This is a genomic window from Pseudomonas rhizoryzae (genome assembly GCF_005250615.1).
GTDB classification, from domain to species: domain Bacteria; phylum Pseudomonadota; class Gammaproteobacteria; order Pseudomonadales; family Pseudomonadaceae; genus Chryseomonas; species Chryseomonas rhizoryzae.
The window spans coordinates 113,255-225,851 of the sequence record NZ_SULM01000009.1; the positions used below are offsets into that span (position 1 = coordinate 113,255).

General features: G+C 64.6%; 107 protein-coding genes, 1 tRNA gene, 1 pseudogene and 1 riboswitch (2 of these 110 cut by a window edge). Of the genes and pseudogenes, 39 read left to right on the top strand and 70 right to left on the bottom strand.

Features of this window, described 5'->3' with window-relative positions; translation table 11 throughout:
* The 6 genes from pheS to FAZ11_RS16215 form a co-directional block, all read right to left on the bottom strand.
* Positions 1–740: the 5' portion of a phenylalanine--tRNA ligase subunit alpha gene (gene pheS, locus FAZ11_RS16190; RefSeq protein ID WP_058782231.1), read on the bottom strand. It extends 262 nt beyond the left edge of the window; 740 of the gene's 1,002 nt are visible here — the first part of the coding sequence; the start codon lies at positions 738–740; its stop codon lies beyond the left edge, outside the window.
* Positions 741–836: 96 nt separating this feature from the next.
* Entirely contained in the window at positions 837–1,193 is a 357-nt protein-coding gene (gene rplT, locus FAZ11_RS16195) for a 50S ribosomal protein L20 (protein WP_058762410.1), read from the bottom strand.
* A gap of 30 nt (positions 1,194–1,223) precedes the next feature.
* Positions 1,224–1,418, bottom strand: a complete 195-nt coding sequence (gene rpmI, locus FAZ11_RS16200; RefSeq protein WP_058762411.1) for a 50S ribosomal protein L35 — start codon at positions 1,416–1,418, stop codon at positions 1,224–1,226.
* Positions 1,419–1,479: 61 nt separating this feature from the next.
* Positions 1,480–2,013 (bottom strand): translation initiation factor IF-3, encoded by a 534-nt coding sequence (gene infC / locus FAZ11_RS16205; protein WP_058762412.1) that lies wholly within the window; start codon positions 2,011–2,013, stop codon positions 1,480–1,482.
* A gap of 20 nt (positions 2,014–2,033) precedes the next feature.
* Positions 2,034–3,956 carry a threonine--tRNA ligase gene (thrS, locus tag FAZ11_RS16210; RefSeq protein ID WP_058774058.1) on the bottom strand — a complete coding sequence of 641 codons (1,923 nt, stop codon included), beginning with the start codon at positions 3,954–3,956 and terminating at the stop codon, positions 2,034–2,036.
* A gap of 206 nt (positions 3,957–4,162) precedes the next feature.
* Positions 4,163–4,444 (bottom strand): hypothetical protein, encoded by a 282-nt coding sequence (locus tag FAZ11_RS16215; protein ID WP_058762414.1) that lies wholly within the window; start codon positions 4,442–4,444, stop codon positions 4,163–4,165.
* A gap of 460 nt (positions 4,445–4,904) precedes the next feature.
* Here FAZ11_RS16215 and FAZ11_RS16220 point away from each other — a divergent pair, with 460 nt between their 5' ends.
* Positions 4,905–5,612 carry a YfdX family protein gene (locus FAZ11_RS16220; RefSeq protein WP_058762415.1) on the top strand — a complete coding sequence of 236 codons (708 nt, stop codon included), beginning with the start codon at positions 4,905–4,907 and terminating at the stop codon, positions 5,610–5,612.
* 427 nt (positions 5,613–6,039) lie between these two features.
* Here FAZ11_RS16220 and FAZ11_RS16225 read toward each other — a convergent pair.
* The 4 genes from FAZ11_RS16225 to FAZ11_RS16240 form a co-directional block, all read right to left on the bottom strand.
* Positions 6,040–6,116, bottom strand: a tRNA-Val gene (locus FAZ11_RS16225).
* Positions 6,117–6,205: 89 nt separating this feature from the next.
* A complete protein-coding gene (locus tag FAZ11_RS16230; protein WP_058762416.1) occupies positions 6,206–6,718 on the bottom strand; it encodes a DUF2937 family protein in 513 nt (170 codons plus the stop codon).
* Between the two features lie 18 nt (positions 6,719–6,736).
* On the bottom strand, positions 6,737–7,510 hold the full coding sequence (locus FAZ11_RS16235) for a class II glutamine amidotransferase (RefSeq protein ID WP_058762417.1): 774 nt from the start codon (positions 7,508–7,510) through the stop codon (positions 6,737–6,739).
* A gap of 98 nt (positions 7,511–7,608) precedes the next feature.
* A complete protein-coding gene (locus FAZ11_RS16240) occupies positions 7,609–8,082 on the bottom strand; it encodes a hypothetical protein (protein WP_058774059.1) in 474 nt (157 codons plus the stop codon).
* An 89-nt stretch (positions 8,083–8,171) separates the two neighbouring features.
* Here FAZ11_RS16240 and FAZ11_RS16245 point away from each other — a divergent pair, with 89 nt between their 5' ends.
* The 9 genes from FAZ11_RS16245 to FAZ11_RS16285 all read left to right on the top strand — a co-directional run bounded on the left by FAZ11_RS16245 (position 8,172) and on the right by FAZ11_RS16285 (position 18,263).
* A complete protein-coding gene (locus tag FAZ11_RS16245; protein ID WP_058774060.1) occupies positions 8,172–10,193 on the top strand; it encodes a S9 family peptidase in 2,022 nt (673 codons plus the stop codon).
* Positions 10,194–10,252: 59 nt separating this feature from the next.
* Positions 10,253–11,008, top strand: coding sequence for an SRPBCC family protein (locus FAZ11_RS16250; RefSeq protein ID WP_058762420.1), 756 nt, complete (start codon positions 10,253–10,255; stop codon positions 11,006–11,008).
* A 208-nt stretch (positions 11,009–11,216) separates the two neighbouring features.
* Complete coding sequence (locus FAZ11_RS16255; RefSeq protein WP_058774117.1) at positions 11,217–12,068, top strand: MurR/RpiR family transcriptional regulator; 852 nt, start codon at positions 11,217–11,219, stop codon at positions 12,066–12,068.
* Between the two features lie 41 nt (positions 12,069–12,109).
* Positions 12,110–12,685: a D-alanyl-D-alanine dipeptidase gene (gene ddpX, locus FAZ11_RS16260; RefSeq protein WP_058774061.1), complete on the top strand. Its 576-nt coding sequence runs from the start codon at positions 12,110–12,112 to the stop codon at positions 12,683–12,685.
* Positions 12,686–12,832: 147 nt separating this feature from the next.
* Complete coding sequence (locus FAZ11_RS16265) at positions 12,833–14,356, top strand: ABC transporter substrate-binding protein (RefSeq protein WP_420849667.1); 1,524 nt, start codon at positions 12,833–12,835, stop codon at positions 14,354–14,356.
* 48 nt (positions 14,357–14,404) lie between these two features.
* Positions 14,405–15,421: an ABC transporter permease gene (locus FAZ11_RS16270; protein WP_058774063.1), complete on the top strand. Its 1,017-nt coding sequence runs from the start codon at positions 14,405–14,407 to the stop codon at positions 15,419–15,421.
* A gap of 1 nt (position 15,422) precedes the next feature.
* Positions 15,423–16,298, top strand: coding sequence for a D,D-dipeptide ABC transporter permease (gene ddpC, locus FAZ11_RS16275; RefSeq protein WP_058774064.1), 876 nt, complete (start codon positions 15,423–15,425; stop codon positions 16,296–16,298).
* A 1-nt stretch (position 16,299) separates the two neighbouring features.
* Complete coding sequence (locus FAZ11_RS16280) at positions 16,300–17,283, top strand: ABC transporter ATP-binding protein (protein ID WP_058774065.1); 984 nt, start codon at positions 16,300–16,302, stop codon at positions 17,281–17,283.
* The gene (locus FAZ11_RS16285) at positions 17,280–18,263 is read left to right on the top strand and encodes an oligopeptide/dipeptide ABC transporter ATP-binding protein (protein ID WP_058774066.1); all 984 of its coding nucleotides are present in this window, start codon (positions 17,280–17,282) and stop codon (positions 18,261–18,263) included. The genes FAZ11_RS16280 and FAZ11_RS16285 overlap by 4 nt, the downstream gene beginning before the upstream one ends.
* Positions 18,264–18,271: 8 nt before the next feature.
* On the opposite strand, the gene FAZ11_RS16290 is transcribed toward FAZ11_RS16285, so the two are convergent.
* Complete coding sequence (locus tag FAZ11_RS16290; protein ID WP_058762427.1) at positions 18,272–18,721, bottom strand: YcgN family cysteine cluster protein; 450 nt, start codon at positions 18,719–18,721, stop codon at positions 18,272–18,274.
* 137 nt (positions 18,722–18,858) lie between these two features.
* Between FAZ11_RS16290 and FAZ11_RS16295 the strand changes: the two genes are divergently transcribed.
* Positions 18,859–19,455, top strand: coding sequence for a nitroreductase family protein (locus tag FAZ11_RS16295; protein WP_058774067.1), 597 nt, complete (start codon positions 18,859–18,861; stop codon positions 19,453–19,455).
* Here the strand turns inward: FAZ11_RS16295 and FAZ11_RS16300 are convergent.
* The 3 genes from FAZ11_RS16300 to rnd are packed head-to-tail and all read right to left on the bottom strand — an operon-like array spanning position 19,440 to position 21,831.
* Positions 19,440–20,381, bottom strand: a complete 942-nt coding sequence (locus tag FAZ11_RS16300; RefSeq protein ID WP_058774068.1) for a D-2-hydroxyacid dehydrogenase — start codon at positions 20,379–20,381, stop codon at positions 19,440–19,442. The genes FAZ11_RS16295 and FAZ11_RS16300 overlap by 16 nt on opposite strands.
* Positions 20,378–20,680 (bottom strand): YcgL domain-containing protein, encoded by a 303-nt coding sequence (locus FAZ11_RS16305; protein ID WP_058762430.1) that lies wholly within the window; start codon positions 20,678–20,680, stop codon positions 20,378–20,380. Before FAZ11_RS16305 ends, FAZ11_RS16300 begins: the two co-directional genes overlap by 4 nt.
* The gene (rnd, locus tag FAZ11_RS16310; protein WP_058774069.1) at positions 20,677–21,831 is read right to left on the bottom strand and encodes a ribonuclease D; all 1,155 of its coding nucleotides are present in this window, start codon (positions 21,829–21,831) and stop codon (positions 20,677–20,679) included. Before rnd ends, FAZ11_RS16305 begins: the two co-directional genes overlap by 4 nt.
* 285 nt (positions 21,832–22,116) lie before the next feature.
* Between rnd and FAZ11_RS16315 the strand changes: the two genes are divergently transcribed.
* Complete coding sequence (locus tag FAZ11_RS16315; protein ID WP_058774070.1) at positions 22,117–23,427, top strand: OmpP1/FadL family transporter; 1,311 nt, start codon at positions 22,117–22,119, stop codon at positions 23,425–23,427.
* A 59-nt stretch (positions 23,428–23,486) separates the two neighbouring features.
* Here FAZ11_RS16315 and FAZ11_RS16320 read toward each other — a convergent pair whose 3' ends face one another.
* A complete protein-coding gene (locus FAZ11_RS16320; RefSeq protein ID WP_058774071.1) occupies positions 23,487–24,506 on the bottom strand; it encodes a zinc-dependent alcohol dehydrogenase family protein in 1,020 nt (339 codons plus the stop codon).
* 102 nt (positions 24,507–24,608) lie between these two features.
* Between FAZ11_RS16320 and FAZ11_RS16325 the strand changes: the two genes are divergently transcribed.
* Positions 24,609–25,544: a LysR family transcriptional regulator gene (locus tag FAZ11_RS16325; protein WP_058774072.1), complete on the top strand. Its 936-nt coding sequence runs from the start codon at positions 24,609–24,611 to the stop codon at positions 25,542–25,544.
* Here the strand turns inward: FAZ11_RS16325 and FAZ11_RS16330 are convergent.
* The 11 genes from FAZ11_RS16330 to cobO all read right to left on the bottom strand — a co-directional run bounded on the left by FAZ11_RS16330 (position 25,541) and on the right by cobO (position 36,606).
* On the bottom strand, positions 25,541–27,694 hold the full coding sequence (locus FAZ11_RS16330) for a putative bifunctional diguanylate cyclase/phosphodiesterase (protein ID WP_058774073.1): 2,154 nt from the start codon (positions 27,692–27,694) through the stop codon (positions 25,541–25,543). The two genes, FAZ11_RS16325 and FAZ11_RS16330, sit on opposite strands and share 4 nt — an antisense overlap.
* Before the next feature lie 159 nt (positions 27,695–27,853).
* The gene (locus tag FAZ11_RS16335) at positions 27,854–28,585 is read right to left on the bottom strand and encodes an adenosylcobinamide-GDP ribazoletransferase (protein WP_058774074.1); all 732 of its coding nucleotides are present in this window, start codon (positions 28,583–28,585) and stop codon (positions 27,854–27,856) included.
* Positions 28,585–29,136: a histidine phosphatase family protein gene (locus FAZ11_RS16340; protein ID WP_058774075.1), complete on the bottom strand. Its 552-nt coding sequence runs from the start codon at positions 29,134–29,136 to the stop codon at positions 28,585–28,587. The genes FAZ11_RS16335 and FAZ11_RS16340 overlap by 1 nt, the downstream gene beginning before the upstream one ends.
* Positions 29,129–30,187, bottom strand: a complete 1,059-nt coding sequence (gene cobT / locus FAZ11_RS16345; RefSeq protein WP_058762438.1) for a nicotinate-nucleotide--dimethylbenzimidazole phosphoribosyltransferase — start codon at positions 30,185–30,187, stop codon at positions 29,129–29,131. Before cobT ends, FAZ11_RS16340 begins: the two co-directional genes overlap by 8 nt.
* The gene (cobU, locus tag FAZ11_RS16350; protein WP_058762439.1) at positions 30,184–30,705 is read right to left on the bottom strand and encodes a bifunctional adenosylcobinamide kinase/adenosylcobinamide-phosphate guanylyltransferase; all 522 of its coding nucleotides are present in this window, start codon (positions 30,703–30,705) and stop codon (positions 30,184–30,186) included. The genes cobT and cobU overlap by 4 nt, the downstream gene beginning before the upstream one ends.
* Entirely contained in the window at positions 30,706–32,157 is a 1,452-nt protein-coding gene (locus FAZ11_RS16355; RefSeq protein ID WP_058774076.1) for a cobyric acid synthase, read from the bottom strand.
* On the bottom strand, positions 32,154–33,143 hold the full coding sequence (cobD, locus tag FAZ11_RS16360; RefSeq protein WP_058774077.1) for a threonine-phosphate decarboxylase CobD: 990 nt from the start codon (positions 33,141–33,143) through the stop codon (positions 32,154–32,156). The genes FAZ11_RS16355 and cobD overlap by 4 nt, the downstream gene beginning before the upstream one ends.
* Positions 33,136–34,044 carry an adenosylcobinamide-phosphate synthase CbiB gene (gene cbiB / locus FAZ11_RS16365; RefSeq protein ID WP_058774078.1) on the bottom strand — a complete coding sequence of 303 codons (909 nt, stop codon included), beginning with the start codon at positions 34,042–34,044 and terminating at the stop codon, positions 33,136–33,138. Before cbiB ends, cobD begins: the two co-directional genes overlap by 8 nt.
* Complete coding sequence (gene bluB, locus FAZ11_RS16370) at positions 34,041–34,691, bottom strand: 5,6-dimethylbenzimidazole synthase (RefSeq protein ID WP_058774079.1); 651 nt, start codon at positions 34,689–34,691, stop codon at positions 34,041–34,043. Before bluB ends, cbiB begins: the two co-directional genes overlap by 4 nt.
* Positions 34,688–35,986: a cobyrinic acid a,c-diamide synthase CobB gene (locus FAZ11_RS16375; RefSeq protein WP_058774080.1), complete on the bottom strand. Its 1,299-nt coding sequence runs from the start codon at positions 35,984–35,986 to the stop codon at positions 34,688–34,690. The genes bluB and FAZ11_RS16375 overlap by 4 nt, the downstream gene beginning before the upstream one ends.
* Positions 35,980–36,606, bottom strand: a complete 627-nt coding sequence (gene cobO / locus FAZ11_RS16380) for a cob(I)yrinic acid a,c-diamide adenosyltransferase (RefSeq protein ID WP_058774081.1) — start codon at positions 36,604–36,606, stop codon at positions 35,980–35,982. The genes FAZ11_RS16375 and cobO overlap by 7 nt, the downstream gene beginning before the upstream one ends.
* A gap of 95 nt (positions 36,607–36,701) precedes the next feature.
* Positions 36,702–36,896, bottom strand: a riboswitch (cobalamin riboswitch).
* A 99-nt stretch (positions 36,897–36,995) separates the two neighbouring features.
* Between cobO and FAZ11_RS16385 the strand changes: the two genes are divergently transcribed.
* The 4 genes from FAZ11_RS16385 to FAZ11_RS16400 all read left to right on the top strand — a co-directional run bounded on the left by FAZ11_RS16385 (position 36,996) and on the right by FAZ11_RS16400 (position 39,533).
* Positions 36,996–37,325: a four-helix bundle copper-binding protein gene (locus tag FAZ11_RS16385; RefSeq protein WP_058767104.1), complete on the top strand. Its 330-nt coding sequence runs from the start codon at positions 36,996–36,998 to the stop codon at positions 37,323–37,325.
* Positions 37,326–37,468: 143 nt separating this feature from the next.
* Positions 37,469–37,837 carry a YggL 50S ribosome-binding family protein gene (locus tag FAZ11_RS16390; RefSeq protein WP_058762447.1) on the top strand — a complete coding sequence of 123 codons (369 nt, stop codon included), beginning with the start codon at positions 37,469–37,471 and terminating at the stop codon, positions 37,835–37,837.
* 120 nt (positions 37,838–37,957) lie between these two features.
* Positions 37,958–38,791, top strand: coding sequence for a metallophosphoesterase family protein (locus FAZ11_RS16395; protein WP_058774082.1), 834 nt, complete (start codon positions 37,958–37,960; stop codon positions 38,789–38,791).
* Between the two features lie 124 nt (positions 38,792–38,915).
* The gene (locus FAZ11_RS16400; protein ID WP_058783738.1) at positions 38,916–39,533 is read left to right on the top strand and encodes a DedA family protein; all 618 of its coding nucleotides are present in this window, start codon (positions 38,916–38,918) and stop codon (positions 39,531–39,533) included.
* Here FAZ11_RS16400 and FAZ11_RS16405 read toward each other — a convergent pair.
* From FAZ11_RS16405 to ttcA, 9 genes are all read right to left on the bottom strand, one after another.
* Positions 39,530–41,773 carry a xanthine dehydrogenase family protein molybdopterin-binding subunit gene (locus tag FAZ11_RS16405; RefSeq protein ID WP_058783739.1) on the bottom strand — a complete coding sequence of 748 codons (2,244 nt, stop codon included), beginning with the start codon at positions 41,771–41,773 and terminating at the stop codon, positions 39,530–39,532. The genes FAZ11_RS16400 and FAZ11_RS16405 overlap by 4 nt on opposite strands.
* Positions 41,770–42,255 carry a (2Fe-2S)-binding protein gene (locus FAZ11_RS16410; RefSeq protein WP_058783740.1) on the bottom strand — a complete coding sequence of 162 codons (486 nt, stop codon included), beginning with the start codon at positions 42,253–42,255 and terminating at the stop codon, positions 41,770–41,772. The genes FAZ11_RS16405 and FAZ11_RS16410 overlap by 4 nt, the downstream gene beginning before the upstream one ends.
* 2 nt (positions 42,256–42,257) lie before the next feature.
* Positions 42,258–43,484 carry a cytochrome c gene (locus tag FAZ11_RS16415; protein WP_058783741.1) on the bottom strand — a complete coding sequence of 409 codons (1,227 nt, stop codon included), beginning with the start codon at positions 43,482–43,484 and terminating at the stop codon, positions 42,258–42,260.
* Between the two features lie 316 nt (positions 43,485–43,800).
* Positions 43,801–44,121, bottom strand: a complete 321-nt coding sequence (locus FAZ11_RS16420; RefSeq protein ID WP_058762453.1) for a hypothetical protein — start codon at positions 44,119–44,121, stop codon at positions 43,801–43,803.
* Positions 44,122–44,175: 54 nt separating this feature from the next.
* Positions 44,176–44,709 carry a C40 family peptidase gene (locus FAZ11_RS16425; RefSeq protein WP_058783742.1) on the bottom strand — a complete coding sequence of 178 codons (534 nt, stop codon included), beginning with the start codon at positions 44,707–44,709 and terminating at the stop codon, positions 44,176–44,178.
* Positions 44,710–44,805: 96 nt separating this feature from the next.
* Entirely contained in the window at positions 44,806–45,471 is a 666-nt protein-coding gene (locus FAZ11_RS16430) for a C40 family peptidase (protein WP_167497018.1), read from the bottom strand.
* A gap of 69 nt (positions 45,472–45,540) precedes the next feature.
* A complete protein-coding gene (locus tag FAZ11_RS16435) occupies positions 45,541–46,305 on the bottom strand; it encodes an NAD-dependent protein deacylase (RefSeq protein ID WP_058783744.1) in 765 nt (254 codons plus the stop codon).
* Positions 46,302–46,973, bottom strand: coding sequence for a DNA-3-methyladenine glycosylase I (locus FAZ11_RS16440; protein WP_058779219.1), 672 nt, complete (start codon positions 46,971–46,973; stop codon positions 46,302–46,304). The genes FAZ11_RS16435 and FAZ11_RS16440 overlap by 4 nt, the downstream gene beginning before the upstream one ends.
* Positions 46,973–47,797 carry a tRNA 2-thiocytidine(32) synthetase TtcA gene (ttcA, locus tag FAZ11_RS16445; protein WP_058762458.1) on the bottom strand — a complete coding sequence of 275 codons (825 nt, stop codon included), beginning with the start codon at positions 47,795–47,797 and terminating at the stop codon, positions 46,973–46,975. Before ttcA ends, FAZ11_RS16440 begins: the two co-directional genes overlap by 1 nt.
* Positions 47,798–47,894: 97 nt before the next feature.
* Between ttcA and FAZ11_RS16450 the strand changes: the two genes are divergently transcribed.
* Together FAZ11_RS16450 and FAZ11_RS16455 are read left to right on the top strand one after the other, a co-directional pair.
* The gene (locus FAZ11_RS16450; RefSeq protein WP_058762459.1) at positions 47,895–48,515 is read left to right on the top strand and encodes a DNA-J related domain-containing protein; all 621 of its coding nucleotides are present in this window, start codon (positions 47,895–47,897) and stop codon (positions 48,513–48,515) included.
* Between the two features lie 19 nt (positions 48,516–48,534).
* Entirely contained in the window at positions 48,535–49,038 is a 504-nt protein-coding gene (locus FAZ11_RS16455; protein ID WP_275045095.1) for a SprT family zinc-dependent metalloprotease, read from the top strand.
* 52 nt (positions 49,039–49,090) lie between these two features.
* Here the strand turns inward: FAZ11_RS16455 and FAZ11_RS16460 are convergent, their stop codons facing one another.
* Together FAZ11_RS16460 and htpG are read right to left on the bottom strand one after the other, a co-directional pair.
* Positions 49,091–49,828: a dienelactone hydrolase family protein gene (locus tag FAZ11_RS16460; RefSeq protein ID WP_058762461.1), complete on the bottom strand. Its 738-nt coding sequence runs from the start codon at positions 49,826–49,828 to the stop codon at positions 49,091–49,093.
* A 214-nt stretch (positions 49,829–50,042) separates the two neighbouring features.
* Entirely contained in the window at positions 50,043–51,947 is a 1,905-nt protein-coding gene (htpG, locus tag FAZ11_RS16465; RefSeq protein ID WP_058787097.1) for a molecular chaperone HtpG, read from the bottom strand.
* A gap of 287 nt (positions 51,948–52,234) precedes the next feature.
* On the opposite strand from htpG, the gene FAZ11_RS16470 reads away from it, so the two are divergent.
* On the top strand, positions 52,235–53,005 hold the full coding sequence (locus FAZ11_RS16470) for a hypothetical protein (RefSeq protein ID WP_204957103.1): 771 nt from the start codon (positions 52,235–52,237) through the stop codon (positions 53,003–53,005).
* Between the two features lie 172 nt (positions 53,006–53,177).
* Positions 53,178–53,459 (top strand): hypothetical protein, encoded by a 282-nt coding sequence (locus tag FAZ11_RS16475; protein ID WP_058774091.1) that lies wholly within the window; start codon positions 53,178–53,180, stop codon positions 53,457–53,459.
* 55 nt (positions 53,460–53,514) lie between these two features.
* On the opposite strand, the gene brnQ is transcribed toward FAZ11_RS16475, so the two are convergent.
* The 10 genes from brnQ to sdhC all read right to left on the bottom strand — a co-directional run bounded on the left by brnQ (position 53,515) and on the right by sdhC (position 66,332).
* Positions 53,515–54,858 (bottom strand): branched-chain amino acid transport system II carrier protein, encoded by a 1,344-nt coding sequence (brnQ, locus tag FAZ11_RS16480; RefSeq protein ID WP_058787098.1) that lies wholly within the window; start codon positions 54,856–54,858, stop codon positions 53,515–53,517.
* Positions 54,859–55,056: 198 nt separating this feature from the next.
* A complete protein-coding gene (sucD, locus tag FAZ11_RS16485; RefSeq protein ID WP_058762465.1) occupies positions 55,057–55,944 on the bottom strand; it encodes a succinate--CoA ligase subunit alpha in 888 nt (295 codons plus the stop codon).
* On the bottom strand, positions 55,944–57,110 hold the full coding sequence (sucC, locus tag FAZ11_RS16490; RefSeq protein WP_058762466.1) for an ADP-forming succinate--CoA ligase subunit beta: 1,167 nt from the start codon (positions 57,108–57,110) through the stop codon (positions 55,944–55,946). The genes sucD and sucC overlap by 1 nt, the downstream gene beginning before the upstream one ends.
* Positions 57,111–57,293: 183 nt before the next feature.
* On the bottom strand, positions 57,294–58,730 hold the full coding sequence (gene lpdA, locus FAZ11_RS16495; protein ID WP_058767092.1) for a dihydrolipoyl dehydrogenase: 1,437 nt from the start codon (positions 58,728–58,730) through the stop codon (positions 57,294–57,296).
* Positions 58,731–58,810: 80 nt separating this feature from the next.
* Entirely contained in the window at positions 58,811–60,031 is a 1,221-nt protein-coding gene (odhB, locus tag FAZ11_RS16500) for a 2-oxoglutarate dehydrogenase complex dihydrolipoyllysine-residue succinyltransferase (protein ID WP_058762468.1), read from the bottom strand.
* A 42-nt stretch (positions 60,032–60,073) separates the two neighbouring features.
* Positions 60,074–62,905, bottom strand: coding sequence for a 2-oxoglutarate dehydrogenase E1 component (locus tag FAZ11_RS16505; protein ID WP_058767091.1), 2,832 nt, complete (start codon positions 62,903–62,905; stop codon positions 60,074–60,076).
* A 186-nt stretch (positions 62,906–63,091) separates the two neighbouring features.
* On the bottom strand, positions 63,092–63,796 hold the full coding sequence (locus FAZ11_RS16510) for a succinate dehydrogenase iron-sulfur subunit (RefSeq protein WP_058762470.1): 705 nt from the start codon (positions 63,794–63,796) through the stop codon (positions 63,092–63,094).
* A gap of 11 nt (positions 63,797–63,807) precedes the next feature.
* Entirely contained in the window at positions 63,808–65,580 is a 1,773-nt protein-coding gene (gene sdhA / locus FAZ11_RS16515) for a succinate dehydrogenase flavoprotein subunit (protein ID WP_058762471.1), read from the bottom strand.
* A 3-nt stretch (positions 65,581–65,583) separates the two neighbouring features.
* On the bottom strand, positions 65,584–65,952 hold the full coding sequence (gene sdhD, locus FAZ11_RS16520; protein ID WP_058762472.1) for a succinate dehydrogenase, hydrophobic membrane anchor protein: 369 nt from the start codon (positions 65,950–65,952) through the stop codon (positions 65,584–65,586).
* Positions 65,946–66,332, bottom strand: a complete 387-nt coding sequence (gene sdhC / locus FAZ11_RS16525) for a succinate dehydrogenase, cytochrome b556 subunit (RefSeq protein WP_167497019.1) — start codon at positions 66,330–66,332, stop codon at positions 65,946–65,948. The genes sdhD and sdhC overlap by 7 nt, the downstream gene beginning before the upstream one ends.
* Before the next feature lie 346 nt (positions 66,333–66,678).
* Between sdhC and gltA the strand changes: the two genes are divergently transcribed.
* On the top strand, positions 66,679–67,959 hold the full coding sequence (gene gltA / locus FAZ11_RS16530; RefSeq protein WP_058762474.1) for a citrate synthase: 1,281 nt from the start codon (positions 66,679–66,681) through the stop codon (positions 67,957–67,959).
* A 131-nt stretch (positions 67,960–68,090) separates the two neighbouring features.
* On the opposite strand, the gene FAZ11_RS16535 is transcribed toward gltA, so the two are convergent.
* From FAZ11_RS16535 to ppsA, 6 genes are all read right to left on the bottom strand, one after another.
* Positions 68,091–69,146: an OmpA family protein gene (locus FAZ11_RS16535; protein WP_058762475.1), complete on the bottom strand. Its 1,056-nt coding sequence runs from the start codon at positions 69,144–69,146 to the stop codon at positions 68,091–68,093.
* 100 nt (positions 69,147–69,246) lie between these two features.
* Entirely contained in the window at positions 69,247–69,831 is a 585-nt protein-coding gene (gene sigX, locus FAZ11_RS16540) for an RNA polymerase sigma factor SigX (protein ID WP_058762476.1), read from the bottom strand.
* Positions 69,832–69,887: 56 nt separating this feature from the next.
* Positions 69,888–70,712, bottom strand: coding sequence for a mechanosensitive ion channel family protein (locus FAZ11_RS16545; protein ID WP_058762477.1), 825 nt, complete (start codon positions 70,710–70,712; stop codon positions 69,888–69,890).
* A gap of 5 nt (positions 70,713–70,717) precedes the next feature.
* Positions 70,718–70,978, bottom strand: coding sequence for a hypothetical protein (locus FAZ11_RS16550; RefSeq protein ID WP_058793577.1), 261 nt, complete (start codon positions 70,976–70,978; stop codon positions 70,718–70,720).
* 48 nt (positions 70,979–71,026) lie between these two features.
* Positions 71,027–72,028 (bottom strand): zinc transporter ZntB, encoded by a 1,002-nt coding sequence (locus FAZ11_RS16555; RefSeq protein WP_058762478.1) that lies wholly within the window; start codon positions 72,026–72,028, stop codon positions 71,027–71,029.
* A 153-nt stretch (positions 72,029–72,181) separates the two neighbouring features.
* Entirely contained in the window at positions 72,182–74,551 is a 2,370-nt protein-coding gene (gene ppsA, locus FAZ11_RS16560) for a phosphoenolpyruvate synthase (RefSeq protein ID WP_137279352.1), read from the bottom strand.
* A gap of 127 nt (positions 74,552–74,678) precedes the next feature.
* Between ppsA and ppsR the strand changes: the two genes are divergently transcribed.
* Together ppsR and FAZ11_RS16570 are read left to right on the top strand one after the other, a co-directional pair.
* Positions 74,679–75,497, top strand: a complete 819-nt coding sequence (gene ppsR / locus FAZ11_RS16565) for a posphoenolpyruvate synthetase regulatory kinase/phosphorylase PpsR (protein WP_058767088.1) — start codon at positions 74,679–74,681, stop codon at positions 75,495–75,497.
* Between the two features lie 44 nt (positions 75,498–75,541).
* Positions 75,542–76,171, top strand: a complete 630-nt coding sequence (locus FAZ11_RS16570) for a LysE family translocator (RefSeq protein WP_058774098.1) — start codon at positions 75,542–75,544, stop codon at positions 76,169–76,171.
* A 176-nt stretch (positions 76,172–76,347) separates the two neighbouring features.
* Here FAZ11_RS16570 and FAZ11_RS16575 read toward each other — a convergent pair.
* The 6 genes and pseudogenes from FAZ11_RS16575 to FAZ11_RS16600 form a co-directional block, all read right to left on the bottom strand.
* Positions 76,348–77,124: pseudogene (locus FAZ11_RS16575) on the bottom strand (uroporphyrinogen decarboxylase/cobalamine-independent methonine synthase family protein); the annotation flags it as partial.
* 217 nt (positions 77,125–77,341) lie between these two features.
* Positions 77,342–77,833 carry a GNAT family N-acetyltransferase gene (locus FAZ11_RS16580; protein WP_058762483.1) on the bottom strand — a complete coding sequence of 164 codons (492 nt, stop codon included), beginning with the start codon at positions 77,831–77,833 and terminating at the stop codon, positions 77,342–77,344.
* Positions 77,834–77,912: 79 nt separating this feature from the next.
* Positions 77,913–80,315 (bottom strand): TonB-dependent siderophore receptor, encoded by a 2,403-nt coding sequence (locus FAZ11_RS16585; protein WP_058774100.1) that lies wholly within the window; start codon positions 80,313–80,315, stop codon positions 77,913–77,915.
* A gap of 465 nt (positions 80,316–80,780) precedes the next feature.
* Positions 80,781–82,781, bottom strand: a complete 2,001-nt coding sequence (locus FAZ11_RS16590; protein WP_137279351.1) for a CHASE2 domain-containing protein — start codon at positions 82,779–82,781, stop codon at positions 80,781–80,783.
* A 10-nt stretch (positions 82,782–82,791) separates the two neighbouring features.
* Positions 82,792–83,421: an OmpA family protein gene (locus FAZ11_RS16595; protein ID WP_058774102.1), complete on the bottom strand. Its 630-nt coding sequence runs from the start codon at positions 83,419–83,421 to the stop codon at positions 82,792–82,794.
* Complete coding sequence (locus FAZ11_RS16600) at positions 83,418–83,861, bottom strand: FecR family protein (RefSeq protein ID WP_058767081.1); 444 nt, start codon at positions 83,859–83,861, stop codon at positions 83,418–83,420. The genes FAZ11_RS16595 and FAZ11_RS16600 overlap by 4 nt, the downstream gene beginning before the upstream one ends.
* Before the next feature lie 271 nt (positions 83,862–84,132).
* Between FAZ11_RS16600 and FAZ11_RS16605 the strand changes: the two genes are divergently transcribed.
* Positions 84,133–84,699, top strand: a complete 567-nt coding sequence (locus tag FAZ11_RS16605; RefSeq protein ID WP_058774103.1) for a histidine phosphatase family protein — start codon at positions 84,133–84,135, stop codon at positions 84,697–84,699.
* Positions 84,700–84,743: 44 nt separating this feature from the next.
* Here FAZ11_RS16605 and FAZ11_RS16610 read toward each other — a convergent pair whose 3' ends face one another.
* Positions 84,744–85,553 (bottom strand): inositol monophosphatase family protein, encoded by an 810-nt coding sequence (locus FAZ11_RS16610; RefSeq protein ID WP_058782215.1) that lies wholly within the window; start codon positions 85,551–85,553, stop codon positions 84,744–84,746.
* Positions 85,554–85,816: 263 nt separating this feature from the next.
* On the opposite strand from FAZ11_RS16610, the gene FAZ11_RS16615 reads away from it, so the two are divergent.
* From FAZ11_RS16615 to xylB, 9 genes are all read left to right on the top strand, one after another.
* On the top strand, positions 85,817–86,257 hold the full coding sequence (locus FAZ11_RS16615; protein ID WP_058767185.1) for a hypothetical protein: 441 nt from the start codon (positions 85,817–85,819) through the stop codon (positions 86,255–86,257).
* 152 nt (positions 86,258–86,409) lie between these two features.
* Entirely contained in the window at positions 86,410–86,655 is a 246-nt protein-coding gene (locus FAZ11_RS16620; protein ID WP_081323370.1) for a hypothetical protein, read from the top strand.
* A gap of 143 nt (positions 86,656–86,798) precedes the next feature.
* The gene (locus tag FAZ11_RS16625) at positions 86,799–87,116 is read left to right on the top strand and encodes a YdgH/BhsA/McbA family protein (protein ID WP_058765495.1); all 318 of its coding nucleotides are present in this window, start codon (positions 86,799–86,801) and stop codon (positions 87,114–87,116) included.
* 236 nt (positions 87,117–87,352) lie between these two features.
* On the top strand, positions 87,353–88,624 hold the full coding sequence (locus FAZ11_RS16630) for an ABC transporter substrate-binding protein (protein ID WP_237141992.1): 1,272 nt from the start codon (positions 87,353–87,355) through the stop codon (positions 88,622–88,624).
* Between the two features lie 122 nt (positions 88,625–88,746).
* Positions 88,747–89,679, top strand: a complete 933-nt coding sequence (locus tag FAZ11_RS16635; RefSeq protein WP_058787747.1) for a carbohydrate ABC transporter permease — start codon at positions 88,747–88,749, stop codon at positions 89,677–89,679.
* A 10-nt stretch (positions 89,680–89,689) separates the two neighbouring features.
* Positions 89,690–90,523: a carbohydrate ABC transporter permease gene (locus FAZ11_RS16640; RefSeq protein ID WP_058774107.1), complete on the top strand. Its 834-nt coding sequence runs from the start codon at positions 89,690–89,692 to the stop codon at positions 90,521–90,523.
* A 157-nt stretch (positions 90,524–90,680) separates the two neighbouring features.
* A complete protein-coding gene (locus tag FAZ11_RS16645; RefSeq protein ID WP_058760568.1) occupies positions 90,681–91,778 on the top strand; it encodes an ABC transporter ATP-binding protein in 1,098 nt (365 codons plus the stop codon).
* 65 nt (positions 91,779–91,843) lie between these two features.
* Positions 91,844–93,319: a mannitol dehydrogenase family protein gene (locus FAZ11_RS16650; protein ID WP_058774108.1), complete on the top strand. Its 1,476-nt coding sequence runs from the start codon at positions 91,844–91,846 to the stop codon at positions 93,317–93,319.
* A gap of 70 nt (positions 93,320–93,389) precedes the next feature.
* On the top strand, positions 93,390–94,886 hold the full coding sequence (gene xylB, locus FAZ11_RS16655; RefSeq protein ID WP_058774109.1) for a xylulokinase: 1,497 nt from the start codon (positions 93,390–93,392) through the stop codon (positions 94,884–94,886).
* Positions 94,887–95,060: 174 nt separating this feature from the next.
* On the opposite strand, the gene ybaK is transcribed toward xylB, so the two are convergent.
* Entirely contained in the window at positions 95,061–95,531 is a 471-nt protein-coding gene (gene ybaK / locus FAZ11_RS16660; RefSeq protein ID WP_058774110.1) for a Cys-tRNA(Pro) deacylase, read from the bottom strand.
* The gene (locus FAZ11_RS16665) at positions 95,528–96,592 is read right to left on the bottom strand and encodes a diguanylate cyclase (RefSeq protein ID WP_058760572.1); all 1,065 of its coding nucleotides are present in this window, start codon (positions 96,590–96,592) and stop codon (positions 95,528–95,530) included. Before FAZ11_RS16665 ends, ybaK begins: the two co-directional genes overlap by 4 nt.
* Before the next feature lie 223 nt (positions 96,593–96,815).
* Between FAZ11_RS16665 and FAZ11_RS16670 the strand changes: the two genes are divergently transcribed.
* Together FAZ11_RS16670 and FAZ11_RS16675 are read left to right on the top strand one after the other, a co-directional pair.
* Positions 96,816–97,253 (top strand): HPF/RaiA family ribosome-associated protein, encoded by a 438-nt coding sequence (locus FAZ11_RS16670; RefSeq protein ID WP_058774111.1) that lies wholly within the window; start codon positions 96,816–96,818, stop codon positions 97,251–97,253.
* An 82-nt stretch (positions 97,254–97,335) separates the two neighbouring features.
* The gene (locus FAZ11_RS16675; RefSeq protein ID WP_058774112.1) at positions 97,336–98,394 is read left to right on the top strand and encodes an oxidoreductase; all 1,059 of its coding nucleotides are present in this window, start codon (positions 97,336–97,338) and stop codon (positions 98,392–98,394) included.
* Here the strand turns inward: FAZ11_RS16675 and FAZ11_RS16680 are convergent.
* Positions 98,388–99,422 carry an acyltransferase family protein gene (locus FAZ11_RS16680; protein ID WP_058760575.1) on the bottom strand — a complete coding sequence of 345 codons (1,035 nt, stop codon included), beginning with the start codon at positions 99,420–99,422 and terminating at the stop codon, positions 98,388–98,390. The two genes, FAZ11_RS16675 and FAZ11_RS16680, sit on opposite strands and share 7 nt — an antisense overlap.
* A 165-nt stretch (positions 99,423–99,587) precedes the next feature.
* Positions 99,588–101,759 (bottom strand): bifunctional 23S rRNA (guanine(2069)-N(7))-methyltransferase RlmK/23S rRNA (guanine(2445)-N(2))-methyltransferase RlmL, encoded by a 2,172-nt coding sequence (gene rlmKL, locus FAZ11_RS16685; protein WP_058760576.1) that lies wholly within the window; start codon positions 101,757–101,759, stop codon positions 99,588–99,590.
* Positions 101,760–102,076: 317 nt separating this feature from the next.
* Between rlmKL and rmf the strand changes: the two genes are divergently transcribed.
* On the top strand, positions 102,077–102,292 hold the full coding sequence (rmf, locus tag FAZ11_RS16690) for a ribosome modulation factor (RefSeq protein WP_074529880.1): 216 nt from the start codon (positions 102,077–102,079) through the stop codon (positions 102,290–102,292).
* 118 nt (positions 102,293–102,410) lie between these two features.
* Here the strand turns inward: rmf and FAZ11_RS16695 are convergent, their stop codons facing one another.
* The gene (locus tag FAZ11_RS16695) at positions 102,411–103,430 is read right to left on the bottom strand and encodes a quinone-dependent dihydroorotate dehydrogenase (protein WP_058774113.1); all 1,020 of its coding nucleotides are present in this window, start codon (positions 103,428–103,430) and stop codon (positions 102,411–102,413) included.
* A gap of 184 nt (positions 103,431–103,614) precedes the next feature.
* Here FAZ11_RS16695 and FAZ11_RS16700 point away from each other — a divergent pair, with 184 nt between their 5' ends.
* Positions 103,615–104,490: a hypothetical protein gene (locus tag FAZ11_RS16700; RefSeq protein WP_058766770.1), complete on the top strand. Its 876-nt coding sequence runs from the start codon at positions 103,615–103,617 to the stop codon at positions 104,488–104,490.
* Positions 104,491–104,496: 6 nt separating this feature from the next.
* Here the strand turns inward: FAZ11_RS16700 and FAZ11_RS16705 are convergent, their stop codons facing one another.
* The 4 genes from FAZ11_RS16705 to FAZ11_RS16720 form a co-directional block, all read right to left on the bottom strand.
* The gene (locus tag FAZ11_RS16705; RefSeq protein WP_193557163.1) at positions 104,497–105,078 is read right to left on the bottom strand and encodes a biliverdin-producing heme oxygenase; all 582 of its coding nucleotides are present in this window, start codon (positions 105,076–105,078) and stop codon (positions 104,497–104,499) included.
* A gap of 27 nt (positions 105,079–105,105) precedes the next feature.
* A complete protein-coding gene (locus FAZ11_RS16710; protein WP_058766771.1) occupies positions 105,106–107,517 on the bottom strand; it encodes a response regulator in 2,412 nt (803 codons plus the stop codon).
* A 102-nt stretch (positions 107,518–107,619) separates the two neighbouring features.
* A complete protein-coding gene (locus FAZ11_RS16715) occupies positions 107,620–108,081 on the bottom strand; it encodes a response regulator (RefSeq protein WP_058760579.1) in 462 nt (153 codons plus the stop codon).
* Positions 108,082–108,089: 8 nt separating this feature from the next.
* Positions 108,090–110,339 (bottom strand): ATP-binding protein, encoded by a 2,250-nt coding sequence (locus tag FAZ11_RS16720; protein ID WP_058774114.1) that lies wholly within the window; start codon positions 110,337–110,339, stop codon positions 108,090–108,092.
* 212 nt (positions 110,340–110,551) lie between these two features.
* Here FAZ11_RS16720 and FAZ11_RS16725 point away from each other — a divergent pair, with 212 nt between their 5' ends.
* Positions 110,552–111,556 carry an alpha/beta fold hydrolase gene (locus FAZ11_RS16725; protein ID WP_058774115.1) on the top strand — a complete coding sequence of 335 codons (1,005 nt, stop codon included), beginning with the start codon at positions 110,552–110,554 and terminating at the stop codon, positions 111,554–111,556.
* Between the two features lie 296 nt (positions 111,557–111,852).
* On the opposite strand, the gene FAZ11_RS16730 is transcribed toward FAZ11_RS16725, so the two are convergent.
* On the bottom strand, positions 111,853–112,597 hold the 3' end of the coding sequence (locus tag FAZ11_RS16730; RefSeq protein WP_058773426.1) for an NAD-glutamate dehydrogenase. It continues 4,103 nt past the right edge of the window; the window shows 745 of its 4,848 coding nt (coding positions 4,104–4,848); its start codon lies beyond the right edge, outside the window — the gene reads right to left on this strand; its stop codon occupies positions 111,853–111,855.

A 112,597-nucleotide genomic window follows, 5' to 3' on the forward strand; every position in this document is an offset into this window, starting at 1 on the left:
TAGGACGGACGGAAGCGCACTTCCAGCTCTTCCTCGAAGAATTCGCGCAAGAAGCTCACCAGGGTGCTCTTGAGGTCGGCGAAGCTGACTTCCTCGTCGATCACCAAGCCTTCGACCTGGTGGAACATGGGCGAATGCGTCTGGTCGCTGTCGCAGCGGTAGACACGACCTGGACAGATGATGCGGATCGGCGGCTGCTGGCTCTCCATGGTGCGGATCTGCACCGGCGAGGTGTGGGTACGCAGCAACATGTTGGCGTTGAAGTAGAAGGTGTCGTGCATCGCCCGCGCCGGGTGGTGGCCGGGGATGTTGAGCGCCTCGAAGTTATGGTAGTCGTCTTCGATCTCGGGACCGGTGGCGACGCCATAGCCGATGTTGGCGAACAGGCGCTCGATGCGTTCCAGGGTGCGGGTGACCGGATGCAGACCGCCGGAGGCCTGACCGCGTCCCGGCAGGGTCACGTCGATACGTTCAGCGGCGAGGCGAGCGGCCAGCGCGGCCTGCTCCAGCGTCGTCTTGCGGCTGTTGATTGCGTCCTGGACACGTTCCTTGGCGGCGTTGATCAGGGCACCCGCTTGAGGGCGCTCCTCCGCCGTGAGGTGGCCCAGGGTCTTCATGATCTGGGTCAGCTCACCCTTCTTGCCTAGGTAATTGACCCGGAGCTGTTCCAGGGCATTGGTGTCTTCGGTGTGCCGCACGGCCTCCAGGGCTTGGGAGACCAGCGCATCCAGGTTTTCCATCTAGGGACTCCAGATACAAAATAGGGGAAGAGCTATGAGGCTCTTCCCCTATCGATAACGTTGCTTCGCGCCAGAGGCGCGAGATTGCCGGGGGGCTTAAGCCAGCGAAGCTTTAGCTTTCTCGACAATCGCAGCAAACGCCGCTTTTTCGTTCACGGCCAGATCGGCCAGCACCTTACGGTCGATCTCGATGGCCGCTTTTTTCAGACCGGCGATCAGACGGCTGTAGGACAGACCGTTGATACGAGCACCAGCGTTGATACGAGCGATCCACAGAGCGCGGAACTGACGCTTACGCTGACGACGGTCACGGTAGGCGTATTGGCCTGCCTTGATTACCGCTTGCTTAGCGACGCGGAAGACGCGCGAACGGGCACCGTAGTAGCCTTTGGCGAGCTTCAGGATTTTCTTGTGACGGCGACGAGCGATGACGCCACGCTTAACACGAGCCATGAGTAACTTCCTCTAGATTCTTGACCAGGATTAACGAAGGCGCAGCATGCGCTCGACCTTTTGGACGTCGGATGCATGCATCAGCGACGTACCGCGCAGCTGACGCTTACGCTTGGTGGTCATCTTGGTCAGAATGTGGCTCTTGAAAGCGTGCTTGTGCTTGATGCCGCCAGCAGTTTTCATGAAGCGCTTCGCAGCGCCGCTTTTGGTTTTCATCTTTGGCATGTTCGGATACTCCGCATTGAGTGATTACGCATAACCGCAAGGCCTGCCAGTGCCCTGGTGGTTACTTTTTCTTCTTGGGGGCGATGACCATGATGAGTTGGCGTCCTTCCATCTTAGGATGCTGCTCAACGGAACCATGTTCGGCGAGGTCGGCTTCGACCCGCTTCAACAGCTCCATGCCCAGCTCCTGGTGGGCCATCTCCCGGCCGCGGAATCTCAACGAGATCTTGGCCTTGTCCCCCTCGGTTAGGAAACGTACCAGGTTGCGTAGTTTTACCTGGTAATCCCCTTCTTCCGTCCCTGGACGAAACTTGATTTCTTTGACCTGAGCCTGCTTCTGGTTCTTCTTCGCCGCCGCGACTTGCTTCTTCTTCTCGAAGACGTGCTTGCCGTAGTCCATGATCCGGCAGACCGGGGGTACGGCGTCGGCGGTGATTTCCACCAGATCCAGCTTGGCGTCTTCAGCAGCCTGCAGGGCCTCCTGGATGGAGACGATGCCTACTTGCTGACCATCGGCGCCAATAAGGCGAACTTCCCGGGCGGTGATATTTTCGTTGATCGGTGCCCGAGGTGCGGCTCGCTTGTCTTGTCTCATGTCACGCTGCTTGATAGTGATTACTCCGATTCTTGCCGGCCACGCCGGGAAACCGCTTGCGTGAGCAGCTCGCGGAAACGCTCGATGGGCATGGAGCCCAGGTCAACGCCTTCACGGGTACGCACGGCAACGGATCGTGTCTCAACCTCCCGGTCTCCAATAACCAGGAGATAGGGAACCTTGAGCAAAGTATGCTCGCGGATTTTAAAGCCGATCTTCTCGTTTCTCAAGTCGACCTTGGCGCGGAAGCCCTCGGCGTTCAATTCGCCGACGACCTGCTGGGCGAAATCGGCCTGTTTGTCGGTGATGTTGAGCACCACCGCCTGGGTCGGCGCGAGCCAGGCCGGGAACAGACCAGCGTAATGCTCGATGAGCATGCCGATGAAGCGCTCGAAGGAGCCGAGGATGGCACGGTGCAGCATTACCGGACGCTGGCGACTGTTGTCTTCGGAGACGTAGCTGGCGTCGAGACGCTCGGGCAGGTTCGGATCGTACTGTAGAGTACCGCACTGCCAGTTACGACCCAGGCAGTCCTTGAGGGTGAATTCGATCTTCGGCCCGTAGAACGCGCCCTCGCCCGGCTGGTATTCCCAGTCCAGACCCGAGGCATTCAGGGCGTCAGCCAGTGCCTTCTCGGCGCGATCCCACAGCTCTTCCGAGCCAACGCGCTTGGCGGGCCGGGTAGAGAGCTTCATGGCCACGTCGGTGAAACCAAAGTCGGCATAGACCTGCAGGGTCAGCTTGATGAAGTCAGCCGCTTCCTTCTCCACCTGCTCCTCGGTGCAGAAGATGTGGGCGTCGTCCTGGGTGAAGCCACGCACACGCATGATGCCGTGTAGGGCACCCGAGGGCTCGTTGCGGTGGCAGGCACCGAACTCGGCCAGGCGCAGCGGCAGGTCACGGTAGGACTTCAGGCCTTGATTGAACACCTGCACATGGCAGGGGCAGTTCATGGGCTTCACCGCGAAGTCGCGATTTTCCGAGGCCGTGGTGAACATGTTCTCGGCGTAGTTGGACCAGTGACCCGAACGCTCCCAGAGGATGCGATCGACCACCTGGGGCGTCTTGATCTCCTGGTAGCCGTGCTCGCGCTGAACCTTGCGCATGTACTGCTCGAGTACCTGGTAGACGGTCCAGCCATTGGCGTGCCAGAACACCATGCCGGGCGCTTCTTCCTGGAGGTGGAAGAGATCGAGTTGCTTGCCGATGCGGCGATGGTCGCGCTTCTCGGCTTCCTCGATGCGCTGGATATAGGCGGCCAGCTGCTTCTTGTCGGCCCAGGCGGTGCCGTAGATGCGCTGCAGTTGCTCGTTCTTGGAGTCACCGCGCCAGTAGGCACCGGACAGTTTGGTCAGCTTGAACGCCTTGAGGAAGCGGGTGTTCGGGACGTGCGGGCCCCGGCACATATCGACGTATTCCTCGTGGTAGTACAGGCCCATGGCCTGCTCCTCGGGCATGTCGTCGATCAGGCGTAGCTTGTACTCCTCACCCCGGGACTTGAACACCTCGATGACCTCGGCGCGCGGCGTCATCTTCTTGATGACGTCGTAGTCCTTGTCGATCAACTCGCGCATCCGCGTCTCGATGGCCGAGAGGTCGTCGAGGGTAAAGGGACGCTCGAAGGAGATGTCGTAGTAGAAGCCTTCGTCGATCACCGGACCAATGACCATCTTGGCGGTCGGGAACAGCTGCTTGACCGCATGACCCACCAGGTGGGCGCAGGAGTGGCGGATGATCTCCAGACCGTCCTCGTCCTTGGCGGTGATGATCTGGAGGTTGGCATCCTGCTCGATAAGATCGCTGGCATCGCGCAGTTGACCGTCGACACGACCGGCAATGGTGGCCTTGGCGAGACCGGCGCCGATGGACTGGGCGACTTCGGCTACGGTGACGGGCTTGTCGAACGGACGTTGGCTACCGTCGGGGAGAGTAATGACAGGCATGGCGCCTCCTCAACTCAGTGGTGACCCATACCAAGGGCCACATGGTGGGATTGGCCAGTAAGCAGCCGCATCGCTGGAAATCCCGCCGCACAGTGGCAGGGCCGCAAGGCATTCCGGGCGACGCGAAAGATTCACTGGAAGTTTGGGGACGGAAATCCTTTCAGAAACGGGCACCTGACGCAACTGCGCAGATGCTTTCGGCCAGATCAGCGCGCGGCGTCGGGATACTTCTTGAGGAACTGCTTCTGCATTTCCTGGCAGTTCTCCAATAGCGACTGCCGATCGGCTGGCGTGGTGTCGGGTGCATTGGCCCGCGCCAGGCACTGATCGATGGCCTGCTGCTCGTTGGCGCGATTGGCCGGTGTCGCGTAGTGACGATAGACGTAGATGATGGAGCCGAAGACCACCACCGCGAACAGGATCGACAACAGGATCAACCCCAGGCAGCCGCCTTTGCCGATCTGCCGCCCTTCACCACCCTGAGTCATCGCTACCTCCTCGCTATCCCGCACCAAACCGCCACCCTGCATCACATGGACACAGCACATAAAATTATCTGACATTCTACGTTAAAAGCTGGACCACCACGAGCACGAGATAGAACACCTACCAACACCAGCAACCGCCAGATCATTCAACTTACCCTAGCCACACACAGCGCCATTCAGCCGGCATTCAACTTTAGCCAGCCTATGGAACCTTAAGTTTTACTTATTAAACCGGGCGCAACCCCACCGCAAAGGGGATGATAAAAAATAAAAGCCTGATGACCTTTCCCTCAAAAATAAGTTTCTCCCGAATGAAACTAAAAAGTTTTTCGCTCTTAACCAATTGTTAAGACGCACTGACAGATCATCGACACCAGGCACTACAGAACCTAGTTAGAACCCCGTTCTGGTACCTGAGCAGTCCACTTCACTTAAATGCATGTTCCATGGAGGTAACAAAATGAACGTCAAAAACAAACTGGCAAAAAGCATTCTGGTCGCCGCCATTGTAGCTGCTTGCTCGTCCGTGGCTTATGCCGCCACCGAAGCTCCCAGCCCAAGCGCCCTGAGCAGCTTCCAAGCCCTCTCTACCCAAGGCCAACGCGCCTTTGTGGACATCTCCAGCGCTCGGATCGAGCTCTTCCAGGGACAACCGAAGAAAGCACTGGAGCAAGTCAAGGAGGCTCAGCATGCGCTGAAGCTTGCCGAGAAAGACAATACGGCCTTTACCAAAGCAGCCAGTGACCTGCAGGTCAAAGACAGCCAAGGCAAGGCCGACACGGACACCACTGCGAAAGCTTGGTTGCCCATCTGGGGTGACACCGTCATCCAGGATAACTATCTCGCCAGTCCGCAGAAGGTCAAGGCGGTCGCTGACGCCAATGCGAAACTCAAGCATGGCGATGCCAAGGGTGCTGCGGAAGTTCTACGCTTGGCCGGTGTCAATGTCGATACGTCCATCGCTCTGGCCCCGCTCAAGCAAACCGTAGCCGATGTCGATCAGGCTGCCAAACTACTGGCCGGCGATAAGTACTACGAGGCCAACCTGGCCCTCAAGAAGGTTCAGGACGAAGTGCGCTTCGCCTCCACCGACGTGAACTTCGCGGCTAATGCACATGGTTTGCAACCGGTAGGCTCCTTCACCGAGACCGTCACCCCGAGCAAATAACCACTGACACTTAGCTTAGAAGTAAAAGGGGGCGATCCAGGGGATCGCCCCCTTTTACTTATTCCTTTTCAAGAATGAGCCGAAAGTTCGCCAGCGAAATCTAGATAGAGCCTCCAGGGAGCCTAGAAAGGCGATCGCACGTTCCATAGGCACGAACCAAGGGTAACGTCCTAGCGCTTGGCCGAGTGATCTATCAACGCGGTGGACCTATGAAGCTTCCAAGATTCGGCGGAGCCCCTTCGCCAGCTCCCGACGCGGAAGAGGCAAATCAACCCCATGAAGATTTCCGGGAGATTCATAACTCACCGAACCTTGCACTCGATGAGCGGCACCAGCCATCTCCCAAGAGGATTTTCAAACACCCCAAACGAAAAAGGGCGACCCTTTCGGATCGCCCTTTTGCACCACCAGCAGAGTGGATTTTATTTGGTAGGCACGATTGGATTCGAACCAACGACCCCCACCATGTCAAGGTGGTGCTCTAACCAACTGAGCTACGTGCCTGCTGTGGGTGCGCATTCTACAGACCAGCACCGGAGCGTCAAGCCCTTTTTTCAGCTAAACACCTGAAAACGTGAAATTTTTTATCGAGCCTAGGAAATCCGTCGTGCCGGGCGCCGCGGATAGATAAGGATCGCAAGCCACAGGGCAAAGGTTTCCACCGTCACCGCCAGCGCCAGGCCCAGCCCTACTCCCCAGGCGATAGCCTCAGGTGTGAGAACCACCTGATAGCGATACTGCCGCAGGGTCTCGTCGCGCAGTTCGGTGTTGGGCCGAACCAGAATGTGCCAGGCTCGCTGGTACCAAGGCCCCTGCAGGGCCTGCCACTCTTCGTTGAAGAGCGCGTTGCGGCGTATCAGTACGCCGAGGCTATCGGCGTCGCTGCGAAAGACCGGATCGTCACTGGCCTGGTAGTGCGCCAGCAGGCCATCGAGACTGCCGTTGAAGTATTGCTGCGCGGTCTTGCGAAAGCCGCTCAGGGCCTGGTCGGATTCCAGCCGGTGGGCATCCACCCGCTGCTCGTAGTCGAGCATGAATCCAGGAATCTGCACCCCCACCAACAAGGCCAGGGTGAACAACAGCAGACGAATATAGCTGCGCAGCATCGCTGGAGAGGTTCCTATTCAGAGGCGGCCTTGGGTGACGATCTCACCATTCCACCAGAGGTGCCATTCACCCGGCTGGTGCAGAGTCCAGAGCTCGTCAGTGGTCAGGGGTTCGGTCGCGACGATGGTGACGACATCGTCGGGGGTGGTTTCGGCCTTGAAGTCGATATGGACCTCGGCATCCCGTAAATGGGCCGGACCGAAAGGTGCGCGGCGGGTGATATGGGCCAGCTTGGTAGTGCAGAAGCTGAACAGCCAGTCGCCATCGCTAAGCAGGCAATTGAACACACCCCGCTTGCGAAAGCCGTCGCAGGCGTTCACCAGCTGCGGTAGCAGCATCTCCACCGGTACCGGCTCGGGAAAACGTTCGCGGACCTGATCCAGCAGGCTGCAGAAGGCCGCCTCGCTATCGGTATCCCCAACCGGACGATAGAAGCGTGGCTCGGGACGGAAATCCTGCAGCTGGCCATTGTGGGCAAAGCTCCAGTAGCGACCGCCCAGCTCACGGACGAAGGGATGGGTGTTGGCCAGGTTTACCCCGCCGACGTTGGCGTGACGGATATGGCCGATCACCGTATGACTCTTGATCGGGTAGCCCTGGACCAGCTTGGCCACTTCGGAATCGGCACCTGGCAGGGCATCCTTGAACAGGTGCAGGCCCTTGCCCTCGTAGAAGGCCACGCCCCAGCCGTCCCGGTGCGGCCCGGTACGGCCACCGCGCTGCATCAGACCCTGGAGACTGAAGACCAGATCCGTGGGCACGTTGGCACTCATGCCCAGCAATTCGCACATGTCCCTTCCTCCGGGGTGTCTGCCTGATTCACTCGCGGCTGCAGCCGCTGCCCATGACGATCATGCTGCAGGCGCAAGGCCCTGGGCGCAAGCCTGGATTAGAGGCGCGGCTCGATGCGCTCGCCGCGACTGCGAACGTCCCGCTGCTCGACCGGGGCGGGCGCGCCTTGCCGGGTCGTAGGCGATTCCGGCAACGGGTCATCCGCCGGGGTTTGGGCAGCAACAGGCGCCGGCCGGGGGTGCGAGCGCCAGTACAGCCAGCGGCACAGCACGAAGAGCAGATAGAGCACCACGCCGATGACGCCGGCCGCCGCCAGATTGGCCACGGCCGACCAGGCGCTGTTGCCGACCTTGAACACCAGATCGAGTACCGTCACGGCGATCGCCGGGGCATAGAAGCCGTGCTCGGCGTCCACCAGCACGGGGGTCACCATGAGCACGGCCGCCACCAGACGGATGGGTTCACGCAGCCAGCGCCAGAGCCAGCCGGTAGCCTTGAAGGTCACCACCAACAACAGCAGCGCGGCGACGGCGTAGATGGCCCAGGCGATCAGGTACTCTTGGTCGGTCATTGCGATCCATGGCGATAGATGAGAGGGGAAGCCTATGATAACGGTTTTGCCCCGCCCGCGTGCTTTTGCGCGGCAGCCAAGGAGCCCGCATGACCCAAGCCCCCATTGCCCGCCGCGCCCCAGGCGACGATCCCTACGTCTGGCTGGAAAGCCGAGATGCGCCCGAGGTGCTGGCGCACCTGGAAGCCGAGAACGCCTATCTGGAAGCCCAGCTAGCGCCTCAGGCCGCCTTGCGTGAGCGACTGTTCGAAGAGATCCGCGCACGCCTTCGCGAGACGGATCTGTCGTTGCCGGTCCCACGGGGTGACTATCTCTACTATCAACGCACCCAGGCCGGTGACGAGTATGGCCGCAATTATCGCTGCCGCCGCCCAGTCGATGGCAGCCTGACGCCCGACCCCGCGAGCGAGCAGCTGCTGTTCGACGGCAACGCCATCGCCAACGGTGGTTTTCTCTCCGTGGGTCGCTTCACCATCAGCCCTGACCAGAGCAAGCTCGCCTACAGCCTGGATCAGGTGGGTGACGAGACCTACCGGCTCTATGTGAAAGACCTGACGACCGGTGCCGTGACCGAACTGCCCTTCGACGAATGCGATGGCAGCCTGACCTGGGCCAACGACAGCCGAACCCTGTTCTTCGGCGAGCGGGACGAATCCCATCGTCCGCACAAGCTCTATCGCTATCACCTGGGCGAGGCCGAACCGCAACTGGTCTTCCATGAAACCGATGGCCGCTTCTTCCTCGGCTGCTATCGCTCGAGTTCCGAGCGCAAGCTGTTGTTGCTCTCCCATAGCAAGACCACCAGCGAGGCCTGGGTGCTGGATGCCGATCGGCCGGACGAAGCCTTCGTCTGCCTGGCACCGCGTGAGGAAGGCCACGAGTATTTCCCCGACCATGGCGTCGACGGCTGGTACGTGCGCAGCAACCAGGACGGCATCAACTTCGCGCTGTACCGGGCCGCCGAGGCCAGTCCCACACGCGCTCACTGGCAGTTGCTGGTCCCCCACGATCCGGCGGTGATGCTGGAGGACGCGAGCCTGAGCGCCCAGGCGCTAGTGCTCAGTCTGCGCAGTGCCGGACTGCCGATCCTGGAGGTCCGCCCCTACGGCCAGGCGCCCTACCGCGTTGACTTGCCGGACGAGGTCTACAGCCTCGATGCGATGGACGTGCTGGAATTCCAGAGCCCGGTGCTGCGGCTGCGCTACGAGGCGCTCAATCGCCCCGCGGAAATCCGTGAACTGGAACTGGCCAGCGGCAGCCAGCGGGTGCTCAAGCAGGTGCCAGTGGAAGGCCCCTTCGATGCCGATGCCTATGAAAGCCGGCGCCTCTGGGCGACTGCCTCCGATGGCACCCGCATCCCCATCAGTCTGGTCGGGCGACGCGATCTGCCGCAGAGTGCCCCACTCTACCTCTATGGCTATGGTGCCTATGGCCACAGCCTCGACCCCTGGTTCTCCCATGCCCGCCTGAGCCTGCTGGATCGCGGCGTGCGCTTCGCCATCGCCCATGTGCGCGGCGGCGGCGAGCTGGGCGAGGCCTGGTATCGCAGCGGCAAGCTGGAACACAAGCAGAACACCTTCGACGACTTCATCGCCTGCACCGAGCATCTGCTGGAGCAAGGCCTGAGCACGCCGCAGCAGATCGTCATCAGCGGCGGCAGCGCCGGCGGCCTGCTGATCGGCGCCGTGCTGAACCAGCGGCCCGACCTCTATGCCGCGGCCATCGCCGAGGTGCCCTTCGTCGACGTGCTGAACACCATGCTCAAGCCCGACCTGCCGCTGACCGTGACCGAATACGACGAGTGGGGCGATCCCAACGAGCCGGAAGTGCGTGAGCGCATAGCGAGCTACGCTCCCTACGAGAACGTGAAGGCCCAGGCCTATCCGGCGATCCTGGCGGTGGCGGGTTATCACGACACCCGGGTGCAGTACTGGGAAGCGGCCAAGTGGGTGGCGCGGCTGCGCGAGCGGCGGACCGATCAGGCGCCCCTGCTGTTGCTCAAGACCGAATTCGGTGCCGGACACGGCGGCATGAGTGGACGCTATCAGGCGCTGCGCGACGTGGCTCTTGAATACGCCTTCGTGTTCCGGGTTCTCGGCCTGGCCGCCTAGCGACAGGGAACGGCGGGGGCTCTGGGCAGGTCTTCTCCACAGCCATAGGAGAATCTGTCATGCACCTAGATGCCCCCACTCCCCCTCTCGCTCCTCCGCCGCGCGACGCCGCCGCCATCAAGGGCGTGGAACGCCTGGCCTCGGTGGCTGGCGGTGGTCTGCTAATCAGCCGCGGCCTGGCGCGTGGCGGTCTGCTCGGCCTGCTGACCGGCGCCACCGGTGCCTGGTTGCTGAAGCGCGGCCTGCGCGGACATTGCTCGATCAAGAGCACCCTGACCAAGGTGCGTTTCGAACGCGACGTCCGCCGCTCGTTGGCCTGGCATTCGGCGGCTTCCCAAACGCGGCGGGTAGTCATCGCTCGCCCGCGCGACGAGCTGTATCGCTTCTGGCGCGACTTCTCCAACCTGCCGATCTTCATGCGCCATATCGAGCGGGTAGACGTACTCAACGACCGCTATTCCCACTGGGTGGTCAAGGCACCCATGGGTCGTTTCGAGTGGGATGCGGAGGTCACCGACGACGTGCCCGGCCAGCTGATCGGCTGGCGCTCCTGCGGCTATGCCGGCCTGAACAACCTGGGCTGGGTCAGCTTCGTCGACGTACCGGGCGGCACCGAGGTAACGGCGGTGATGGCCTACGAACCTCCGGCCGGACGCCTGGGGCATCTGTTCGCCCGCGTGCTGCGGCGCGATCCCGGTACCCGCATTGCCCAGGATCTTGCCGAACTCAAGGTGCTGCTGGAACGCGCCCATGCGGTCAGCGATAGATACAGCGCCGTCGAGCGCGCCTCCCACATGGAGTCCCCCCTGGGCTGACCTTGGCCTGCACGGCGTCTCGCCCGAGACGCCGCCTCTCCTGAGCCAGTCGACCCCGACTGGCTTATCTCCCAGCGACCTCCATCGCGCCTTTGCGACACCTATATGACAACCGGCATCCGAGCGCTTGCGGCCTTTGGAACAGCGATGTTAGTTTTTGAACAACAGAGCTATAAATGACAGCTTGATAACATTGCAGGTCGGCCGCGTGAGCAAACCCCTCTTCTTCCAAGCCCTCGAAGGTGCCTTCGCTGAACTCACGCCCACCGGCAAGCGTGTGGCGGGCTACTTGCTGGCCAATCCGGAGAAGCTGCCCTTCGAGACCGCCGACAGCATCGCCCAACGCACTAACACCACCGGGATTTCCGTGGGTCGGCTGCTACGCTCCCTGGGCTATCGCAACCTCGACGACGTCAAGCAGAGCCTGAGAGACGAAGGTCTGGAAGCCTGGCGCATCACCGATCGCTTCAGCGCCTTTCGCCAGCAGAGCGGGCGCAGCGATGCCCTGGATCGCTCCCTGGCCGCCGAGCTCGCCGCCATCGAGGACGTCTACCAACTGGCGCGCGGCCCGGTGTTCGAGCAGGTGGTGCAACAGTTGACCGACGCCGAGGCCGTGTTCATCGCCGGTATCCAGACTACCCGCGGCGTTCTCGGCAGCTTCCACAGCCTGCTGGAATACATCCGCCCCAAGGCCTTCTACGTCGACGGCCTGTCCGGCACCTATGCCGACATCTTCAACAGTGGCTTCACCCGCCCCTATCTGGTGGTAGCCGACTTTCGCGCCTACTCCAGCGTGACCCGCAAGCTGTGCGAAGCCGCCCGCGATGCCGAGCTGCCCCTGGCGCTGATCACGGACTACCACTGCCCCTGGGCGCGGGACTATCCGGCCGACCTGCTGCAACTGCGCCTGGAGGTCGACCAATTCTGGGACTCCCTGGCGCCCCTGGCCTGCCTGCTGAACCTGCTGGTATCAGCGGTGGCGGATCGCTCGGGCGATGCGCTGGAGCAGCGCCTGGCCAGCAACCGCGTCCTGCAGCAGCGCTTCGGTCAATTCGAGTGAGCCCAGGCCGCCCTTTTCATCTCAAGGAACCACCCCATACCGTGAACCACCCAGAACTCGTCGAGATCGACGCCCACCGCTACGGCGTGGATATCCACCTGGTCTATGCGAGCGCCGACAATCTCGCCGGCAAGATCCTCTACCAGGATGCTCACTGCCTGCTGCACCGCGATGCCGCGATCCGTCTGCAAAGAGCCAGCGAACTGGCCCGACAGGCCGGGCTGCGCCTGCAGGTGCTGGACGCCTATCGCCCGCCCTATGCCCAGGAATTGCTCTGGCGCGCGCTGCCGGATGCGCAGTACGTGAGCGATCCGACCCAGGGTTCGCATCACAGCCGCGGCGTGGCGGTGGACGTAACCCTGCTCGACGAGACCGGCATGCCGCTGGACATGGGCACCGGTTTCGACGACATGCGCGAGCTGTCGCACCTGTTCAACCCGGCCGTGCCCGTCGCGGCCCAGCGCCATCGCCTGCTGCTGCTGGGCGTCATGCAAAGCGCCGGCTTCACCTTCATCCCTAGCGAGTGGTGGCATTTCGAGCTGCCCGATGCTCGCCGCTATGCGCTGATCGATTACCACCATCTCAGCCAGGAGGATCTTGCCGCCCTGCTGAGCTGATCCAGCCGGCGACCGGATCGTTCGAATCCAGCGCCGCGAGCCCAAGGCTCGACCGTCTTGCCCTCTGCCGAAACACCCTAAAACCAAACAATCCGAGGTACCGGCATGTTCTCGTCTTCGCGCACCTGCGTTTCATCGGCGTCCCGAATGCTCGCCCTGGTTTCCCTGCTGGGCCTGGGTGCCTGGCAACCGGCCAGCGCTGCCACCGCGACCGACACCCTGGTCATCGGCAAACCAGCCGATTTGCAGACCGTCGATCCGGGCGTGACCTTCGACAACAATGACTGGACGGTGACCTACCCCGCCTACCAGCGCCTGATGCGCTACAAGGTGGAAGATGGCAAGGGCAGCACCGACGTCGAGGGTGACCTGGCCAGCGGCTGGACCGTTTCGCCCGACAACCTGGTGTGGACCTTCACCCTCAAGTCCGGCAATAAATTCGACGACGGCAGCGAGGTGACCGCCGAGGCGGTCAAGTTCTCCATCGAACGCCTGATGAAACTCAAGCAGGGCCCGTCCAGCATCTTCCCGGCGGACATGACGGTGACGGTGGTGGATCCCCATACGGTGAAATTCACCCTGCAAAAGCCCTTCGCGCCCTTCCTCTTCGCCCTGGCCCACGATGGCGCCAGCGTGATCAACCCGAAGGTGGCCAGCGCGCATGGCAAGGACGTGGACGCCTGGCTGGCCGGCCATACCGCCGGTTCCGGCGCCTACCGCCTGGCCGCCTGGCAGAAGGGCCAGTCGCTGACCCTGGAGCCCAATCCGTACTATGCCGGCAAGGCACCGACCCTCAAGCAGGTAGTGATCCGCATCATCGCCGAGCCTTCGGTACGTCGCCTGCAACTGGAACAGGGCGACCTCGACATCATCGAGGACCTGCCCGAAGACCAGGTCAAGGCCCTGGCGCAGAAGCCCGGCTTCGTCACCACCGCCTACCCCTCGCTGCGGGTGACCTACCTCTACCTCAACAACAAGCGCGCGCCCATGAACGACGTGCACGCGCGCAAGGCGGTGGTCGACTCCCTGGACTACCAGGGTATCGTCGACGGTATCGCCATGGGCAAGGCCAAGCTCATGAACGGGCCGATCCCGGACGGCATGTGGGGCCACGATCCGAGCCTGCCACTGCCCAAGCAGGACCTGGATGCCGCCCAGGCCGAGTTGGGCAAGGCGCCCAAGCTGCGCGAGTTGCAATTCCTCTATTCGGACAAGGACCCGGCCTGGGAGCCCATCGGCCTGACCCTGCAGGCGGGCCTCAGCGCGCTCGGCGTCAACCTGAAGATGGAGAAGCTGGCCAACGCCACCTTCCGCGAACGTCTGGGCAGCGGCGACTTCGATGTGGCCATCGGCAACTGGAGTCCGGATTTCGCCGATCCCTACATGTTCATGAACTTCTGGTTCGACAGCACCAACGCCGGCCTGGCCGGCAATCGCTCCTTCTACAGCAATCCCAAGGTGGATCAGCTGCTGCGCGACGCCGCCAGCGTCAGCGACGTGGCCCAACGCAAGGCGCTGTATCAGGAAGCCCAGAAGATCGTGGTGGGCGACGCCGCCTATGCCTATCTCTACCAGAAGGCCTATACGGTGCCGATGCGCGAGGCGGTCAAGGGGTACGTGTTCAACCCCATGCTCGAACAGGTCTTCGATTTCGCTGCGATGTCCAAGTAAGGGCGACGGGTGCCGGCGAGTTCCGGCGCCCGCCTCGCGAGGTTAGCCATGGCCTTCTTCCACCTGCTGCGCAAGCAGCTGACCGATATCCTCATCGTGGTCATCGGGGTCTCCCTGATCACCTTCGTCATCTCGCACCTGATCCCTGGCGATCCGGCGCGGCTGATCGCCGGCGAGCGGGCCAGCGACGAGATCGTCGCCAACATCCGCCATCAACTGGGCCTGGATCTGCCGCTATACCAGCAGTACTTCCGCTATATGAGCGACCTGCTGCACGGCGACCTGGGGCAGTCGATCCGCACCCATCGACCGGTGCTGGAGGACCTGCGGACGTTCTTCCCGGCCACCCTGGAACTGGCGCTGGTGGCGCTGCTGCTGTCGATCCTGATCGGCGTGCCCCTGGGGGTACTCTCGGCGGTCTACACCAATCGCTGGATCGATCACATCAGCCGCACCCTGGCGGTGGCGGGCATCTCCACCCCGGCGTTCTGGCTGGGGCTGGGCCTGATCGTGCTGTTCTACGGCCATCTTGGCTGGCTGCCAGGGGGCGGCCGCCTGGCCCAGGGCATGACGCCACCGCCGACGATCACCGGCTTCTATCTCATCGACACCCTGCTGGCCGGCGACCTGCCCGGTTTCGTCAGCGCCGCCAAGCACCTGGTGCTGCCGGCGGTGACCCTGGCCTTCGTCAACCTGGGGGTGATCACCCGGCAGATCCGCGGCGCCATGCTCGAGCAGTTGGGCGAGGACTACATCCGTACCGCCCGTGCCTATGGCCTGTCGCAAGCCACCGTGGTGCTGCGCCATGCCCTGCCCAATGCGCTGATCCCCTCCATCACGGTGATCGGCCTGGCGCTGGGCGATCTGCTCTACGGTGCGGTACTCACCGAGACGGTGTTCGCCTGGCCGGGCATGGGCGCCTATGTGGTCAAGTCGATCCAGGCGCTGGATTTCCCGGCGGTGATGGGCTTCGCCATCGTGGTGTCCTTCATCTATGTGCTGCTCAACCGCTTCATCGATCTGCTCTACCGGCTGGTCGATCCCCGTATCGGCAAGGTGAACTAGCATGACGACCCTGACCGCTTCGCGCCCCCTCTGGCAGGAGCAACTCGCCTGGCTCGCCTGGCGTATCCGCCGCAATCCACTGATGCTCACGGGGCTTCTGATCACCCTGCTGGTGCTGCTGTGCATGATCGCCGCGCCTTGGCTGGCGCCCTACCAACCCAATGCCCTGAAACTCACCGCACGCTTACAGGCGCCCAGCGCCCTGCACTGGTTCGGCACCGACGAGGTAGGTCGTGACCTGCTCAGCCGGGTCATCTACGGTAGCCGCCAGTCGGTGGGCGTCGGCCTGTTCGTCGCCTTCGCCGCCTGCATCAGCGGCGGCCTGCTCGGCTGCCTGTCGGGCATCGTCGGCGGCGCCTTCGACCGCCTGACGATGCGCCTGATGGACATCATCCTATCGGTGCCCTCGCTGGTGCTGATCATGGCCCTGGCCGCCGCGCTCGGGCCGAGCCTGTTCAACGCCATGCTGGCCATCACCCTGGTGCGCATCCCCTTCTATGTGCGCCTGGCGCGTGGCCAGACCCTGAGCATCCGCCAGTTGGCCTATGTGCAGGCGGCGCGCACCTTCGGTGCCGGCAAATGGCACCTGGTGCACTGGCACGTGGCGCGCAACGCCATGCCACCACTGCTGGTGCAATTCAGCCTGGACATCGGCAACGCCATCCTCATGGCCTCGGCGCTGGGCTTCATCGGCCTGGGCGCCCAACCGCCCACCGCCGAGTGGGGCGTGATGGTCGCCAGCGGCCGCAACTTCATCCTCGATCAGTGGTGGTACTCGACCTTTCCGGGCCTCGCCATCCTGGTGACCGCCATCGGCTTCAACCTGCTGGGCGATGGCATCCGCGATCTGCTCGATCCTCGCCAAAAGGGCAAATGACATGGGCCAGCCCGTACTGCACATCGACCAGTTGAACCTAGAATTTCCCGGCTTTCGCAGCAGCGCCAAGGCGCTCAATGGCGTCAGCCTGAGCGTGGCGCCTGGCGAGATCGTCGGCGTGGTGGGCGAGTCCGGCTCGGGCAAGTCGGTCACCGCCATGCTCACCCTGGGCCTGCTGCCGCGCGGCAGCTATAAGGTCACCGGCGGCCGCGTCGATCTGGTGGGCCGCGACATGCTGGCAATGAGCGAGCGCCAGCTGATGGAAGTCCGCGGTCGCGAGGCGGCGATGATCTTCCAGGAGCCGATGACCGCGCTCAATCCGACCCGGCGCATCGGTCAGCAACTGTTGGACGTGATCCGCCGCCATACCACGCTGGACGCCGGCCAGGCCCGCGCCCGTGCCATCGAGCTGCTCAAGGACATGCACATCGCCGATCCCGAGCAGATCCTCGAGCGCTATCCCTTCGAACTCTCCGGCGGCATGCGCCAGCGCATCATGATCGCCCTGGCCTTCTCCTGCGATCCGCAGCTGCTGATCGCCGACGAGCCGACCACCGCGCTGGACGTCACGGTGCAGCGTCAGGTGCTGCTGCTGTTGCGCGAGAAGGCGCGGGCCCGGGGTACCGCCATCCTGCTGATCACCCACGACATGGCCCTGGTCGCGCAATTCTGCGACCGCGTCTATGTGATGTATGCCGGCGGTATCGTCGAACAGGGTGCCACGGCCGCGGTGATGCAGGCGCCACGGCATCCCTATACCCAGGGCCTGCTGGCCTGCCTGCCGGAGAAGGCGGTGCCGGGCAGCGACTTGGCCAGTATCCCCGGACAGGTACCCAACCTCGCCCAGCTACCCGGCGGCTGCACCTTCAAGGACCGTTGCGCCCGGCGGCATGAACGCTGCGAGACGCGGCCTGGGCTGCTGCCCACCGATACCCCCGATCACCTGAGCGCCTGCTGGCTGCAGGCCGAGGACGCCCCGGCATGACTTCTCTTTCTCCTTCCGCCGCGCCGTTGCTGGAACTCCAGGGCGTCGAGGTGCGCTATCCGGTGGGCCGTGACTGGCTCGGCCGCAGCAAGGGCCAGGCCCACGCCCTCAATGGCATCGACCTGCGCCTGTTTCCCGGTGAAACCCTGGGCGTGCTGGGCGAATCCGGCTGTGGCAAGAGCACCCTGGCCCAGGTGCTGATGGGCCTGGTAGAACCGGTGCGCGGCACCCTTGAGGCCACGGGCTCGACCCACGGCCAGCGCAATATCCAGATCGTCTTCCAGGACCCGCAGTCTTCATTGGACCCGCGTCTACCGGTGTGGAAGTTGATCACCGAACCCCTGGTGGTACGGGGCCGCAAATCCACCGCCGAACTGCGCACCGTGGCCCAGCGCCTGGCGCGGCAGGTGGGCATCCGCCCGGAATACCTGGATCGCTATCCGCACCAGTTCTCCGGCGGTCAGCGCCAGCGCATCGCCATCGCCCGGGCGCTGTCGTCCGACCCGGACGTCATCATCCTCGACGAGCCGACCTCGGCGCTGGACATCTCGGTGCAGGCGCAGATCCTCAATCTGCTGGCCCAGCTACAGCGCGAGCGCGGTCTGACCTTCGTGCTGATCTCCCACAACGTCTCGGTGGTCCGTCACCTGGCCAATCGGGTGGCGGTGATGTACCTGGGACAGATCGTCGAGCTGGGCGCGGCGGCAGAGGTGCTGGAGCGGCCCAGTCATCCTTACACTCGGCTCTTGCTGGAAGCGGTGCCGCGCCTGGACCAGCCCCTGACCGGTGACGCCGCCGCCCAGCGTACCGAGCTACCGGGCAACCGGGTGCTGCCGAGCGGCTGCTTCTTCCGGGATCGCTGCGCCCAGGCGGGGGCCGGTTGCGAAAGGCCGCAGGCCTTGCTGCCGGCGACGCGGGTGGAGGTGCGCTGCCATCGCGCAGCGGGGCTGGCGATGCCGGCGCCTGTCGCTCTGGCCTGAGCGGAAGCTCAGCCAGCGCGGAAGATCAGATAGTCTTCCCAGTCATCCTCGGCCACTTGCGTCTCGCTGAGCATGCGGCCGGATTGGGAGATGCCGGCCTTGTGCACCGCCTCGCGGTCATCGCAGATCAGCGGGTGCCACTCCGGTAGATCCTTGCCCTCGGCCACCAGGCGGTAGCCGCAGGTGGGCGGCAGCCAGGCGAACTGGTCGGCCTGGGCCGGGGTGAGCTGGATGCAGTCGGGGACGAAGCGGGTCCGTTCGGCATAGCGGCTGCACTGGCAGGTCTTGAGGTCCAGCAGCTTGCAGGCGATGCGGGTGTAGTAGACGGCGCCGTCGTCCTCGTCTTCCAGTTTCTGCAGGCAGCACAGGCCGCAACCGTCGCACAGCGACTCCCATTCCTGGGCATCGAGCTGATCGAGGGTCTTGCGCTTCCAGAACGGCTGGGTGATGGCGGCCATGGCGAGTCGTCGGAGCTGAAGAGAGGGCGCGCAGTCTAGTGCCGCGGGCCGCAAGCGCCAAGCACCGTTCGCGCCCTTGTCGGTTCCGCCCGGCCGGATTACCGTGCGGGACTCCCCTTTCCCACCGTGGTGAAGCCATGACCCATAGCAGCCGTACCCCGCAATACCCCGTTGACGAACAATTCGTCCAGCGTTGGTCGCCGCGTGCCTTCGCGCCGGTCGAGATCGAAGAAGCAACCCTGCTCGGCTTCATCGAAGCCGCGCGCTGGGCACCGTCCGCCTTCAACGCCCAGCCCTGGCGCTTTCTCTATGCCCGCCGCGGCGATGCCCACTGGGAGCTGTTCCTCAGCCTGCTGGCCGAATTCAACCGCGGCTGGGCGCAGCACGCCTCGGCGCTGGTGATCATCCTGTCGAAGACCACCCATACCCGCGCCGGCAGTGGCGAGGAAGTGCCCTTCCCCAGCCACAGCTTCGATGCCGGTGCGGCCTGGGCCTATCTGGCGCTGCAGGCGACCAACGCCGGCTGGCACGCCCACGGCATGGCGGGTATCGATCGCGAAGGCATCCAGCGTGAATTGCAGGTGCCGGCCGCGTTCAAGGTCGAGCTGGCGGTGGCCATCGGCAAGCTGGGCGACAAGGCCAGCCTGCCGGAGTCGCTACAGGGACGCGAGCTGCCCAGCCCGCGGCTGACCATCGAGGAGCTGGCGGTCGCCGGGCCCTATACCCTCGGCTGAGCGGCGAGCTCGACGGCGCCGCGCAGGGGCTGCCCCTGTTGCAGGCGCTGGAGGTTGTCGAGGAACAGCTGGACAGCCGCCGTCGGCGGCGTGGGTCCGGCGACGTGGGCGGTGAGCTGCAGATTGGGCGTCCGCCAGAACGGATGCTCGACTGGCAGCGGCTCCTCACGGAACACATCCAACACCGCCCCGGCCAGATGGCCGCTGTGGAGGGCGTCGATCAACGCGGCGTCCACCACGCTGGTGCCCCGTCCGGCATTGATGAACAAGGCGCCCGCGGGGAGCACCGCGAAGAAGTCCGCGTCATAGAGATCCCGGGTGCTGGCGCTGTCCGGCAGCAAATTGACCACGAAATCCGCCGCGGCGGCGGCTTCCCGCAAGGCCGCGAGCGGCACGACCCGGGCGAAGCCGGGCAGCGTCCGCACAGTGCGGGCGACGCCGGTGAGGGTCATTCCGAAGGGCGCCAACAGGCGGGCGATGTCCTGACCGATGTCACCCGCCCCCACCAGCAGCAGCCGGCGTCCGGCCAGGGTGCCCGGGGCGCGGGTGTCCCAGCGGCGCTCGCGCTGGCTGAGCTGGCGAGCCGCGACCTGGCGTTCATGCTGCAACAGATAGGTCAGCACGTACTCGCCGATGCTTTGACCGAACAGGCCCACGGCGCGGCTGAAGCGGTAGTCGCACGGCAGGTCCGCGGCCAGCAGGGGGGCATAGCCGGCCCAGGTCGATTGCAGCCAGCGCGGCTTGACGCCCCGGCGCAGCAGCGCTGCGGCAAGGTCCGGCTGACCGAGCCAGTAGCAGGGCTCCGCCGCCAGGCGCTCGGCGTCGGCCTGGTCCGCCGGCACGTGCAGCTCCAGCCCGGGCGCCAGCACTCGCCAGGCGTCGAGATAGCCGTCCGGCTCCTTTTCCAGCAGCAACACCGCCGTCATAGCGGATCGTTGAGACGCAGCAGTTCTTCGGGCAGGTGCTCGATGTAGTCGTCGCGTTCCAACTCCGGCGGCGGCATCTGCAGGTGGTAGCCCTGCTTGTCGATGTTCTCGAGGACCTTGGCGACGTCTTCCCGCGCCAGCTTGCGCTCCGGGGTGAGCACGAACTCGAAGGCCAGTGCCGGGGGGCCGAAGGCCGTGAGTAGGCCCTCGGGAACGCGGGTCAGGCCCTTGAGCTTGTCGACGTAGAGGTACATTTCCGGCTTGCGCGGGCTGCGGTAGATGGAGCAGAGCACTTTCATGGGGCGTTTTCCAGGGGCGCAGGCGTGGTGCGCTGCGCCTGCAGGTGATCGAGAAGAGCCTGGCCGAAGCGCTCGCGACGCCAGCCGCGCAGGTTATCGGGCAAGCGGTAGTCGCCATCGGGCCAGCCGCTGCGCAGCAGGGCTTCGAGCACCTTCTTGCGCAGCATCAGCTCCGGCGCCATGCCCAGCGCCTCGGCGTCGCGCTCGCCGATGGCGCGCAGGGCCTTGAGCAGCGGCGAGACCTCATGGGGCAAGGGCTCGCCCTGCAATTCCGGCCACTGCTCGGCAGGCGTGGCCTTACCCTCGGCGATCAGCGCCAGCAGGGTATCGCCGTCCTGGCGCACGGTGCGCGGGTGCATGTCGTCGATACGGGCCAGGGCCTGCTTGTCATCGGGCTGGAAACGCGCCAGCGGCCACAGCGAGCGTTCGCGCAGCACATGGTTGCGCGGCTGGTCGCGCTCCCGGGCGGTGACTTCCCGCCAGTGGCAGAGCACCCGCAGCACGGCCAGTTGCTGGCGCGACAGCCGCCAGGCCAGCTTGACGTCACGGTAGGCCTCCCAGGGATCGCTGGTGCGGCGCAGATTGGCCACCAGCTCGGCACCGTCCTCCAGCAGCCAGGCGCGCCGGCGCTCGTCCAGACGCGCATCGAGCTGGCGATAGACCTCGGCCAGATGGGTCACGTCGGCGGCGGCATAGCGCTCCTGCAAGGGCGTCAGCGGACGTTGCAGCCAGTCGGAACGGGTCTCGTCCTTGGGCAGGTCGATCTGCAGCACCTCGGCCACCAGCCGCGAATAGCCCATGGAATGGGCCAGCCCAAGATAAGCCGCCGCCAACTGGGTGTCGTACAGCGGCTGCGGCAGGCTACCGGTCAAACGCAGCAACACTTCCAGGTCTTCACTGCAGGCATGCAGCACCTTCACCACCGCGGAGTCTTCCAACAAGGCGGCGAAGGACGACCAGTCATCGATACACAGGGGGTCGACCAGATAGGCCTGCTCACCGTCACCGATCTGGATCAGGCCGGCCTTGGGATAGAAGGTGTCGACCCGCATGAATTCGGTGTCGAGCGCGATAAAGGGCAAGCTCTGGCAACGCTGGCAGAGAGCGGCCAACGCCGCGTCGTCGCGGATCCAATGAGGGGCAGAAGTCAAGGGCGCACTCCGAACAGGTAGGCTGACAGTATAAGCCACCCGGACGCAGAGCATCGGCGCCCATTGCGACAGCGGTCGGCCGCTTCGGTGCGGGGCATTCAGCGGCTTTCCAGGCGGGTTCGTCGGATGAACGTTCCATGACTAGGCCGAACCAAACGTGACCGAATAGTTTTTTTTGTATTCGCCCGCTGGGCCTGCTAAAAGCTGAGTGTGCGCAGGTACTCACTCGGACATGGGGATCCGCGGAGGTAAGCGCTTCTCGCCTTTCAATGGAGCTGCAAGAGCATGAAAACAATAAAACTGTCCCTACTTGCCTTAGCCGTCTCGAGCACTTCCGGCTATGCGCTGGCCAACGGTCTGGCCATCAACGAGCAAAGTATCAGCGGCATGGGTACCTCCTTCGCCGGGCGTTCTTCTTCCGCGCAGGATGCTTCCACCATCTATGGCAACCCCGCCGGCATGTCGCGCCTGGGTCGCGAGGTCTCCTTCGGCGGCGCCTATATCCACGCCAAGGTCGACATCAAGGACGCCAACGCCCGTTATGCCAATGGTCGACCGGTACCCGGCAGCAACGACGGCGACATGGTGCCGAACTCGGTGGTGCCCTTCGGCTATTTCGTGACCCCGGTGGATGATCGCCTGCACTTCGGCCTGGGTGTCTACGTTCCCTATGCGCTGATCAGCAACTACGAGCACGCCTTCCAGGGCCGCTACCAGGGCCAGGCGAGCAAGGTGGAAGTCATCACCGTGCAGCCCACCGTCAGCTACAAGATCACCGACAAGGTTTCCATTGGCTTCGGTCCCACTATCAACCGGATCGAAGGCAAGCTGAACAGCAACCTGAGCGCCGGAGCCTTCGGTGGCGGCGATGCCCAGGTCAAGATCGACGGGGACGACACCGCCTACGGCTTTAACGTCGGCGTCCTGGCGGACCTCACCGACGACCTCACCTTCGGCCTGACCTATCATTCCAAGGTCAGCTACGAACTCAAGGGCCATACCGAAGTCAGCGGCGCGGGCAGTGCCAACCCGACCTTCAATGCCATCCTCAATCGGCTCAATGGCAAGTACAACGGCAGCCTGGACCTGACCCTGCCGGAGAGCACCGACGCCTCCTTCACCTATCACCTGAACAACGCCTGGACGCTGTACGCCGGTGCCACCTGGACCCGTTGGAGCCGTCTGCAGTCCATCACGGTGGAAAACGAAGGTACTCCCACTCTGCCGGCTCCGATCGGCAACCGCCTGGGCGAGATCACCGAGGAGTTCAACTGGAAGGACACCTGGTCCTACGCCATCGGCGCCGCCTACCAGTTGAATCCGCAGTGGGTGTTGCGTGCCGGCATGGCCATCGACCCCTCCCCGGTGGACAACGCCGACCGCAACGTGCGCGTCCCAGTGGGCGATCGCAAGACCTTCTCCCTGGGTGCTGGCTGGTCCCCGACCAAGGACGTGACCATCGACGTGGCCTATGCCTATCTGTGGGAAGACAACGTCAAGGTCAACCGCGCTCCCGATGCTCTGCGTGGCGGCTACAGCGCCAAGTACGACAACAGTGCCCATGGCCTGGGTGCCCAGCTGACCTATCGCTTCTAAGCACCAGGGTTCGCCGCTCGAAGCCGCCGCAAGGCGGCTTCTTGCTTTGCGGCGGCGGCTCACTCCATCCGCACCACCACCTTGCCAAAGGCGCCGCGGGCCAGATGGTCCAGGGCGGCGGGCAGATCGGCCAGGCCGTATTCGGCGTCCACCTGCGGGGTGATACCGGTTCGATCAATCCAGCGTACCAAGTCCTCCAGCGCCCGCCGATTGCCCACCGCCACGCCCTGGATACGGGCGCGCTTGGCGAACAGCGTCGCGCAAGGTACCTGCAACTGGAAACCTTCCAGCACCCCGACCACGACAAGGGTCCCACCCGGCGCCAGGGTATCCAGGCTCAGGCCCAGATCGCCCCCCGCTAGCTCTATGACGAGGTCGACCCCGCGGCCACCGGTCGCCTGCCAGACCTGGGCGGGCCAATCGAGCCGGCAGCGATCCACCACCTGCTGGACCCCCAGCGCCCGCGCCCTTTCGCGCTTCTCGGCGCTGGCGCTGGTCAACACCACCTGAGCGCCCAGGCTCAGGGCGAGCTGGGCAGCGAACAGCGCCACCCCACCACTGCCCTGTACCAGCACCCACTGGCCCGGTTGGAGCCTGCCGACCTCGACCAGGCTGTGCCAGGCGGTAAGCCCCGCACACACCAGGGTGCTGGCAGGGCCGTCGGCCAGGGTCTCAGGCGCCATGACGAGATTGTCCTCATGCAGTACTCGATACTGGCTGAGCACTCCGGGTAGGTCCGCGCCGCCGAAGGCGGCATCGGGCGTCGGGCCTGGCAGCGGCGCGTCGAGCCAATCACGCCAGAAGGTATTGATCACCCGCTGGCCCAGCCGGACCCGACTGACCGCCGGGCCAACTGCCACGACCTCGCCCACCAGATCCGAACCGGGCACGAAGGGAAAGCGCAAGGAGCTGCCCATGCCGTTGTCCAGCACCAGGCGGTCGCGATAGTTGAGCGACACGGCGGCGACCCGCACCAAGACCTCGTGCGGCGCGGGCTGGGGAACAGGGGCTTCGATCAATTCCAGGTTGGTGGCGCCGTAGTCGCGCAATTGCCATTGTCGAGTGGAGGTGGGGAGCATGGGCATTTCTCGGTGGAAGAAGTCCGCAGAGCTTATTGAATAGCCTGACGCGCCAGTTGCGCGATAAATTCGCAGCATCGAATATCCAAGCGCGACAATACGATGCTCAGAGCGGATGCCGTCAGCGGGATCGCGGCCTTCGTCCAGGCCGTGCAGTCAGGCAATTTCAGTGTGGCGGCGCAACGGTTGCACCTGTCACGTTCGGCGGTCGGCAAGGCGGTGGCCCGCTTGGAGGAGCAACTGGGCGTGCCGCTGTTCCAGCGCACCACGCGCAGCCAGCGACTTACCGCGGAAGGCGAACTCTTCTATCAGCGCTGCCTGCGCATCCTCGCCGAACTGGAGGGCGCCGAAGACGAACTCGCCCGCGGTCGCCAGAGCCCGCGGGGCCGGCTGCGGCTGAGCATGCCGGTGGTGCTGGGCCGCCGCTGCCTGGCGCCGATCCTGCTGGAGCTGGCCGAGCGGTGGCCCGACCTGCAGTTCGAACTGTCCTTCAACGACCGCAAGGTGGACCTGCTGGAGGAAGGCATCGACCTGGCCATCCGCAGTGGTTCATTGGACGACACACCCGGCCTGCGCGCGCGCCCTCTGGGGGAACATCTCATGGTGGTCTGCGCGGCGCCGGCCTGGCTTGCTCGACATGGAACGCCGCGCACCCTGGACGACTTGGCGAGGCAGCCTGCCCTCCTCTATGGACGTGGCGTCCGGGAGGCGGGCTGGCTATTTCAGGATGCCCAGGGCTCCTTCCGCGAGATCAGTCCGCCAGCCCGCTTGCTGCTGGACGACCTCGACGCCATGCTGCTGGCGGCCTGTCGCGGACTCGGGGTGACGCGGCTGCCCAGTTGGCTAGTGGATACGGCTGTGCGCAATGGCGAGCTGGTGGCCCTGACCTTCGCCGAACGCGCCCAACCCATCATGATCCAGGCGGTCTGGCCCGACACCCGGCACCTGGCCTTCCGGGTACGCCTGGTGCTGGACGAATTGGTCGAACGCCTGCCACCGTTGCTCACCGGGACCTGGGCCGGCCAGCCCGAAGCCTAGGCTCTGAGCTGCCAAGCCCCCTGCTCCTGCTCGGCATACCAGCGCTGGAAGTCTTCCAACGCCAGGGCACCCGCCACCAGTTGCCCCTGGATCTGATCGCAACCCAGCTCCGTGAGCACCTGCAGCGCCGCGGGCGTCTCCACGCCTTCGGCCACCACGCGCAGTCCACGCAAATGACCCAACTGGACCAGCAGCCGAATCACCTCCTGATCGCGCGGCAGTTGGCAATGCTCGATGAATTGCTTGTCGATCTTCAGTTCGTCGATGGGGAAGCTGCTGAGGCAAGCCAACGAGGAATGCCCCGCACCGAAATCGTCGAGGGATAACTCGAAGCCCATGGCCTTGAGCTGGCGCAGGCAATCGAGCACCTGCACCGGATTGCTCATCGCCCGGGACTCGGTGATCTCCAGACAGAAGTGGCATGCCAAGGCGCCGGTCTCGTCCAGCAGCCGACCGAGGCGCGCGATGAAGGCTGGATGCTCCAGGTCCAGTAGCGACAGATTGACGTTGAGTTTGAGAGCGCCCAATTGGCCTTCGCGCTGCAAACGCATGCAGCGCTCCAGCACCCATAGGGTGATGTCGCAGATCTTGCGGCTCTGCTCGGCGAGCCCGACGAAGGCGTCCGGCCCCAGCAGACCCAGCTCCGGATGTTGCCAGCGCAGCAAGACTTCGGCACCCAGCACCCGGCCGTCCGGCAAGCCGATCTTGGGCTGCAGATGCAGCCGCAACTGGTCGTGATCCACGGCGAGGTCCAGGGCGTCGAGCAAGGCGATGCCCTGCTGCCGCTGGCGCTCCTGGTCCGGGTCATGGAAGGCATAGGGCAGTTGCCGCCGCCGGGCGTCCTGCAGGGCGGTCTCGGCATGGGCCAGCAGGGCCTCGGCGCTGGCACCGTGTTCGGGATAGCAGGCGATGCCGAAGGTGATGTGTAACGAGAGCCGCTGGTTGCCGCTGACGAAGGGCTTTTCCACCAGGTTGCGCAGGGACGCCAGGGCAGCGTTGGCGGAGCCTTCGTCGAACCAGGGCAGCAGCAGGACGAAGGTGTCGGCGCCTACCCGCGCCACGCCGTTCTCGTCCGGCGCCGCGACGCGCAGGCGCCGTGCGAGGTGGCGCAGGATCTTGTCGCCGCCTTCCTGGCCGAGTAGTTCGTTGATGGTGCGGAAATTGGCGACGTCCAGCAGCAGCACGGCGAAGCGCCCGGCTGCCGCACGCTCGAGGCGCTGGCGGATCTCCATCACCAGCCGGACCTGATTAGGCAAGCGGGTAAGCATGTCGCGGAACGCCAGCTGACTGATGCGCCGCTCGCGCGCCGCCAAGGCCGCGCCCATCTGGTTCATGGCCCGCCCCAGGCGCCCCACCGGATCCAATCCCTCTTTGAGGCCGAGCTGATAGTCACCATCGGCGATGCGCTCGGTGGCCTGGCCGAGCCGCCCGAGGTAGCGGTTGAGTGCGCCGGCCAGGATGCGACTGACCAGGGCGCCCAGCGAGAAGATCAAGGCGCCGATGAGCAAGGAGTCCAGCAGTGCCGCTTGCTCTGCTGCCTCGATTCCTTCCATGAACATATCCGCCCCTATGACGACCACCTGCCCGTGCTGGCCCGGAATGGCCAGGAACAGCGAGCGGAAATTGCCGAAGCCATCCTGGTATTCGGCGAACCGTGGTCGATGATCAGCGAACACCGCGCCCAGCTCTGGCGGCGCCTGATCGTAGTACTGGCGATAGTCGCCGAAATAGCCGACACGGATTTCCTGCTCGCTGGCCGAATCCATGATGAAACGTACAGCCGAGCCCTCTTCGACGAAGGCATAGAGCGACGCCAAGCCGGCCTTCTGCGCGTAGCGATCAAGAATGACCAGGGTGCGCCGGTAGCGCTGCGGATCGGCTTGCGCGGGATCCTGCAACTGCGCGAGGTAGTCCTCGCCGAGGATTTCCGGCAGCGCCAGGGCGGCACTCATCAGCCGATAGTCGATGCTCTGGCTGCTGGCGCTGCGCGCCTGCCGATAGCTGTGCAGGGTGAACAGCGTGGTCCCCAGCGCATCGACCAGAATGAAGGCCAGCAGGAACTTGGCGAACAGGCTACGAGGTTTCAAGCGAAGACGGGGCTCGGCATTCATCTCCTGGGCCGAACCCGCGCGTTGGGACGCATCGGGCATGGGAGCTCCTTGTCCAGCAGACGACGACTCCCTTGGATTCGCGCGCGCCGAGGTAACATCGCAACGGGGCGATTCCACAGCTGTTCTTAACGGTTTAACAAGAAGCGTTCAAGGACGAGGGTTACAAAACTGCAGCTACCTCACGCTTGTAGCCGATCTTCAGGGCCTGGACAGGGCCAAGGCGACCAGTACCGCCGTTTCGGTCAGCTCCAGCAGCGCCCCGGCGGTATCGCCAGTGGTCCCCCCCAGGCGGTGCCGCAGCGCCCGGCGAACCAAGAGCGCCACCGCAGCCGTCACCAGTAGAGCGGTAAAGCCCTGGGGTAGCAGCACCAGGAGCAGCGCGCCGATCAGCAGCACCCGCCCGAGTGACGTCCGGGGCAGGTGCCGGCTGAGAATGTCGCCCAGACCACCCGGCCGGACGTAGGGCGTGGTCAGCAGCAACCAGGGCAGCGCCAGGCGACCGGCCAGAGGGGCCAGCCACAGGCCGCTGTAAGCGTGCGGCAGGAGCACGACCAGAGCGCTCCATTTGAGCAGCAGGGTCAGCAGCAGCGCCAATACCCCCATGGGTCCGCAGGCCGGGTCCTTCATGATGGCCAGGGTGCGCTCGCGGTCGCCGTAGCCGCCCACCCAAGCATCGACGCTATCGGCCAGGCCGTCCAGGTGCAGGCCACCGGTGAGGATCACCCAGCCGGCGAGCACCAGGGCCGCCTGCAGATAGATACCACCGGACGCGCCCAACCAGGCGATCAGGCTCAGCAGACCGCCCAACAACAGCCCCACCGCCGGATACCAGAGCACGGAACGACCAACCGCTTCGGGTGGCGGCATACCGGGCAGGCGAATCGGCAAGCGGGTGAGGAACTGCACGGCGATCAGCAGCGGCAAGGGCATCAGGGGTGCTCCAGCGACAGCGGCTGCAAGGTCGCATAAGGCGCTTCGATCTGCAGCAGATCCTTGGGTGCGAGGCCACGCTGGCGGGTCAACAGCAGCCGGATCACCCCGCCATGGGTGACGATCAGGCTGCGCTGCGCTTGCAGGCGCGGGCGCCAGCGCGCCACGGCTGCCTGCACCCGTTCCGCGAAGCGGGCCACGGGCTCGCCGCCGGGGGGTGTATAGGCATAGGGATCGGCCCAGAACAGCCCCAGGGCCTCGGCCTGATCCTGCATCAGGTCGGCGGCGCTACGACCCTCCCAGTCGCCGAAATCCAGTTCACGTAGATCCGGCTCCAACGCCAACTCGGCGCCCTGCTCCGCCGCCAGCCATTCGGCAAAGCGGGCGCAGCGTTGCTGGGGGGAACTCAGGATCAGCGTGAAGGCCGGCTGGGCGGCGACGGCCTCGCGCAACTGGGTCCAGCCCTGGGCCGACAGCGGCGGATCGAGGCGACCGCGAAAGCCTTCGGGCCCCTCGGTCACGCCGTGGCGCAGCAGCCAGCAGTCAGTCATGGGCGCGGTCGGAGACGCTGGCTTCGGCGAAGGTGGCCATCTCGCTATGCAGGCGACAGGCCAGTTGCAGCAAGGGAACGGCCAGCGCCGCACCGCTGCCTTCGCCCAGGCGCAACCCCAGGTCCAGCATGGGTTCGCCACCCAGGGCCAGCAGCACGGCGGCATGGCCGGGCTCGGCGCCACAATGGGCGAACAGCAGCCAGTCGCGCGTCCCGGGTTGCAGATGCTGGGCGCAAAGGGCCGCCACCGAGCAGATGAAGCCATCCACCAGGGCCGGCAGGCCCTGCTGGGCGCAGGCCAGGTAGGCACCGGTCAGGGCGGCCAGTTCGAAACCACCCAGCCGGCGCAGCAGTTCATAGGGGTCTTGCAAGGCGTCACCGTGGCGCAGCAAGGCGCGCTGGATGACCGCCACCTTGCGCGCCACGCCGCTAGCATCCAGCCCGGTCCCCGGACCGGCCAGGGCCAGCGGTGAGGTGTCCAGCAACACGCTGGCCAGGGCGCTGGCGGCGGTGGTGTTGCCGATACCCATTTCGCCGCCGATGAAGAGGTCGGCACCTCCGGCACAGGCACGCAACACCGCGTCGCGACCGGCTTGCAGGGCTGCCTGGCACTGCTCGTGGGTCATGGCCGGAGTCAGGGTGAAATTGGCGGTACCGCGCCCGAGCGACAGGTCGAGAACCCCGGGCAGCGGTTCCAGCGGCTCTACGGTGCCCAGGCTGATCACCTCCAGCATGGCGTCGAGTTGCCGCGCGAGCACGCTGATGGCCGCGCCGCCGCTAACGAAGTTGCGCACCATCTCGGCGGTGACGGCCTGCGGATAGGCCGAGACGCCCTCCTCCACCACCCCGTGGTCCCCGGCGAAGACGGCGATGGCGGTGCGTTCCAGCAACGGCCGCGGGTTGCCCTGCAAGGCGGCCATCTGGATGGCCAATACCTCCAGGTCACCGAGCGAGCCGCTCGGCTTGGTCAATACCGTCTGCCGTTGGCGGGCAGCCTCGGCGGCGGCGGTATCGGGTTGGCGGCAGGGTCCTTGCCACCAGGGCATGCTCATAGCGGTGTTCCTTTGAGGGTGAGGGGTAGCCCGGCCACGGTCAGGACCACGCGGTCGCAACGAGTGGCCAGGGCCTGGTGCAATTCGCCGGCGGCGTCGACGTAGCGCCGGGTCAATTCGCCCAGGGGGACGACGCCCAGGCCGGTCTCGTTGCTGACGAAGATCAGGCGACCGGGCAGCCGTGGCACGAGCTCAAGCAGGGCCGCACAGGCCTGGTCCAGACGTTGCGGGTCATCGAGCAACAGCAGGTTGGTCAGCCAGAGGGTGAGGCAGTCTACCAGCAGACAGGTGTCCGGCGTGGCCAGCATCTGCAGCCGCTCGGCCAGGGCCAGCGGCTCCTCCACCAGCGCCCAGTGCGCCGGCCGCCGCGCCGCGTGGCGCTCGATGCGCCGGGCCAGTTCGGCATCGCTGCCACCGGCCGTGGCGATATAGGTGACGGCAAGGCCGGACTCGGCGGCCAGGCGCTCGGCCAGGGCGCTCTTGCCGGAGCGAGCGCCACCGAGGATGAGTTCGCGCATCTAGAGCTCGCAGAGGGCGCGCAGGCGCCCGGTGTCCAAATGTTGCTCGACCAGATCGGCCAGGCGCTCCAGATCGCGCTCGCGCAGGGCGTGGTAGTCCAGCTGCTGCGGCTCGGCCAGGCCGGCCCAGCGCAGCAGGGCGACGCTGGCGGCGGGCACTTCGAACAGGCCGTGCAGGTAGGTACCCAGCACCTGGCCATCGTCGCTGAGGCTACCGTCGACCCGGCCATCGTCGAACCTTACCACCGGACGCGCCAGCGCCGGTCCCTGGCTCACGCCCGCGTGGATTTCGTAGCCGGCCACGTCAACCTCAGCCGCGCATAGCCGACCGCGGACGTTGCGCAGCTGCTTTTCCGCGGCCAACTCGGTGGTCATGGTCAACAGGCCCAGGCCGGCGCTTTCGCCGGGGGCGCCTTCCAGACCCAGGGGATCGGCGATCCGCTCGCCGAGCATCTGGAATCCCCCGCAGATGCCCAGCACCCGACCGCCGTATCTCAGATGACGAGCGATAGCCGTGTCCCAGCCCTGGGCCCGCAGAAAGGCCAGGTCGCTGCGCACGCTCTTGGAGCCGCCGAGGATGACCAGGTCGGCGGCGGGCAGCGCCTCGCCCTGGCGCACGAACAGCAACTCCACCTGGGGATGCAGGCGCAGGGGATCGAAATCGGTGTGATTGCTCAGCCGCGGCATCACCGGCACCGCCACGCGCAGGCGCGGCCCTTGCTTGGCGACCTGGCCGGTGGCCAGACGATCCTCGGCTTCCAGATGCAGGTCGTGCAGATAGGGCAGCACGCCGAGTACTGGTTTGCCGGTGCGGGCTTCCAGCCAGTCCAGCCCCGGTTGCAACAGGGCCAGGTCACCGCGGAAGCGATTGATGATGAAACCGGCCACCCGCGCCTGCTCGCTGGGTTCGAGCAGGTCCAGGGTGCCGACCAGATGGGCGAAGACGCCGCCACGGTCGATGTCGGCCACCAGCAGCACCGGGCAATCCACCGCCTCGGCGAAGCCCATGTTGGCGATGTCGCCCTGGCGCAGGTTGATCTCGGCCGGCGAACCGGCGCCTTCCACCAGTACCACCCGATACTGCGCCGACAGGCGCGTATGGGAAGCCAGCACCGCCTCCCGGGCCACCGGCTTGTAGGCGTGGTAGGCCTTGGCGTCCATGCTGGTGACGGCGCGGCCATGGATGATCACCTGGGCGCCGACATCGGTATTGGGCTTGAGCAGCACCGGGTTCATGTCGGTGTGCGGGGCGAGGCCACAGGCCTGGGCCTGCACCGCCTGGGCGCGGCCGATCTCGCCGCCATCGGCGGTCACGGCGCTGTTGAGCGCCATGTTTTGCGGCTTGAAGGGCACTACGCTCACGCCCTGGCGATAGAGCCAACGGCACAGGGCGGCCACCAGGGTGCTCTTGCCGGCGTCGGAGGTGGTGCCCTGCACCATCAAGGTACTCATAGTGGACTCCGATAACGAGCCAGGGCCTGGTCCAGGCGTTGCCAGCCCGACTCGTCGGCCGGCAGGCCAAATCTCAGGGCAGCGAGGTGGGGAAACAACCGGGTGAAGATGGCCTGGCGCGCCAGGTGTTCGTGCAAGGCAACGGCATCCGGGCGCCGCAGCAGCTGGAACAGCGCACAGCCACCGCTGGGCGGCAGGTCGTGTCCGGCGAGCAGCGCTGCCAGCCGTTCACCGGCCTGCAGCAGGGCCTCGCGCTGCCGCTGCTGGGCCTCCTGGTCGGCCAGCAGCCGTTGCGCCAGGTAGCGACTGGGGCCGTTCACCGTCCAGGGGCCGAGGTGCTCATCGAGGCGCGCCAGCAGGGTCGGTGCGGCGAGCACGAAGCCCAGGCGCATCCCGGCCAGGCCGAAGAACTTGCCGAAGGACCGCAGCACGATCAGTCCGGGCAGATCGCTGAAAGGCGCCAAGCTGGCGCCCGGCGTGGGGTCCATGAAGGCCTCGTCCACCACCAGCCAGGCGCCGCGGCGTTCGAGTCGCGCGTGCCAGTCCAGCAGGCGCGCGGGTGACAGTCGCTCACCGGTGGGATTGTTGGGATTGACCACCAACAGGACATCGAACCGATCTAGACCAGCCGCAACCTCTGTCTCGCTGCACTCCACGACCTCATGACCGGCCCGGCGCCAGGCCTGGGCGTGCTCGGCATAACAGGGTGCGAGCACCGCGACGCGAGCAGGCGCGCGCAGGATCGGCAGCGCCTGGATGGCGGCCTGGGAGCCGGCCACCGGCAATACCGCGGGAGCGCGGTAGTAGGCGCAGGCTGCCTCCACCAGGCCATCGTCGGGCTCCGGCAGGCGCGCCCAGGCACTGGCGGGAATCTCGGGCAGCGGCAAGGGCCAGGGGGCCACGCCCGTGGACAGGTCCAGCCAGTCGCCCAGGGGGATGTCGTAGCTGCGGGCGGCACGCCGCAGGCGACCACCATGCTCAAGCAAGCAGCAATCCTCCCAGGGCGATCAAGGCAGTCCACAGCCAGGCGCCCCGGCGGACCAGCTTCAACGCACGGGTGATGGCCAGGAAGGTCGGTGCCGGGCCGCGGCCGAGCACGGGACGCTCGTGCCACTCCCCGTGATAGCGCGCCGCCCCGCCCAGGCTCACCCCCAGGGCGCCGGCGCCCGCCGCCATCACCGGACCGGCGTTGGGGCTGTCCCACAATGGCGCCTGGGTGCGCCAGCATTCGATGGCATTCCAGAAGCGACCGAGGCCGGCATAGGTCAGGGCGACCAGGCGGGCCGGAATATAGTTGAGCACATCGTCCAGCCGCGCCGCGGCCCAGCCGAACCGCTCCAGGCGTGGAGTGCGATAGCCCCACATGGCGTCCAGGGTGTTGGCCAGGCGATAGAGCACCACCCCCGGCGCGCCGAGCAGGGCGAACCAGAACAGCGCGGCGAAGACGGCATCGCTGCCGTTTTCCAGCACCGATTCGGTGGCGGCGCGAGCGACGGCGGTTTCGTCCAGCTCGCCGGTCTCGCGGCTGACCAGATAGCCGACCCGCTGCCGTGCCTCGGGCAGGTTGTTGCGTTGTAGGGCGCGCGCCACCGGCTCGGCGTGCTCGCCCAGGCTGCGCAGTCCCACGGCCAGGTAGAGCGCCAGGGGCTGGATGATCCAGGCCAGCCAGCCGATCTGGCAGAGCAAGGCGGTGAGCAGTACCCAGGGCAGTACCGCCAGGCTCCAGGCCATTACCCCGTGGCTGCGCCAGCCGCGCCCTCCGGGGTTGAAACGGGCTTCGAGGCTGTCGGCGAAGCGGCCGAACAGGACCAGGGGATGCGCACGGCGCGGTTCGCCGAAGAGCAGATCGAGCAGCATGCCGCAGACGACCGCGAAAGCCAGCATCATGGCTTCTGGCCCCAGCGATTCTCGAAGACCAGCTCTGCCAACGGTCGCCCCTGGCGCCAGCCCTCTTCTTCCAGCATGGGTCGCTCGTAGAAGGCTTCGACGGGCCCGAGGCAGAGGATGGCAGCCGGCTGCGAGCCCTCGGGCATCTCCAGCAGGTTGCGCACGGCTTCCGGTTCGAACAGCGACACCCAGCCCATGCCCAGGCCTTCGCAACGCGCCGCCAGCCAAAGATTCTGGATGGCACAGGACAACGACGCCAGGTCCATCTCCGGCAAGGTACGCCGCCCGAAGATGTGGGTTTCACGGCCGTCCATGAGCGCCGCCACCAGCACCTCGGCGCAGTCGAGGATGCCCTGCACCTTGAGTTTCATGAACTCGTCGCTGCGCTCGCCGAGGGCTTCAGCGGTGGCGCAGCGCTCCTCTTCCACCAACTCGTGCAGACGCTGGCGCAAGGCGGGATCGCTGATACGCAGGAAGCGCCAGGGCTGCATCAGCCCGACGCTGGGCGCCTGGTGGGCCGCGCCCAGCAGGCGGGCCAGTTGTTCGGGGGATACCTCGCCACCGCAAAAATGCCGCATGTCGCGGCGTTCGGCGATGGCACGGTAGACGGCGGCTCGTTCGGCGGGGGTATAGGGCGTCGTGGTCACGGTTTAAGCATCGCGGCGGCCGCGGCGGGTGCCGACGGCATGTAGAAATGAATATAGCTGGCGGTCAGACGACCGTCGCGGTACACCGCCTCGGCGACCGCCTTGCCATTGGGGCACAGGCCGCGCGCCCAGGGCGTCTCGGGCGACTCCAGGGCGGAATGATGATAGGTATGGCCACGCAGCCTGCCCTGGGCGAACTCGACCGACTGCAGCGCCAGGGCGGTCAGCCGCGCCTGCATCCGCGCACTGCCCGGCAGCAGGCCGAGCATGGCGGCCGATTCACCGCCCTTGTCGGTCAGCTCGTCGAGCAGATAGAGCATGCCGCCGCATTCGGCGAGGATCGGCTTGCCGGCGGCATGGTGGGCACGAATGGCCGCACGCATGCCGAGGTTGTTGGACAGCGCCTGCAGATGCAGCTCGGGATAGCCGCCCGGCAGATAGAGGCTATCCACCTCGGGCAGCTGGCTATCGGCGAGTACGGAAAAGAAGCAAAGCTCGGCGCCCTGGGCGCGCAAGAGATCCAGGTTGGCCTGGTAGATAAAGGCCAGGGCCGCATCCCGGGCCACGCCTATGCGCACCCCGGCCAGCAAGGGCTCGACGGACGTCGACTCCGGTGCGGCGAAGGCCACCGGCGGCGGTAATTCAATAGCGGAACTCGCCGCCAGGGCAGCGGCGGCGGCGTCGAGACGGCGATCCAGGTCGGTGACCTCGTCGGCCTGGATCAGCCCCAGGTGGCGACTGGGCAGCTCGATACCGGCATCCCGCGGCAGGCTGCCGAAGAAGGTCATGCCATCCGGCAGGCTGCCACGGATCAACTGGGTCTGCCGCGGACTACCGCTGCGATTGGCCAAGACACCGGCAAAGGGCAGGCTCGGGCGATAGTGGGCCAGGCCATAGGCCAGGGCGCCAAAGGTCTGCGCCAGGCCGGCCGCGTCGATCACGCCCAGCACTGGCACGCCGAAGCACTCGGCCAGGTCCGCCGCCGAGGGCTGGCCGTCGAACAGGCCCATGACGCCCTCGATGAGGATGAGGTCGGCCTCTCCCGCCGCTTCCCACAGCAGCCGCCGGCTCTCGGCTTCGCCGATCATCCAGAGGTCGAGCTGATAGACCGGCGCGCCGCTGGCGCGGGCGAGGATCATGGGGTCGAGGAAATCCGGACCGCACTTGAACACCCGCACCCGTCGCCCCTGCCGCGCATGCAGGCGGGCAAGCGCCGCGGTGACGCTGGTCTTGCCCTGGCCGGACGCCGGCGCGGCGATCAGCAGCGCCGGGCAATGCCGCACTGCGCCTACCATTCGATGCCCTGCTGGGCGCGGACACCGGCCTGGAAGGCGTGCTTGACCAGGCTCATGTCGGTCACGGTGTCGGCGGCTTCGATCAGCGCTGCGGGTGCGCCACGCCCAGTGACCACCACGTGCTGGTGCGCCGGGCGGCCGGCCAGATCGGCCAGCACCTGGTCGACCTCAAGATAGCCGTGCTTGAAGGCGATGTTGAGTTCGTCCAGCAGCACCAGGCCGATGGCCGGGTCACGCAAGAGCTCCACCGCCACCGCCCAGGCCGCGGCAGCCGATTGCAGGTCGCGGGCGCGATCCTGGGTGTCCCAGGTAAAGCCCTCCCCCATGACGTGGTAGCGCACCTCGTCGGGAAAGCGCTTGAAGAAGAGTTGTTCGCCGGTGTCGCGGCGCCCCTTGATGAACTGCACCACGCCTACCTGCATGCCGTGGCCGAGGGCGCGTGCCGCCATGCCGAAGGCCGAACTGCTCTTGCCCTTGCCGATGCCGGTATGCACCAGCAGCAGGCCGCGCTCGTCCTGAGCTTCGGCGATGCGGGCATCGATCACCGCCTTCTTGCGCACCATGCGCGCGCGGTGGCGCTCGTCGCGCTCGTCGTTGGCGGTATCGGGGGTGTCGGTCATGGCAGTTCTCCGGGTGCGGGCGCGGCGGAGAAAAGGGCAGAGACGCCGCCCGCGCAAGGCAGGGGGCGACGCCGCGCGACGCCCTCCGCATCGCCGAGATGAACGCAAACGTGGCCGGTCTCCGGGCTGGTGAGGCGATGCCCTGGGGCATCCGCGGCGCCCCTTCCCGGCCAAGGCCAGTGGGTATCGCGCCGCTACTACTCAACTACCGTTGCGGGGGCAGCGCCGGCTCGACCGGCTTCCCTGTTTCACCCCGGCTCAGGCGGGGCACCACGTGCAAGGGCGCAGGGTACGGGCTACCCGGAAGAGCGTCAATCGATCGCCTCGCCCGAACTCAGTACTCGCGGGTTCGGTCCACCCTGGACACTCACGCCCTTAGGAGCTACCGAATGAACGAAGCCACCCTCGCCGCCTGCATCAAGGCCTGCCTCGACTGCGCCGCTGCCTGCGAAACCTGCGCTAGCGCCTGCCTGGGCGAAGACCATATCGACATGATGCGCGACTGCATCCGCCTGGATCGCGACTGCGCCGACGCCTGTCGCCTGGCCGCCACCTTCATGCAACGCAACAGCGACCGCGTCGCCGAGGCCTGCGCCCTGTGCCTGGCCACCTGCCGTGCCTGCGCCGCCGAGTGCGGCAAGCACAAGGCCGAGCACTGCCAGGCCTGCGCCCGGGCCTGCGAAGCCTGCGCCGAGGCCTGTGCGGCCATGGCCGCCTGAAACCACCAGCGCGATCCTGAACTGCGCGCCTGAGTCGCAGGTGAATCCGCCCTGCCGCCTGCCCATCCGGGCGGGCGGCATTGGCATTAACCGGCCACGCCAGGGATAATGCCCGCCCTTTCATCGATATCCAGGCCTACGCCATGACCGATACCAACCAAGATCCCCGTTTGAGCCGCATGAAGCGTCGCCTGCGCAAGAAGCAGTACCTGGGCGAGTTCCAGGAACTGGCCTTCGAAATCAAGGTGAGCTTCAAGAGCGAACTCAGCGAAGACGATCTGGACACCTTCCTCGGCGACTTCATCGACTACGTCGAAGAGCGCAAGCTGGACTACATCGGCGGCTTCGATAACGCCTGGGTCGAAGGCACCATCATGGCCAACAAGCGCTACACCTCGCCCACCGCAGAAGACCGTACCGCGCTGCTGGATTGGCTCAAGGCCCGTGCCGAAGTCGGCGAAGCCAATGCCTCCGAGCTGCATGACGCCTGGCATCACGACGGCGAAGTCTGAGCATTATCGGAAAAGTGCCTGGGCAGCGGCGACTTTGCCGCTAAGCCTTGAGTAGCCTTCTCCGGATAGCTTGGCGCCGGTTGCGGTCGTAAAGGGGAATCCGTTGGAAACCAGGTCCTCATGACGACCCTCCTGCAAATCTCCGATACCCACTTCGGCACCGAGCAACCCACCGTGGTCGCGGCCCTGGAAGCCCATGTCCGCGAACACGGCGCCGATGTCCTCATCCTCTCCGGGGACATCACCCAGCGCGCCCGCCGCGAGCAATTCGCCGCCGCCAAGATCTTCGTCGAACGCTTGGAAAGCTACGGCATTCCCCGCACCCTGGTGATCCCGGGCAACCACGACCTACCGCTGTACAACGTCTTCGCCCGCTTCCTTACGCCGTACGGCAACTATCGTCGCCATTTCGGCCAGGATCTTGAGCCCAGCTTCGAGAACGACGAGCTGCTGCTGGTCGGTCTCAACACCACCGCCCCCCGTCGCCACAAGGATGGCGCGGTGAGTCTTGAGCAGATCGAGCGCGTGGCCGAGCGCCTGCACCGCGCCGGCCCTGGCAAGCTGCGCATCGTCATCGCCCACCAGCCCTTCGGCGCCCTCGAACTGAGCGACCTGAGCAATCTGCAGCACAACGCCGACCAGGCCCTGGCCACCTGGGCCGATGCCGGGCTGGATCTGGTGATGGGTGGCCACATCCATCTGCCCTATGTGCTGCCCCTGAGCCGGCAATATCCCACCCTGCCCCGCGAGGTCTGGATCGTCCAGGCCGGTACCGCCCTCTCCTCCCGCGTGCGCGGCACCTCGCCCAATTCCTTCAATCGCCTGCTGGTCGGCGAAGGCGCGGAAAAGACCGTGGACGTGGAGCGCTGGGATTTCCAGGGCGATCGTTTCGTGGTCGGTGAGCGCCATGCCCTGCGCTGGCAGGCGGCACGCGACGCCCTGGCGGCGACCTGAAGCCAAAAACCGCTCTACTGCGGACTCCTGCGCACTTTCGCCAATGGAAATTGATTCAAGCTGTTGAAACGGCCGGCGGAATTTGAACGGCGCGTAGTCTTAGGATTTTCGGCAGGAGCGGCCCATGGAATCCTTGACTCAATCACTGCTTGGCTTCATCGAAACCCATCAGGCCTGGGCGCCGCTGATCGTCGGCCTGCTCGCCTTCGGCGAGTCCCTGGTGTTGCTCGGTGTCTTCATCCCGGCCACCGCGCTGATGCTGGTGGTCGGCGGCCTGGCCGGCTCGGGCGTGCTGGCTCCGATACCCCTAGTGCTGGCGGCCATCATCGGCGCTATCGTCGGCGACATCTGCTCCTACCTCATCGGGCGTTGGCTCGGCCCGGGCATCGTGCACCGGCCGCCGTTCCGCCGCTATCGCAAGCAGGTGGCCAGGACGCGGCTGTTCTTCCGCCGCTACGGCTTCTTCGCGGTGTTCGGCGGACGCTTCCTGACCATGATCCGCAATACCGTGCCCCTGGTGGCCGGGATGATGGCCATGAATCAACTGCGCTTCCAGTCGGCCAACGTGCTCTCCGCCATCGTCTGGGCACCGCTGATGATGGCGCCGGGGTATCTGGCGGCCAAGGGCATCGACCGCTTCAGTTTCGCCGGCAACGAGCCGCTGTGGATCGGGGCCGGCATGGTCGCCCTGCTGGGGGCGGGCGGCGTACTCTTCTTCAAGCAGCGGCTGAGACGCGTCTAGACTGCGGCCAGCGCCGCGAGCAGCCGCGCCCGCGTCAGGGGCACCTCGCGCAGGCGCACGCCGGTCGCCGCGGCCACTGCGTTGGCGATGGCCGCCGGGATAGCTGCCGTGGTGGCCTCGCCGGCGCCCACCGCGGGTTCTTCAGGGCGGTCGAGCAATTCCAGCTCCAGCTCGGGCAACTCGCTGAAGGTCAGCGGTGGATAGGCGCCCCACTCCAGGCTGGTCACGCCTTGATGATCGAATTGCACCGCCTGTTTGAGGGTACGGGCAATGCCCTGTACCACGCAGCCTTCCAATTGATTGCGCAGGCCATCGGGATTCACGATGAGGCCGCAATCATGGGCCACCACCACCCGGGTGACCCGGATACCCGTCGCTCGACTCACCGCCACCTCGACCACGGCAGCCACATAGGCGTTCTCGTTTTCGTAGCGCAGAAAGGCCAGGCCCTGGCCGGTCACCGCCGTGCCATCCCAGGCGCCGCTGCGTCTGACCGGGGACTGCCAATTCGCCTTGCTCGTGGCTGCCTGCAACACCTCGCGCGCCCTGGCGTCCTGCAGATAGCGCAGGCGGAACTCCAGCGGATCGACACCGGCCGCCAGCGCCAGCTCATCCATGAAGGATTCGTTGGCGAAGGTATTGCCTACCGCGCCCAGGGCCCGCAGCGCCGAGGGTCGCAGCGGCGAATCGCCGGCCTCCAGCCAGTGGGTCGCTACCTGGATATTGATTAGGTCGTAGTTCAACGGCGCATTGCGATTACCCCCACCACGACCGCCCTTGAGCGGCAGGCTGTAGGCCAACTGTCCGGCCAGCAGCGCCGCCGCGCCGGTCTGGCCATTGGGGCGGGTCAAATGGGTCGGCGTCCAGTTGGCGAAGCGCCAGGCGAGCAGATCACCCGCGGCGCTTAGGCCACCCGCCAGACGCATCAGCATCGCCGGACCCTTGGGATTCCAGCCATGCTCGTCGGCCCGGCTCCATTGCACCCGCACCGGTCGGCCGCAGAGCTTGGACAGCAGCGCCGCATCGGCCGCCGCATCGTCGGCGCCGTTATGGCCGTAGCAGCCGGAGGCCTGCTGATAGATGACGTGGATGCTGTCTTCCGGCAGTTTCAGCAATTCCGCCAAGGCTGCGCGTAGCTGATAGACGCCCTGGGTGCCACTCCAGACGGTGGCGCCATCCGCGCGCACCTCGGCCACCGCGCAGGAGGGGCCGATGGAGTCGTGATTCTGATAGGGCCAGCGATACTCGGCCTCCAGCCGCTGCGCCGCCTGTTGCAATTCCAGCTCGACGTCGCCGGCCTCCTGCTGGATGTCGGCCGGCCCCGCCTTGGCCTCCAAGAGTCCATAGAGCTCGCCGGGCAACGGCAGGTCCGGCACCAGGTTCCACTCGACCTTCAACGCCGCCGCGCCTTGCCGCGCGAGCCACGGCTGCGCCGCCAGCACCGCGACGAAGGCGCCCTCGTACACCAGCTGCGCGCCCGCGGGCAGCGCGCTGGCATCGATGCCACGAATGCTCACCCCGGCCAGCCGCGCCGAGCCGGTACAGGGCGGTCGCACCACGCAGCCGTGTAGCATCCCGGGCAGGCGCAGGTCATGGACGTAGTCGAAACTACCGAACAGCTTGGCCGGGATGTCTTCCCGCGGCACCGAGGTGCCGACCAGGCGATAGTCCTTCACGGCTCTCGTCCGCACGGCCTGATTGACCAGCCGCCCCAGCGGTCGCCCGCCGACCAGTTCGCCATAGCTGACGAAACGCCCTGTCGGATCGCCGCGATACACCACGCGGCCATCGACCGTGTCCACCACCGCCAGATCCAGCCCCAGGCGTCGCGCCCCTTCCAGGAACAGGAACTGCCGGGCACTGGCGGCGGCCTTGCGTAATTGCGCGCCGCCCACCTGCAGGCTCTTGCTGCCGGCGGTGATGCCCTGGTCGGGAGTCAGCCGGGTATCCCCCTGGATCAACCGGGTGGCGGCAAAGGCCACGCACAGTTCCTCAGCCACGATCTGGCGCAGCGCGGTGCTGACTCCGGTACCCAGTTCCACCTTGCCGCTGTAGACGGTGACCTGCCCCTGGGCATCCACCGCCAGCCAGGCATCCAGCTGGCGCTCGTCGAGTGTCTTGGCCATGGCGGCCGGATCACTGGGCGTCGGCAGCACCTGAGCCCTGACCGGTCGCTGCAGGCTGAAACCCAGCAGCAACACCGCGCTGCCGCCGAGAAAGGTGCGTCGCGACAGCGTCATGCCGGAGCCTTCCCGCCGTCGCGCAGCAACACAGCTGCCCGCTTCACCGCTCGCAGGATGCGATAGTGGGTGCCGCACCCACAGAAATTGGCCGCCAATGCCTGACGGATCTGCGCATCGCTCGGCTCGGGCACGCGCTCGAGCAGCGCCCGGGCGGTCATCACCATGCCGGGGATGCAATAGCCGCATTGCGCCGCCTGCTCTTCGATAAAGGCCTGCTGCAAGGCATGGGGGGCGTCGGGCGTACCCAAGCCTTCCAGGGTCAGCAGCTCTCGACCGACGAAGGACGCCGCCGGCAGTAGGCAAGCGCGCACCGGCTTGCCATCCGCCAACACCGTGCAAGCCCCGCATTCACCCAGACCACAGCCGAACTTCGGCCCCTTGAGCCCCAGCTCGTCACGCAGGACATCCAGCAAGGGCATGCGCGGATCGACATCGAGTGGGCGCGTCTCGCCGTTGACCCTGAGTTCGATGGCCGCCACCGCTATTTCTCCCGTTCCCGTGCCGCCGCCACGTCCTCGGGACGGATGTCGGCGGCATGGCCGCCGAAGCGGCGGCCGATGTAGTTGGCCAGATCGGCAATCTGGCTGTCGCTGAGCAGATCGCGGTAGGCCGGCATGAAGGCATGCTCGGTGCGTCCCTGGCGTTCGAGTCCGTCGAGCAGCACCCGGACCAGGTTGGTCCCCTTAGGATCACGCACCGCCGAATAATTACTGAAGGAATGCGGATAGGGCCCAGCCGGCCCGCGATCATCCGGCGCATGGCAGCTGGCGCAAGCCGACTGCAATAACGCGGCGCTCTCCGCTTCGGCGGCACTGAGCGTCCCGGCTTCGCCCGGCGGCTGGACCTCCGCCCGCGCCGGCACCGCGCCAGGCTGAGCCGGCAAGGTGCGCAGGTAGGCAATCAGGGCACCGAGGTCGGCGTCGTTCAGATAGCGGGTACCACCGCTCACCACCTCGGCCATGGGGCCCGCCGCTACCGCCTCGCCACGTTGATGGCCTTCGCGCAGGTAGCTGGCCAACTTGGCATCGCTCCAACCGCCAAGGCCGCGCGGGTCGGCCGTGAGATTCCAGGCGGTCCAGCCCTGCTGGGTCGCTCCGGCGTAGGCGCGACCGCTGTCGAGCCCCTGGCTCCAGGTGCGCGGCGTGTGACACTCCTGACAGTGTCCGACCGCCTCGGCCAGGTAGGCGCCCTGCGCCACCTGGGCATCCGCCAAGGTGGGAAGCGGACCCGGCGTGAAATTCAGCCACTTCCAGCCGCGGATCAGCGCCCGTTGGTCGAAGGGAAAGCGTAGCGCGTTGGCGGGCGGCGCATAGGGCACCGGCCGCTGGACCCGCAGGAAGGCGAAGATGGCGGCCACGTCTTCATCGCTCAAACGGGTAAAGGCCGTATAGGGAAACGCCGGATAGAGCTGCTCGCCATCACGACCGAGGCCTTCGTGCAATGCCCGGCGAAACTGGTCCTCGGTCCAATCACCCAGGCCGAGTTGGCGATCCGGGGTGATGTTGCTCGAATAGAGCCGACCGAACGGGGTATCGAAGGCGACGCCACCGGCGAAGGGCGCACCGTCGGGTCGGGTATGGCAGCCTTGGCAGTTACCCAGGCGAGTGAGGTATTCACCGCGAGCCAGCTCGGCCTCGTCTGCGCGGGCCAGCACGGCGGAACCCAGAAGCAGGATCCCCGCCAGACACGGCAGGGCAAAGGATCTCATCGACTCTCCTCATGAGGTCGAACCGGACTGGCCGGTTCTGCCTTGGCTTTGCCGTCATCCTAATCGCAGCAGCAGCCAGCCGTGGCGCGCGACCCTGGAGCTGGGACACAGGCGACAGTTTTGGCGATGCCCCCCTCACTGGGCTTTACATCTCCGCCGACAGCCGACTCGCTTCGACCTCCCACAGCAGAGGCCCCCTCACCCAGAGCGCCGGCAGCCACGCAGGCTCCCCGATGCTTTGATTACCGCCCCCGCCCCACTCAGAAAACGCAGGATAGATCCCTAACAATGAACCACTCTATAGGGGTGGTATTATTCAGCGTTTGGGCACGAAGCCGTCGGGCTTGGCCGCCAGCCAGTCGACGAATTGGCGGATGCGCGCATCGCTGAGCAGCAGTTCGCGGCTGTTGTATTCCAGCGCCAGGGTCTTTTCGTCGAAGGTCTGATGGATGTGGTTGTGGCAGGGCCGGCAGACCCAAAGGGTGGCGGTGATGCGGCTGACGCGGTCGAATTTCTTGCGTACGTAGGCCTTGTCGTGCAGCGAACGGGGGATCAGGTGATGACGGGTGAGCGGCGCCGCCCGGCCGCACAGCTCGCAACGAGCCGGCTGGGGCGGCAGACGTATCGCCTGGGGCATGATGGGCTCCGCTCGGGCTGGATGCCTATTCGAGCGGTCCGGACGGAACGGGGTTCAATAGCCGCCGGCGAGGCTCGGCGTGACCAATACCCGCTTGGCCTGCAGGTAGCTCTTCTGCCAATAGGGCTTGGCCAGACTGTCCAGCCGCACCGTACCGCCGGTACGAGGTGCGTGGACGAAACGCCCCTCCCCTACGTAGATGCCGGCGTGACTCACCTCGCGCCCGCCCGCCGTGGCGAAGAAGATCAGGTCACCGGGCTGCAAGGCGTTGCGCGCCACGTTGGGCGAACCCAGGCTGATCAGCTCGCGGGTCGAACGCGGCAAGGTCACACCCGCCGCATCGCGATACACGTAGCCGATCAGGCCACTGCAATCGAAACCACCCGCGGGCGTGTTGCCACCATAACGATAGGGCGTGCCGACCAGGCCGATGGCGCGGAACAATACATCGTTGGCCGCCTGAGCTTGGCTCTCCAGCACCGGCCGGGAGACGACCGGTGCGGGAGCGGGTGCCTGGGGTGGGCTGCCGACGCAGGCGGCCAGCAACAAAAAGGCGCAATACAATCCTAGGCGAGCCGCATGCGGCATGGGGAAGATCCTTAGTTATCCATCGATCGCCGCCGGCCTGCCACGCAGCACCGACGGGTCCTCGAAACGCACCGGCGATGATCGCCCAGGTACGTCTCAGCGCAATACGCGCTTGCCTTCCAGGAAACTCACCTTCCAGTACTGTTCGTCCAGGCTGTCCACCCGCACGCCCCCACTGCGACGACTGGAGGAATGGATGAACTTGCCGTCGCCCATGTAGATACCGGTGTGACTGACCCGACCACGGCCGTTGCTATTGAACAGCAACAGATCGCCGGGTTCCAGATCGTTCTTGCTCACCACCGGTACTTCGAGGTTGATGATCTCACGGGTCGAGCGCGGCAGCGTCATACCGGCTCGCTCGCGGAACACGTAATTGACGAAGCCACTGCAATCGAAACCGGCCAGGGTACTGCCGCCCTTGCGATAGGGCGTGCCGACCAGTTGGGTGGCGCGATTGAGGATTTGGTCCGCCAGATTCGGCAGCGCTTGGCGCGGGCCGACTTCACTTTCCCAATCGAGCCGCTGCGGCGCCCGGGTGTGGGGGAAGACCGGGCGTTGCGCATTGCCGTCGTTTTCCACGGCGGCTGGCTCGAGACCATTCGCAGCCGAGCCATGCAAGGAGGCGGTCTGGAAGGTCCGGGAAGGGCCAATGTGATCTTGATTGACGACGGAGTCCGGGCTTTGCGGTGCACTCGCGCAAGCGGCGAGCAGACAGACCAGAGACAGGGGCACGAGGGGTGCGAGGCGATTCCTTGGCATGGGCACGACCGTGTCGTTTTTTCAAAGTTTCGACACCTTGCCGACCTGAGTCACAGATGGCAAGTTTTTTTATCGTTTCGTGTGACTCAAAAGCCGAGGAAGGACGTCTACGGCCCTTTTTTCGATCTGAACGGTCGCCGCGGCGCTGAGCGACGAGCGGTCGGGATTGATTTCGATGAGATGACCGTACGTGGCCAGGGTCCGGGCGATGGGCTCCTGGATATAGGCAAAGGCCGCCGTGGTGCCTACCGCGATCACCAGGTCGAAGCCTCCGTCCAGGGCCTGCTGCAGACGCTGCAATTCCATCACCGGCAGCGCCTCTTCAAACAGCACCACGGGAGGACGCAGAATACCGCCACATTCCGGGCAGCACGGTGGCAGTGTTCCATGCAGATAGGCTTGAGAATTCGCCACTGCCTGGCTACAGACCATGCATGCCAGCGGTTCCAACTGCCCATGGATCTCGATCAGCCGCTCGGGCGGGTAGCCCGATTGACGATGAAAGCCATCGATGTTCTGGGTCAGCACCCAGGCGGCGGGCTGGCGCCGACCGAAGTCGGCAATGGCCTGATGCGCCGCGTTCGGCGCAGCCGCGACGCAGGCGCGCCCGATTTGCGCCAGATACCGCCAGCAGATGTCGGGACGCCGCCGCAGCATGCTGCCCGAGAGCGCCGCCTCGATGGGAATACCCTCGTCGGTGAGGCCGTTGTACAGCCCGCCCAGCCCACGATAGGTCGGCAGTCCAGAGTCGGCCGACAAGCCGGCCCCGGTGATGAACAGCACCCGCTCGGCCCGCTCCAGCAGCCGCCGGGCGCGCGCCAGGGCGTCGCTCAATGGTTCACCGTCAGGGCCAGCATCACCGACAGCTGGCACAGCGGCCGTCCGCTCTGTTCCTGCCAGAGATTGAAGGCCTCCTGCATCTTCTGCCGGTCGCGCTTGGCGGTGGGCGCCTTGTCGAGGATGTTCTGCGCCTTGAGCGCCGCCACCACGTCATCGGTCGCCAGAAAGGTGTCCTTGCCGGCCATGCGCAGGAATCGCTGAGCCGACAGACCACCCAACTGATTGCCGCGCTTGGTCAGCAGCTCCCACAGCCCGACGATGTCCTGCTCGGGCCACTCCGCCAGCAGTTGGCCGAAGCTGCCGTGGCTGCGCTGAAAATCGAGCACCATCTGGGCATTGAGCGGCACGCTGCGCAGCTTGCCCAGGTGCCGGATCAGCCGGGCGTCCTGCATCAGCCGCTCCAGTCGTTCGCCGCCCATGAGCACCACCTTCTCCGGGTCGAAGCCGAAGAAGACCTCTTCGAAGGCCGGCCACTTGGCATCCACCAGGCTGTGCTTGAGCCCGGCGCGGAAGATCCGCCGGGTCAGCAGCGACAGGTAGCGGTCATCGCCGACCGCTTTCAAGGTCGCGGCGTCCACCGGGCGTGGCAGGCGCGCCTCCAGCGCCGCGGGGGAGCCACAGCGATTCAGCGTGTACTCGAGCAGCCAGGCGTAATCTCGCATCAGAGATTCATCACCTGGACGAAGCGCGGCGTGGCGTTGTCATCGACCTTGAGACTGGCGAAGTCGAACAGTTCACGATCGGCCAATTGCGACGGCACCACGTTCTGCAGGGCGCGGAACATGATCTCGGTACGGCCCGGGGTCTTGCGCTCCCACTCCAGCAGCATCTCCTTGACCACCTTGCGCTGCAGGTTTTCCTGGGAGCCACAGAGGTTGCAGGGAATGATGGGGAACTCGCGCAGCACCGCGTAGGCTTCGATGTCCTTCTCGCTGCAATAGGCCAGCGGACGGATCACCACGTTGCGACCGTCGTCGGCACGCAGCTTGGGTGGCATGGACTTGAGGGTGCCGCCATGGAACAAATTGAGGAAGAAGGTTTCTACCATGTCATCGCGATGATGGCCGAGCGCCATCTTGGTCGCACCTATCTCGTCGGCGAAGGTATAGAGAATGCCCCGGCGCAGGCGCGAGCACAGCGAGCAGGTGGTTTTGCCCTCTGGGATCTTCTCCTTCACCACGGAATAGGTATCACGTTCCAGAATGTGGTACTCGACCCCCAGCTCCTTCAGGTACTGGGGTAAAACGTGTTCAGGAAAGCCCGGCTGTTTCTGGTCGAGGTTGACCGCCACGATCTCGAAACGGATAGGCGCGACCTTCTGCAGGTAGAGCAGCACGTCGAGCAGGGTGTAGCTGTCCTTGCCACCGGACAGGCAGACCATGACCTTGTCGCCGTCCTCGATCATGTTGTAGTCGGCGATGGCTTCGCCGGTAAGACGACGCAGGCGTTTCTGCAGCTTGTTCTGGTTGACCGAAAGGGTGCCCATGGATGAATCCGCGAAAGGAAAAAACGAAAGGCCGGCATTTTACGCGCAAAGCGCTCCGCGCCCTACCCCGAACGTCAGCCGGGAGCGACCAGCGACCATGAACGAGGCGCTGGAACTGAAGGCGGCGCTGCACCGCGAACTGCTGCGCGCCGGCACCTGCCTGTCGGAATACGAGTTGCTGCAGGCCTTGCGCCGTGCCGGGTCGCCCTTCGTGCCGCCCCGCCCGGTCACCGACAACTACGAACTCTTCCGGCTGCATTTCCGCGTGTTCAACGCGCTCTACCGGCTGCGGGACGAATTGCGCGCCGAACAGCGCGCGGAACTGGTCATCAGCGCGCTGCGCATCGAACTACGGCCCTACCTCGGGGCCCGTCCCGGCCTGGTGGTGGCCGACCCGCTGCGTGCCTATTACCTGGATCTCAGCCAGCTGGACACCACGACGCCGGAAGACGTGGCGAATCTGCTCAATCATTTCTGGGCCCTGGTGAATGGCGAATCCGACCTGCTGGAGGCGCTGCGCCTACTCGGCCTGGATCGCTCGGCGGACTACGGCCAGATCCGTCGCCGCTATCGCCAGCTCGCCAGCCGCCACCATCCCGATCATGGCGGCAGCACCGGTCGCCTGCAGGCCATCAACGCGGCCATGGATACGCTAAGACGCCACTACGGCCATCAGCCGACCGCGGACGCTAGGGCACAGGCACGCGCTTCGGCATAATCACCCTCCTCGCCAGAGGTTGCCCATGCCTGAACAACTCCACGCCCGGGTCGAAGACTGCTATCGGCAGGCCGAGGCCTTCTTCAAGCGCCGTTTCCCCCGCCCCGAAGTCAGCTTGGCCCTGCGCGGCCAGCGCGCCGGGGTCGCCCATCTCACCGAGAACCGGCTGAGATTCAACCAGCTGCTCTATCAGCAGAACCACAGCCACTTCCTCGAGCAGACCGTCGCTCACGAGGTGGCTCATCTGGTGGCGCACCAGCTGTTCGGTGGGGCCATTCGCCCCCATGGCGAGGAGTGGCAACTGATCATGCGCGGCGTCTATGGCCTGCCACCGGATCGCTGCCACACCTACGAACTGCCGCAACGGGCACGCACCCTCTACCTGTATCGCTGCAGTTGCCCGGATGGGCGCTTCGAATTCACGGCCCAGCGCCATGCCTTGGTACGCAAGGGCCGGCGCTATCTGTGCCGGCGCTGCCGGGCACCGCTGAACTACGCCAACGAGGTCATCCGCAGCGAATGACCTTGTTGCCTGCCGAGGTGAATCAGAAACCCGGCAGGCGTCGGACCTGGGCCTAGCCCCGCGCGAAGACTTCGTCGAACAAGTTGTGCATCGCCAGGAAGGCGCGCTTGGCCACCACCGGGTGATACTGCTGCTTGCCCGGATTGTTGGCCGCGGGATCGGTGAAGGAATGCACCGCGCCGCCATAGCTCAGCAGTTGCCAATCCACCTGGGCGGCGTCCATTTCCTGACGGAAGCCGGCGAGTTGCTCGTCCGGCACCAGCGGATCGGCGGCGCCGTGCAGCACCAGCACCGGACCGGTGATCCGCGCCGCATCGGCGGGTGTGGGAGTATCTAAATTGGCGTGGAAGGTCACCACGGCGCTCAGCGCCGCCCCGTCGCGGGCCAGTTCCAGGGCCGCGCAACCGCCGAAGCAGAAGCCGATGGCGGCGATCTGGTGGACGTCCACCGCCGCGCTTTCCGCCTGGGCGACCAGCGCGGCATAGGCCGCCTGCATGCGTTGACGCAGCAGGCCACGGTCGCCGCGGATTGGCGTCATGGCCGCGAGGGCTTCGTCGGCATTCTGCGGGCGCACGTCCCGGCCATAGAAATCGACCACCAGATAGGCCAGGCCATCGGCCTCGGCCAGTTGCTTGGCCTGCTCCACGGCGCCATTGGAGACGCCCATCCAATTCGGCGCGAACAGCACGCCCGGGCGGGTGGGATGACCGCTGGTGGCGTACACCAGTTGGCTCTCGAACGGCTGCCCATCGATTTCGTAGGGAACGGGTTTTACAGTGACATCGACCATGGGGTCCTCCGGAGGGTAGAAAGAGAGAAGCCCGCCTAAGATCCTGTTCAAAGCCTGCTGCGCGTCGGCCAAACGGCGTTGAAAAGACCCTGGGTCGCCAGCCCGGTCGGAATGCTCATTTACCATGCGTAAACTCCGCTTCCTCAGGTCTTTTCGCCTTGTTTGTCTCTAGCTCGCGAGGCTTTTAACAGGCCCTAAGCGGGCTTCTGCATCTTTAAGCGGACAATTCCACCAGCAATTTGTTTAACCGGCGGACATAGGCGGCGGGGTCCTTGAGGCTGTCGCCCGCGGCCAGCGCCGCCTGATCGAACAGGATGTGCGACAGGTCGGCGAAGCGGTCTTCATCGGGCTCGCCATCGAGTTTCTCGATCAGCGGATGCTGCGGATTGATCTCGAAGATCGGCTTGGAATCCGGTGCCTTCTGGCCGCTGGCTTCCAGGATCCGGCGCATCTGCAGGCCGAGGTCCTGCTCGCCTATGGCCAGGATCGCCGGCGAATCAGTCAGGCGATGGGACACGCGCACCTCGCTGACCTGGGCGTCCAGGGCCTGCTTGAGGCGCTCGACCAGGCCTTCCTTGGCCTTGGCCACCTCTTCCTGGGCTTGCTTGTCTTCTTCGCTGTCCAGCTTGCCGAGGTCGAGATCGCCACGGGCGACGTCGACGAAGTGCTTGCCGTCGAACTCGGTGAGATAGCTCATCAGCCACTCGTCGATGCGATCGGTCAGCAGCAGCACCTCGACCCCCTTCTTGCGGAAGACTTCCAGGTGCGGACTGTTCTTGATCTGGGCGTGGCTCTCGCCGGTCAGGTAGTAGATCTTGTCCTGGCCTTCCTTCATCCGGCCGAGGTAGTCGGCCAGGGAAACGTTCTGCGCATCGTCGCCATTGTGGGTCGAGGCGAAGCGCAGCAGGCCAGCGATCTTCTCGCGGTTGGCGAAGTCTTCCGCCGGACCTTCCTTGAGCACCTGGCCGAAGTGGCCCCAGAACGACTGGTACTTCTCCGGCTCGCTCTTGGCCAGCTTCTCCAGCATGTCCAGCACGCGCTTGGTCAGTGCCGACTTCATGGAGTCGATCACCGGGTCCTTCTGCAGGATCTCACGGGAGACGTTCAGCGACAGGTCGTTGGAGTCCACCACACCCTTGATGAATCTCAGGTACAGCGGCAGGAACTGGTCGGCCTGGTCCATGATGAAGACGCGCTGCACATAGAGCTTGAGGCCCTTGGGCGCTTCGCGCTGGTAGAGGTCGAAGGGTGCACGAGCCGGCACGTACAGCAGCGAGGTGTATTCGAGCTTGCCCTCGACCTTGTTGTGGCTCCAGGTCAGGGGATTCTCGAAGTCATGGCCGACGTGCTTGTAGAACTCCTGGTAGTCCTCGTCCTTGAGTTCGGTACGCGGACGAGTCCAGAGCGCGCTGGCGCGGTTGACGGTTTCCCATTCCTGCTCAGCGGGTTTTTCCTCGTCGCTGCCGTGGTGTTCCTTGGGCAGCTCGATGGGCAGGCCGATGTGGTCGGAGTACTTCTTGACCACGTTACGCAGCCGCCAGCCGTCGGCGAATTCGGTTTCCTCGGGCTTGAGGTGCAGCACGATGCGCGTACCGCGCTCGGGCTTGTCGATGGTCGCGACCTCGAACTCCCCCTCACCCTTGGACGACCAGCGCACGCCTTCCGCGGCGGGATGGCCGGCACGACGGGTATAGACATCGACCTGGTCAGCGACGATGAAGGCCGAGTAGAAGCCCACACCGAATTGGCCGATGAGATTGGAATCCTTCTTCTGGTCACCGCTTAAGTTCTTCAGGAAGTCGGCGGTGCCGGACTTGGCGATGGTACCGAGGTGGGCGATGACCTCTTCCCGGCTCATGCCGATGCCGTTGTCTTCGAGGGTGACGGTGCCGGCTTCCTTGTCGAAGCTCAGGCGAATCTTCAGCGTATCCCCGCCTTCGAGCAGTTCGGGCTTGGACAGCGCCTCGAATCTGAGCTTGTCGGCCGCGTCGGAGGCGTTGGAAATCAATTCGCGCAGGAAGATTTCCTTGTTGGAATACAGCGAGTGAATCATCAGGTGAAGCAGCTGCTTCACTTCGGTCTGGAAGCCTAGGGTTTCCTTTTGAGTCTCCACACTCATGCTACGAACTCCGCAATCGATAGATACGCGCCAGTTGCTCTGGCGATGACGCGGAGATGGGGGCTGCCCGTGGTATTTCAAGGCTGGCGCCTGGTGGGAAGCCGTCGTTCGTGGCGCCTCTCCCATTCCTGCCGCGCTTCGTCCGGCGCTGCGCATAAGCCAACTTCCCCAGCAAAGCAATAGCGAATCTGACCGATTGCGCGTGCCGGGCTGGCGGTCGATGGTGCCGCTCGAGCACCCGCGACCGAGACGCACGAGCGCCGGTCGATAGCCCCCGAGGAGCCCCCATGCCGCCGCCTTCCGTACCCGCTGCCCTGCTGTTCGCGACCACCCTGGCCCTGGTGGCCTGTGATCCACCCGCGGAGCCAGCCAAGACCGCTCCCCGAGCCACCGAAGCACCCCAGGCGAATAACGCCGCCATCAGCGCCCTGCCCGCTCTGCATGTCGTCCTCACCTGGGAATCGCTTCCCAATGGTGAAAATATGGTGCTCAAGAATTATCGGGCGAAGCTCGACGCCTGTCAGGGCGCCGGCTGGCCCACCCGGGCGCTGTCGGCGGAAGAGGAAGCCAAGCTTGGCAAAGGTGAGATCGACATTGCCATCGATGCCCGCCGCCAGGCTGCGCGCCAGATCCAGTGGAGCTTCGGCACCGCAGGCGACGATGATCGAAGCACCTGCCTGATCACGCTGGAAGCGCACGAGGACCAGGGCGAGATCGAGGACCAGGACGGCATTTACGAAGCCATCGACGACGCCACCCGCAACCAGTCGCGGCTGACCTACCAGGCCGCTGGCTGGACCTTGCTGGGTGAAGCCGAGGTCCAGGGACAGCCCTGTACCCGCTGGCGGAACGAGCGTCAGGAGGTCTGCATGTGGTCAGGCGGGTTGAAGTGGGGCTTCAGCGAAGCGCCGGCCGATGTAGCGGGCTGCAGCATCGCTGGCGCCGGCGACTATCTGACCGATATTCCGCTGCTGGGCCAGCCCCTACAGGGTGGCGGCTGCCGCTTGCAGGTCAAGACGTTCAGCCTGGGCAAGGGGCTGCTACCCGCGAGTCGATGAGGGCTCACGCCCACCCCAAAGGCGCGCTCCACGCCGTAAAGCCCCAGGCAGACGTCGCTCGCAAGTTAGTGAAGCGGCGCTTAAATCTGCAGATCAACGCGGCGAAGCGAGGAACTTAGCTTTCAAACCGGCGTTCGAACGGGCTGTTGTGTAGTTCATAAGGAGAAAACACATGAGAAAGCCCTTCGCCATCGCCCTACTCTTCACTGCCGCCTTCGGCCTCGCCGCCTGTGACAAGCCTTCCGAAAACAAGGCCCAGGATGCTGCCAAGACCGAACAGAAAGCCCAGGAAAATCTGAACAAAGCTGCCGAGCAGAGCAACAAGGCTGCCGAACAACGCAATGAAGCCGCTGCCGAGGCTGCCAAGGAGCAGTCCAAGGGCGAGGCGACTTCGGTCAACCCGGCCACTGGCACCACCAACGGCACCGCGCCGGCTACCCAGCCCAAGCCGTAAGCCAACCGGATATGAAAAAGCCCGCTGCTGCGGGCTTTTTCATGGCTGGCGAAAATCAGGAGCGCGAGGGGCGCCCTTCGACGCCCGCCTCTTCCACCTGCCCCTTGCCTCTCACGCTTTCCAGCGCCAAGGCCACGAGGCCCACTGCCACCGCTGGCAACAGCCAGCCCAGGCCCGAGTCCGCCAGGGGGAGCCAGAGCACCGCGGCATTCAGATAGGGCACCGCCAGGTGCGCGGCCTGCAGGCCGTCGAGGATGCCGAAGGCCAGCGCCACCAGCAGCACCGGACCTAGGATGCGGCCGGGCGCCGCCCAGCGCGAGCTGAAGAAGCTCAGCACCACCAGGGCGATGCAGGGCGGATAGATGGCGGTGAGGATGGGCACCGAGACCTGGATCAGCTGGGTCAGGCCCAGGTTGGAGACCAGCAGCGAGAAGGCCGCCAGCAGGACCACCAGGCTGCGATAGCTGAACGGCAGGAACTCACTGAAGAACTCCGCGCAGGCGCAGGTCAGGCCCACCGCCGTGACCAGACAGGCCAGGGTGATCAGCACCGCCAGGAAGTCGCTGCCGACGCTGCCGAAGGTGTGCTGTACGTAGGCATGCAGGACCTCGGCGCCATTGCTGGCATGGGGCACCAACGCCCCGCTGCCGGCGCCGAGCTGGAACAGGCTCAGATAGACCAGTACCAGGCCGACCCCGGCGATCAGCCCGGCGATGATGGTGTAGCGCGTCAACAGCTCGGGCGCCGTCACGCCGCGCGCGCGGATGGCATTGACGATGACGATGCCGAACACCAGGGCGCCAAGGGTATCCATGGTCAGGTAACCGTTGACGAAACCTTGGGACAGCGCCCGCGACGCGTATTCGGGCGCCGCGGTGGCGGGTCCGCCTGCCGGCCAGAACAGCGCGGCACCGCCGAGCACCGCCAGTGCCAGGATCTTCAGCGGGCCGAGGAAGCGTCCCACGGTGTCGAGCAGGCGCCCCGGATAGAGGGACACCACCAGCACCACCAGGAAGTACACCAGGCTGTAGAGGAACAAGGGGACCGGACCACTGCCCAGCAGCGGCGCGACGCCGACCTCGAAGGACACCGTAGCGGTCCGCGGCGTGGCGAACAGCGGTCCTACCGAGAGATAGCAGACGATGGCCAGCACCCGCGCCGCCGTCCGGCCGAGGGGTTTGCTGAGGGCATCCATGCCGCCGCCGACCCGCGCCAGGGCGATCAGGGTCAGCACCGGCAAGCCGACCGCGGTGAGCAGGAAGCCCAGGGCGGCGCTCCAGACGTGCTCACCGGCCTGCAGGCCGACGATGGGGGGAAAGATGATGTTGCCCGCGCCGACGAACAGCGCGAACGTCATGAATCCGAGGGCCAGGACGTCCCGGCTTTGCAAAGCTTTCATGGAAGGCAGTACCAGCAATGAGGAAAACGAAGCAGCCCGCCCTCTTGGGAGCAGGTCTTGGTAGCGCCACGACGTGGCCGATGGAGCGGAAAGGTTGTCATCCTAACGAATTACCTGCGAAAAGGCAGCCGGCAGGCGATGAGGCGCCCTACAACGAAAAAGGCCGCCCGAAGGCGGCCTCTTTCCAGTCAGTCAGGCTCAGGCCTTCTTGACTTCCCAACCGGTCAGCTCGGCCAGGGCCTTACCGATGTCGGCCAGGGAACGCACGGTTTTCACACCAGCGTCCTGCAGCGCGGCGAACTTCTCGTCCGCAGTGCCCTTGCCGCCGGAGATGATGGCGCCGGCGTGGCCCATGCGCTTGCCGGGCGGAGCGGTGACACCGGCGATGTAGGACACCACCGGCTTGGTCACGTTGGCCTTGATGTAGGCCGCGGCTTCTTCTTCGGCGCTGCCGCCGATCTCGCCGATCATCACGATGGCTTCGGTCTTCGGATCGTCCTGGAACAGCTTCAGGATGTCGATGAAGTTCGAGCCCGGGATGGGGTCGCCGCCGATGCCCACGCAGGTGGACTGGCCGAAGCCGGCGTCGGTGGTCTGCTTCACGGCTTCATAGGTCAGGGTGCCGGAGCGCGACACGATACCGACCTTGCCCGGCAGGTGGATGTGACCGGGCATGATGCCGATCTTGCACTCGCCGGGGGTGATGACGCCGGGGCAGTTCGGGCCGATCAGGCGTACGCCCAGTTCGTCGCACTTCACCTTGGCATCCAGCATGTCGAGGGTGGGGATACCCTCGGTGATGCAGACGATCAGCTTGATGCCACCGAAGGCGGCTTCCAGGATGGAGTCCTTGCAGAAGGGAGCCGGAACGTAGATCACCGAGGCATCGGCGCCGGTGGCTTCCACGGCTTCCTTGACGGTGTTGAACACCGGCAGGCCCAGGTGGGTGGTGCCGCCCTTGCCGGGGGTCACGCCGCCGACCATCTGGGTGCCGTAGGCGATGGCCTGTTCGGAGTGGAAGGTACCCTGGCTACCGGTGAAGCCCTGGCAGATGACCTTGGTGTCTTTGTTGATCAGGACGCTCATTACTTACCCTCCGCGGCCTTGACGACCTGCTGGGCAGCGTCGGTCAGGCTGGTTGCCGCGATGATGTTCAGGCCGCTTTCGGCCAGGACCTTGGCACCGAGTTCGGCGTTGTTGCCTTCGAGGCGAACCACGACCGGCACCTTCACGCCGACTTCCTTCACGGCACCGATGATGCCTTCGGCGATCATGTCGCAGCGCACGATGCCGCCGAAGATGTTCACCAGAACGGCCTTCACGTTGCTGTCGGACAGGATGATCTTGAACGCTTCGGTCACGCGCTCTTTGGTCGCGCCACCGCCGACGTCCAGGAAGTTGGCCGGCTTGCCGCCGTGCAGGTTGACGATGTCCATGGTACCCATGGCCAGACCGGCACCGTTGACCATGCAGCCGATGCTGCCTTCCAGGGCCACGTAGTTCAGTTCCCACTTCTGCGCATGGGCTTCACGGGCGTCGTCCTGCGACGGGTCGTGGAAGGCGCGCAGCTTGGGCTGACGGTAGATGGCGTTGCTGTCGATGTTGATCTTGGCATCCAGGCAGTGCAGGTTGCCGTCCTTCTTGATCACCAGCGGGTTCACTTCCAGCAGCGCCAGGTCGTAGTCCTGGAACAGCTTGGCCAGACCGACGAAGATCTGGGTGAATTGCTTGATCTGGTCACCTTTCAGGCCCAGCTGGAAAGCCAGGTCGCGACCCTGGTAGGGCTGAGCGCCCACCAGCGGATCGATGGTGGCCTTGAGAATCTTCTCCGGAGTGTCGTGCGCGACCTTCTCGATGTCCACGCCACCTTCGGTGGAAGCCATGAACACGATGCGGCGGCTGGAACGATCGACCACGGCGCCCAGATAGAGCTCCTTGTCGATGTCGGTGCAGGATTCGACCAGGATCTTGCTGACCGGCTGACCGTTGGCGTCGGTCTGGTAGGTCACCAGACGCTGGCCCAGCCACTTGGCGGCGAATTCCTTGGCTTCTTCTTTGCTCTTGACCAGCTTCACGCCACCGGCCTTACCGCGGCCACCGGCATGTACCTGGGCCTTGACGACCCACTCGTCGCCGCCGATACGGCCGCAAGCCTCGTAGGCCTCCTGGGGGGTGTCTACAGCGAAGCCTTTGGAAACGGGCAGGCCGTATTCAGCGAACAGCTGCTTACCCTGATACTCGTGGAGATTCATGCTTGTCTACCGTCTTCGTTGGGTATTGCGCATTAGACGCTGTGCGTTCTCCGCGCCGTCCTCCGGACGGTCACGGGCACCGCGCCACCTGTGACCCCTACTGCGCAGGGGTCCGAGGCGCCTTCCTGCGGTGGAGCCCAAGGGCTCCACGGCGGTCGGCGACCCCGTGGTTCCGTAAATCTCTTACCGCTTCTTGCGATTCACGGCGTGGATCGCATGACCGTTCACCGCCAGAGCCGCTTCGTGCAGCGCCTCGGACAGGGTCGGGTGCGAGAACACCATCATGCCCAGGTCTTCGGCGCTGGAGCCGAATTCCATGGCGATGGCGCCCTGCTGGACCAGCTCTGCCGCGCTCGGGCCAACCACATGGACGCCCAGGACGCGATCGGTCTTGGCATCGGCCACGACCTTGACGAAGCCGGCGGTATCGTTGGCTGCCAGAGCACGACCGCTGACCGCGAAGGGGAAGGTACCGACGTTGACTTCGACGCCTTCGGCCTTCAGGGCCTGCTCGGTCTTGCCGACCCACGCGATTTCCGGGTGGGTGTAGATCACCGAGGGCACCAGATCGTAGTTCATCTGGGCCTTGTGACCGGCGATGCGCTCGGCGACCATGACGCCCTCTTCCGAGGCCTTGTGCGCCAGCATCAGACCGCGTACGCAGTCACCGATGGCATAGACGCCCGGCACGCTGGTGGCGCAGTAGTCGTCGACGTAGATGTAGCCACGCTCGTCGCTTTCCACGCCGCTGTCGGACGCCAGCAGGTCGGTGGTGACCGGACGCCGGCCCACGGCAACGATCAGGCGATCGAAGGTGATCTGCTTCTCTTCACCGCCTTCGGTGTAGTTGACGGTGACTTCTTCACCGTTGACTTGGGAGCCGGTCACCCGGGCGCCCAGACGAATGTCCAGACCCTGCTTGGAGAGGATCTTGTAGGCTTCCTTGGAGACCTGGTCATCGGCGGCGACCAGGAACTTGTCCAGGGCTTCCAGCACGGTGACTTCGGCACCCAGGCGGGCCCAGACCGAACCCAGTTCCAGGCCGATGACGCCGGCACCAATCACGCCCAGACGCTTGGGCACGCTCTGGAATTCCAGGGCGCCGGTGGAGTCGACGATGACCTTCTGGTCCACCGGAGCCGGGGGGATGTCGATGGGACGCGAGCCGGAGGCCAGGATGACGTTCTCGGCCTCGACCACCTGCACGTTACCGTCCAGGCCGGTGACTTCGACCTTCTTGCCGGACAGCAGCTTGCCGTTGCCTTCCAGCAGGGTCACGCCGTTCGCCTTGAACAGGGTGGCCACGCCGCCGGTGAGGTTCTTCACGATCTGGTCCTTGCGGCCGATCATGGTGGGTACGTCGATGGTGACGTTCGGCGCATCGATGCCGTGCACCTTAAAGCCCTCGTGGGCCTCATGGTACTTGTAGGAGCTGTCCAGCAGCGCCTTGGACGGAATGCAACCCACGTTCAGGCAGGTACCGCCCAGGGCGATCTTGCCTTCCTTGCCCTTGTAGCGCTCGACACAGGCCGTCTTCAGGCCCAGCTGCGCGGCGCGGATGGCGGCCACGTAGCCACCAGGGCCGGCGCCGATCACCACTACGTCGAATTTGTCGCTCATACACTAATCCCCTTGGAGCAGCTTCAGGCATGGAAACTTGAAGCGGTGCGTGGCCCCTGCCCCGCACCGCGAGAGCCGGATCAGATGTCCAGCAGCAGACGGGCCGGATCTTCCAGCAGGTCCTTCATGGTGACCAGGAAGGTCACGGCTTCCTTGCCATCGATCAGGCGATGATCATAAGACAGCGCAAGATACATCATCGGCAGGATGACGACCTGGCCGTTCACCGCCATGGGGCGTTCCTGGATCTTGTGCATGCCCAGGATCGCGGTCTGCGGCGGGTTGACGATGGGGGTGGACAGCAGCGAACCGAAGACACCACCGTTGGAGATGGTGAAGGTACCGCCCTGCATGTCTTCCATGGTCAGCTTGCCGGCCTTGGCCTTCTTGCCGAAGTCGGCGATGGTGCCTTCCACTTCCGCCAGGCTCATGAACTCGGCGTTGCGCAGCACCGGAACCACCAGGCCACGGTCGCTGGACACGGCGACGCCGATGTCCTGGTAGCCGTGGTAGACGATGTCATTGCCGTCGATGGAGGCATTGACGCCCGGCTGACGCTTGAGCGCCTCGGTGGCGGCCTTGACGAAGAAGGACATGAAGCCCAGACGCACGCCATTGTGCTTCTTCTCGAACATGTCCTTGTACTTGGAGCGCAGGTCCATGATCGGCTTCATGTTGACTTCGTTGAAGGTGGTCAGCATGGCCATGCTGGACTGGGCTTCAACCAGGCGCTCGGCGACCTTGGCCCGCAGACGGGTCATGGGCACGCGCTTCTCGGTGCGGTCACCCGCGGCGGTCACCACCGGAGCGGCGGCAGCGGCAGGCTTGGCAGCCGGAGCGGCGGCGCCGGACTTCTTGGCCTCGACGGCAGCCACGGCATCTTCCTTGGTGACGCGACCGCCCTTGCCGGTACCGACCAGGGTAGCCGGGTCGATGCCGTTCTCTTCGGCGATCTTGCGCGCGGCGGGGGCCAGGATCGGATCCTCGTCGCTACCAGCGGCCGCCGGAGCGGCGGCCGGGGCACTGGCAGCCGCTGGCTGAGCGGCCGGGGCGGCGGCAGCGGCGCCCTCCTGGATGCGAGCGATGACTTCTTCGCTCAGCACGGTATCGCCTTCGTTCTTGATGACTTCGGCCAGGACACCATCGGCAGGAGCCACTACTTCCAGGACGACCTTGTCGGTCTCGATGTCCACCAGCAGCTCGTCACGCTTGACGGCTTCGCCCGGCTTCTTGTGCCAGGTGGCGACGGTGCCATCGGCGACCGATTCAGGGAAGGTAGGGGCTTTGATCTCGATAGCCATTCTATGAATTTCCTTAATGATCTGTGGTAGTCGCGTGGCGAATCAAATAGTGAAGGCATCCGACAGCAGTTTTTCCTGCTGTTCGGCGTGCATGGAGGCATAGCCGCAAGCCGGGGCTGCCGAGGCATCGCGACCGGCGTACTCCAGGCCGAGACCGGCCTTGTAGGCGGAGACGGCGCGGCGCATGTGATGCTGGCTGCAGTACCAGGCGCCCTGGTTCATCGGCTCTTCCTGGCACCAGACCACGCGCTCGAGGTTCGGATAGCCAGCCAGGACTTCGGCCAGATCGTCTTCCGGGAAGGGGTAGAGCTGTTCCAGGCGGACGATGGCGATGTCCTGACGATTCTCGCTGCGGCGCTTTTCCAGCAGGTCGTAGTAGACCTTGCCGCTGCACAGCACCAGGCGCTTGACCTGCTGGGCATCGATGGGGTCCAGTTCGTTGATCACGGTCTGGAAGGAGCCATGGGCCAGATCTTCCAGGGTCGAGATGGCCAACTTGTGACGCAGCAGCGACTTGGGCGTGAGCACCACCAGCGGCTTGCGCAGCGGACGGATCACCTGGCGACGCAGCAGATGGTAGATCTGCGCCGGGGTGGTCGGCACGCAGACCTGAATGTTCTGCTCGGCGCACAGTTGCAGGTAACGCTCCAGGCGTGCCGAGGAGTGCTCCGGACCCTGGCCCTCGTAGCCATGGGGCAACAGCATGGTCAGGCCGCACAGGCGACCCCACTTGATCTCGCCGCTGGTGATGAACTGGTCGATGACGACCTGGGCACCGTTGGCGAAGTCACCGAACTGGGCTTCCCAGATCACCAGCGCGTTGGGCGTGGTGGTGGCGTAGCCGTATTCGAAGCCCAGCACCGCTTCCTCGGAGAGGAAGGAGTCGTAGATTTCGAACGAAGGCTGGTTATCCGCCAGATGCTGCAGGGGCACGTAAGGCACGGCGTCCTTCTGGTTGTGCAGTACCGCATGCCGGTGGGAGAAGGTGCCACGACCAACGTCCTGACCGGTGATACGGATCGGATGGCCTTCATGCAGCAGGGTGGCGTAAGCCATGGTCTCGGCGAAGCCCCAGTTCAGCGGCAGGCCACCGGCGGTCATCTTCTGCCGATCCTCGAGGATCTTGCCGACCTGGCGCTGCACCACGACGCCTTCCGGAATCTGCAGCAGCTTGTTGGCCAGCTCCTGCAGGGTCTTCAGATCGAAGCGCGTGTCATGGCGTGCGGTCCAGGCGTGGCCCAGGTAGGGTTTCCAGTCGACGAACAGATCGCGATTGGGCTCCTTGACCAGGCTGGCCACTACGTGGCGACCTTCGTCCAGGGCACCGCGGTAGGCTTCGAACTGCTCTTGAACCTGCTCGCTGGATACCACGCCAGCCTGGGTCAGGGCATCTGCGTAGAGGTCGCGGGTAGTACGCTGCTTGGCGATCTGCTGGTACATCAGCGGCTGGGTGCCGCTCGGCTCATCGGCCTCGTTGTGGCCGCGGCGGCGGTAGCAGACCAGGTCGATGACCACGTCACGCTTGAACTGCATGCGGTAGTCGACCGCCAGCTGGGTGACGAACAGCACCGCTTCGGGATCGTCGCCGTTCACGTGGAAGATCGGCGCCTGGATCATCTTGGCGACGTCGGTGGCGTACTCGGTGGAGCGCGCGTCTTCCTGGCGGTTGGTGGTGAAACCCACCTGGTTGTTGATGATGATGTGCAGGGTGCCACCGGTCTTGTAGGCACGGGTCTGCGACATCTGGAAGGTTTCCATGACCACGCCCTGGCCCGCGAAGGCGGCGTCGCCGTGGATGGCGATGGGCACGACCTTGTCGCCGCTGCGATCGCCACGGCGATCCTGGCGGGCACGCACCGACCCTTCCACTACTGGAGAGACGATCTCCAGGTGCGAGGGGTTGAACGCCAGCGCCAGGTGGACTTCGCCACCCTGGGTCATGACGTTGGACGAGAAGCCCTGGTGATACTTCACGTCACCGGAACCCAGTTCGACCAGCTTCTTGCCTTCGAACTCGTCGAAGAGATCGCGCGGGTTCTTGCCCAGGGTGTTGACCAGCACGTTCAGGCGACCCCGGTGGGCCATGCCGATCACCAGCTCCTTCACCCCATAGGAGCCGGAACGCTGGATGATCTCGTCGATCAGCGGAATCAGGCTCTCGCCACCTTCCAGACCGAATCTCTTGGTGCCCGGATACTTGGTGCCCAGGTACTTTTCCAGGCCTTCGGCAGCCGTCAGGCGCTCCAGCAGATGGGTACGAACTTCGGCGGAATATTGGGGGCGGCCACGGACGCTTTCCAAGCGCTGAAGGAACCAGCGACGCTCTTCGGAATCGACGATGTGCATGAACTCCGCACCCACTGTGCGGCAATATGTCTCTTGCAGCGCATCCCGGATTTCGCGGAGAGTTGCTTCCTCTTTGCCGATGAACAATTCACCGGTACGGAAGGTGGTATCCAGGTCGGCATCGGTCAAGCCGTAGTGATTCAGCAGCAGATCGGCAGGCGGCTGACGCTTCCACAGACCCAACGGGTCGAGTTGGGCGGCCTGATGGCCTTGCAGACGGAACGCCTGGATCAGACGCAGGACTTCGACCTGCTTCTTCTCGTGTTCGGAACTGACGGTACCGGCAGACACCGGTTGAGCTCGGCGCTGGTTCTTGCCCAGCAGAACGAAGTGATCGCGAATCGCAGAGTGTGCGACGTCCGGCGAGTTACCGGTTACCGCGGGCAGCTTCTGGAAGTAGGTGCGCCACTCTTCCGGAACGGCATTCGCATCGTGCAGAAACAGCTCATAGAGCTCTTCCACGTAAGCAGCGTTGCCGCCGGACAGGTGAGCGCTGTCCCACAGTTGCTGCATCTGACTTTCGTGCATCTAGATCACCCCTTCGGCAGAGATAGCATCAACCGATGACCCGTTTCCTGCGTGGAACCCGGCCTCACTGCGGCTGCGCCAATGCCCGGATGCTGTTCCGGGTATCCCTGAATGGACGTTGGTTGAATCAAGCTATCAAGGTCGCTAACGAACCCGCCCGGCACAACTGGCCGGGCGGGACGTGGATCAGGTACCGCTCTGCAGCAGCATCGCCCGCACATGGCCAATGGCCTTGGTCGGGTTCAGCCCCTTGGGGCAGACCGCCACGCAGTTCATGATCGAGCGGCAGCGGAACACGCTGAACGGATCGTCCATGGCAGCCAGGCGTTCCTGGGTCTTGGTATCGCGGCTGTCAGCCAGGAAACGATAGGCTTGCAGCAGCGCGGCCGGGCCGAGGAACTTGTCGGGGTTCCACCAGAAGGACGGGCAGGACGTCGAGCAGCAGGCGCACAGAATGCACTCGTACAGACCGTCGATCTTCTCGCGATCTTCCGGGCTCTGCAGACGCTCGATGGCCGGTGCCGGGGTCTCGTTCTGCAGGAACGGCTTCACCTTCTCGTATTGCTTGTAGAAGATGCTCATGTCGACGACGAGGTCACGGATGACCGGCAGACCCGGCAGCGGACGCACCACCAGCTTGTCGTTCTTGACCACGGACGACAGCGGCGTAATGCACGCCAGGCCGTTCTTGCCGTTGATGTTCATACCGTCGGAGCCGCAGACGCCTTCGCGGCAGGAGCGACGGTAGGAGAAGCCTTCATCCTGCTCTTTGATCAGAGCCAGGACGTCCAACACCATGAGGTCCTTCCCACCGGTATCGACCTGGAACTCCTGCATGGACGGCAGGCCGTCCTGATCCGGGTTGTAACGATATACGCTGACTTTCAACATGGTGGTCACCTTTAGTAAGTCCGAACCTTGGGTTCGAACATCGGTACGGTCTTGGGCGCGAAGTTGACTCCACGCTTACTGACCCGCTTTTCACCGGGGAAATAGAGGGTGTGGCACAGCCAGTTCTCGTCATCGCGCTCCTCGAAGTCTTCGCGAGCGTGAGCACCACGGGACTCCTTGCGGTTCTCGGCGGCGATGGCGGTCGCCTCGGCCACTTCGAGCAGGTTCTGCAGCTCGAGCGCCTCGATGCGGGCGGTGTTGAAGCCCTGGCTCTTGTCGTTGATCTTGACCTTGGCGATACGCTCGCGCAGCTGCGCCAGCTCAGCGATACCCTTCTGCATGTATTCGCCGGTACGGAATACGCCGAAGTAGTTCTGCATGCAGGTCTGCAGCTGCTTGCGCAGGGTAGCGACGTCTTCGCCGGTGGTGCGCTCGTTGACGCCGGACAGGCGCTGCAACGAGGCTTCCAGATCGCTTTCCGACGCACCGCGGTGCTCGATGCCGTCCTTGAGCGCCTTCTCCAGGTGCAGACCAGCCGCACGACCGAAGACCACCAGGTCCAGCAGCGAGTTGCCACCCAGGCGGTTGGCGCCATGCACGGACACGCAAGCCACTTCGCCCACGGCGAACAGGCCTTCGATGATCTTGTCGTTGCCGTTGGCGTCCTGAGTGATGGCCTGGCCATGGATGTTGGTGGCGATGCCGCCCATCATATAGTGGCAGGTCGGGATCACGGGGACCGGAGCGACGACCGGATCGACGTGGGCGAAGGTCTTGGACAGTTCGCAGATGCCAGGCAGGCGGCTGTGCAGCACCTCTTCGCCGAGGTGGTCCAGCTTCAGCAGCACGTGGTCGCCATTGGGACCGCAGCCGTTGCCGGCCAGTACTTCCTTGACCATGGAACGGGCGACCACGTCGCGGCCGGCCAGATCCTTGGCGTTGGGCGCATAACGCTCCATGAAGCGCTCGCCGTGCTTGTTGATCAGATAGCCGCCTTCACCGCGGCAACCTTCGGTGACCAGTACCCCGGCGCCGGCGATGCCGGTCGGGTGGAACTGCCACATCTCGATGTCCTGCACCGGCACGCCGGCGCGCAGGGCCATGCCCACGCCGTCACCGGTATTGATCAGGGCATTGGTGGTGGAGGCGTAGATACGACCGGCACCGCCGGTAGCCAGCACGGTAGCCTTGGATTTGACGTAGACGGTTTCGCCGGTCTCGATGCAGATGGCGATAACGCCGACCACGACGCCATCCTGGTTCTTGACCAGGTCCACGGCGTACCACTCGTTGAGGAACACCGTGTTGTTCTTCAGGTTGCCCTGATAGAGGGTGTGCAGCAGAGCGTGACCGGTACGGTCGGCCGCGGCGCAGGTACGCGCGGCTTGGCCACCCTTGCCGTAGTCCTTGGACTGACCGCCGAAGGGGCGCTGATAGATACGGCCCTGCTCGGTACGAGAGAACGGCAGCCCCATGTGCTCGAGTTCGAAGACCGCTTCCGGACCAACGGAGCACATGTATTCGATGGCGTCCTGGTCACCGATGTAGTCCGACCCCTTGACGGTGTCGTACATGTGCCAGCGCCAATCGTCGTTCGGGTCGGCCGAAGCGATGGCGCAGGTGATGCCGCCCTGGGCGGACACGGTGTGGGAACGGGTCGGGAAGACCTTGGTGATCACCGCGGTCTTGTGACCGGACTGGGCCAGTTGCAGGGCCGCGCGCATACCGGCGCCGCCACCACCTACGATGATGGCATCAAACGAAATATGACGAATTGTGGACATAGATCAAACACCCCAGAAGATCTGCACGCCCCAGACGAAGAACGCGAACATCGCGAACCCGCATACCGCCTGGAACAGGAAACGCACGGCGGTAGCACCCTTACCGATCGCCATGGTGGTCAGGTAGTCGGTGGAGATGGTCCACATACCGACCCACGCATGGACGCAGATGGACACCAGCGCCAACAGGCTGAAGATGCGCATCAGGGTGTGGGAGAACAGGCCGTGCCATTGCTCGAAGGTGAGCCCTGGGTGAAGGATCAGGAAGCCGATCAGGAAGAGGAAATAAGCCGCGAGAACGACTGCCGAAACCCGCTGAGCCATCCAGTCGTAGAGACCGGAACGCGAAAGATTGGTGACGTTGGTTACCATACCCAAACCCCTGCCAGAATGATCAGAACTGCGGAAATGACCAGCACTAGCTGCGCACCCAGCTTGCCGCCCTGCAGGGTTTCGCCGGCGCCGCCGTCCATGATCAGGTGCCGGATGCCGGCGACCAGGTGGTAGAGCAACGCGGACAGCAGACCCCAGATCACCAGCTTGACCAGCGGATAGGCCAGAAAAGCTTTCACCTGATCGAAGCCTTCCTCGCTACCCAGCGACAGGTGCAGCCCATAGAGCATTACCGCGATGCCGAGAAACAGGATGACGCCGGAGATACGGTGAAGGATCGAGGTATAAGCTGTGATAGGAAGTTTTATGGTCCTGAGATCTAGGTTTACAGGTCGTTTGCTATTCACGGCTTCTTTCACACTGAGGGCCCAATTGCGGTCGGGCTAGTTATAGGAGATCCCACATCTGCTACACGCTTCTGGATCGAAGCGTCGACCGCTCGGCATCAGGCTCGCCGACCCGGTACGGTCGGGCGAGAATTATAGACAGTTAGCCTACTCATGACAAACGCGGATGCCCGATTCCGACGTCGCCAGCTGATATTCAGAAGCCTGCGTGTTAATGTCTTTTCGCCGCACAATCCGGCCATAAAGCCCCTCTAGGCGGATATTTTCGTAAATTGACTTTCAAATTTATCCCTCTATAGTGGGCGAGGCCCTGAGTGGAGGGTTTATTGATGATTTCAAAGCAAAATAAGGAGGCCTAATGGCTGACAAGAAAGCGCAGTTGATCATCTCGGGAGCGGATCCGGTTGACCTGCCCGTTATGTCCGGCACGCTTGGCCCGGACGTGATCGATGTTCGCAACCTCACCTCCACTGGTGTGTTCACCTTCGACCCGGGCTTCATGTCCACCGCGTCCTGCGAGTCCAAGATCACCTACATCGATGGTGACAAGGGCATCCTGCTGCATCGCGGCTATCCCATCGAGCAACTGGCGGAAAAATCCGACTATCTCGAGACCTGTTACCTGCTGCTCAAGGGTGAGTTGCCCAACGCACAAGAAAAGACGCAGTTCGTCGATACCATCAAGAACCACACCATGGTTCATGAGCAACTGAAGAACTTCTTCAACGGTTTCCGCCGCGATGCCCACCCCATGGCCATCATGTGTGGTGTGGTCGGCGCCCTCTCGGCCTTCTATCACGACTCCCTGGACATCACCGATCCGCAGCACCGCGAGATCTCGGCGATGCGCCTGATCGCCAAGATGCCGACCCTGGCAGCGATGGTGCACAAGTACTCCATGGGCCAGCCGATGATGTATCCCCGCAACAACCTGGGATACGCGGAAAACTTCCTGCACATGATGTTCAACACGCCGTGCGAGGAAAAGCCGATCAGTCCGGTGCTGGCCCGCGCCATGGACCGCATCTTCATCCTGCATGCGGACCATGAGCAGAACGCCTCCACCTCCACCGTCCGCCTGGCGGGCTCTTCGGGTGCCAACCCCTTCGCCTGTATCGCTGCCGGCATCGCCGCACTCTGGGGCCCAGCCCACGGTGGTGCCAACGAAGCCGTGCTGAAGATGCTGGACGAGATTGGCGATGTCTCCAACATCGACAAGTTCGTCGCCAAGGCCAAGGACAAGAACGACCCCTTCAAGCTGATGGGCTTCGGCCATCGCGTGTACAAGAACTTCGATCCGCGCGCCACGGTGATGAAGAAGACCTGCGATGAGGTATTGGTCGAACTCGGCATCAACGATCCGCAGCTGGAACTGGCCATGCGCCTGGAAGAGCTGGCACGCAAGGATTCCTATTTCGTCGAGCGCAACCTCTACCCGAACGTGGACTTCTACTCCGGCATCATCCTCAAGGCGATCGGCATTCCGACCAGCATGTTCACCGTGATCTTCGCCATGGCCCGTACCGTCGGCTGGATCTCGCACTGGCAGGAAATGCTGTCCGGTCCCTACAAGATCGGCCGGCCGCGCCAGCTGTATACCGGCGTGACCCAGCGCGACATTCCGGACGATCGCGGCTGATCCCGCTCCGGCAAGAAAAAGACCCCGCAGCTGCGGGGTTTTTTATTGCCGGTCTGACTGGCGCCCTTCAAATATCCCAGACACAAAAAAGCCCGCGCTAGGCGGGCTTTTTTGTGTCTGGATCAGGCGAATTACTTGGCCTGAGCTTCGACCGAGGCTTCTACGCGACGGTTGACAGCGCGACCGGCTTCGGTGGCGTTGTCAGCAACCGGGTGGGCCTCACCGTAACCAACGGCGTTCACGCGGCTGCCCTGCACGCCGTACTGGTTGACCAGCACGTTACGCACGGCGTTGGCACGACGCTCGGACAGCTTCTGGTTGTAGGCTTCGGTGCCGACGGAGTCGGTGTAGCCTTCAACAGTGGTCGAGGTCTGCGGGTACTGCTGCATGAAATCAGCCAGGTTCTTGATGTCGGCATAGCTGTTGGGCTTAACAACGGCCTTGTCGAAATCGAACTTCACGTCCAGCTCGACGCGAACGGTTTCGGCGGCAGCCGGGCAGCCATTGGCGTCAACGGTGACGTTGGCCGGAGTGTTCGGGCACTTGTCGACGTTGTCGCAGACGCCGTCGTTGTCGGAGTCGGTGCAGACGTCGGCAACAGGAGCCGGGGCCGGAGCCGGGGCAACGGCTTTCTTGGTGGAACCACCGAAGTTCAGACCAACACCTACAGCAGCGCTCCACTCGGTATCGCCGTAGTCGATGTTGTAGTTGGCTTGCACGCCGGTACGGGCGTACAGGTTCTCGGTGAAGTAGTACTTCAGACCGGCACCAACGTTGGCGTAAGTGGAACGGTCACGACCACCCTGGTTGATGTCGCGGTTGCTGATGGACTGGTGAGCGAAGCCACCAGACACGTACGGACGCAGACCGACGCCGGGCTGACCGAAGTGGTAGTAGGCATCCAGCGCAGCCAGGCTGCCCTTGATGTTCTTGTGACCCAGGTCGTGATCGCCACGAGCGTTGTGGTACTCGCCGTAGGACAACGCCAGCTCAACGTCGTCGGTCAGGAAGTAGCCAACGGAACCGCCGTACAGGTCGGCGTTGGTCATGTTGCGGGAGCTGTCAGTGAACAGACGGCTACCGAACAGCTCGGTCTCGACGGCGCCTTGACCTTGTGCCAGGGCGCTCAGCGAGGCGCTTGCCAGCAGGGAGCCGATCACGACGCCCAAGGTGCTCTTCAGTTTCATCCTTTGTATCCCCATTTTAGTGGTACTAATTCCGGCAATCTCCGGAGGCTTCGACAACAAGTTTTCGTGAAGTTCAAAAACTTACGGCAGACTCATTCCGTCAGCCCTCAACTTCCGCTGCGAACTTGTCACGCAGTTTGTCGAGTGCCCGCTTGTACCGCATCTTGGTGGCGCTAAGCCCCATGTGCATGATATCGGCGATCTCTTGAAACTCCAGTTCCGCAACGAAACGCAGCACCAGGATTTCCCGATCGATCTGCCCCACATGGACCAGCCAGCGATCCATTCCTCCCTTTTCCTCCAGCTTGGGCGCCCGCTCCTCGGACGCTTCCTCCATCGGATCCAGGCTTAATGCCTCCACCAGGCGCCGCTTGCGACGCTCCTTGCGGTACTGGGTGATGCACTCATTGTAGGTAATGCTGTACAGCCAGGTCTTAAATTTCGATTTGCCTTCGAAATTCTTCAAACCGTAAAGGACCTTCAGCATGATCTCCTGGCAGACATCGTCCGCGTCCCGGTCGTTCCCCAGGTAACGGGCACAGACGTTGAACAGAGTGCGCTGGTAGCGGCGCATCAGTTCCTCGTAGGCTCGCGTCACATGGAAGAGTTCGCCATGCGCACGCTGCACCAGCTCTTCGTCGCTGAGCGCAGTCGGGTCATAGGCGTGAGGGGCGGGCTTGTTCAAGTCGGAAGATGGCTACCAAAAATTGGCGGGCATGATAGCCATCTCCGCGCCCCCTGTCAGCGACTGCGAACCTGGGCCTCCAGTAATAGACGATTCGGGACCGAAACGATCTCACCCTCTTCAGTCAGAATGAGGGTCTTGGCGGTACCGATCTCCTCGATTTCACCCTCGACCTCGGCCAAGGTCACCCACTGACCCACCTCATAGAGTTCACGCACGTAGATGCCGGCCAGAATCTGCGCGACCAAGCCGCGGCTACCGAGCCCCAGCGCCAGTGCCGCAGCCAGGGCGAAGGCAGTGAGGACGATGGCGATGACCATGTTGAGCAGTTCGGTCTTGATCTCCAACTGTCCGACGGCGACCGAAATCGAAATGATGATGACCAGGCCTTGGGCCAGGCGCCCGAGACCGGCGGCGTAATCCAGGCCGACGCTCTCGGCTGCGCCATGCACCAGACCGCTGACCAGTTGCGCCAGCAACACGCCGACGATGAGGACCAGCGCAGCGCCGAAGATTTTCGGCACGTAGAGAGCCATGACGTCCAGCGTGGACGACACCCGCTGCAGTCCCAGGGACTCGGCCGCCGAGACCAGGAACACCAGCAGGACGAACCAGTAGACGATCCGGCCGATGAGGGTGGTGACCGGCATGCGGATACCGATCTTGGCCAGTTGCTTGGTGACTCCCGCGCCTGCCAGCACGCGGTCCAGGCCGAGCTTGGCCAGCACCTTGGACAGCACCGTATCGAGGATCTTGGCGACCGCGAAGCCGGCCAGGATCACCACCAGGGCACCGAGGACGTTGGGAATGAAGCCGGCCACCTTGCTCCACAGGGTGGTCATGGCGGATAGCAGGCTCTGGGTCCAGATATCGAATTCCATCTAGTTCAAGATCTCCGCGAAGAAGGACCGGTACGCCCGGAGCGGCGCGACCGCGGCTTCAAATGAGGCGCCCCATTGCCCAGCGCCATCAGCAGCGCGGATACCCAGTGCCGTCCGATCAGATCGAAGAGCGCGCCGGCACCGACCTGGCGGTTGGCCGTCTTGAGTACCCGATGCAAGCGGGCCTGGTCATCGCCCTCCTCGTCTTGCGGCCGAGCTGGGGTATTGAGCAGCGCCTTGAGGGACGCTTCGAAGGGATCGTGCATGAGCACCTCACTGGTCATTGTCTCTTGACGCAACGAGGTGGAAACGGGTCACAGCCAGCGCAGCCGACGGAACAGCCAGACCTGGAAGACCGCCACGGCACCGATCAACAGGCAAGCCACCAGGAAGCCGAAGGGTGAGGAAGAACCCGGCAGCCCGCCCATGTTCATCCCGAGCAGACCGGTGATGAAGCTGATGGGCAGGAAGAAACCGGTGATGATGGCGAGCAGATAGAGGGTGCGGTTGGTGCGTTCGGTGGTCGCGCGCTGCTCGGCCTCCTGCAGCAAGGCGACGCGCTCACGCATCAACTCCAGCTCTTCCAGGTTACGGACCAGGCTGTTGTGCAATTCGCTCCAGTAACCCTGGCTCGCCGCGGCGACGAACCAGGCGGGCTTGCCGCGCGACAGATCCGCATAGATGTCGCGTTGGGGAGCGAGGTAGCGACGCAAGCCCGTGGCGCGACGCCTGAGGGCTAGTACCCGGCCATGATCGGGTAGCGTCTTGTCGTCCTGATCGCTCTGCTCTTCGAGGCTGTCGAGTTGCTCGGAAAGGTCGCGAACCAGGTCGTCCACCCGACTGGTCATGTAGCTGGCCAGGTAGAGGACCAGATCTTCGGCACTCTGGGCGCCGATACCCGCCTCGATATCCTCCTGGACCTCGGCGGCGGCTTTCATGGGTCTCATGCGCAGGGAGATGACCCGCCGCTTTTCGACGAAGACGCGCAGCGAGACCATGTCTTCGGGAACGGCACCGGGGTTGAGATTCACCCCGCGCAGGAACAGCAGCAGGCTGTCGTCAGGCTGAGTGACCAGGCGCGGACGCGTCGCCTCTTCGAGCAGCAGGTCGCAGGCGAATTCACTCAGGCCACTGGACTGGCGCAGCCACGCCTGGGCTTCCGGGACGCTGCGATCCCAGTGCAGCCAGAGTACCTCGTGGGGCGCCGGCTCGACTTCCGCCAGTTCTCGACGGTTCAGCCGTCGTCCACCCCCGCGGCCATCGAGTAGATAGCCATAGATGAGGCCCTGCTCCACATCGCTGTCGTACTGCTGCATCTATCGTCTCGTGCGAGGATCACGACGCTACGGTATAGCGATCCGGCGAAGGCTGTACACCCTGGGGTTGGAACGGGGGAGACGATCGTTGGCGTGGGCTTGCGCCCGATCTCGGCTCACCCCGCCACCTGGGCGACGGGGTGAGCCGCTGGATCAGGCGTTGCCTTCGGCCAGGAAAAACCAGGTGTCGAGGACGGAGTCGGGGTTGAGGGACACGCTTTCGATCCCCTGCTCCATCAGCCACTTGGCGAGGTCCGGATGGTCCGAGGGACCCTGACCGCAGATGCCGATGTACTTGCCGGCGCGGTTGCAGGCGGCGATGGCATTGGCCAGCAGCTTCTTGACCGCCGGATTCCGCTCGTCGAACAGGTGGGCGATGATGCCGGAATCGCGGTCCAGGCCCAGGGTGAGCTGGGTCAGGTCGTTGGAGCCGATGGAGAAGCCGTCGAAGTGTTCGAGGAATTCGTCCGCCAGCAGCGCGTTGGAGGGCAGCTCGCACATCATGATGACGCGCAGGTCGTTCTCACCACGCTTGAGGCCATTCTCGCCGAGCAACTCGACCACGCGCGCCGCCTCGTCCAGGGTGCGCACGAAGGGCACCATGAGTTCGACGTTGGTCAGCCCCATCTCCTCGCGCACCTTCTTCATGGCGCGGCATTCCAGCTCGAAGCAGTCGCGGAAGTTCTCGCTGATGTAGCGGGACGCGCCGCGGAAGCCCAGCATGGGGTTCTCTTCCTCCGGCTCGTAGAGTTTGCCACCGATGAGGTTGGCGTATTCGTTGGACTTGAAGTCCGACAGGCGCACGATGACTTTCTTCGGCCAGAAGGCCGCGGCCAGGGTGGACACACCCTCCACCAGCTTCTCGACATAGAAGCCGACCGGGTCGGAATAGCCGGCGATGCGCTTGTCGACGCTTTCCTTCACCTCGAAGGGCAGGCTGTCGTAATTGAGCAGCGCCTTGGGGTGCACGCCGATCATGCGGTTGATGATGAATTCGAGACGCGCCAGGCCCACGCCGGCATTAGGCAGCTGGGCGAAGTCGAAGGCGCGGTCGGGGTTGCCGACGTTCATCATGATCTTGAACGGCAGCTCGGGCATGGCATCCACCGAGCTTTGGCGAATATCGAAGCCCAGTTCGCCTTCGTAGATCAGGCCGGTATCGCCCTCGGCGCAGGAGACGGTGACGGTCTGGCCATCCTTGAGCAGGCTGGTGGCGTTGCCGCAGCCGACCACCGCCGGGATGCCCAGCTCGCGGGCGATGATGGCGGCGTGGCAGGTGCGACCGCCGCGGTTGGTGACGATGGCGCTGGCACGCTTCATCACCGGTTCCCAATCGGGGTCGGTCATGTCGGAGACCAGCACGTCGCCGGGCTGGACGCGGTCCATCTCGCTGACGTCGCGGATGATCTTGACCTTGCCGGCGCCGATGCGCTGGCCGATGGCGCGGCCCTCGACCAGCACCTGGCCCTTGTCCTTGAGCAGGTAGCGTTCCATGACGGTGGCGCTGGCGCGGCTCTTCACGGTCTCGGGGCGGGCCTGGACGATGTAGAGCTTGCCGTCGTCCCCGTCCTTGGCCCATTCGATGTCCATGGGCCGGCCGTAGTGACGCTCGATGATCAGGGCCTGCTTGGCCAGTTCGGTGACTTCGGCGTCGGTGATGGAGAAGCGCGCACGGTCGGCGGGCTCGACGTCGACGGTACGGACGGAGCGACCGGCCTTGGCTTCTTCGCCGTAGACCATCTTGATGGCCTTGCTGCCCAGGTTGCGTCTGAGGATGGCCGGGCGGCCGGCTTCCAGGGTGGGCTTGTGGACATAGAACTCATCCGGGTTGACGGCACCCTGCACCACGGTCTCGCCAAGGCCGTAGGCGGCGGTGACGAAGACCGCATCGCGGAAGCCCGACTCGGTATCCAGGGTGAAGAGCACGCCGGCGGCGCCGGTCTCGGAGCGGACCATGCGCTGCACGCCGGCGGACAGGGCGACCAGCTTGTGATCGAAGCCCTGGTGCACGCGGTAGGCGATGGCGCGGTCATTGAAGAGAGAGGCGAAGACTTCCTTGGCGGCGCGGATGACGTTGTCGACGCCGCGGATGTTGAGGAAGGTTTCCTGCTGACCGGCGAAGGAGGCATCGGGCAGGTCTTCGGCGGTGGCCGAGGAGCGCACGGCGACGGCCAGGTTGGGGTTGCCGGCGGAGATTTCGGCGAAGGCCTTGCGGATTTCGCTGTCGAGGCGCTCCGGGAAAGGCGCGTCCATGACCCACTGGCGGATCTGGGCGCCGGTCTTGGCCAGGGCGTTGACGTCGTCGACGTCCAAGGCATCGAGGGCGGCATGAATGCGATCGTTCAGCCCGCTCTGCTCGAGGAAATCGCGGTAGGCCTGGGCCGTGGTGGCGAACCCGCCCGGTACGGAGACGCCCGCGCCGGCCAGGTTGGCGATCATCTCGCCGAGGGATGCGTTCTTGCCGCCCACGCGCTCGACGTCGTGTACGCCGAGCTGCTCCAGTGAAATTACATACTCGTCCAAGGTCTTCTCTCCATCTTGTGTCTTTGTGGGAAAGCAGTACGCCTCGGCGCTCGCCCCATGGACAGTGGACGGCGGTGGGTTACAGTGCAGCGATCCCTGCTCCGTACGCCACCAGGACGTCCATGCCATGCAACGAACCGCCTTTTTCATTTCCGACGGTACCGGCATCACGGCCGAAACCCTCGGTCAAAGCCTCCTGGCCCAGTTCGGGGACATCACCTTCAGGAAGGTCACCCGCCCCTACGTGGATACGCTGGACAAGGCCAGGGCCATGGTACAGCAGATCAATGCCGCCGCCGTTCAGGACGGCGCCCGGCCGATCATCTTCGACACCATCGTCAACCGTGACATCCGGGCCATTCTGGACCAGTCGAACGGGTTCATGATCGACATCTTCTCCACCTTTTTATCCCCGCTCGAACGGGAACTTTCCGCCGAATCTTCGTATTCGGTAGGGAAGTCACATTCGATCATGCACAACAGCCACTACATGGAGCGCATCGAGGCCGTCAATTTCGCACTCGAAAACGACGACGGTGCCCGCACCACCCACTATGCCCAGGCCGATCTCATCCTGGTGGGGGTCTCGCGTTGCGGCAAGACGCCGACCTGCCTCTATATGGCGCTGCAATACGGCATCCGCGCCGCCAACTATCCGCTGACCGAAGAGGACATGGAGCGCCTGCAGCTCCCCGCCTCGCTCAAGACCTACCGTGACAAGCTGTTCGGCTTGACCATCGACGCGGAGCGCCTGGCGGCGATCCGCCATGAACGCCGACCGAACAGCCGCTATGCCAGCTTCGCCCAGTGCGAATTCGAATTGCGCGAGGTGGAGAGTCTGTTCCGCCGCGAGAACATCTCCTTCATCAACACCACGCATTTTTCCGTGGAAGAGATCTCGGCGAAGATTCTGGTGGAGAAAGGCGTGGAAAGACGGTTCAAATAGCCCTCCTCCTCCCGCGCGGCCTGGCCGCGCCCAAGGCGATCGCCATGAATCTCATCGATGCCCTGCTGTTCTTTCCAGTCGCCCTGCTCATCGCCCTGACACCGGGACCCAATAACTTCTGCTCGCTGAGCAATGGCATCCGCTATGGCGCGGTCACGGCGGGGCTGGCCGCCTTGGGTCGCAATGTGGCCTTCACGGTCTTCCTGGTGATCTCAGCGGTCGGCCTGGGCGCCATGCTGCTGGCTTCGGAGCTGGCCTTCAGCGTCATCAAGTGGATCGGCGCGCTCTACCTGCTCTACCTGGGCGTGAGGAGTTGGCGCAGCCGAGCCTTCGAAGGGCTGGACCTGGCCGAGACCAGCACGGTGCAGCCGCGCGCGCTACACCGCTTGATGCTGCAGGAGTTCTTGATCGGCATCAGCAATCCCAAGGCGATCCTGCTGTTCGCCGCGATCTTCCCGCAATTCATCGATCCCAATCGGCCCACGGCGCAGCAATTCGCCTACCTGGGCGGCACGCACCTGTTCGCGGAAATGGTCGCTGCTTTCATCTATGGCCTCTTCGGCCGGCAGATTCGGCGCTTCATCCGCGGGCCACGCGGCGTGCGCCGGCTCAACCAGGCCACGGGTGCCTTCTTCGCCGGTGCCGGCGGGTTACTGCTGACCGCCCACCGCTAGTGCGGCGCCGATCAGCGCGACGCCAGCCCCGCCTGGGCAGCCCCTAGTTTCGCCAAGGCCGCCTCTATCGCCGACCAAGGTTTGCCCGCGGCCGGCACCGGCTTGGCTGCTGCGGCTTCGCGGGCGGCCCGGACCCATAGCGCGAACTCGGCATCTGCGGCGGCTGAGTGTGTACGGGCAGGCGCCAACCAGAGGCGCTCCTTGAGTCGTTCGCTCGCCTGGCGAATGAAGGTCAGGCGAGGCTCTTGCTGCCCCGGCTCTCGCTCGACCTGGCCCAGCGAGAGCGTCTTGTAGGCAGGCAGGCGGTCGAGCAGCGCCTGTTGCGCCTGAGCCGTACGCGGCCAGTCGACGTGCAGCCCCTCCACCGGCAAGCCGGTGGCCAGCCCCAGATTGTCCAGCAATTCGCCATGGCTCACCGCCAGGAGCTTCTTGAGCGGCTCGCGCTGCAGCAGGTTGTAGGCCCGCTCGAAGGCATTGCGCCACGCCAGGGGCAGTTCGAGAGTGAGGATGGGCTCATCGATCTGAATCCACTCCACCCCCTGCGCGGCCAACCGGGCGAAAATCTCGCCATAGACCGGCAGCAGGCGTTCCAGGAGATCGAGCCGCTCCACGTCGGTGTCGCGGGCGCGACCGAGCCAGAGGTAGCTCAGCGGCCCCAGGATGATGGGTTTGACGGCCAGGCCAAGTGCCCGGGCCTCGGCTACCTCGTCGAACAGCTGCTCCCAACCGATGGCGAACGCTTGATCGCGAGCGAATTCAGGGACCTGATAGGACTGTTCGCTAGCGAACCAGCGTGCCCGGGCGCTTTGATCCTGTCGAGCGGCAACGGAGGGCTGGCCAGAGCTCAGGCCTACCAGGAAAGAGTGCGCCAGGACCCGGTCGCCCCAGGCGAAGTCGCCCACGGCCAGCAGCTCGATACCTGCCGCCTGCTGAGTGCGCCAGTGTTCCTGACGTCTTTGCTGCCCGGCGCTGAACGCGGCGATGGCGCCAGACTCAAGACTGTTCGCCGAGGCCGAATCCTGGTGTCGCTCGATCCGCGAAGAACCCTGGGAATGAATCCTGACCATTGCACACCTCCACCTGAACAGAGTGGAGATTGTCCTATCCGGGACTGCATGAGACAAACTCAGGTTTCTTGTATGGAACTCAAGTTTTCCTCATACACCCCCATCAGGGCTTGAAGCGCGCCATGCTGTAGACGTCGACGAAGACCCCGTCGCGCAGCGCATAACGGCGCAGCAGCCCCTCCTCTTCGAAACCGAATTTGCGGTACAGCGCCAAGGCCGGCTCGTTGTCGCTGAACACGGTCAGCTCCACTCGCTGCAGGTTCATCCAGTTGTCGGCGAGATCGAGCAAGGCAGCCAGCAGTTGGCTACCGATGCCCTGCCCTTGGCAATCGCGGGCGACGCCCATGCCGATCGCACCGCAATGCTGGCGGCGAATGCGTGGCTGCTGTTCGAGGCTGGCGCTGCCCACCACCCGGCCCTGCTGCAAGGCGACCAGAGCCACCCGCCCTTCGCGTTCGCCATTCATACGCTGCCGCCACTGCTCGGCGGTCTGGTAGGGCAGTTGCAGAACTTGTCGTGCCACCGCTGGATCGCCATAGAGGGCGGCCAGCCCTTCGGCATGGCGTTCGGCGAAGCGCTCCAACTGGATGGACATGTGCGTGACTCCAAGTGGGAGTCCGCAGCTTCGCCCAGGTCCGGGGGCGCGGACAAGGGCGTAGCGAGCCGTCAGGGGATCAGAGCGTCCACTTCAGGCTGAACATGACGTTGCGGGGATCACCGTAAACGCCCTGCCCTGTGCCTTCTGGAATCCCCTGCCAGTACTTCTCGTCGAAGACGTTGTTGAAATTGACGCGACCATCCCAGTGCTCGTTGAAGCGATAGCCTGCCATCAGGCCTACCAGGGCATAGCGATTCTGCTTGGCTTCGCCGTTGCCGACCCGTTGGAAGGTTTCGCTCTGCGCCTGGACGTCCCCGCCGATTCGCCAGTTGCTCAAGGCACCGGTCAGTTGGTAGCTGGTGGCCGCCTTGAACAGGTGCTTGGGCTGATCGGGTGCGAAGCGGCGGCCTTCGTAGGTGACATCCTTGGTGTATTGGCTCACTAGCAGGGTGTAGGCAGCAGAGGCCTGCCACTGGGGCGTCAACTGACCGGAGATTTCCGCGTCGATACCGCGGCTGCGCACTTCGCCGGCCGCATCGTAGCAACTGCGCGCCGGATAGCCCGGGCAGAAGGTGGCCTGGTTGGCCGGCAGATAGGCGCGGTTCTCTTGCAGCGTATCGAATAGCGCGACGGAGGCGTTCAGGGCACCGTCGAAATAGGCGCCCTTGAGGCCGATCTCGTAGCTCTTGCCGGTCATGGGCTGCAGGACCGAACCACCCGTGTCCTGCTCGCTTTGTGGCTTGAAGATCTCGGTGTAGCTGGCGTAGACCGAATAGGTGTCGTTCAGGTCGTAAATGATGCCGGCATAGGGCGTGACTTCGCGCGTGGCCTTGTAGTCGTTGTCACTGTACAGATTGTCGAAGTCGTACCAGCTGACCCGGCCCCCGACGATGATATGCAGGGGATCCATGGGGTTGAAGCGCGCCGCGGCGTATACCGCCTCTTCGGTGGTGGTGTTCTTGCTGGCATAGGGTGACAGGCTGGCCTTGGCCGGCTTGGCGATGCTGCTGGGGCGGAAGTCGAAGATGTCGACCGGGGTGGGCGCCGAATAGCCACCGCGCTGGTAGAACTTCTCCTGGCGCCGACTGATCCCGGCCATCAACTCATGCTCCCGACCCAGCAGCTGGAAGGGGCCGTTGACCGAGGCGTCGAGGTTGAGCTGATCGGAGTCGGTGCGATAGGCGCCGGAGGCGGTACCGAGATCGCTGACGGAGGTGTAGCTGTAGTCCGGTGCCACGGACGTCAGATAGTTGGAGTAGGTATCGGAATTCGCCCACACCTGCTGCGCCGCCAGCTTGGCCTTCCAGCCATTGGCGAAGGTATGGGTGATGTCGGAGAACAGGGTGTAGGTGTCCTGATCCCAGTAGGACCAGTCGCCGCTCAGGAAGGTGGAGCGCGGCAGGTGCAGGTCTTCGCCATTGGGGCCACTGGGCAGGCTGCCCCAGTCGGAGGTCTTGTCTTCGCGCTGCTTGGAGGCACCGAGGGTCCAGGTAGTGGCATCACTCAGGTCCGCTTCGAGCACGCCGTAGAAGGTCTGGCGCTGGCGCTCGCGCACGTCCTGGAAGCTGTTGCCATCCTCGTAGGCGGCGACCGCACGGCCACGCAGGGTGCCGGCTTCGTTCAGCTTGTTGGAGGCGTCGACTTCGGTGCGGTAGCGATCCCAGCTGCCGGCGCTGGTGGTGATGCTGACCTGGGGAAAGGCCGTAGGCCGCTTGCGCACCAGGTTGAGGGTCGCGGAGGGGTCGCCGGCGCCAGTCATCAGGCCGGTGGCGCCGCGGACCACCTCGACGCGGTCGTAGAGGGCCAGATCCGCCGAGGACAGGGTGTCGAGGGTGAAGGTCCCGGCGGTGGTGGGCAGGCCGTCGTACATGATGTTGTCGATACGGAAGCCGCGCGCGAGGAACTCCTGACGGTCGCCGCCGAACTTGTTGAGCGTCACGCCAGGGGCATATCTGACCACGTCGTTGAGGTCGGTCATGCCTTGGTCTTCCATGCGCTGCCGGGTGATGACACTCACCGACTGGGGCGTCTCGCGGATCGACAGAGGCAGGCCGGTGGAGGTGCTCATCGCCCCCGTGGTGTAGGAGTGGGTGCCCTCGGTGGTCGCGCGGCCCACCAGGGAGCCGTCGTCCGCGGTGATGGTGGTGGCATCCAGCGCCACGCTGCCGGGCGCGGCCTGGGTCGCCACGGGCGCGATGGTCACGACGTTACCGCGGAACGAGGCCGCCAGGCCACTGCCCGCCAGCAGGCGTTGCAGGGCGACGTCCGGCTCCAGGCGCCCGGCCAGCGCCGGCGCGCGTTTGCCGGCCAGGGTCGCGGGATCGTAGTTCACCTCGAGACCACTGGCGCGCGCGAAGCTCTGCAAGGCATCGGCGAGCGGCTGCGCGGATTGCGCCAATGAGACAGGTGCGGCCTGGGCCAAGGCCGCCACGCTCAGGGAAACGGAAAGCGCGAGAAGGCGAAGGGAGAAGAGCTGCATGTCGTGGGTCGTCCTCTAGGAAGACGCCGACCCGTCCGTACCCTACGTAAGGACTCGCTGGAAACTTTCCAGGGACCGGCATCCGGTGCCGTCTTGCACGGCGGGACGCAGGCTATGCAACTCAACCTCAGCTGTAAATGCAAATTAGTATCATAAATAACATCATATTTACGCTTGCCGTGGACGAACCTCTCAAGGATGGGTATTTGCCAACATCGAGAGTTTTGGAAATTTTCACGGTATTTTCGATGAAAATGTTTCCGCGAGCCGAAAACGGGGGAGCACCCATGGCGTGAATGGGATTTAGCAGACCTAGGCTCAGGGCGCCAGTGAGGCTCTATGAGCAGACTATTAAGAGGAGAAGTCCTGGCAGCCAACGCCTTAACGAATGGCTGACCTGGACGGATGGGACCCCAGTCGCTAGCAGCGATCGGCTGAGCCGCACGCGCTGTCGATTGGCATCGCTCACAGCAGGCGGCGAGAACCGCCAGCGCCTTCATCGTGGAAGCGTCCGGCGATGGCCAGGATCTGCGGCTCGATGGCCAGGAAGGCATCCAAGATCAGCGGATCGAAGGTGGTCCCACGCATCTCACGCATCAGCTCCAACGAGTACTCGTGGCTGAAGGGTTCCTTGTAGCACCGCCGGCTGATCAGGGCATCGTAGATGTCGGCCACGGCCATGATACGTCCGGCCAGGGGAATGGCCGTGCCGCTCAGGCGATTCGGATAGCCGCTGCCGTCCCATTTTTCATGGTGGGTGGCGGCGATGTCGGCGGCCAGGGCGAGGAAGTTGTCCTCTTCTTCCAGATGGCTGGCGGTATTCAAGATGATCTGCCGGCCGAACTCGGCGTGGCGCTGCATGATGGCCATCTCGTCCGGCGTGAGGCGGCCGGGCTTGAGCAGGATGGCGTCGGGCACCCCAACCTTGCCGATGTCGTGCAAGGGCGCGGAGAGGAACAACAGCTGAATGTATTCCGGCGTGAGGACATCGCCTGCCTGGCCGGTTCGCTGCAGCTGTTCGGCGATGGCGCGCACGTAATGCTGGGTACGCTTGATGTGGGCCCCGGTCTCCGGATCGCGCGTTTCGGCCACCGCGGCCATGGACTCAATGGTGACCTGGCGTGACCGTTCGAGTTGTCGGCGCCAACGGCGCTCGTGCTGCCGCGCGACCAGCACGCGCGTCACTGTGGCCAGTCCCGACAACAGCAGCACCAGCAGCAGCGGCGCGGCCAAGGGTAGGAAGACACCGTGGCGGGCGAACAGCCAGGCACCGATCCCCAGGTGTGCGCTCAAGAGTGCGACCACCAGCAGGCCGAAACGCCGATGGCTACGCTGGGTGAAGAAACCCACCGACAGCAGCAGACCGCAAGCCAGACAGAGCAACAGCTGCAACGGGCCCGCGAAGGGTGGAACGCGGACTGGAGTGGCGTCGAGCAGATCCTGCGCCAGGGCCGCCTGTAGCCTGGCGCCGGAGAAGTTCTGGCCCAGTGCCGTGGCATGCCTGTCATTCAAGCCGACGGCCGAAACGCCGACGAAGACGACGCGCCCCTCGAACGACGCCTTGGGCACTTCGCCCCTGAGCACGTCCAGCGCCGACACTTGCGGATAGCGCTCGGGACCGGCGTTCAGGCGCAACAGCGCGCGGCCTTGATCATCAAGCGCCACCTGATGAGTGCTCAGGTGCAGCGTCGGCCCGAAGAAACCTGACGTCACCGTAGCACTGGTCATGTTCAACGCGCGCATGACCGCGGCCAACGCCAGGCTTGGATGGACGATGCCCTGATGCATCATCAGCAGCGGGACGCGACGCAGGACACCATCGCTGTCCGGCTGACTGTTGATGAAACCGTTGAAGCGCGTCTGGCTGGCGATCGCCGGCACGTTGTTCAACACGCCAATCGCCTTGGGTAGTTGCAAGGTATCCAGGGCACCCTCGAAGCCCACGCCGGCCCGCAGGCCGGTGGCCGGTGCCGGCTCCGCCGCCTGGCTCAGGAAGCGGGCGCCCACCGCGCCGGTCTGGCCCATCACCTGGCCGAGATAGCCATCGTTGTCCTGCAACTCCGGCGGTATCCCGGCAACGTTCAGGTCCAGACCGAAATCAGCCTTGAAGGTGTTTTGCAGCGCCCTGAGCGAGGTGCGGTCCGGCTCGCTGAAGAGGATGTCGACGGCAATCGCCGCCGGCTGGGCTTCGGCGATGCGGGAGAGCAATTCAGCGATCCGATAGCGTGGCCAGGGCCATTGTCCCAGTGCGGCGAGGCTGGCCTCGTCGATGCTGACCACCTGGACATCCTTGGCGTCCTCGGCGTCGGCGAAGACTCTACTGAGCTGATCGTAGGCGACGCGGTCGAGGTACTCCAGCGGCGCCCAGTACAGCATGGCACCCAGGCCGAAGGCCAGCGAGAGCCCGAGGCTGACCAGGAACATCCAAGGCGCGCGACGGCGCAACGCTGTGGCAATGGCGTTCATGCACCGGGCTCTAGAGGATCAGGATTTCGACACGTCGGTTACGCGGTTCGGATTTCCCAGGCCGGGATGGCACCAGCGGAACCTTGTCGCCAAAGAAATCGACATTGACGACCAGATGAGGATCGAGGCGCTGCAACAGCGCGGCGACCTTGCGCGCGCGCTGGGCCGAAAGCTCTAGGTTGTAGGCCGCAGTACCGGAAGCATCCGCGTGACCGAATACCGAGATCTCGGTCGGCAGACGCTGACGCGCCGTCTCCAGCACCTCCGGCAGCAGCGCCTTGGACTGCGGCGTGAGCTCCATGCTGTCGGAGAGGAAATTGAGTGTGAAGGTCTTGGGGGGCGAAGGCTGAGCCGCGAGGATCTGGCGATGCTGTTGGTCGAAGAGGGCCTGGCTCACCACCTGGGGTGGTGAGGGCGCCTGAGCGGGCTGGGTCACGGAGACCTCGGCATAGCCCTGGTCTACGGCCTGCCGCCCGCCAGCGCTGGCGACCGTGATGGCACCGACGTGGCCGTCTTCGTCGGGCATCAGCACCACGCTGGTTCGCGGTGAACTGGCACAGCCGCCCAACAACACGAGGGTGAACATCAGCACATTCAGCAAGGGACGAGGAGAAGAACCGGATTCGAGCATGGGTTTCATTGCGCCTGCACCAGGAAACGGGTGCCACGCACCCCGATGGTGGCGGACGGCGTTTCGATCTTCACCGACTCGGGTGAGACCTTGCCGATCTTGCCGGAGGCGTAGATGGCCGAACCCTTGTTCAGATACAGCGAGAAGCCATAGTGGCTGTTCTTGGGTTCGAACAGATAGTCACGCAATTGCGCATCGGCGCCGCTGCCCAGGGTGAGCAGGGTCCCGTCGAGAAAGACGATGGCCGCCGTGGATTCCGGCCCCGCTTGCAGGCGATCCGCTACCTGCAAGGTCATGCCGACCTTGGCGTCCAGAATGGCAGCCTGGCGCAAGATCTTGACGCTGCCCGCAACGCTCTTGATCAAGGCCACGTGGGCGTCATCGGCAAAGACCCCGGGTGCCCTGACCAGTAACCCGAACAGCAACAACACCCACAAAGCTCTTTTCATAACGTCCCGGTCCCCAGACAAAGCAGCTCCAAATGGCACTACAGACTAGCGGCAGACTCGGGAGGATCCTGGAGTGTGCCCGGTACCGCCGTTCGCCGTTAGATTCTATGGCGCCATTTTCTTGAACCAGATCACCTTTTAAAGCTAAACAAGCCCAGCGGCCCGACGAACCGAATGAATGGCACTTAGCCATCACCCCTCAAGATCGCGCCTCAGCGAGACGAACGGCAAACCTTGCGGTCTAGTGAGCATCTTTCACAGGTCGCCTTTCATGCACATCATCCTGGTCCGTCATGGCAAACCTAATCTTTCCAGCAAGGCTCAGTGCACCCCGCGGGAAATGAAGGAGTGGGTAGCCCGCTACCAGAAGGCTCCGGTACCAGGCGACCGGATTCCCGCGCAGACGCGCCGGCTCGCCCAGGAGGCTGGGGCGGTGCTGAGCAGCCCGATCAGCCGTTGTGTACGCTCGTTGGAATACCTGGTGGGCCATGCGGACAGCCCCACCGATGAGCGGTATGCAGAGGCACACCTGCCCTATCTGGAACGGGATGCGCCACGGCTACCGGTCAAGGCCTGGCGGCTGCTGTTCCGCTCGGCCTGGTTCCTGGGCTTCGCCGCCCACACCGAATCCATCGGCTCATCGTCCGTCCGCGCCAGTCAGGCGGCCGAGCAGCTCATCGAACTGGCCGAGCGTCATGGCTCGGTGCTGCTGATGGGCCATGGCATCATGAATGTGCTGATCGCCTGGCAATTGCGCAAGCGCGGCTGGCGTGGCCCGCTGCATCTACTGCTCAAGGATTACTGGCAACCCAGCATCTACCGCAAGGAGCAGCGCTGAAGCCGGTCAGCGCCTGCGCCTGGAGCTTGCCGTCCTCGCCTCGCTCAGCCGTCCAGCGAAGGGCCCACCAGCGCGGCGAGTTGGTCATAGACGCCGGGCGCCGCGACCAGCAAGGGGTTGCCATTGACCAGGCCGTCGTTGCGCAGGAAGTCGTTGTGGCGCCCGCCGACCTCCTGGATCAGCACCAATCCGGCCAGGCAATCCCAGCCGTGGATCAGGGTTTCGTAGTAGCCGATCAGGCGTCCGGCGGCGACATAGGCAGTCATCAGCGCTCCTGAGCCGTTGCGGAAGAATTGACCACCCTCGGCCAGCAGGCCGGTCACGAAGGGCAGGAAATGCTCCTTGCCTCGGCGATGGGTGGTGCCCAGGCCGGTGAGTCCATGGCGGACGTCGGTGGCCGCATGCACCCGCAGCGGCTGGTCGTTGACGAAGGCGCCGTGCCCCCGGAGACCATGAAAGAGCTCATCGTGATTCGGATCCATGATCGCGCCGAGCAAGGGCTTGCCTTGGTGCATCAGGCCGATGGAGACGCACCAGTTGTGCAGGCCGTTGAGAAAGGGTGCAGTACCGTCGATGGGATCTATGACCCATAGATAGGCAGCGGCCAGGTCGGTGGCACCGCCCTCCTCGCCCAGCAAACCATCTTCGGGGAAGCGTTCGCTCAGCCGTTGCCGGATCAGCTCTTCCAGGGTCTTGTCGGCAATACTGACCACGTCCTGCAGGTCTTCGCCCTTGTGATCCACCTGCAGCGTGCCGCGTTGGCGATAGAACTCGAGGCCAAGCTGGGCAGCTTCCCGGGCGATCTCCTGGACGGCGCGATAGCGTTCGGTGACGGCAGGGTCGATAGCGATCATGGGCGTTCCTATTGCTGAAAGGCGCCAGGGTGCCACCGCTGCGGCCGGAAAAGAATCCCCATCGATCTTGGGCCTGGACCGAGCAGGCCCCGCGCCCTGGGGCTCCCGGGTGCTGATCACCAGGTTGGTCACTCGAGTGTCATCTGGCTGTTGCAACCTATCCGCCAAGGGCAGTCGATACGGCGAAATGTTCGGGCGGGCCGCACCAAATCCGCTGGCAGCCGGTCAGAACCACTGAGCGCTCGATGTACCCGGAGGACGCCATGACCGCACAAACGTCGCTATTCCAAGGCAACAGCCAACTGCAGCAACTGCGTCGGTTGCTTCCCAGGCAACACTTCGAAGCTCTGGAGCGGCATCTCGAGCTGCTGTCGAGCGAATTTCCGCTGTTCGATCATCCGCCGCTCCTCATCGACTGTCCGGTCGCGGAGTCCCTGGATAACCTCGGCATCCGCGCCTGCCAATGGCAGGGCCGCTGCAACCTGCCCCAGCGCATGGCGCTCGGTAGTGCGCTGATGGGTGAAGGCTTCATCGCCCAGTCCAGTACGCCGGAATACACCCTCTATCTGAACGCCCGCGGTGAGAAGGTGTTACTGCGCCAGGAGCCGCTGTCCGGCCAGACGCTGCTGAGCCTGGTGTCGGATTGCCCGGCACTCTTCGACTATCTCGCCGCGCAGCAGACCACCACCGCGTCTACCTCCTGAGCCTGCGACCGGTTGGATTGGCCAGGGTGTGATGCCCTGGCACTTCCTAGCGGAACCAGCTCACAGATAAAAGCTTACAACTTCTAACATCGGAACTCTTGAACAGACCGGGTGCTACAGTCGTGGCTCGGATCTAGTGGGAGGCCCAAGGAATGGGAATTCGTCTTCTGGCCAGCGCCCTGGCAACCCTCGTCGCCTGCAATAGTCAGGCTTCCACCCTGCCGCAACTCCCTCCGCTCAAACTCGCCGATCTGACGTTACCTATCACCGCGGCCACTAACGGCATCTTGATTTCAGCAAGCAAACCTCACCGTAACGCTGATCGACAAACTGTCGGCAGCGACTATTGGGATGCCGAAAAACAGCCGCTGATACAGGCGCAGCGCTGGGTCTTCTAAAGGCGGTAGAGGTTACCGACGAATGGCCAGCCGCTCAGGCGCTTTTTCGCCGGAGCCTGGGAATGATTCAGGGTTTTGCGGGTCCGTCTGGTTCTGTACGGCAGCTCATTTGACTGTCTATTTGACGTTCCCGCGGAGCCACCATGAAACGCCTATCCTTTGCTCTCCTGCTCGTCGGCCTGTCGGGTTGCAGTTCGACACCCTCCACGCCCCCGGTCGACCCGTCGCAATTCGGTGGCCATACGCAGGAGCAGGTGAGGCAGAGTTTCGGCACGCCCCAGCACATTGCGCAGCTGGACTCCCTGGTGGTCTACGAGTACCGCAATCTGCGGGCTTCGGGCAGCCCGGTGGCGACCTATTCCTTCCTCATCGAAAACGAGCGCGTGATCGAATCCACGCCGGGCACCTTGCAGCTTTACCGCGAGGACGGCATCACCAAGGTCCGCGCGGAAAGTCTCTGAGCGTCTTGCTCGAAGTGCAAAAAAGTATTGGTTTTGGTGTCTTCGAGCATTTGTTTCCCAACCGCCAACGGGCTGTAATCCATGCATGGCTTCCGCTGCAAAGGCCGTCATGACTGGTCGCGCGGTGGGTTACAACAACAAGAAAGACGTCCGTCGCTATTGCACAGGACGCGGAGTGCACGATGAAAACAATACCAAAAGCGCCCTTGGTGTCCGCTGTCATTCTCGCTGCCGGCATGACCTCATCCCTGTCGCTGCAAGCAGCCGAAACGGTCACCATCGCCACCGTCAACAACAGCGACATGATCCGCATGCAGCGGCTGTCGAAGACCTTCGAAGAACAGCATCCCGATATCAAGCTCAACTGGGTAGTGCTCGAAGAGAACGTGCTGCGCCAGCGCCTGACCACCGACATCGCGACCCAGGGCGGCCAGTTCGACGTGCTCACCATCGGCATGTACGAGACCGGTCTCTGGGGCGCCCAGCACTGGCTGGAGCCGATGAAGGACCTGCCGGCCAATTACGATCTGGAAGACCTCTTCCCCTCGGTGCGGGAAGGCCTGTCGGTCAAGGGCACCCTCTATGCCCTGCCCTTCTATGCCGAAAGCTCCATCACCTATTACCGCAAGGATCTGTTCCAGCAGGCCGGCCTGACCATGCCCGCCCAACCGACCTGGACCCAGATCGCCGAATTCGCCGGCAAGCTCAACCAGCCGGACAAGGACCAGTACGGCCTCTGCCTGAGGGGCAAGGCCGGCTGGGGTGAGAACATGGCGCTGGTCACCACCATGGCCAACGCCTTTGGCGCGCGCTGGTTCGACGAGAAGTGGCAACCGGAATTCACCGGGCCGGAGTGGACCGCCGCCGCCAACTACTACGTCACCAACATGAAGAAGTACGGCCCGCCCGGCGCCTCCAGCAATGGCTTCAACGAGAACCTGGCGTTGTTCAACAGCGGCAAGTGCGCCATCTGGGTCGACGCCAGCGTGGCCGGCTCCTTCACCATCGACAAGAGCCAGAGCAAGGTCGCCGACAGCGTCGGCTTCGCCGCCTCGCCCCATGAGGTCACCGACAAGGGCTCCTCTTGGTTGTACGCTTGGTCGCTGGGCATTCCAGCCACCTCCAAGCACAAGGACGCGGCCAAGACCTTCGTGACCTGGGCCACCTCCAAGGACTACGCCAAGCTGGTGGCGGACAAGGACGGCATCGCCAACGTGCCGCCGGGCACCCGCAAGTCCACCTACAGCCAGGCCTACATGGACGCGGCGCCCTTCGCCAAGGTCTCCCTGGAAATGCTGCAACACGCCGACCCGGCGCATCCCTCGGCCAAGCCGGTGCCCTACGTCGGTATCCAGTACGTGACCATTCCCGAGTTCCAGGCCATCGGTACCTCGGTGGGCAAGCTGTTCGCCGCCGCCCTCACCGGGCAGATGAGCGTCGAACAGGCCCTGCAGGCGGCGCAGCAGTCCACCGCCCGGGAAATGAAGCGCGCCGGTTATCCCAAGTAGCGCTCGTTGCCGGGTGAACGCCGCGCGCGGTCACCCGGCTTAGCGGCTTTCCCCGCCCTACTCGCCCCTGGCGTCGCGAGACGCCGGGGCCCGCCTCGGCCCCTGCCTTGCGGAGCTTCGCCATGCAGACTTCCACCCTCAAGACGCCCGCCGTTGAAACCCCCGCCACGCCAGTGCGCCGTACCCGTCGCCGCGCCGGCCCGGGCTGGTTCCTGATCAGCCCTTCCGTCGCCCTGCTGCTGATCTGGATGCTGGTGCCCCTGGGCATGACCATCTGGTTCTCGCTGATCCGCTACAACCTGCTCTACCCCGGCGAGCACGCCTTCGTCGGCCTGGAGAACTTCGAGTACTTCGTCACCGATGCCGGCTTCTGGCCCGGCATGACCAATACCCTGCTGCTGGTGGGCAGCGTACTGCTGATCAGCGTGGTCTTCGGCGTGCTGATCTCGGCGCTGCTGGAGGCCAGCGAATTCTTCGGTCGCGGCATCGTGCGGGTGCTCTTGATCTCGCCGTTCTTCATCATGCCCACGGTCAGCGCCCTGATCTGGAAGAACCTGATCTTCCACCCGGTTTCCGGCATCCTCGCCGCGGTCTGGAAACTGTTCGGCGCCACCCCGGTGGACTGGCTGGCCACCCATCCGCTGCTGTCGATCATCCTGATCGTCTCCTGGCAGTGGCTGCCCTTCGCCATCCTCATCCTGATGACCGCCATGCAGTCGCTGGACCAGGAGCAAAAGGAAGCCGCCCGCCTCGATGGCGCCGGCCCCCTGGCGATCTTCTGGCACCTGACCCTGCCGCACCTGGCGCGCCCCATCGCCGTGGTGGTGATGATCGAAACCATCTTCCTGCTCTCGGTGTTCGCCGAGATCTACACCACCACCAGCGGCGGACCGGGTTTCGCCTCCACCAACCTGGCCTACCTGATCTACAACCAGGCGCTGCTGCAATTCGACGTCGGCCTGGCCTCCGCCGGCGGCCTGATCGCCGTGCTCATCGCCAACATCGCCGCCATCATCCTGGTGCGGATGCTTGGCAAGAACCTGACCCAACAGTGAGGACCCTGACATGCTGACGCTCAAGCAATCCCGGCGCCTGCAGAGCCTGCTGCTGGGCCTGCTCGCCTGGCTGGTGGCCTTGGTGCTGTTCTTCCCGATCTTCTGGATGGTGCTGACCAGCTTCAAGACCGAGATCGACGCCTTTGCCACCCCGCCGCAATTCTTCTTCATGCCCACGCTGGAGAACTACCTGACCATCCAGGCGCGCAGCGACTACTTCCACTTCGCCCTGAATTCGGTGGTGATCTCCTTCGGCGCCACCCTGCTGAGCCTGTTGCTGGCGCTGCCGGCGGCCTATTCCATGGCCTTCCACGAGACCAAGAACACCCAGCGCCTGCTGCTGTGGATGCTCTCGACCAAGATGCTGCCAGCGGTCGGGGTGCTGGTGCCCATCTACCTGCTGGCCAAGCAGTTCGAATTGCTCGACAGCCGGACCCTGCTGATCGCCGTCTACACCCTGATCAACCTGCCCATCGTGGTCTGGATGGTCTACACCTACTTCAAGGACATCCCTAAGGACATCCTCGAGGCCGCGCGCCTGGATGGCGCCACCACCTACCAGGAAATCGTCCGGGTGCTGCTGCCGATCGCCAAGGGCGGCATCGCCTCGACCATGCTGCTGTCGCTTATCCTGTGCTGGAACGAAGCCTTCTGGTCGTTGAACCTGACCTCCTCCAACGCCGCCCCGCTCACCGCCCTGATCGCCTCCTACTCCAGTCCCCAGGGCCTGTTCTGGGCCAAGCTCTCGGCCGTCTCGACGCTGGCCTGCGCGCCCATCCTGATCTTCGGCTGGATCAGCCAGAAGCAGCTGGTGCGCGGCCTGTCCTTCGGCGCCGTGAAATGAGCCGCCGCTGCGCTACTGCGCTTGCCGATCCGGCGTCGGAAGGTCGCTCGAAATGCTCATTTACCCACGTAAACTGCGCTTTCTCGCGACCTTCCTCCTTGTCTCGCCTTCGCTCGCGACGCGCAGCGACGGCTCATATAACAAGAGGATTCCCCACATGGCCAATCTGAAAATCCGCAGCCTGCGCAAAGGTTTCGACTCCATCGAGATCATCAAGGGCGTCGATCTGGATATCAACGACCGCGAATTCGTGGTCTTCGTCGGCCCCTCCGGTTGCGGCAAGTCGACCTTGCTGCGACTCATCGCCGGCCTGGAAGAGGTCACCAGCGGCACCCTGGAACTGGACGGGCGCGACATCACCGAGGTCTCGCCGGCCAAGCGCGACCTGGCCATGGTGTTCCAAACCTATGCCCTCTATCCGCACATGAGCGTGCGCAAGAATCTGTCCTTCGCCCTAGACCTGGCCAAGGTCGACAAGCAGGAGGTGGAGCGCAAGGTCAGCGATGCCGCGCGCATCCTCGAACTGACGCCGCTGCTGGAACGCAAGCCGCGCCAGCTCTCCGGTGGCCAGCGCCAGCGGGTGGCCATCGGCCGCGCCATCGTCCGTCAGCCGAAGATCTTCCTGTTCGACGAACCCCTGTCCAACCTGGACGCCGCCCTGCGCGTGCAGATGCGCCTGGAGCTGGCGCGGCTGCACCAGGAATTGCAGGCGACCATGATCTACGTGACCCACGACCAGGTGGAAGCCATGACCCTGGCCACCAAGGTGGTGGTGCTCAACGGCGGCCGCATCGAACAGGTCGGCTCGCCGCTGGAGCTCTATCACCACCCGGCCAATCTGTTCGTCGCCGGCTTCCTGGGCACGCCGAAGATGGCCTTCCTCAAGGGCAAGGTCGCCGCCACCGACGCCCAGGGCGTCGAGGTGGCGCTGGACGCCGGTCCGCGCCTGCGCCTGCCGCGCCGAGGCGATGGCCTGGCGGTCGGCAGCCCGGTGACCCTGGGTATCCGCCCGGAACACCTACGCCTGGCCGCCGACGGCCAGCTACCGGTGATCACCGACGTGGCCGAGCGCCTGGGCAGCGACACCTATTGCCACATGGTCACCGAGGCCGAGGAACCCCTGACCGTCCGGGTGCCCGGCGACTGCGCCGTGGCCTATGGCGAACGCCAGCGCCTGGCGCTGGATGTGGAGTTCTGCCACCTGTTCGACGACCAGGGCCGCGCCGTGGCACCCCTGCTGCGTCAGGCAGCCTGATCGCCCCTTTTTCCCCTGGTCATGGCCGACCGTGGCCAGGGATGCCTTCTGCCAGGATCATCCTCATGAAACTCAATCGCCAGAACCTCGACCAGCTTCCCGACTACATCGCCAAGCCCGCCTACGCCGCCTGCGAGCTACGCCAGGGCATCGTCCATATCGGCGTCGGCGGCTTCCATCGCGCGCACCAGGCCATCTACACCGAGGCCCTGCTCAACCAGGGCCGCGACCTGGACTGGAGCATCTGCGGGGTCGGCCTGCGCGCCGAAGACCGCGCCATGCGGGATGCCCTGGCCGGCCAGGACTATCTCTACACCCAGGTGGTGCTGGCCGACGAACCGGACACCGAGGTACGCGTGGTGGGCGCCATCAGCGGCATGCTGCTGGCCGAAGACGGCACCCAGGCGCTGATCGACAAGCTGGCCCATCCCGGCACCCGCATCGTCTCCCTCACGATCACCGAGGGCGGCTATTGCATGGACGACAGCACCGGCGAGTTCAACTTCAAGCTGCCGCTGATCCAGCACGACCTCCAGCATCCCGGCGATCCGCGCAGTGTCTTCGGCTTCCTGCTGGCGGCATTGGCCAAGCGCCGCGCCGAGGGCACCGGGCCCTTCACCGTGATGTCCTGCGACAACCTACCCCACAACGGCCAGGTCACCCGCAAGGCCCTGCTGGCCTATGCCGCCCTGGTGGATGAAGAACTGCACGGCTGGATCGCCGAGCACGTCAGCTTCCCCAACGCCATGGTCGACCGCATCACCCCCATGACCAGTGCGGCCCACCGCGAGGCGCTGCTGGCGGAACACGGCATCGAGGATGCCTGGCCGGTGGTCTGCGAACCCTTCCTGCAATGGGTGCTGGAAGACAAGTTCGTCGCCGGCCGCCCGGCCTGGCAGGACGTCGGCGTGCAATTCACCGACGACGTCACCCCCTACGAGGAGATGAAGATCAAGCTGCTCAACGGCAGCCACCTGGCCCTCACCTACCTGGGCTTCCTCAAGGGCTATAGATTCGTCCACGAGACCATGGCCGACCCGCTGTTCGTGCGCTACATCCGCACCTACATGGACGAAGACGTCACCCCGCAACTGGCGCCTGTGCCTGGTATCGACCTCACCGACTACAAGGACACCCTGATCGAGCGCTTCTCCAACCGCGCCATCGCCGACCAGTTGGAGCGGGTCTGCTCCGACGGTTCCTCCAAGTTTCCCAAGTTCACCGTGCCGACCATTAATCGGCTGATCGAGGACGGCAAGGACCTGGATCGCGCCGCCCTGGTGGTGGCCGCCTGGGCGGTCTATCTGCGTGGCGTGGACGAGACCGGGGCGACCTATCGCATCCCCGATCCGCGCGCCAACTACTGCGAGGAACTGGTGCAGGATCAGAAGAACCTCACCGAGCGCCTGCTGGGTGCCGAAGAAATCTTCGGCAAGCACATCCCGAAATCCGCCGCCTTCGTTGCCGCCTTCGAAAGACAGCTGTACAACTTGCGTACCCATGGGGTCAGCGCCACCTTGCAGACCCTGCTAGGCGACTAGGCTGCGGCTGAAAACGGCCTGCAGCAGCAATTTTTCCGCCAAGCCCAACAACAATAAGGAGCGGCCAGGCATGAAGTTTCTCGGGATAGATTGCGGTACCCAGGGCACCAAGGCGGTGGTTCTGGATATCGAGCGGGGCGTGGTGCTGGGTGAAGGCAGTGCGCCTCATCCCTTGACCGAAGGCGCCAACGGCCGCCGCGAGCAGAATCCGGCGGACTGGATCAGGGCGCTGGTAGCGGCCACCCGTACCGCGCTGGGCCAGGCCGGTAGCGATGGGCAGGACATCCTCGGCATCGGCGTGTCCGGCCAACAGCACGGCCTGGTACTGCTCGACGACAGCGGCAAGGTGCTGCGCCCGGCCAAGCTCTGGTGCGATACCGAATCCACCCCGGAAAATCAGCGCCTGCTGGACTACCTCGGCGGCGCCGAGGGCTCCCTCGAGCGCCTCGGCCTGGCCATCGCCCCTGGCTACACCGTCTCCAAGCTGCTCTGGACCAAGGAGCAGCACCCGGAGGTATTCGCCCAGATCGCCCAGGTACTGCTGCCCCACGATTACCTCAATTTCTGGTTGACCGGACGGGCCGTGGCCGAATACGGCGATGCTTCGGGTACCGGCTATTTCAACGTCCGTACGCGTCAGTACGACCTGGAGCTGCTGCGCCATATCGATCCCAGCGGTCGTCTGGAGCGCGCCTTGCCGGAGTTGATCGAGGCCGACCAGCCCGTCGGTCGGCTGCGTCCGGAGGTCGCCAGCCAGTTGGGCATCAATCCCCAGGCACTGGTCTCCAGCGGCGGCGGCGACAACATGATGGGCGCCCTGGGCACCGGCAACAGCCGTGCCGGCCAGATCACCCTGAGCCTGGGGACCTCGGGCACCCTGTACGGCTACTCCGACGAGCCCCGTATCAGCGCGCATCCGGCGGTGGCGGGCTTCTGCTCGTCCAATGGCGGTTGGCTGCCGCTGATCTGCACCATGAACCTGACCAACGCCAGCGGCCAGATCCGCGAACTGCTCGGCCTGGATCTCACCGAATTCACCCGCCTGGTGGCGGAGTCGCCCATTGGCGCCGAGGGCGTGCTGATGCTGCCCTTCCTCAATGGCGAGCGGGTCCCGGCGCTGCCGACCGCCACCGCCAGTCTGCATGGCCTCACCGCCACCAACCTGACCCGCGCCAACCTCTGCCGGGCCGTGGTGGAAGGGGTCAGCTTCGCCCTGAGATACGGCTTCGACCTGCTGCGTGACCTGGGCATGCCCGGTGACACCCTGAGACTCATCGGCGGCGGTGCCAAGAGTCCGGTGTGGCGCCAGCTGATCGCCGACCTGATGAACACCCCGGTGGTCTGTCCGGTCCACGGCGAAGCCGCGGCCCTGGGTGGCGCTCTGCAGGCGGCCTGGTGTTGGAGTCGCGAACAAGGCCGCCCGGAGTCACTGGACAGCCTCACCGAGCGCTGCGTCCACCTGGACCCGGCCAGCCGCGCCGAGCCGGATCCCACCCGGGTCGCCGAATACGAGGCGGCTTATCAGCGCTATCGGCAGGTACTGCGCGACAGTTATGGCGTGGCCTAGCCCAAGGCCAGGCACAGTGGCGTAGGGCGGACAACGGCGCCAGCCTTGTCCGCGATGACTGCTGAGCCCGGTGGAAAAGGCTAGGCCGTTTTCCACCCTACCGCGCTCACACCTCCCTGATGGGTACGAAAGGCGCTTCCAGGCGTAGGTTGGGTTGAGCGCCAACCTACGCGCTCAGGCCTTGCCGATCGGCACGAAGGGCGCTTCCAGCAAGCGGGCAAGGTCAGCCGGTGCCAGGGCCACTTCCAGCCCCCGGCGCCCGGCACTGACATGGATCGTCGGCAGCTCCGCGGCGGAGTCGTCGATAAAGGTCCGCAGCCGCTTCTTCTGGCCGAGGGGGCTGATGCCACCCACCAGGTAACCGGTACTGCGCTGGGCATGATCAGGCTTGGCCATCTCCAGTTTCTTCACCCCGGCGGCCTGGGCCAGGGCTTTGAGATCCAGGGTGCCAGCGACCGGCACGATGGCTACCAGCAATTCCTGCTTTTCGCTCGCCACCAGCAGCGTCTTGAAGACCGTCTCCGGCGCCAGACCGAGCTTTTCCGCCGCCTCCAGGCCGTAGGAGGCCGCCTTGGGATCATGGTGGTAGCTCAGCACCTCATGGGGCACCTTGCTCTTCTTGAGTAAATCTATCGCGGGGGTCATGCCAGCACTCCTTGGGGATCGGCCACCTCCGCCCGCCCGCGTCCCTGCGCCTTGGCCCGGTACAGGGCGAAGTCGGCTGCCTGCAGCCAGTGGGCGACGTCATCGTAGGTGCTGTCGAACCCGGCAATGCCACAGCTGAGCCCTACGCGGACATTGTGGCGATCGCCAGGTCCACCCGACTGCAGGCCGTGCAGACGCTCCTGCAGGCGACGCACCAGCTCGAGCGCCTGTGCGGGGGAGGTATCGGGCAACAGGATACCGAACTCATCCCCCCCGAAACGCCCCGCGAGATCACTGGTGCGGATGGTACGCGCCAGCAGTGCGGAGAACTGGCGCAGCATCTCGTCGCCGGCCTGATGCCCGAAACGGTCGTTGACCTGCTTGAAGTTGTCCAGGTCGATCATCACCAGGCTGGCGCTGGCGCCACTGCGCTTGCAGCGGGCGAATTCGCGCTGCAACAACAGATCCCAGTGCGTGCGATTGTGCAGCCCGGTCATGCCATCCTGCTTGTTGAGCAGTTCCAGCTCCTTCTTGCGCCGGGAAAGCTGCTGCGCCAGGCGATAGCTGACTAGGCCAAGGGCCGCGGGATAGAGGACGATCATCGGTAGGCAGGCATAGACCTGCCAGCCAGAGGTCTGGGGCGCGAAGCCGTGGCGCAGCAGCACCACGCCGATCAGGATCCCGGCGGCCTGGGCCAGAATCCCACGGCGCCAGAGCCGCAAGCCACCGGCCCCCAGCGTGTTCATGCTGGTCATCGCCAGCAACACCACGCTCGGCAACACATTGAAGGCCATGCTGGCGGTCCAGAAGCCGGCGGACACGCAGTCCAGCAACAGATTGCGCAGCTCCGCCCGATAGGCATTCTTGGCGCGTACCGCCCACCAGTAGGCCACCGGCGACCATAGCAGGGCGTTTGCCAGCAACAACAGCCACAGCACGCTGGACACCTGCTGGTTGATCTGGACCGAGAGGATGCAACCGAAACTCAGGAGCAGACCAAAGGCGCGGGGCAGCCAGAGCCGTCGGGCGAAACTGCGGCCACGCACCTGCATATCTGGCATTGACGATCCCCACTGCGATGGACGATTAAGGTCGCGCATTATCAGTGGATAGGGGCAAAACGCCAGCGATCCGCGACCTGCACGCCGTTATTCGATAAAGAACGACGCCATTAGACACTGCCATATAGAAACATCGGGTGACACGCCTGGCAGACGAACAGCCTTGAACCTCAGCGTAATCGGCCTCATCCAATTAACAGGCCCGTCAAAAAGAGGAAGCCGCATGCAAGTTCAAGTCAACAGTGATCACAACATCGAAAGCAGCGCCGGTTTGCAGAATTGGGTGGCATCCGTGGTGGAGGACCGCCTGGACCGCTTCGACGAACTCCTGACCCGGGTCGAAGTACACTTGAACGACGAGAACGCCGGCAAGTCGGGCGCCCAGGACAAGCGCTGCCAGATGGAAGCGCGCATCAAGGGCCATCAACCCCTATCGGTGACCCACAAGGCCGAATCCCTCGACTTGGCGGTGGACGGCGCGGCCGACAAGCTGCTGCGGGCCATCAGCAACCTGTCCGGCAAGCTGGAGAAAAAGCGTCTGTCCGGTGGTGAACTCAACGACCCCATCGCCCTGGAAGACTCCGAGGAGTTCAAGGATTCCTTGCGCCAGGATGAATTCCTCGAACGGGAACAACTGGCGCACGACCATCAGTTGAAGTGATGCTGGACTAAGTTTAGGTTTTGCCCCGAGGCCGCTCATGGAGCGGCCTCGGTGTTTTCACTGCCGGCAAAAGGATGCCTCCATGCCCTCGCCTCTTCGTGTCGCCCTGATCGGCTATGGCTTCGTCGGCCAGACCTTCCATGGACCGCTGCTGCGTTCGATTCCCGGACTCGCCCTGGAACTGGTCGCCTCGCGTGATGCCGCGCGCGTCCACGCCGACCTGCCGGCTGTACGCGTCACCCCGGATTACCTGGCGGCCGTCCGTGATCCGGCCATCGACCTGGTGGTCATCGCCTCGCCCAACCAGACCCACGCGCCGCTCGCCAGTGCCGCCCTGGCCGCCGGCAAGCACGTCGTGGTCGACAAGCCTTTCACCGTCACCCTCGCCGAAGCCCGCCAATTGGCGCAGGAAGCCAAGCGTGCCGGTCGGCTCTTGTCGGTGTTCCAGAATCGCCGCTGGGACAGCGACTTCCTCGCTCTGCAAGAGGTCATGGCCAGCGGCGCCTTGGGCGAATTGACCAGCCTGGAATCGCGTATCGAACGCTTTCGGCCCCAGGTACGGGATCGCTGGCGCGAGGCGGACCTGCCCGGCAGCGGCCTCTGGTTCGATCTCGGCCCCCATCTGCTGGATCAGGCGCTCTGTCTGTTCGGCCTGCCACAGCGGCTTCAGGCCAGCCTGGTCCGCCAGCGCCCGGGGGCCCGCACCGATGATTGGTTCCAGGTACAACTGGACTACGGCGCCCGCCAGGTGACCTTGAAAGCCGGCATGCTGGCCGCGGGTGGCGTACCGCGCTTCCTGGCCCAAGGTACGGCGGGTAGCTGGATCAAGCAGGGCGCGGATCGCCAGGAGGATGCGCTCAAAGCCGGCGTCATTCCGGGCGGCCCCGACTGGGGTGCGGATCCGGAGCCCGGCTGGCTCATCACCGGCGACGGCGAGCGCCAGGCCCTGCCCACCCCGGCGGGCGATCATCGGCACTACTACCTGGCCCTGGTCGAGGCCCTCGCTGGTCGTGCCGCCAATCCAGTCTCGCCTGACCAGGCCTGCGCGCTCATGGCGCTGCTGGAAGCGGCGCAACGCGCCTCGCGCGAAGGCTGCGCCATCGTTCCCGAGCTGACCGCCGCCGAGCGTAACGCCTACTGACCGGCCGCCCAGGGCGCACGCCGGTCGGCCAGGTGTTCGCCGAGCTGGCGTAGCGTGCGCGACAGGCGTCGCTCGATCCATTCGTAGCTGGCCCAGGCCAGCAGCAGGATGACCGGCAGGCAGACCGCCAGGGTCTGGTACGGCGTAAAGCCCCATTGCTGGTGCAGCCAGTAATCGCCGAGCCACAGCACGATGACGTGCACCAGGTAGACCGAGTAGGACCAGTCCCCCAAGGCCTTGCACAGGCGGGAGCCGGCGAACCAGGGTTCGAGAATCACGCAGGCGCCGACCAGTACCGCGCTGGGTACGCCCCAGGTCAGCAGGCGATAAGGATGATCCGCTGGGAAGGCCAGCAGGCAGGCCACGGCCGCCAAGGCAGCCAGCAGCGCCAGGGGCTTGGCTCCGTGCAGCGCACCCCGCCGATACAGCGCCGCCAGACCGACCCCGAGCAGGAACTCGAAGATGATCGGATTGCGATAGAAGCTGCTGACGAAGGACTCGCGCGCCAACACCAGGCTGACCAGGATCACCAGCAGGCTGACCACCCCGATCCGCCAACGCTCGGCCACGCCGAAGGACAGGGCGAAGAGCAGGTAGAACAGCATCTCGAAATTCAGCGTCCAGCCCACCGGCAGGATCGGGTAGTGACCGAAGCCCGCTGGATTCTCGCTGGGGATGAAGAACAGCGAAAGCAGCAGCTCGCGGGTGGCCAGTCCATAGACGGGCATGACGTCGCTGGCCAGATAGAGGATCAGCGCCGTCACCGCGGTGTACAGCCAATAGGCCGGTACGATGCGGGCGATGCGTTGCCAGAGGAAGGTACTGCGCCTGAGCGGCCGGCCCGCGGTGGACAGGTGGATCACGAAGCCGCTGAGCACGAAGAAGATGTCGACCCCGACCTGCCCCCGCGTGGAGAGCAGATGCCCGCCGAGGCTATCGGCGTGGAAATCGAAGAACACCTGCATGAAGTGATGAAAGACCACCAGCCAGGCGGCCAGGGCCCTGAGTGCCTGCAATGAAACCAGCATTGAAAAACGCGTCCCTCCTCGCCCCGCCAGGTAACGGCCAAGCGCCGCGCCGCCATTGTGGACGGCGTGGGCAGGCCAGGAACCCACGGGGGACGACTGGATTGCGCCGAGTCACAGCCTGCGCAACCCGATGCCGGACTCGTTCAGCGCCAGTTCAGCCCAGCATCACTGCAGGCTGAAGCGCCAGGCGCGGTGGATCTTGGGATTGCGCGCGAAATCCGGGTCCAGGGTACTGGCGGTGATCTCTTCGACGCGGTAGCGCTGGGTCAGGCCTTCGTCGAGTTCGAACTTGCGGAAGTTGTTGGAGAAGTACAGCACGCCGTTGCGGCTCAAATGAGCCATGGCCGAATCGATGAGACCGACGTGGTCACGCTGGACATCGAATACCCCTTCCAGGCGCTTGGAGTTGGAGAAGGTCGGCGGGTCGACGAAGATCAGATCGTATTCGCCACGATCATTCTCCAGCCAGTGCAGCACGTCGCCCTGCTCCAGGCGATGCCGCTCGGAGAAACCGTTGAGCGCCAGGTTGCGCCGCGCCCAGTCCAGGTAGGTCCGCGAGAGATCGACGCTGGTGGTGCTGCGCGCCCCACCCACCGCAGCCTGTACCGTGGCCGCGCCGGTGTAGCAGAACAGGTTGAGGAATCTCTTGCCCTGGGCTTCCTGGCGCAGCCGCAGGCGTAGCGGCCGGTGATCGAGGAACAGACCGGTGTCCAGGTAGTCGGTGAGGTTGACCAGCAGCTTGGCGCCCGCCTCGTCCACCTGCAGGAATTCACCCTGGGCGGCCTGGCGTTCGTATTGCTTGGTGCCGCTCTGCCGCTCGCGCCGCTTGACCACCACCAGGGACGGATCCACGCCGAGCGCCTGGGGAATGGCCGCCAGGGCGTCCAGCAAGCGAGCCTGGGCCTTGTCCGGATCGATGGAACGCGGCGCCGCGTACTCCTGCACGTGTACCCGGTCGCCGTAGAGATCCACGGCCACGGCATATTCGGGCATGTCGGCGTCATAGAGGCGATAGCACTGCACGCCCTGGGCGCGTGCCCATTTGCCCAGTTGCTTGAGATTCTTCTGCAGGCGATTGGCGAACATCTGTCCGCCTTCGCTGAGCTTGGCCGGTTCCGTGGCCTGGGGAGTAGCCGGGCGCTCACCGCTGCGACTACCGGTGACGAATTGGCGGGGCTCGACCTCGAACATCAGCAGCTTGCAGGGCAAGGCGCCGTTCCAGAAGGCATATTGCTTGTGGCTGCGGATGCCCATGCGCTTGCCCAGCTCGGGGGCACCGGTGAACACCCCCGCGCGCCAGCCCAGGCAGGCCTGGCGCAGGCGCTCACCGAGATTCTGGTAGAGATAGAGCAGGCTGGCTTCATCACCCAGGCGCTCGCCATAGGGCGGGTTGCAGATCACCAGGCCGGTCTGGCCCTTGTCCGGGCGCGGCTCGAAGCTGGCCACCTCGCCCTGATAGACCTTGATCCACTCGGACAGCCCCGCCCGCTCGATGTTGTTGCGCGCCGGCTGGATCAGCCGCGGATCGGCCTCGTAGCCGCGGATCCAGGCCGGAGTCTTGGCCAGACCTGCCGCGGCGCGGTCTTCGGCCTCCTGGTGCAGCTGCTGCCAGAGCGCGGGCACATGACCCAGCCAGCCGGAGAAGCCCCAGCGCTCTCGGCGCAGATTAGGCGCGATGTCCGCCGCCATCAGGCCCGCCTCGACCAGGAAGGTACCCACCCCGCACATGGGGTCGGCAAGGGCGCCACCCGCAGCAGCTAGGGCTGGCCAGCCGGCGCGGATCAGCACCGCGGCGGCGAGGTTTTCCTTGAGCGGCGCGGCGCCCTGCTGCAGGCGATAGCCGCGCTGGTGCAGGCTCTGGCCGGAGAGATCCAGCGACAGGATGGCCTGGCCGCGCTCCAGGTGCAGGTGCACGCGCAGGTCAGGGGCGACCTTGTCCACCGTCGGCCGCTGGCCGGTACGCTCGCGCAGGCGGTCGACGATGGCATCCTTGACCTTTAGCGCGCCGAAATGGGTGTTATCGATGCCCGCGCCCTGGCCGCTGAAGCCCACCGCCAGCGTGCCGTTAGGCGCCAGGTGCTCTTCCCACTCCACGCCGTGTACGCCCAGATAGAGTGCCTGGGGGTCTTCCACCGGGAAGCGCGCCAGTACCAGCAGTACCCGGTTGGCCAGTCGCGACCAGAGGCACAGGCGATAGGCATCCGCCAGACTCGCCTCGCCGCGCACCGCCGCGGTCTGGCTGCGCGCCTCCTGCAAGCCGAGGCCCTGGGCCTCCTCCAGCAGCAGGGTCTCGAGGCCCTTGGGACAGGTGAGGATGAGTTGTTGCATCGCGGACATCGTTGAATCCATAGGTTGCACGAAGGAACTTTCCTGCCTTTGGTCGGATCACCCGGCAGAATATCCGCTTCGGAGAAAGTTTGACTGCGTCTCAACAAGCCGCAGTGGCGGTATCTCGGCGGCGATATATCGCCTTTTCATTTCGATTAGGTTACGGCTTATAGCTAAATGGTCGTTCCCAGTCAGCGCCCCATTGGTTAGTAATTGACCACCCGCACCGCGAAGGTGAGGGGCGGATGTCAGAACGCCGGCTCTGGCATCCAGGCCTGCAACGGGCCATGGACAATCTGCAAGTCAACCTACGAGGGCACTACCCTATGAGAAGACTCAAGCGTGATCCAATGGAACGAGCTTTCCAACGTGGTTATCAGCACGGCATTGTTGGCAAATCCCGGGATCTTTGTCCCTTCACTCAGGACGCCGTCCGGCAGGCCTGGCTCAGTGGCTGGCGTGAGGGCCGTAGCGACCAATGGGACGGCTACGTGGGCACCGCCGGTCTTCAACGCATGAATCAACTGCAAGCCGCAGGCTAATTCGATTTCACTAGCGGAAGCCCGAGGCTTCCACCGTGTTCTGGCTATTCCAGTTAGATCCTGCTCCGGGATCTGGGATCATCATCCCTTGGGGGCTCGCGAAGAGCCCCCTGCCCCTTCAGGGCCGCGCTGCGGCTATGGCGTCCACCGCCTCGCGTATCAACGCCGGCCCGCGGTAGATGAAGCCACTGTAGAGCTGTACCAGGCTGGCACCCGCGGCGATCTTCTCGGCGGCATCCTCGCCCGACAGGATTCCGCCGGCGGCGATGATCGGCAAGCGCCCACCCAACTCGCCCGCCAACACCCGGACCACATGGGTACTCTTCTCCCGCACCGGCGCACCGGACAACCCACCCGCCTCGGCCGCATAGGGCAGGTTTTCCACGCCCTCACGACCCAAGGTGGTATTGGTGGCGATGATGGCGTCCATCCCGGCGTCGCGGATCGCCTGGGCGGTCAGCACGATTTCTTCATCGGTCATGTCGGGTGCGATCTTGATCGCGATGGGCACCCGCCGGCCGTGGCGCACCGCCAGGTCTTCCTGGCGCTGACGCAGCGACTCCAACAGGCTCTTGAGCGCATCGCCGAATTGCAGGCTGCGCAGCCCCGGGGTATTGGGCGAACTCACGTTCACCGTGATGTAGCTGGCATGGGCATAGACCCGGTCCAGGCCGATCAGGTAGTCGTCCACCGCTCTTTCGACCGGGGTATCGGCGTTCTTGCCGATGTTGATGCCCAGCACGCCCTTGAAACGCGCCGCCCGTACCCGCTCGATCAGCGCATCCACACCCGCATTGTTGAAACCCATGCGGTTGATGATGGCTTCGGCCTGCTCCAGGCGGAACAGCCGTGGCTTGGGATTGCCCGGCTGGGGCCGGGGCGTCACGGTACCTATCTCGACGAAGCCGAAGCCCAGGCCGGCGAAGCCGTCGATGGCGGTGCCGTTCTTGTCGAGGCCGGCCGCCAGCCCCACCGGATTGGGAAACTCCAACCCCATCACCTGAACAGGCAGCCGTCCCGGCTGCCGTCCGAGCCCGGTCAGGCCCAGACGCCCAGCGGCACTGATCAGATCCAGAGCGAGTTCGTGAGAACCCTCCGGAGACAACTTGAAAAGCAAAGGACGGAGCGCGTCGTACATGGCGGACTCACAGCGACATCGGAAAGCGCGCATTATACAGGCTTGCCACGCGCCATATGTCGCTCCTCCCGAGGTCGAACGGTTGGTCGTGCAAGAGATCATACCTTTTGGGAATCATTTGACGATAATAGGGTCACTGGCACGTTAAGATCGGTCCGTAGTTCCTATCCGCCCGGGAGACCCCATGAGCAACAATGCCAACCTCCTGGGCGGCCCCTGGTCTTCACTGGCCCTGCACCTGCATCCTTCATTGGCCAGCCGCCGCATCCAGCGCTATCTCGAACGCCTGGCCAGCGCCTTCACACCCCTGCCTACGCCCAGAGACAGCCTCTGGTGGGATGACGGCCATCCGCTATATCTGCTGCATGGCCTGCCCCGCGCCGCCCTGTCCGGTCCGGTGCAGGAGATCAAGGACACTGCCCACGCCCTGCTGAGCCAGTTGGTGGTAGCCGATACCCTGACGTTGCACACCTTCGATCTGCGCGCGCTGGACGGCCTTTGCCAGCGTCTGCCCGAGGTGACCCTGGAGGCGGCGGTACATTTGGAGGACCTGGCCGCCTTGCCCGCCGCCCGGGAGCAGGCGCGGATCATCGGCTATCGTGATTTTCAGGCGGCACTCTACCGGGCGCTGCCGCGACTGTCGGCCGAGCAGCCGCTGAAGCTGCGTCAGGCGAGCTGGCGGGGCACCCGCTTCTTCCTCGAGAACGAAGCGCCCACGACGCTCGCCCTGGCCAGCATCGTGGCCTATGCACGCATCCGCGGCATCGCCGTCGAGGTGCCGGCACAGGTCCAATGTCTACGCCTGGACCCCCAGGCCATCGATCGCCTACAGGCTGCCTTCGCCCTGTACGCCTTGCCCAATGCGGTCTGGAATCACCCGGACTTCATCCAGGTGCTGCTGAGCCTCAAGCTCGACTATGCGCGCCTGCCGTTGCCGGCGCCGGGCCAGGATCTGGAGTGGCTGCTGCTACCGAACACGGTGGCGAGCGCCCGCGTCCTCGGTGACATTCTCGGCCGCCTGGGCGCGGCCGAGGTCATTGGCTACCTCGAGAAGCTGTAGCCTGGCTCAGGACGTGGCGACCGCGTCCGCTGCAACCGGCGAATGCTGCAGTCCCGCCGCCAGAAAGACCTCGAAGGCCAGCCGCTGGCCGGCCAACATCCCCGGATGCAGCACCGGATCGCTGCCAGCCTGATCCAGTCGCTCCAGAAACTGTGGCCAGGCCGCCTTGGGCGGAACATGGCCGAGGTAGCCACGCGCCTCGCGCACCGCTTCGTCGGCACTCTCTCCGGCATGGCGATCCAGCAGGCGCGATCCCAGCCGAGACCCCTCCAGGACGTAGGCGACGCCCCAGCACTCGCCCTCGTCGAGGGTTCGGGCGAAGGCCACGGGTGCCGGTTGGATGGCATCCAGGCGCTGCAGATCGTCGCCCAGCACCGCCGTCCGCCGGCGCTCCGCCCAGTCGGGCAGCAGGCGCTGGATACCGGAACGCTCCAGCAGCGCCTCCAGCCCCATCAAGGCCTGGGCATGCGCCTGCAGAAAGGCGACGTAGTGCGGCCTGGTCTGGAGCTCGTAGTGACCGAAGGTCGCATCGACCTGCTGGTGGAGGGCACCGCCTTCGGCACGCAACATTTCACGGATGGTGGACACGCAAATACCTCGACTCGAAACGCGTCTTCAAGCAGGCGAAGGCTGGGGCTTGTCGCCTCGCAGCGCGGCCTGCAGTCGAGCTGCCAGGTCCGCCTCACGAAAAGGCTTGGGAACGATGAATGACTGTTCGGGATCGAGTTCGCCCAGTTCGGCGTATCCCGTGATGAAGACGACGGGCAAGCGCGGCAAGCGCTTGCGCACCTGCCGGGCCAGCTCGGCGCCATTCATGCCCGGCATGGCGAAATCGGCCAGCAGCAGATCGATCTGCGGATCACGCTCCAGGGCGCTCAGGGCGGCAAAGCCGTTGCTGGCCTCCACCACCTGGTAGCCCAGGTCGGCCAGTAGCGCGGCAGTCACGCTGCGTACCGCGTGGTCATCATCGACCAGCAGGATGCGCCGCTCGGCGGCCTGTTCATCGCGCCCAGGAGCCGGCTGGCCTACGGGATCCACCGCCTCGTCCGCGGCCGTGCGCGGCAGATAGACCATGACCGTCGTGCCGCTACCCATCTGGGTTTCGATCCGCACACCGCCACCGGACTGCTTGGCAAAGCCGAATACCTGGGCCAACCCCAGGCCCGACCCCTTGCCGACTTCCTTGGTGGTGAAGAACGGCTCGAAGGCCTTGGCCAACACCTCTTCGCTCATGCCCGTGCCGGAGTCCTGCACGGCCAGCAGCACGTACTCGCCCGGCTCGGGCTCTTCAGGACGCTCCGGCGGCTCGCTGATGACTTGATTGGAGGTGCTCAACCGTAGCGTACCGCCCACGGCCATGGCATCCCGGGCATTGATCGCCAGGTTGAGGATGATGAGTTCGATCTGCGTGGGGTCGACCAACGCATGCCAGCAATCGGCGCGCAGGTGGGTCTCGATCCAGACACTGCCGCCCATGGTGCTGCGCAGCAATTCGAGCATGCCCTCGACCGTCTCGTTGAGCTTGACCGGCTTGGGCGCGAGGCGCTGACGCCGGGAGAACGCCAGCAGCTGGGCGGTGAGCTTGGCGCCCCGCTCCCCGGCTTCGCGAATGTTCTGCACACGGCCTTGCGTCTTTTCGCTGGCCTCCAGGCGGGACAAGTCGCGCTCGAGGAAGCTGGCGCTGCTGAGCACCACCGTGAGCAGATTGTTGAAATCGTGGGCCACGCCGGCGGTGAGCTGACCGACCGCTTCCAGGCGCTGCATCTGCTGCAGGGTGGCTTCCACCCGCTCCCGCTCATCAATCTGTTCGCGCAACTGACGGTTGGCCGCCGCCAGCTCCTCCATCGCCAGGACTTCGGAGGAGATGTCCCGACCGGAGCAATAGGTCATACCGGCATCCGGCACCGCCGTCCAGGAGATCCAGCGATAGCTGCCATCGCGATGGCGAATGCGGTTGATGAAGCGTTGGCTGGCCGCGCGCTTGACCAGCTGCTGGAGCTCGTTGTCCGTCATGACCCGCTCGTCGGGGTGTACCAGCTCGAGCAGCGAGGAATTGAGCAGGTCTCCGCGTGACCAGCCCAGGTTGTCCTCCCAGGCGGGATTGAGCGCCATCAGGATGCCGTCCGGCTTGCACACCAGCAGCAGGTCCCGGGTGAGGTCCCAGGTCCGATCTCGCTCGCGGGTACGCTCCTCGACACGCTCGCCGAGACTGACGTTGAGACGTTCGAGCTTTTCCGCGGCATCGCGTTGCTGGGTGATGTCGAGCATGACGCCGAGGAAGCGGGTGCAGACCCCGGCGTCGAAGAAGGGTTGACCGCGGGTTTCGACCCAGCGCTGGGTGCCGTTGTCGAGGCGAATGCGGTACTCGCTGCGGTAGTCGTCATCGCGCTCGTCGGAGCCGGCCTGGCGGACGGTATCGAGAAAACGCGCGAGACCCTCTGCGCCGCACAGTCGCTCGAACGTCTCCAGGTCGACCACCGCATCCGCGGGCAGGCCGAACATGGCTTTGCAACGCTCGTCCCAGAGCAGGGTCTGGCTGGCCGGGAGGTATTCCCACATGCCGAGTCGGGAGGCGTCCATGGCCAGCCGCGAGCGGACCTCGAGACTGTGCAGGGCTTCTTCCGCACGGCGCCGCTCGCGGCGCTCGTGCACCACCAGCAGTGCCCGCTCGACCGCCTTGGCCAGCAGCTCCATGCTCTGCTTGAGCACGTAGTCGTTGGCGCCCAGCCGCATCATCTCGACCGCATGCACCTCGCCGAAGATGCCCGAAACGAAGATGAACGGCGTTCCCGGTGCCAGGGCCCGGGCCACGCGCAGGGCCTCGGCGCCGGAAAATCCGGGCAGGATGATGTCCGAGAGGATGATGTCGTAGGTCTGTTGGCTCAGGGCCAGGGTAAGCCCGGTGCGCTCATAGACGATCTTGGACTGGAGCTCGAAGCCATGGCGCTCCAACTCGATCAGGATCAGCTCCGCATCGAGCTTGCTGTCTTCTACCAGCAGGATCTTGATCTTTTTGGAGAGAGGCATAAACGGGCGTCGGCCTTGAATCTGTTCGCTCAGCGGAGCCGGTTCGCGGGTGTCTGCCTGCCGCGGATCATTGGCTGGGGATACAGCGATCTTGCTCACCGGTCAGCGGCCAGTCCGCCGAGTGACGCGTCGTGATCCTGGCGGCGGCTCATTGAGCACCGCCCAGAATACGCCGAGATCGCTGATGGCGGCGACGAAATCACGAAATTCGACGGGCTTGACCACATAGGCATTCACCCCGAGTTCGTAGGCCTTCTCCAGATCGGGCTCCTCGCGTGAAGAGGTCAACATCACCACGGGGATGCTGCACAGCTCTTGGGTGTCGCGGACCAATTCGAGCACCTCCAGGCCATCGACCTTGGGCAGCTTGAGATCCAGCAGCATCACGGCGGGATTACCCGGCTCACGGTCGGCATAAGCCTCTCGACGCAGCAGGTAGTCGACCGCCTCGGCACCGTCACGCAGCACCACGACATCGTTGGCCAGCTGGCTACGTTCCAGAGCCACCAGGGTGAGTTCCAGATCGTGCGGATTGTCTTCGACCAGCACAATGGGTTTTAGCATGAACAAAACTACCTTTTGTGTACCGGCGACGGTCGTTGTTTAGGTAAGGCGAAATAGAAGGTGGCGCCCTCGCCCACGGCGCCTTCGGCCCAGACGCGACCGTCATGACGCTCGATGATGCGACGCACGCTGGCCAGGCCGATGCCGACGCCTTCGAATTCGTCGACATGGTGCAGACGCTGGAAGACCCCGAACAGCTTGCCCACGTAATCCATGTTGAAGCCGACGCCATTATCGCGCACGAAGACGATGTCCTCGGAATCGCTCGGCTGGGTGCCGATTTCGATCACCGCGGGATCTGCGTAACGGCTGTACTTGATGGCATTGGCCAGCAGGTTGCGTAAGGCGAGATGGACGAAGGCCGCATCGGCGATCACCACGGGCAAGTCGCCAACCCGCCACTCCACCTGGCGATCGGCATAGTCCGGCGCCATCTCTTCGCGGATGGCCTCCACCAGCGCCGTGAGGTTCACGTCGGAATAGCGGATCGCGGCGCGGCCCATCTGCGAGAAGCTCAGCAGATTATCGACCAGGCTACCGGCGAAGCGGGCGGAGGAACCGATGTTCTCGAGGAAGCGTCGCCCCCGCTCGGACAGCTTGCCACCCTCGATATCGCCCAGCAGCTCGGCATAACCGGCGATGTGCCGCAGTGGCGCCCGCAGATCGTGGGACACGCTGTAGGAGAAGGCCGCCAACTCCTTGTTGCTGCGCTGCAGTTCCTCGGCCAGCTCGGCCAGCTCTTCCGCCTTGCGCAGCACGATACCGCGGACCGCATTACGCAATTCGAGCGCACTCTCGACTTCCAATGCCGACCAGGGCAGCGAAAGGCCACGCACCGTCTCCTGCCAGAGCACGAAGCTCTGCCGCGGCGAGAGTCGACCGTCGTCGCTCTCCTGCTTGGTTGGGCGCCCCGCCCAGTTCACCACCTGGACGAGTTCGGCGCGGAACCAGATCAGGTAGTGGGAATGCAGCTCGGAGATGGGTACGGCGAGAATGCCAGCGGCATACTGGGCCAGCCTGGGTAGCTCGGCGATGTCCTTGGCGACGTTGTCGGTCGCGTAGTGATCCTTGACGTTGGTCGACAACCATTCGATCAACTCGTCTACCTGTTCACGCGGCGGCGTCTGACCGATCAACTCGGTGCCGTCCGAGGAAATGATGGCCGCACCCTGGGCCCGGGCGAAGTCCAGGTAGACCTGCGGCAGGTCGAGCAGGCCCTGGCAGACGCTGTCGCGATCCGCCATGCTCGACAGCAGTTGCACCATGGACTGGCGCAGGGCGAGACGTCGGTCGGACTCGGCATGGGTCTCGGCGGCGTCGAGTTGCAGGGATAGCACCCGGCCGAACAACTCGCAGGCGGTGCGCGTCTGGAAGGACACCCGCTGCGGCTGGCGATCATGGCAGAGCACCAGACCCCAGAGCCGGTCGCCGACCACGATGGACACGGACATCGAGGCCAGGGTCCCCATGTTCCTCATGTACTGCAGGTGTACCGGCGATACGCTACGCAGGTGGGCGAAGCTCAGGTCCAGTGGCTGGCCTGTCAGCGGATTGTCTTGCGGCTGCAACGGCGAGGGCTGGTAGTAGGCATTGCCGATCACCCGGATGCGGTTGGCCAGATACAGCCGCCGCGCCTGAGCGGGGATGTCCGATGCCGGAAACCTCAGGCCCAGGTAGCTCGGCACGCCCGGATCACGCTCCTCGGCCAGCACCTGACCGTGACCGTCTTCGTCGAAGCGATAGATCATGGCGTGATCGAAGCCGGAGATGCGCTTGGCCTCGTGGACCGCCAGCTTGGCAATGGCCTCGACCGTTTCCGCCTGATGCAGTTGTTCAATGAACACCCGCACCATGGGATACAGGGTATTGAGGCCCAGACTGCTGTCCACCGGCGCCTCGAATTCGACGATCAGCACCTTTTCGAAGCGATGCATGAACAGGGCGAAGACCTGGTCGCGCGGACCGAGGGTCACATCCCCCAGATAGGAAGGATTCTGCTCTTCCTGATCCAGCGCCGCGATCATGGCGGGCAAATCCATACGCGGCAGCAATTCGCCCAGGGTTCGACCGACCACCTCTTCCACCGCCACACCCAGGTACTCGCGCACGTTGGCGCTGGCCTGGACGATGCGCAGATCCGGCTCTTCCACGGCGAACAGGAAGCCATGCTCCTGAATACTGCCGGGAATATGGATCGGCTCATTGGCGCAATCGGCCAGTGCATCGGGCTGCGTCGTGGAATGGGACTCAAGCGCCAAACCGGAAACCTCACGTAATCGGAAAGAAGCGCATGAAGGAGGTGCGCATGAACGAAAAAGCGTCCTGCCAGCCTATCAGACCCGACACGGGAGGCGAAGCGATACGGCATGAATCCTCGCTTCGACATCGACTGCGACACAGCGGCCGGGACCGACCTGGAATCTTCGTCGTCGCTACCCGGTCGGAGCTGTTTTAGGATCGGATCTCGCCCATGTCCCTGCGTCTCGCTCTGCCGCTGGCCGCCCTGCTCGCAAGCCCACTCGCCGTGGCCGCCACTGCCTACGGTGAACGCCTGGAAGGTTTCGACTATGACTTCCCGGTGCGGCAATTCGCCTTCGAGTCCCAGCAGCAACCGCTTGAAATGGCCTATCTTGACGTAGCGCCCAGCGGCCGGGCGAACGGTCGCACAGTGGTCCTGCTGCACGGCAAGAACTTCTGCGCCGGCACCTGGGCGGACAGCATTCGCACGCTGAGCGCCGCCGGCTATCGCGTGGTCGCGCCCGATCAGATCGGCTTCTGCAAATCCACCAAGCCGGCACACTATCAATATAGCTTCCAGCAATTGGCGGCGAACACCCACGCCCTGCTCGACCATCTGGGTATCGCCAAGGTCACCCTGATCGGCCATTCGACGGGCGGTATGTTGGCGACCCGCTACGCCCTGCTCTATCCGGATACCACCGAACAACTGGTGCTGGTCAATCCCATCGGCCTGGAAGACTGGAAGGCGCTGGGCGTGCCCTATCGCAGCGTGGACCAGTGGTACGCACGGGAACTGAAAACCTCGGCGGCGGGCATTCGCGACTATGAACGCACCACCTACTACGCGGGCCAATGGTCACCGCGCTACGAGCGGTGGGTGGACATGCTGGCAGGCCTCAATGCAGGGCCGGGCAAGCAAAGGGTCGCCTGGAATTCGGCACTGCTCTACGACATGATCTACACCCAGCGGGTGGTGTACGAATTTGGCCAACTGCGCATGCCCACCCTGCTGCTGATCGGCCAGCGCGACACCACCGCCATTGGCAAGGACGCGGCGCCACCGGAGGTGAAGGCACGCCTGGGCCACTACCCGGAACTGGGCAGAGCCGCAGCCAAGCGCATTCCCCAGGCGACCCTGGTGGAATTCGACGACCTTGGCCACGCCCCGCAGATGCAGGCGCCGGAGCGTTTCCATCAGGCACTGTTGCAGGGCTTGCAAGCGCTGGCCAAGTAGCGCGCCCTCTCCTTTGCGCAAAGAAAAGGGCAGCGCACCTCAGGTACGCTGCCCTTTCATCACCTAGCTAGGTTCTGTACGAAAAATGCCTACGCTCGGTGATGCTTCGTTGAAAAAGGCCTGGGTCGCCAGCCCGGTCGGAATGCTCATTTACCACTCGTAAACTCGTTCGCGAGCCCGGTCCGCTTCCTCAGCCTTTTTCGCGGGGCCGCCTAGGCCTCGCCTGACCTTCGCTCGGCGACTTTTCGTACAGAACCTAAGGCGCTATCGACAGCCAGCGATAGCGCCGCCCTAGGTCAGGCGCTGCTGCTGGCCAGGTCCGCCAGTTCGCGACTGGCGACGCTGTACATCGCATAGTCCTGGCCGCTGGCGTTACGCAGGTCCACCAGTAGGCCACGCCAGCGCTCTACCGCCGCCCGGTGCTGTTCCAGCCACAGCGACAGCCGCGCTTCCGGATCGCTGGAGGCCTCGGCAAGATTGAGCATGCCAACGGTGATGGCGCGCTGCTGCACGTCCACCTCGTCGCGGAAGGCCTCTCGTGCCAGGGCCTGCCAGGCATTGGCCACCGGCAACTGGTTGAGCTGCTGCTGGTACCAGGTGAGATCCAGCACGTCGCCTGCCGCGAACCAGGTCGCCGCCACTTCCAGCGGGTCCTGGGACGTGACGTCCGCCGCCTGGATCACCGGTAGCAGGGTATAGATGTGGTTGGTCCCTGCCACCACCCGCGCCAGCAGCTCGGGTACGCCCGCCTCGGTATAGGCCCGGAAGCGCTCTTCCCAGTCCTGGCGCGGCTCACCCTGCAACAGTTCGTCCAGGCGCACCCCCAGCGCCGCGATGCGCGGCCCGAAGAAGGCCGCCGCGGCCCCGGCATCCAGGCCGCTGCGGTGACTGCGCAGGAACCAGCGGGTAGCCCGCCGCCCCAGGCGCATCAGTTCGCTCATGAGGCGCAGTTGCAACTCGGCCGGCACCTGGTGATCCAGGGCTTCCACCTGCCGCCACCAGTGCGGTAGGTGCAGGACATCGCGCATGACCACGTAGGCC

Coding starts and splice junctions, on each gene's coding strand:
- ppsR (WP_058767088.1), top strand. CDS start 74,679: ATGCAACGAACCGCCTTTTTCATTTCCGACGGTACCGGCATCACGGCC.
- FAZ11_RS16355 (WP_058774076.1), bottom strand. CDS start 32,157: ATGAGTACCTTGATGGTGCAGGGCACCACCTCCGACGCCGGCAAGAGC.
- FAZ11_RS16625 (WP_058765495.1), top strand. CDS start 86,799: ATGAAACGCCTATCCTTTGCTCTCCTGCTCGTCGGCCTGTCGGGTTGC.
- FAZ11_RS16570 (WP_058774098.1), top strand. CDS start 75,542: ATGAATCTCATCGATGCCCTGCTGTTCTTTCCAGTCGCCCTGCTCATC.
- sdhD (WP_058762472.1), bottom strand. CDS start 65,952: ATGGTAACCAACGTCACCAATCTTTCGCGTTCCGGTCTCTACGACTGG.
- FAZ11_RS16505 (WP_058767091.1), bottom strand. CDS start 62,905: ATGCACGAAAGTCAGATGCAGCAACTGTGGGACAGCGCTCACCTGTCC.
- lpdA (WP_058767092.1), bottom strand. CDS start 58,730: ATGAGCGACAAATTCGACGTAGTGGTGATCGGCGCCGGCCCTGGTGGC.
- ybaK (WP_058774110.1), bottom strand. CDS start 95,531: ATGACCCCCGCGATAGATTTACTCAAGAAGAGCAAGGTGCCCCATGAG.
- FAZ11_RS16550 (WP_058793577.1), bottom strand. CDS start 70,978: ATGCACGATCCCTTCGAAGCGTCCCTCAAGGCGCTGCTCAATACCCCA.
- FAZ11_RS16375 (WP_058774080.1), bottom strand. CDS start 35,986: ATGGTAGGCGCAGTGCGGCATTGCCCGGCGCTGCTGATCGCCGCGCCG.
- sdhA (WP_058762471.1), bottom strand. CDS start 65,580: ATGTCCACAATTCGTCATATTTCGTTTGATGCCATCATCGTAGGTGGT.
- cobO (WP_058774081.1), bottom strand. CDS start 36,606: ATGACCGACACCCCCGATACCGCCAACGACGAGCGCGACGAGCGCCAC.
- FAZ11_RS16700 (WP_058766770.1), top strand. CDS start 103,615: ATGAGCAACAATGCCAACCTCCTGGGCGGCCCCTGGTCTTCACTGGCC.
- FAZ11_RS16715 (WP_058760579.1), bottom strand. CDS start 108,081: ATGCTAAAACCCATTGTGCTGGTCGAAGACAATCCGCACGATCTGGAA.
- cobT (WP_058762438.1), bottom strand. CDS start 30,187: ATGAGCATGCCCTGGTGGCAAGGACCCTGCCGCCAACCCGATACCGCC.
- rpmI (WP_058762411.1), bottom strand. CDS start 1,418: ATGCCAAAGATGAAAACCAAAAGCGGCGCTGCGAAGCGCTTCATGAAA.
- FAZ11_RS16390 (WP_058762447.1), top strand. CDS start 37,469: ATGACCGATACCAACCAAGATCCCCGTTTGAGCCGCATGAAGCGTCGC.
- xylB (WP_058774109.1), top strand. CDS start 93,390: ATGAAGTTTCTCGGGATAGATTGCGGTACCCAGGGCACCAAGGCGGTG.
- FAZ11_RS16305 (WP_058762430.1), bottom strand. CDS start 20,680: ATGAAAGTGCTCTGCTCCATCTACCGCAGCCCGCGCAAGCCGGAAATG.
- sucC (WP_058762466.1), bottom strand. CDS start 57,110: ATGAATCTCCACGAGTATCAGGGTAAGCAGCTGTTCGCTGAATACGGC.
- ttcA (WP_058762458.1), bottom strand. CDS start 47,797: ATGGGCACCCTTTCGGTCAACCAGAACAAGCTGCAGAAACGCCTGCGT.
- FAZ11_RS16420 (WP_058762453.1), bottom strand. CDS start 44,121: ATGCCCCAGGCGATACGTCTGCCGCCCCAGCCGGCTCGTTGCGAGCTG.
- FAZ11_RS16535 (WP_058762475.1), bottom strand. CDS start 69,146: ATGAAACTGAAGAGCACCTTGGGCGTCGTGATCGGCTCCCTGCTGGCA.
- FAZ11_RS16230 (WP_058762416.1), bottom strand. CDS start 6,718: ATGCTGCGCAGCTATATTCGTCTGCTGTTGTTCACCCTGGCCTTGTTG.
- gltA (WP_058762474.1), top strand. CDS start 66,679: ATGGCTGACAAGAAAGCGCAGTTGATCATCTCGGGAGCGGATCCGGTT.
- FAZ11_RS16605 (WP_058774103.1), top strand. CDS start 84,133: ATGCACATCATCCTGGTCCGTCATGGCAAACCTAATCTTTCCAGCAAG.
- FAZ11_RS16460 (WP_058762461.1), bottom strand. CDS start 49,828: ATGGTCGATGTCACTGTAAAACCCGTTCCCTACGAAATCGATGGGCAG.
- thrS (WP_058774058.1), bottom strand. CDS start 3,956: ATGCCTGTCATTACTCTCCCCGACGGTAGCCAACGTCCGTTCGACAAG.
- infC (WP_058762412.1), bottom strand. CDS start 2,013: ATGAGACAAGACAAGCGAGCCGCACCTCGGGCACCGATCAACGAAAAT.
- FAZ11_RS16585 (WP_058774100.1), bottom strand. CDS start 80,315: ATGCAGCTCTTCTCCCTTCGCCTTCTCGCGCTTTCCGTTTCCCTGAGC.
- FAZ11_RS16545 (WP_058762477.1), bottom strand. CDS start 70,712: ATGGAATTCGATATCTGGACCCAGAGCCTGCTATCCGCCATGACCACC.
- FAZ11_RS16580 (WP_058762483.1), bottom strand. CDS start 77,833: ATGTCCATCCAGTTGGAGCGCTTCGCCGAACGCCATGCCGAAGGGCTG.
- FAZ11_RS16725 (WP_058774115.1), top strand. CDS start 110,552: ATGTCCCTGCGTCTCGCTCTGCCGCTGGCCGCCCTGCTCGCAAGCCCA.
- FAZ11_RS16240 (WP_058774059.1), bottom strand. CDS start 8,082: ATGACCGACCAAGAGTACCTGATCGCCTGGGCCATCTACGCCGTCGCC.
- FAZ11_RS16245 (WP_058774060.1), top strand. CDS start 8,172: ATGACCCAAGCCCCCATTGCCCGCCGCGCCCCAGGCGACGATCCCTAC.
- FAZ11_RS16710 (WP_058766771.1), bottom strand. CDS start 107,517: ATGCCTCTCTCCAAAAAGATCAAGATCCTGCTGGTAGAAGACAGCAAG.
- odhB (WP_058762468.1), bottom strand. CDS start 60,031: ATGGCTATCGAGATCAAAGCCCCTACCTTCCCTGAATCGGTCGCCGAT.
- FAZ11_RS16430 (WP_167497018.1), bottom strand. CDS start 45,471: ATGCCAAGGAATCGCCTCGCACCCCTCGTGCCCCTGTCTCTGGTCTGT.
- FAZ11_RS16340 (WP_058774075.1), bottom strand. CDS start 29,136: ATGACTGACTGCTGGCTGCTGCGCCACGGCGTGACCGAGGGGCCCGAA.
- FAZ11_RS16475 (WP_058774091.1), top strand. CDS start 53,178: ATGAGAAAGCCCTTCGCCATCGCCCTACTCTTCACTGCCGCCTTCGGC.
- FAZ11_RS16600 (WP_058767081.1), bottom strand. CDS start 83,861: ATGAAAAGAGCTTTGTGGGTGTTGTTGCTGTTCGGGTTACTGGTCAGG.
- FAZ11_RS16400 (WP_058783738.1), top strand. CDS start 38,916: ATGGAATCCTTGACTCAATCACTGCTTGGCTTCATCGAAACCCATCAG.
- FAZ11_RS16330 (WP_058774073.1), bottom strand. CDS start 27,694: ATGCCCGATGCGTCCCAACGCGCGGGTTCGGCCCAGGAGATGAATGCC.
- FAZ11_RS16595 (WP_058774102.1), bottom strand. CDS start 83,421: ATGAAACCCATGCTCGAATCCGGTTCTTCTCCTCGTCCCTTGCTGAAT.
- rmf (WP_074529880.1), top strand. CDS start 102,077: ATGAGAAGACTCAAGCGTGATCCAATGGAACGAGCTTTCCAACGTGGT.
- cobU (WP_058762439.1), bottom strand. CDS start 30,705: ATGCGCGAACTCATCCTCGGTGGCGCTCGCTCCGGCAAGAGCGCCCTG.
- cbiB (WP_058774078.1), bottom strand. CDS start 34,044: ATGATGCTGGCTTTCGCGGTCGTCTGCGGCATGCTGCTCGATCTGCTC.
- FAZ11_RS16270 (WP_058774063.1), top strand. CDS start 14,405: ATGGCCTTCTTCCACCTGCTGCGCAAGCAGCTGACCGATATCCTCATC.
- FAZ11_RS16405 (WP_058783739.1), bottom strand. CDS start 41,773: ATGACGCTGTCGCGACGCACCTTTCTCGGCGGCAGCGCGGTGTTGCTG.
- FAZ11_RS16610 (WP_058782215.1), bottom strand. CDS start 85,553: ATGATCGCTATCGACCCTGCCGTCACCGAACGCTATCGCGCCGTCCAG.
- FAZ11_RS16320 (WP_058774071.1), bottom strand. CDS start 24,506: ATGCTCCCCACCTCCACTCGACAATGGCAATTGCGCGACTACGGCGCC.
- ddpC (WP_058774064.1), top strand. CDS start 15,423: ATGACGACCCTGACCGCTTCGCGCCCCCTCTGGCAGGAGCAACTCGCC.
- rplT (WP_058762410.1), bottom strand. CDS start 1,193: ATGGCTCGTGTTAAGCGTGGCGTCATCGCTCGTCGCCGTCACAAGAAA.
- FAZ11_RS16450 (WP_058762459.1), top strand. CDS start 47,895: ATGAACGAGGCGCTGGAACTGAAGGCGGCGCTGCACCGCGAACTGCTG.
- FAZ11_RS16630 (WP_237141992.1), top strand. CDS start 87,353: ATGACCTCATCCCTGTCGCTGCAAGCAGCCGAAACGGTCACCATCGCC.
- FAZ11_RS16235 (WP_058762417.1), bottom strand. CDS start 7,510: ATGTGCGAATTGCTGGGCATGAGTGCCAACGTGCCCACGGATCTGGTC.
- FAZ11_RS16220 (WP_058762415.1), top strand. CDS start 4,905: ATGAACGTCAAAAACAAACTGGCAAAAAGCATTCTGGTCGCCGCCATT.
- FAZ11_RS16265 (WP_420849667.1), top strand. CDS start 12,833: ATGCTCGCCCTGGTTTCCCTGCTGGGCCTGGGTGCCTGGCAACCGGCC.
- FAZ11_RS16440 (WP_058779219.1), bottom strand. CDS start 46,973: ATGCGAGATTACGCCTGGCTGCTCGAGTACACGCTGAATCGCTGTGGC.
- FAZ11_RS16215 (WP_058762414.1), bottom strand. CDS start 4,444: ATGACTCAGGGTGGTGAAGGGCGGCAGATCGGCAAAGGCGGCTGCCTG.
- FAZ11_RS16290 (WP_058762427.1), bottom strand. CDS start 18,721: ATGGCCGCCATCACCCAGCCGTTCTGGAAGCGCAAGACCCTCGATCAG.
- FAZ11_RS16315 (WP_058774070.1), top strand. CDS start 22,117: ATGAAAACAATAAAACTGTCCCTACTTGCCTTAGCCGTCTCGAGCACT.
- FAZ11_RS16620 (WP_081323370.1), top strand. CDS start 86,410: ATGGGAATTCGTCTTCTGGCCAGCGCCCTGGCAACCCTCGTCGCCTGC.
- FAZ11_RS16415 (WP_058783741.1), bottom strand. CDS start 43,484: ATGAGATCCTTTGCCCTGCCGTGTCTGGCGGGGATCCTGCTTCTGGGT.
- FAZ11_RS16325 (WP_058774072.1), top strand. CDS start 24,609: ATGCTCAGAGCGGATGCCGTCAGCGGGATCGCGGCCTTCGTCCAGGCC.
- FAZ11_RS16645 (WP_058760568.1), top strand. CDS start 90,681: ATGGCCAATCTGAAAATCCGCAGCCTGCGCAAAGGTTTCGACTCCATC.
- FAZ11_RS16285 (WP_058774066.1), top strand. CDS start 17,280: ATGACTTCTCTTTCTCCTTCCGCCGCGCCGTTGCTGGAACTCCAGGGC.
- htpG (WP_058787097.1), bottom strand. CDS start 51,947: ATGAGTGTGGAGACTCAAAAGGAAACCCTAGGCTTCCAGACCGAAGTG.
- FAZ11_RS16555 (WP_058762478.1), bottom strand. CDS start 72,028: ATGCAGCAGTACGACAGCGATGTGGAGCAGGGCCTCATCTATGGCTAT.
- FAZ11_RS16250 (WP_058762420.1), top strand. CDS start 10,253: ATGCACCTAGATGCCCCCACTCCCCCTCTCGCTCCTCCGCCGCGCGAC.
- FAZ11_RS16395 (WP_058774082.1), top strand. CDS start 37,958: ATGACGACCCTCCTGCAAATCTCCGATACCCACTTCGGCACCGAGCAA.
- FAZ11_RS16640 (WP_058774107.1), top strand. CDS start 89,690: ATGCTGACGCTCAAGCAATCCCGGCGCCTGCAGAGCCTGCTGCTGGGC.
- FAZ11_RS16615 (WP_058767185.1), top strand. CDS start 85,817: ATGACCGCACAAACGTCGCTATTCCAAGGCAACAGCCAACTGCAGCAA.
- FAZ11_RS16280 (WP_058774065.1), top strand. CDS start 16,300: ATGGGCCAGCCCGTACTGCACATCGACCAGTTGAACCTAGAATTTCCC.
- FAZ11_RS16670 (WP_058774111.1), top strand. CDS start 96,816: ATGCAAGTTCAAGTCAACAGTGATCACAACATCGAAAGCAGCGCCGGT.
- FAZ11_RS16695 (WP_058774113.1), bottom strand. CDS start 103,430: ATGTACGACGCGCTCCGTCCTTTGCTTTTCAAGTTGTCTCCGGAGGGT.
- FAZ11_RS16635 (WP_058787747.1), top strand. CDS start 88,747: ATGCAGACTTCCACCCTCAAGACGCCCGCCGTTGAAACCCCCGCCACG.
- FAZ11_RS16510 (WP_058762470.1), bottom strand. CDS start 63,796: ATGTTGAAAGTCAGCGTATATCGTTACAACCCGGATCAGGACGGCCTG.
- sucD (WP_058762465.1), bottom strand. CDS start 55,944: ATGAGCGTCCTGATCAACAAAGACACCAAGGTCATCTGCCAGGGCTTC.
- FAZ11_RS16590 (WP_137279351.1), bottom strand. CDS start 82,781: ATGAACGCCATTGCCACAGCGTTGCGCCGTCGCGCGCCTTGGATGTTC.
- FAZ11_RS16650 (WP_058774108.1), top strand. CDS start 91,844: ATGAAACTCAATCGCCAGAACCTCGACCAGCTTCCCGACTACATCGCC.
- FAZ11_RS16385 (WP_058767104.1), top strand. CDS start 36,996: ATGAACGAAGCCACCCTCGCCGCCTGCATCAAGGCCTGCCTCGACTGC.
- FAZ11_RS16675 (WP_058774112.1), top strand. CDS start 97,336: ATGCCCTCGCCTCTTCGTGTCGCCCTGATCGGCTATGGCTTCGTCGGC.
- rlmKL (WP_058760576.1), bottom strand. CDS start 101,759: ATGTCCGCGATGCAACAACTCATCCTCACCTGTCCCAAGGGCCTCGAG.
- FAZ11_RS16425 (WP_058783742.1), bottom strand. CDS start 44,709: ATGCCGCATGCGGCTCGCCTAGGATTGTATTGCGCCTTTTTGTTGCTG.
- brnQ (WP_058787098.1), bottom strand. CDS start 54,858: ATGAAAGCTTTGCAAAGCCGGGACGTCCTGGCCCTCGGATTCATGACG.
- FAZ11_RS16295 (WP_058774067.1), top strand. CDS start 18,859: ATGACCCATAGCAGCCGTACCCCGCAATACCCCGTTGACGAACAATTC.
- FAZ11_RS16470 (WP_204957103.1), top strand. CDS start 52,235: ATGCCGCCGCCTTCCGTACCCGCTGCCCTGCTGTTCGCGACCACCCTG.
- FAZ11_RS16665 (WP_058760572.1), bottom strand. CDS start 96,592: ATGCCAGATATGCAGGTGCGTGGCCGCAGTTTCGCCCGACGGCTCTGG.
- FAZ11_RS16300 (WP_058774068.1), bottom strand. CDS start 20,381: ATGACGGCGGTGTTGCTGCTGGAAAAGGAGCCGGACGGCTATCTCGAC.
- FAZ11_RS16335 (WP_058774074.1), bottom strand. CDS start 28,585: ATGCCCTTGCCGCTGCTGATCGCCGTGCAGTTCCTCACCCGCTTGCCG.
- FAZ11_RS16680 (WP_058760575.1), bottom strand. CDS start 99,422: ATGCTGGTTTCATTGCAGGCACTCAGGGCCCTGGCCGCCTGGCTGGTG.